Annotated in this window: 85 protein-coding genes and 3 pseudogenes; 34 read left to right on the top strand and 54 right to left on the bottom strand. The window is 51.6% G+C overall.

Going from position 1 to position 81,471, the window contains the following annotated elements; genetic code table 11:
- Positions 1-370, top strand: a pseudogene (locus OGY18_RS23725) (shufflon system plasmid conjugative transfer pilus tip adhesin PilV); the annotation flags it as partial.
- A gap of 6 nt (positions 371-376) precedes the next feature.
- Here the strand turns inward: OGY18_RS23725 and OGY18_RS23730 are convergent.
- The 16 genes from OGY18_RS23730 to OGY18_RS27395 all read right to left on the bottom strand — a co-directional run bounded on the left by OGY18_RS23730 (position 377) and on the right by OGY18_RS27395 (position 14,900).
- The gene (locus tag OGY18_RS23730) at positions 377-883 is read right to left on the bottom strand and encodes a sugar O-acetyltransferase (protein WP_077223963.1); all 507 of its coding nucleotides are present in this window, start codon (positions 881-883) and stop codon (positions 377-379) included.
- 54 nt (positions 884-937) lie between these two features.
- Entirely contained in the window at positions 938-2,239 is a 1,302-nt protein-coding gene (gene pilV / locus OGY18_RS23735; protein WP_376741063.1) for a shufflon system plasmid conjugative transfer pilus tip adhesin PilV, read from the bottom strand.
- The gene (locus OGY18_RS23740; protein ID WP_053389052.1) at positions 2,221-2,895 is read right to left on the bottom strand and encodes a prepilin peptidase; all 675 of its coding nucleotides are present in this window, start codon (positions 2,893-2,895) and stop codon (positions 2,221-2,223) included. The genes pilV and OGY18_RS23740 overlap by 19 nt, the downstream gene beginning before the upstream one ends.
- Positions 2,880-3,362 carry a lytic transglycosylase domain-containing protein gene (locus OGY18_RS23745; protein ID WP_069325157.1) on the bottom strand — a complete coding sequence of 161 codons (483 nt, stop codon included), beginning with the start codon at positions 3,360-3,362 and terminating at the stop codon, positions 2,880-2,882. Before OGY18_RS23745 ends, OGY18_RS23740 begins: the two co-directional genes overlap by 16 nt.
- 84 nt (positions 3,363-3,446) lie before the next feature.
- Positions 3,447-4,061 carry a type 4 pilus major pilin gene (locus tag OGY18_RS23750; protein ID WP_052463753.1) on the bottom strand — a complete coding sequence of 205 codons (615 nt, stop codon included), beginning with the start codon at positions 4,059-4,061 and terminating at the stop codon, positions 3,447-3,449.
- Positions 4,062-4,074: 13 nt separating this feature from the next.
- Positions 4,075-5,169: a type II secretion system F family protein gene (locus OGY18_RS23755; protein WP_040231337.1), complete on the bottom strand. Its 1,095-nt coding sequence runs from the start codon at positions 5,167-5,169 to the stop codon at positions 4,075-4,077.
- Positions 5,162-6,721 (bottom strand): GspE/PulE family protein, encoded by a 1,560-nt coding sequence (locus tag OGY18_RS23760; RefSeq protein ID WP_048227627.1) that lies wholly within the window; start codon positions 6,719-6,721, stop codon positions 5,162-5,164. Before OGY18_RS23760 ends, OGY18_RS23755 begins: the two co-directional genes overlap by 8 nt.
- A 2-nt stretch (positions 6,722-6,723) precedes the next feature.
- Positions 6,724-7,224, bottom strand: a complete 501-nt coding sequence (gene pilP / locus OGY18_RS23765) for a type IV pilus biogenesis protein PilP (protein WP_053069306.1) — start codon at positions 7,222-7,224, stop codon at positions 6,724-6,726.
- A complete protein-coding gene (pilO2, locus tag OGY18_RS23770; protein WP_048227626.1) occupies positions 7,208-8,512 on the bottom strand; it encodes a type 4b pilus protein PilO2 in 1,305 nt (434 codons plus the stop codon). The genes pilP and pilO2 overlap by 17 nt, the downstream gene beginning before the upstream one ends.
- 1 nt (position 8,513) lies before the next feature.
- Positions 8,514-10,190 (bottom strand): PilN family type IVB pilus formation outer membrane protein, encoded by a 1,677-nt coding sequence (gene pilN, locus OGY18_RS23775; RefSeq protein ID WP_048227625.1) that lies wholly within the window; start codon positions 10,188-10,190, stop codon positions 8,514-8,516.
- 14 nt (positions 10,191-10,204) lie between these two features.
- Complete coding sequence (gene pilM / locus OGY18_RS23780) at positions 10,205-10,645, bottom strand: type IV pilus biogenesis protein PilM (protein WP_224773767.1); 441 nt, start codon at positions 10,643-10,645, stop codon at positions 10,205-10,207.
- Positions 10,642-11,766 carry a TcpQ domain-containing protein gene (locus OGY18_RS23785; protein WP_053389054.1) on the bottom strand — a complete coding sequence of 375 codons (1,125 nt, stop codon included), beginning with the start codon at positions 11,764-11,766 and terminating at the stop codon, positions 10,642-10,644. The genes pilM and OGY18_RS23785 overlap by 4 nt, the downstream gene beginning before the upstream one ends.
- A 22-nt stretch (positions 11,767-11,788) precedes the next feature.
- The gene (locus OGY18_RS23790; RefSeq protein WP_048227624.1) at positions 11,789-12,469 is read right to left on the bottom strand and encodes a hypothetical protein; all 681 of its coding nucleotides are present in this window, start codon (positions 12,467-12,469) and stop codon (positions 11,789-11,791) included.
- 239 nt (positions 12,470-12,708) lie between these two features.
- A complete protein-coding gene (locus tag OGY18_RS23795; protein ID WP_048227623.1) occupies positions 12,709-13,218 on the bottom strand; it encodes a transcription termination/antitermination NusG family protein in 510 nt (169 codons plus the stop codon).
- Between the two features lie 283 nt (positions 13,219-13,501).
- Positions 13,502-13,762 carry a helix-turn-helix transcriptional regulator gene (locus OGY18_RS23800; protein ID WP_048227622.1) on the bottom strand — a complete coding sequence of 87 codons (261 nt, stop codon included), beginning with the start codon at positions 13,760-13,762 and terminating at the stop codon, positions 13,502-13,504.
- Positions 13,763-14,213: 451 nt separating this feature from the next.
- A complete protein-coding gene (locus tag OGY18_RS27395) occupies positions 14,214-14,900 on the bottom strand; it encodes a helix-turn-helix transcriptional regulator (protein ID WP_282100814.1) in 687 nt (228 codons plus the stop codon).
- A gap of 759 nt (positions 14,901-15,659) precedes the next feature.
- Between OGY18_RS27395 and repA the strand changes: the two genes are divergently transcribed.
- Entirely contained in the window at positions 15,660-16,526 is an 867-nt protein-coding gene (repA, locus tag OGY18_RS23805) for a plasmid replication initiator RepA (protein ID WP_048227619.1), read from the top strand.
- Between the two features lie 1,431 nt (positions 16,527-17,957).
- Here repA and OGY18_RS23810 read toward each other — a convergent pair.
- The 5 genes from OGY18_RS23810 to OGY18_RS23830 all read right to left on the bottom strand — a co-directional run bounded on the left by OGY18_RS23810 (position 17,958) and on the right by OGY18_RS23830 (position 21,227).
- Entirely contained in the window at positions 17,958-18,242 is a 285-nt protein-coding gene (locus OGY18_RS23810) for a hypothetical protein (protein WP_053389728.1), read from the bottom strand.
- 324 nt (positions 18,243-18,566) lie between these two features.
- Positions 18,567-19,040, bottom strand: coding sequence for a thermonuclease family protein (locus OGY18_RS23815; RefSeq protein ID WP_053389729.1), 474 nt, complete (start codon positions 19,038-19,040; stop codon positions 18,567-18,569).
- Positions 19,037-19,717, bottom strand: a complete 681-nt coding sequence (locus OGY18_RS23820) for a DUF6884 domain-containing protein (protein WP_053389730.1) — start codon at positions 19,715-19,717, stop codon at positions 19,037-19,039. The genes OGY18_RS23815 and OGY18_RS23820 overlap by 4 nt, the downstream gene beginning before the upstream one ends.
- Complete coding sequence (locus OGY18_RS23825) at positions 19,714-20,967, bottom strand: hypothetical protein (RefSeq protein ID WP_053389731.1); 1,254 nt, start codon at positions 20,965-20,967, stop codon at positions 19,714-19,716. The genes OGY18_RS23820 and OGY18_RS23825 overlap by 4 nt, the downstream gene beginning before the upstream one ends.
- Positions 20,967-21,227, bottom strand: coding sequence for a hypothetical protein (locus OGY18_RS23830; RefSeq protein WP_053389732.1), 261 nt, complete (start codon positions 21,225-21,227; stop codon positions 20,967-20,969). The genes OGY18_RS23825 and OGY18_RS23830 overlap by 1 nt, the downstream gene beginning before the upstream one ends.
- Before the next feature lie 614 nt (positions 21,228-21,841).
- Between OGY18_RS23830 and OGY18_RS23835 the strand changes: the two genes are divergently transcribed.
- Genes OGY18_RS23835 through OGY18_RS23850 form a run of 4 tightly spaced genes read left to right on the top strand, consistent with a single transcriptional unit; the run spans position 21,842 to position 23,875 of the window.
- Entirely contained in the window at positions 21,842-22,111 is a 270-nt protein-coding gene (locus OGY18_RS23835; protein ID WP_053389733.1) for a hypothetical protein, read from the top strand.
- A 51-nt stretch (positions 22,112-22,162) separates the two neighbouring features.
- Complete coding sequence (locus OGY18_RS23840; RefSeq protein ID WP_053389734.1) at positions 22,163-22,549, top strand: hypothetical protein; 387 nt, start codon at positions 22,163-22,165, stop codon at positions 22,547-22,549.
- Between the two features lie 11 nt (positions 22,550-22,560).
- A complete protein-coding gene (locus OGY18_RS23845; RefSeq protein WP_069325153.1) occupies positions 22,561-23,094 on the top strand; it encodes a hypothetical protein in 534 nt (177 codons plus the stop codon).
- A gap of 4 nt (positions 23,095-23,098) precedes the next feature.
- Entirely contained in the window at positions 23,099-23,875 is a 777-nt protein-coding gene (locus tag OGY18_RS23850; protein WP_053389736.1) for a site-specific integrase, read from the top strand.
- Between the two features lie 93 nt (positions 23,876-23,968).
- Here the strand turns inward: OGY18_RS23850 and OGY18_RS23855 are convergent, their stop codons facing one another.
- Positions 23,969-24,253 (bottom strand): ribbon-helix-helix protein, CopG family, encoded by a 285-nt coding sequence (locus tag OGY18_RS23855; RefSeq protein WP_053389737.1) that lies wholly within the window; start codon positions 24,251-24,253, stop codon positions 23,969-23,971.
- Positions 24,254-24,300: 47 nt separating this feature from the next.
- Positions 24,301-24,954, bottom strand: coding sequence for an AAA family ATPase (locus OGY18_RS23860; RefSeq protein WP_048227675.1), 654 nt, complete (start codon positions 24,952-24,954; stop codon positions 24,301-24,303).
- Positions 24,955-25,231: 277 nt separating this feature from the next.
- On the opposite strand from OGY18_RS23860, the gene parM reads away from it, so the two are divergent.
- Positions 25,232-26,203, top strand: a complete 972-nt coding sequence (gene parM / locus OGY18_RS23865) for a plasmid segregation protein ParM domain-containing protein (RefSeq protein ID WP_048227674.1) — start codon at positions 25,232-25,234, stop codon at positions 26,201-26,203.
- A gap of 70 nt (positions 26,204-26,273) precedes the next feature.
- A complete protein-coding gene (locus OGY18_RS23870; RefSeq protein ID WP_232926361.1) occupies positions 26,274-26,597 on the top strand; it encodes a plasmid partitioning/stability family protein in 324 nt (107 codons plus the stop codon).
- Positions 26,598-26,600: 3 nt separating this feature from the next.
- Here the strand turns inward: OGY18_RS23870 and OGY18_RS23875 are convergent, their stop codons facing one another.
- Both OGY18_RS23875 and umuD read right to left on the bottom strand, forming a co-directional pair.
- On the bottom strand, positions 26,601-27,872 hold the full coding sequence (locus OGY18_RS23875; RefSeq protein WP_053389739.1) for a Y-family DNA polymerase: 1,272 nt from the start codon (positions 27,870-27,872) through the stop codon (positions 26,601-26,603).
- Positions 27,872-28,300 carry a translesion error-prone DNA polymerase V autoproteolytic subunit gene (gene umuD / locus OGY18_RS23880; RefSeq protein WP_048227699.1) on the bottom strand — a complete coding sequence of 143 codons (429 nt, stop codon included), beginning with the start codon at positions 28,298-28,300 and terminating at the stop codon, positions 27,872-27,874. Before umuD ends, OGY18_RS23875 begins: the two co-directional genes overlap by 1 nt.
- A 454-nt stretch (positions 28,301-28,754) precedes the next feature.
- Between umuD and OGY18_RS23885 the strand changes: the two genes are divergently transcribed.
- The 19 genes and pseudogenes from OGY18_RS23885 to OGY18_RS23975 all read left to right on the top strand — a co-directional run bounded on the left by OGY18_RS23885 (position 28,755) and on the right by OGY18_RS23975 (position 41,047).
- Complete coding sequence (locus OGY18_RS23885) at positions 28,755-29,498, top strand: hypothetical protein (RefSeq protein WP_053389740.1); 744 nt, start codon at positions 28,755-28,757, stop codon at positions 29,496-29,498.
- A 354-nt stretch (positions 29,499-29,852) separates the two neighbouring features.
- Complete coding sequence (locus OGY18_RS23890) at positions 29,853-30,314, top strand: hypothetical protein (RefSeq protein WP_072206635.1); 462 nt, start codon at positions 29,853-29,855, stop codon at positions 30,312-30,314.
- Positions 30,314-30,652, top strand: a complete 339-nt coding sequence (locus OGY18_RS23895; RefSeq protein WP_053389741.1) for a hypothetical protein — start codon at positions 30,314-30,316, stop codon at positions 30,650-30,652. Before OGY18_RS23890 ends, OGY18_RS23895 begins: the two co-directional genes overlap by 1 nt.
- A 363-nt stretch (positions 30,653-31,015) precedes the next feature.
- Positions 31,016-31,795, top strand: a complete 780-nt coding sequence (locus OGY18_RS23900; protein WP_053389742.1) for a YubG family protein — start codon at positions 31,016-31,018, stop codon at positions 31,793-31,795.
- A gap of 407 nt (positions 31,796-32,202) precedes the next feature.
- On the top strand, positions 32,203-32,712 hold the full coding sequence (locus OGY18_RS23905; protein ID WP_053389743.1) for an antirestriction protein ArdA: 510 nt from the start codon (positions 32,203-32,205) through the stop codon (positions 32,710-32,712).
- A 42-nt stretch (positions 32,713-32,754) separates the two neighbouring features.
- Positions 32,755-32,943: a hypothetical protein gene (locus tag OGY18_RS23910; RefSeq protein ID WP_048227667.1), complete on the top strand. Its 189-nt coding sequence runs from the start codon at positions 32,755-32,757 to the stop codon at positions 32,941-32,943.
- A gap of 15 nt (positions 32,944-32,958) precedes the next feature.
- Positions 32,959-33,111, top strand: coding sequence for a hypothetical protein (locus OGY18_RS23915; RefSeq protein WP_153754024.1), 153 nt, complete (start codon positions 32,959-32,961; stop codon positions 33,109-33,111).
- On the top strand, positions 33,105-33,575 hold the full coding sequence (locus tag OGY18_RS23920) for a hypothetical protein (protein ID WP_286554617.1): 471 nt from the start codon (positions 33,105-33,107) through the stop codon (positions 33,573-33,575). Before OGY18_RS23915 ends, OGY18_RS23920 begins: the two co-directional genes overlap by 7 nt.
- 218 nt (positions 33,576-33,793) lie before the next feature.
- Complete coding sequence (locus OGY18_RS23925) at positions 33,794-34,126, top strand: DUF905 family protein (protein WP_077223967.1); 333 nt, start codon at positions 33,794-33,796, stop codon at positions 34,124-34,126.
- A gap of 67 nt (positions 34,127-34,193) precedes the next feature.
- Positions 34,194-36,182, top strand: a complete 1,989-nt coding sequence (locus tag OGY18_RS23930; RefSeq protein WP_069325151.1) for a ParB/RepB/Spo0J family partition protein — start codon at positions 34,194-34,196, stop codon at positions 36,180-36,182.
- Positions 36,183-36,225: 43 nt separating this feature from the next.
- Positions 36,226-36,651, top strand: a complete 426-nt coding sequence (gene psiB / locus OGY18_RS23935) for a conjugation system SOS inhibitor PsiB (protein WP_053389746.1) — start codon at positions 36,226-36,228, stop codon at positions 36,649-36,651.
- Positions 36,648-37,382: a plasmid SOS inhibition protein A gene (locus tag OGY18_RS23940; RefSeq protein WP_048227664.1), complete on the top strand. Its 735-nt coding sequence runs from the start codon at positions 36,648-36,650 to the stop codon at positions 37,380-37,382. The genes psiB and OGY18_RS23940 overlap by 4 nt, the downstream gene beginning before the upstream one ends.
- The gene (locus tag OGY18_RS23945) at positions 37,379-37,615 is read left to right on the top strand and encodes a hypothetical protein (RefSeq protein ID WP_048227663.1); all 237 of its coding nucleotides are present in this window, start codon (positions 37,379-37,381) and stop codon (positions 37,613-37,615) included. The genes OGY18_RS23940 and OGY18_RS23945 overlap by 4 nt, the downstream gene beginning before the upstream one ends.
- Before the next feature lie 173 nt (positions 37,616-37,788).
- A pseudogene (locus OGY18_RS23950) lies at positions 37,789-37,938 on the top strand (DUF5431 family protein); the annotation flags it as partial.
- The gene (locus OGY18_RS23955; protein WP_228719026.1) at positions 37,880-38,005 is read left to right on the top strand and encodes a type I toxin-antitoxin system Hok family toxin; all 126 of its coding nucleotides are present in this window, start codon (positions 37,880-37,882) and stop codon (positions 38,003-38,005) included. The pseudogene OGY18_RS23950 and the gene OGY18_RS23955, both read left to right, overlap by 59 nt.
- Positions 38,006-38,911: 906 nt before the next feature.
- Positions 38,912-39,268, top strand: coding sequence for a hypothetical protein (locus OGY18_RS23960; RefSeq protein WP_040231230.1), 357 nt, complete (start codon positions 38,912-38,914; stop codon positions 39,266-39,268).
- A gap of 42 nt (positions 39,269-39,310) precedes the next feature.
- The gene (locus OGY18_RS23965; protein WP_053389747.1) at positions 39,311-40,129 is read left to right on the top strand and encodes an N-6 DNA methylase; all 819 of its coding nucleotides are present in this window, start codon (positions 39,311-39,313) and stop codon (positions 40,127-40,129) included.
- Positions 40,130-40,208: 79 nt separating this feature from the next.
- Complete coding sequence (locus OGY18_RS23970) at positions 40,209-40,700, top strand: antirestriction protein (protein WP_053389748.1); 492 nt, start codon at positions 40,209-40,211, stop codon at positions 40,698-40,700.
- A 44-nt stretch (positions 40,701-40,744) separates the two neighbouring features.
- A complete protein-coding gene (locus OGY18_RS23975; protein WP_053389749.1) occupies positions 40,745-41,047 on the top strand; it encodes a DUF957 domain-containing protein in 303 nt (100 codons plus the stop codon).
- On the opposite strand, the gene OGY18_RS23980 is transcribed toward OGY18_RS23975, so the two are convergent.
- Complete coding sequence (locus OGY18_RS23980; RefSeq protein WP_053389750.1) at positions 41,044-41,301, bottom strand: helix-turn-helix domain-containing protein; 258 nt, start codon at positions 41,299-41,301, stop codon at positions 41,044-41,046. The genes OGY18_RS23975 and OGY18_RS23980 overlap by 4 nt on opposite strands.
- A 755-nt stretch (positions 41,302-42,056) precedes the next feature.
- On the opposite strand from OGY18_RS23980, the gene OGY18_RS23985 reads away from it, so the two are divergent.
- From OGY18_RS23985 to OGY18_RS23995, 3 genes are all read left to right on the top strand, one after another.
- Positions 42,057-42,203, top strand: a complete 147-nt coding sequence (locus OGY18_RS23985) for a hypothetical protein (protein ID WP_048227658.1) — start codon at positions 42,057-42,059, stop codon at positions 42,201-42,203.
- 54 nt (positions 42,204-42,257) lie between these two features.
- A complete protein-coding gene (locus OGY18_RS23990) occupies positions 42,258-42,827 on the top strand; it encodes a DUF5983 family protein (RefSeq protein WP_069325150.1) in 570 nt (189 codons plus the stop codon).
- A gap of 407 nt (positions 42,828-43,234) precedes the next feature.
- A complete protein-coding gene (locus tag OGY18_RS23995) occupies positions 43,235-44,068 on the top strand; it encodes a DUF932 domain-containing protein (RefSeq protein ID WP_053389752.1) in 834 nt (277 codons plus the stop codon).
- A 162-nt stretch (positions 44,069-44,230) separates the two neighbouring features.
- Here the strand turns inward: OGY18_RS23995 and OGY18_RS24000 are convergent, their stop codons facing one another.
- The gene (locus tag OGY18_RS24000) at positions 44,231-44,554 is read right to left on the bottom strand and encodes a hypothetical protein (RefSeq protein ID WP_069325148.1); all 324 of its coding nucleotides are present in this window, start codon (positions 44,552-44,554) and stop codon (positions 44,231-44,233) included.
- Between the two features lie 243 nt (positions 44,555-44,797).
- On the opposite strand from OGY18_RS24000, the gene mobA reads away from it, so the two are divergent.
- From mobA to OGY18_RS24020, 4 genes are all read left to right on the top strand, one after another.
- A complete protein-coding gene (mobA, locus tag OGY18_RS24005) occupies positions 44,798-45,133 on the top strand; it encodes a plasmid mobilization protein MobA (RefSeq protein WP_048227655.1) in 336 nt (111 codons plus the stop codon).
- A gap of 21 nt (positions 45,134-45,154) precedes the next feature.
- Entirely contained in the window at positions 45,155-47,854 is a 2,700-nt protein-coding gene (locus tag OGY18_RS24010) for a relaxase/mobilization nuclease domain-containing protein (RefSeq protein ID WP_048227654.1), read from the top strand.
- 95 nt (positions 47,855-47,949) lie between these two features.
- Positions 47,950-49,101 carry a Fic family protein gene (locus OGY18_RS24015; protein WP_048227653.1) on the top strand — a complete coding sequence of 384 codons (1,152 nt, stop codon included), beginning with the start codon at positions 47,950-47,952 and terminating at the stop codon, positions 49,099-49,101.
- A 125-nt stretch (positions 49,102-49,226) separates the two neighbouring features.
- The gene (locus tag OGY18_RS24020; RefSeq protein WP_121572319.1) at positions 49,227-50,003 is read left to right on the top strand and encodes a hypothetical protein; all 777 of its coding nucleotides are present in this window, start codon (positions 49,227-49,229) and stop codon (positions 50,001-50,003) included.
- Between the two features lie 30 nt (positions 50,004-50,033).
- Here the strand turns inward: OGY18_RS24020 and OGY18_RS24025 are convergent, their stop codons facing one another.
- From OGY18_RS24025 to OGY18_RS24160, 27 genes and pseudogenes are all read right to left on the bottom strand, one after another.
- On the bottom strand, positions 50,034-50,303 hold the full coding sequence (locus OGY18_RS24025) for a hypothetical protein (RefSeq protein ID WP_048227650.1): 270 nt from the start codon (positions 50,301-50,303) through the stop codon (positions 50,034-50,036).
- A gap of 72 nt (positions 50,304-50,375) precedes the next feature.
- On the bottom strand, positions 50,376-52,676 hold the full coding sequence (trbC, locus tag OGY18_RS24030; RefSeq protein WP_069325145.1) for an F-type conjugative transfer protein TrbC: 2,301 nt from the start codon (positions 52,674-52,676) through the stop codon (positions 50,376-50,378).
- 3 nt (positions 52,677-52,679) lie between these two features.
- Positions 52,680-53,861, bottom strand: coding sequence for a thioredoxin domain-containing protein (locus tag OGY18_RS24035; RefSeq protein WP_069325144.1), 1,182 nt, complete (start codon positions 53,859-53,861; stop codon positions 52,680-52,682).
- A gap of 52 nt (positions 53,862-53,913) precedes the next feature.
- Positions 53,914-55,122, bottom strand: a complete 1,209-nt coding sequence (locus tag OGY18_RS24040; RefSeq protein WP_069325143.1) for a secretion/conjugation apparatus DotM-related subunit — start codon at positions 55,120-55,122, stop codon at positions 53,914-53,916.
- 302 nt (positions 55,123-55,424) lie between these two features.
- A complete protein-coding gene (excA, locus tag OGY18_RS24045; RefSeq protein ID WP_053069310.1) occupies positions 55,425-56,057 on the bottom strand; it encodes a plasmid IncI1-type surface exclusion protein ExcA in 633 nt (210 codons plus the stop codon).
- Between the two features lie 61 nt (positions 56,058-56,118).
- On the bottom strand, positions 56,119-58,281 hold the full coding sequence (locus tag OGY18_RS24050; RefSeq protein WP_053389037.1) for a DotA/TraY family protein: 2,163 nt from the start codon (positions 58,279-58,281) through the stop codon (positions 56,119-56,121).
- A 56-nt stretch (positions 58,282-58,337) separates the two neighbouring features.
- Complete coding sequence (gene traX, locus OGY18_RS24055) at positions 58,338-58,880, bottom strand: conjugal transfer protein TraX (protein ID WP_048227645.1); 543 nt, start codon at positions 58,878-58,880, stop codon at positions 58,338-58,340.
- Positions 58,877-60,079: a conjugal transfer protein TraW gene (gene traW / locus OGY18_RS24060; RefSeq protein WP_048227644.1), complete on the bottom strand. Its 1,203-nt coding sequence runs from the start codon at positions 60,077-60,079 to the stop codon at positions 58,877-58,879. Before traW ends, traX begins: the two co-directional genes overlap by 4 nt.
- A gap of 12 nt (positions 60,080-60,091) precedes the next feature.
- Complete coding sequence (locus tag OGY18_RS24065) at positions 60,092-60,664, bottom strand: conjugal transfer protein TraV (RefSeq protein WP_161556285.1); 573 nt, start codon at positions 60,662-60,664, stop codon at positions 60,092-60,094.
- The gene (locus tag OGY18_RS24070; RefSeq protein ID WP_053389039.1) at positions 60,661-63,714 is read right to left on the bottom strand and encodes a putative type IV secretion/conjugal transfer ATPase; all 3,054 of its coding nucleotides are present in this window, start codon (positions 63,712-63,714) and stop codon (positions 60,661-60,663) included. Before OGY18_RS24070 ends, OGY18_RS24065 begins: the two co-directional genes overlap by 4 nt.
- A gap of 71 nt (positions 63,715-63,785) precedes the next feature.
- Complete coding sequence (locus OGY18_RS24075; protein WP_069325142.1) at positions 63,786-64,517, bottom strand: hypothetical protein; 732 nt, start codon at positions 64,515-64,517, stop codon at positions 63,786-63,788.
- 183 nt (positions 64,518-64,700) lie between these two features.
- Positions 64,701-65,105: a DUF6750 family protein gene (locus OGY18_RS24080; RefSeq protein ID WP_048227642.1), complete on the bottom strand. Its 405-nt coding sequence runs from the start codon at positions 65,103-65,105 to the stop codon at positions 64,701-64,703.
- A 34-nt stretch (positions 65,106-65,139) separates the two neighbouring features.
- Positions 65,140-65,664 (bottom strand): conjugal transfer protein TraQ, encoded by a 525-nt coding sequence (traQ, locus tag OGY18_RS24085; RefSeq protein ID WP_048227641.1) that lies wholly within the window; start codon positions 65,662-65,664, stop codon positions 65,140-65,142.
- The gene (gene traP / locus OGY18_RS24090; protein WP_129719564.1) at positions 65,664-66,437 is read right to left on the bottom strand and encodes a conjugal transfer protein TraP; all 774 of its coding nucleotides are present in this window, start codon (positions 66,435-66,437) and stop codon (positions 65,664-65,666) included. Before traP ends, traQ begins: the two co-directional genes overlap by 1 nt.
- On the bottom strand, positions 66,418-67,734 hold the full coding sequence (traO, locus tag OGY18_RS24095; RefSeq protein ID WP_069325141.1) for a conjugal transfer protein TraO: 1,317 nt from the start codon (positions 67,732-67,734) through the stop codon (positions 66,418-66,420). The genes traP and traO overlap by 20 nt, the downstream gene beginning before the upstream one ends.
- Positions 67,734-68,717, bottom strand: coding sequence for a DotH/IcmK family type IV secretion protein (locus OGY18_RS24100; RefSeq protein ID WP_053389041.1), 984 nt, complete (start codon positions 68,715-68,717; stop codon positions 67,734-67,736). Before OGY18_RS24100 ends, traO begins: the two co-directional genes overlap by 1 nt.
- 10 nt (positions 68,718-68,727) lie before the next feature.
- Positions 68,728-69,429: a DotI/IcmL/TraM family protein gene (locus tag OGY18_RS24105; RefSeq protein WP_053389042.1), complete on the bottom strand. Its 702-nt coding sequence runs from the start codon at positions 69,427-69,429 to the stop codon at positions 68,728-68,730.
- Positions 69,430-69,434: 5 nt separating this feature from the next.
- Positions 69,435-69,785 carry a hypothetical protein gene (locus OGY18_RS24110; protein ID WP_053389043.1) on the bottom strand — a complete coding sequence of 117 codons (351 nt, stop codon included), beginning with the start codon at positions 69,783-69,785 and terminating at the stop codon, positions 69,435-69,437.
- A 1,289-nt stretch (positions 69,786-71,074) separates the two neighbouring features.
- Positions 71,075-74,290, bottom strand: a pseudogene (locus tag OGY18_RS27400) (DUF5710 domain-containing protein); the annotation flags it as partial.
- A 71-nt stretch (positions 74,291-74,361) separates the two neighbouring features.
- Positions 74,362-74,649, bottom strand: coding sequence for a hypothetical protein (locus OGY18_RS24125; RefSeq protein WP_048227635.1), 288 nt, complete (start codon positions 74,647-74,649; stop codon positions 74,362-74,364).
- Positions 74,646-75,806: a plasmid transfer ATPase TraJ gene (gene traJ, locus OGY18_RS24130; protein WP_053389045.1), complete on the bottom strand. Its 1,161-nt coding sequence runs from the start codon at positions 75,804-75,806 to the stop codon at positions 74,646-74,648. Before traJ ends, OGY18_RS24125 begins: the two co-directional genes overlap by 4 nt.
- Before the next feature lie 11 nt (positions 75,807-75,817).
- Positions 75,818-76,624 (bottom strand): type IV secretory system conjugative DNA transfer family protein, encoded by an 807-nt coding sequence (locus tag OGY18_RS24135; protein ID WP_053389046.1) that lies wholly within the window; start codon positions 76,622-76,624, stop codon positions 75,818-75,820.
- A complete protein-coding gene (locus OGY18_RS24140) occupies positions 76,621-77,094 on the bottom strand; it encodes a DotD/TraH family lipoprotein (protein WP_053389047.1) in 474 nt (157 codons plus the stop codon). The genes OGY18_RS24135 and OGY18_RS24140 overlap by 4 nt, the downstream gene beginning before the upstream one ends.
- A 132-nt stretch (positions 77,095-77,226) precedes the next feature.
- Entirely contained in the window at positions 77,227-78,435 is a 1,209-nt protein-coding gene (locus OGY18_RS24145; RefSeq protein ID WP_053389048.1) for a conjugal transfer protein TraF, read from the bottom strand.
- A 102-nt stretch (positions 78,436-78,537) separates the two neighbouring features.
- Complete coding sequence (locus OGY18_RS24150) at positions 78,538-79,374, bottom strand: hypothetical protein (RefSeq protein WP_053389049.1); 837 nt, start codon at positions 79,372-79,374, stop codon at positions 78,538-78,540.
- A 145-nt stretch (positions 79,375-79,519) separates the two neighbouring features.
- Positions 79,520-79,996, bottom strand: a complete 477-nt coding sequence (locus tag OGY18_RS24155; protein ID WP_127341066.1) for a hypothetical protein — start codon at positions 79,994-79,996, stop codon at positions 79,520-79,522.
- A gap of 19 nt (positions 79,997-80,015) precedes the next feature.
- Positions 80,016-81,179: a site-specific integrase gene (locus tag OGY18_RS24160; protein WP_213135375.1), complete on the bottom strand. Its 1,164-nt coding sequence runs from the start codon at positions 81,177-81,179 to the stop codon at positions 80,016-80,018.
- Positions 81,180-81,471: the final 292 nt, after the last annotated feature.

Consider the following 81,471-nt stretch of genomic DNA (forward strand, 5'->3'; position numbering starts at 1 on the left):
CTGTCAATCCGGTGCCTGGCGTTCCCCCTCTCCATCTGATGGTATTTACACCTCTCTCGGAGCGTTTAAAGGCTTTTTTAGTAGCAGCAACACAACTGGAAAGCAGTTTAAAATATATGCCTGGGGAGGCAATCCCCCCCCCAAAAAAATCAACTTTGGTAACTCAGATAACTGTGCCAATACGTTTTCACTGACAGCTACAGTTGGCGGCCTTACTGTTGCACACTCAATCGATGGTAACTCTCAGTGGCAGAAATCTGGAAGTTTTTCATTTGATGTTCCTGATGGCCAATCGTTCTCGATTACATCAAATGGAATGATGGCTTATGGGTGCGATTACGGCAGTTTTAATGTGTTTCGTTTCCAGTAACCCATATCATATGTTGCGTTTAAAAACAGCAGGAGAACCTGCGTACAACGTATTTTCTGGTACATCCGAACGTACTACGCTGTTTGCCGCTATAACGCTGTTATTGCCAATTGTAACGCCCGGTAAAACGACGACGCCTGCTCCTAGCCATACCTTATGGCCAATACTGATTGGAGCCTGAGTAACGCCACTACATCTCAATTCAGGCGAAGTTTCATGGCTGGCTGTCGTCAGTGTGACATTCGGTCCAATCAGGGTATTGTCGCCTATCGAAATTGACGCATGATCGAGGAAGACACATCCAGTGTTGATGTAGACACCTTGACCGATCGTTATGCGACCATATTCATAAAAAAATGGGGGGGTTACTGCGCTTTCGCCAGTTATGACAACCCCTGATTTTTTGAGCAACTTGTTGCGTGATTTTCTTCGAAGATTTGTTGTGTTGAAGAGGTTTCTGGCAGTCGGTACTTTCAACCTGTTTCTTAATGTACTGAAGAGATACGTAAGCATTATTAGCGGCTTCCTTTGCTTGTGCTTGAGGATTTATCCAAGTTTATCATTCAGTTAATTTTTAGCACACCACGCTATTGCGCGCATACACGTTCCACCCGTAACACCACCTCCAGTAACAAGTTGCCAGGCATTATCTGATGGTGATGGCATTGAGGAATCTGGGGCGTTCCACCCGTTACCACCTGTCCAGTTTGAGAGAACCCAGCCACCCGAAATCAATTGTTTTCCGGCAGGACAGTAGGCTTTTGAGTAGACGTATTTGCCACAAGCATCATTTCCTTGAATCATTTCAAATGCTGATACCTTGCCGCTGGACGTCCACGCACCGGATTGACAGGAAAGTACGCCGCCATTGGCATCGCGGCTTATCTGCCCATTCGGGTAACAAGCGATGCCTGCAACATTGATCCGATCCAACTGCAAAACCCCACCTGCTGACAAGTTGCCTGTTGCTTTGACTGTGGCACCAGAAACCTCGTTAGTTGCCGTAATATTGCGTCCGGCGCTAATGTCGCTGTCGGCACGGACCGTTGCTCCTTTTACCTGTGCTCCGGCTGTAATGTTTTGGGTGAAACTACCGTTTGCACCGCTGACATTACTGGTAAAAATACCGTTTGACCCACTGACGTTTCCGCTAAATGTTCCAGTCTGGCCATTAATGGTGCCGACACTGTTCAGGTTGTTACCACCCATGTCGATAGCAGTGTGCATTTTATTCAGATCGGGACGCCCATTTACCTGAAAACGGTACAGCCTGTCGTTGTCCTCCTGCGCACCAGACAGCTCATCTGTTGAGAGGAGTACTGCAATATGTCCATTACCAGAGGTGGCACCGTAACTGCTCAGCAGGATTTTCCAAGAACGCAGGGCACCTGTGGCGGTTTTACCATCATCAATGTAGCCCCCGAAACCGGTTTTGATATCCCTTGATATCAGCCTCAATGCCTTGTCCGGGTATACACTGCCACCGCTGGATACTACCATGCCCTGTAGTAACTCCGTGTTTTGCCCATTCCTGACCAGATAAGTGTTCAAACGCTGACCCTGACTGTTTGTTTCGGTGAAACCGGACGGCAGGAAACCCGTGTTTTTAAGCATGGCCGTAGTTATCACTGTCGGCGCGGTGGTACTGGTTGCGCTTAACAAAGTGGCGTAGTTACGACCGACGTATCCCCGTGCAGCAGCTGCGTATGTACTGATATGGGAGGCTTCAACCTGCCAGTTTTTCTCCTGCTGCCAGTCTTTGTATTTAGTGAGTCCAAAGACGGTCATTGCCATCACAACTATGAGCGCCAGAGCAACATCAAGATTCGCCCAGCCACGATCGTGCTTTTTCATAAGATTGATATCCATACAGGTTGATACAGATTGGATAACTGGAAGAGACTCCCGCTAAGACACAACCAGGGGCCAAGGGGCCCCTCTTTTTTTCCGGACAAATGCCAGGTTAGCAGCCAGAGCATAAAGGCTGCAGCACCAAACAGAGTGGCCAGTGCTGCATCTTTCCCCCCCATCCAGGCCGTCAGACCTGTTATCAGCCATAAATCTCCCCGACCAAGACGCTGATCGCCCCGGTTTATCAGGATACTCAGCAACGTCATCAGGCCGCCCACCACAGCGATTTCCACCAATTGCGTATATACACCTGCAATCGAAACGTCTTTTGTTACTCCCCAAATAAGTCCTCCAAGTAACAGACGTGCTGTGAAAGTACGTGGCAAATATCCACTGACTGCGTCGGTGATACCGGACTGAAGCAGGAAGCCCATCATCATGATGGCAGCAGCCCGATCGGCAATTGGAGTCGGTGACAGGGCAGCGATCATACTGAACGTGGCGAAAAGCCAAATCCCAGCAGTTAGAAGCGAGTTCCGCTCCTTACTATGAGCAGTGGTATCTTCCAGAAAGTCGAGTACTCTCCACATCAGGCATCTGCCAATTAGCGCAAAACCCAGCAGTAACGGCAGGCTCCATGCTGTTGCCAGGCTGGTGACTATGATGGTTCGCATATTCGCTTTCCTTTCTCCTGCCGACAGACTCGAAGGCCTTTCAGTTCCAGATAGAACCCCCAGATACGGTTGGCATACTGTTCGCGAGTTTCGTGCCTGTCCTTACGAAATCCAGCGTTGTAAGACCCGAGGCAATTCCATGTCACACCACATACCTGAAAGTGGCTGGCCAGTATCCACGCCCCGATCTGAATATTCAGACAGGGTCGTTTCAGCAGGTCTTCTGCACTCTGGATGATGCCCATTCGGATGAGCTTTGGCACATGGGTTGAATTTATCTGCATCAACCCATAGTCCGTGCTGACCGGATTGCCCTTTTTATCCCTGTTAGTGTTTGTGACCCATGGTCGGAGCCAGGACTCCCCTTTGGCCATTGCCTTAAGCAGCAGTGGCTCTATCTGGTATCGGGCACCGGCACTATTAAAGCAGGCATCAAACGTATCAGGAGGGGAGTTCGAACTGGCCATCAATGGACCTGGGGAAAGGGAAAAAATGAGCAGCATCATTGCCAGGTAGCAGGAGAGAATGCGTTCCCTCCGCATATCGTCTCCTTAGCTGTTAAGCGTGAAGATCAGCTTGTTAGTACCGGTACTCCCATTGTCAGCTGTGCATTGTGCGCTGGCTTCTTCGGTTGTCACGATTCCATCACTGTGTGCCGTGGAGTTGACGGTAATGGCATCAGCAATTTTGGCTCGGCTGAGCTGTGTGGCGAGCGAGACGCAGGCATCCTGAGGAACCATTTCGTAGGTCAATGAGAATCCGTTTGAGAATCCAGACACGGTTACAGGTGACAGTGTCACTGCACCACCCCATCCATTGTAAAGTGTGGCAGTCCCTGAAGAGGCTGTACCCCGTACAGTCATACTTTTAGGCTGGACTTTCATCTGGATAAGCGCGCCCATCATTTTGGCTCCGGAAGTGAATGTGTAACCATCTCCCCCTTTCAGCAGGTTTTGTGTACTGGTGATGAGAGATTGAATATTCGATGATTCCTTACCCACGTTGACGTTATTTTTGAGGGCGAAGTATCCCGCCAGCACAAGGCCGATGACGACCAGGACGATCAGGGCAATACTCCCCTGTTCCAGAAACCCCCAGCCTCGATGGTGCAACACTGTCTTAACCGGTTTGTATGTCTGAGAAGTTGATTCGGAATTAAATTGCATGATTTTTCCTCGTTTAAAAAGCGCCCGACGAGCTGTTAAGGGCATTGATATCCATAACGACAAGGACCAGAAGCAAAAGCATCAGGATCATTGCCAGGAACATGAGACCGCGGATAACGACTGCACGTTTTGCTACTCGCTCCAGAGTTTGTTCAAGCCAGCGCTGGCCGTAGTTAATTATGATTTCATCATCGCCGTCCCCCTGTAGAAGGGAGAGAAAGTTGGCAGCTTCCTGCGACGGAAAGTCATAACCGCAATCTTTCAGGGCCAGCCCGAAATGTTTACCTTCACGAACGTGTTCGGTAATTGCTTCGATACGCACAGCAAGCCAGGGGGATGCCGTTTCCTGCAGAATCTCCAGCGCGTCTTTAGTTTTGACACCGGACTGCAGTAGTGCACCGATGTTCAACAGGAAAGTTGCACCCTGAATATCCTTATAAACCGACCATGGCATCAGACCGTCGAATGCACGGCGAAGTTTGTCGGGGCGGTGCCAGCGGGGGAGTGACCAGATAGTCCAGATAGTTGATGCGATAGTAGCGATGGCAGTTATTACGCCATATTCACTGAAATACAGCGAGATACCATAAAGAAAGCCGAGTGCACCGGTCCAGTTCTCTGGCGGGCTGATTTCTGTCAACGTGGGAAGTAACTCAGTATTCAGCACATAAATGGTGCTGGCCATCATGATGGCAAAGCCGATCGGATAGATGGCCATCTGCCATACTGCAGCACGAATACGCTTACCGGCGCTGGTCAGAGCACAGGCGTATCTTAGCGCGCGTGGTAGTGACTCACTGCGTATGCCTGCGCTTATGACGGACGCTTCTGCGGCCGGTAGCCATCGGGAGAGCGTACGCTCCAGCGTTTTTTCCCCGCTGTTTTCCCTTAAGGCATCAACACAGTCATCCGTCAGCTCAACGTAGGGATGCCAGTTCTGGCCGAAGTTTGTCCAAGCATTGCGCATTTTCTCCAGTGAAGGCTTAAGTTGTTGCTGGTTTTCAATCAGAAATCGCAGGGCATCATAGAACTGAACACGGTATCGACCGCTGAACGTCTTGCGAACCAGGGTATATCGGAGTCGTTTCAGGACGTGCATTTCACGCATCATCCACCTCCAGACGTTCATCTTCATCGAGCGGAATGATACGGTTGGCCATCAGCGGGTCGACCAGTCCTTCGTTGATTTTATGCAGGACGTGCCGGACACGGCTGATCCCCTGCATGTGATTTATCCAGTATTGGCGCGCCGCGACTTTGCCGTCTGTTTTCAGCAGCTTAAAAAGACGGTTATTGGTCTCGATAACCTCGGCAATGACGGTACGCCCCCTGATCCCCTGACCGACTTTACCGCGAACCTGACCGTTTATCTCCACCACTTGTGTACATGCTTCACATCCCTCTGGGTTGTGGAAATAGAGCTTATCGGTCGAACAGATACCTTCAATGTTGCAGTATTTCTCCAGCCAGTCCTTTTCCTCGAGAGTCAGGCTGGCGACCTTATCCTGCCAGGATATACGACATTCAGGACATAGCGTGGGCACCAGGCGCTGGCTGATAAGTCCAATCAATAACTGGGCATCACACAGCAGATTTTCGTTAATGCCGAGCGTAACCATGCGTTCCGGGATACCGAGTGCAGAGTTTGTGTGTAGCGTAGTCATCACCAGGTGTCCGGTCTGGGCGGCATAAATGGTGGCCAGCATCGAGATAAGGTCGCGCATTTCCTGCATCATGATTGAGTCAGGGTCCAGTCGCAAAGCTGACGAGATGGCTTTTCCCCAGGCGATATGTACTGCTTCTTCATCAGATTTGTCGCAGATGATCGGGGTCTGAACAGCACCCACGACCTGTCCCTCAAGCGGATCTTCAATGGTCAGAAGGTGTTGCCCGGGGTTGGTATCGAGGTATACCCGACAGGCGGTACGCAGCGTAGTGGACTTACCAGAACCGGTAGGTCCCGAGAGAATGATTTTCCCTTCAGGGCGGTCAATCATGCGTATCAGTAGCTTGATTTGTTCGGGCAAATACCCCAGTTGTAGAAAGTCAGGTACGTTATTGCCGTCATCCGGGATAAGGCGCATTACCGCAATCAGACCATCGCCAGTTGGACGGTGGCTGTAGCGGGCACCAAACAGGCCTATTTTCCGCATCATGGCTGGAGAGAGTCGTGCATCCTGCTCACGGTGTGGGTAGAAACTGGTTTCTGACACATCCGACATAGAGAGAATACAGGTGGCACAGAGGGACATTCCTTCCTCTCTCTGACGTTCATCCACCACATGTAAATAGCCGTGAACCCGCATTTTGACCTGGAAGAGCGAGTCTGAAATCAGGAAGTGAATATCTGAGGAGCCGAGCTTTCTGGCCACTGAGAAATAGTTCAGGATCCGTTGCTCACTGTGGCTGCTGTCGCCACCCAGATCTGCCAGCGTCAAACCAGCCTTATCGCTGGCCTGAGGTTGAGCAGCCTGGTTTTTTTTCGCCTCACGTAAGTCCGAGAGAGTAACAAAACGATGTTTGATCCCTGGATGCTTATTCATTAAATCCATCAGCGCGGCCTGTACACCTGGGTCGCCTCGCTGGTTGGTGTCGATAAGGATTTCTTTCTTTTCTCCGTCATCAAACAGCAGGAGGGATTCTGCAGTAATAGCGTTCATGGTTAGTCTCCGAAAGCAAGCAGAGTGCCATCGCTGAGTGTGACACCGGCAAGCGTAATACTCCTGACAGTGCTCTCCAGACCAGGAATACGGCTCCCCGGCGATACAACCAGTGACTGTCCTGATGGTAGTTGTAGTGTGGCGCGGAGTTTTTGGTCGCGACCGTTGATTTCCAGCACGACAGGACGATTATTTGCGGGAACTGTGCGTGCAGGTTGGCCGGGCAGTGAAGTCTCACCGACGATAGCTCCAGGAAGGGAAGGGGCGACGGTACCGGCACCGGCTTGGTTTTCCTCCAGCTGGCGCTGAAGTTGCGCCCCCTGCACTTCTGCCTGGAGGATGATGTTTCGGATATGCAGTTGCTCAAGCTGACCTTTTGTCACTTCGGCTGGTTGTGATACCTGCTGGTTAGTTGACTGAGAGGCCTGAACAGGTAATGGACTGAATACTGGCAGCAGGAGCCAGAGTGTCGCCTGTCGCAGAAAGTTACTTTGCTGACGCATAAATTTTACCTTCAGTGGTATAGCTGAACGCACTGCCATTCAGCTCGAAAGAGATTCGGGTTAGTCGGATACCAGTTTCATCCAGACCGTCGAATAACATGATGGAGGGGAGGGGAGCGGAGAAACTAAACACGTATTCCTGCCAGTCCTGCACGGGAGGCGGCTCTCCGTTCGCCCCTGGCAGGACTGGAGGTGCAGCTACATCAGTGATGTTGAGCATGACCTGCTGTCGCTGGAACCAGGAGAGGATACGGATGAACTGCGTTGAGCTGCTCGGCACGGCTTCATCTTTGAGTGGGCTGTCAGGGGGAGCCAGTGTAACCCTGGCTTCCCGCCCCCCCTCTTTCAGATTGAATACAGGTGTGACACCGAAAACTTCCCGGGCGCGGGCCAGGAATCCCTCTACTGTACCGCCCGGCATAATCTGGTACAGAAGTGTTATCCCATCAGGTGAACAGGTTCCGGATGTCAGCTTCCAGCTTTCCAGAACATACTTCGCCGGATCGGTCCGTCTCTGACAATCGTTGAGAAGATCCGTAGCCGTGACTTCGTGTGCCCAGGGGTGAGGCAGAGATTGAGGTTTTACCTGGGTGGCAAACATCGCGCGGGCCCTGGCCTGGATTTCCTCGGCGGTGAGCGTCGGCTCCTCTGGTGGTGTGGCAGCCTGCCACCAGGTAATGCCAAATGTACCCATCAGCAATATCGCGCTGGCTAAAAACCAGCGTTGTCTTTGCAGTCCATCAACATGTACACGGCATTGCTGTCGTCTACGCGCAGAGAGTCCGGTAAAGAGACTGTTGGCTTCAAGCGGGGTGTCCACTGTGGCCAGACACTTCCATCCTTCTGACGGCGGTTCATTCATGCTCAGGAACAGTGTCAGCAGCGTTTGCATTTTGTCTGCGCCCCCCGTTTTATCGGCGGTGACGGCAGGCAAACCATTGATGCTGGCCAGAAACACGAAATCAGTACTATTCAGTCGGTAAATACCATATCCGTTTCGTGTACTGGCACAAAAAGCGAGCGCCAGTGAGTAAAGCTGATGCCGGCGATGACGGGCTGGCAATCGGCCGCCCCCAACTACCTGTTGCTGCCTGTCCCGTCCATTTATTCGTTCACTGGAAGCATTAACACCGATACCTGCTGTACTGGCGGGCCGTGCTTTTCTCAGTTGAAATGACGGTAGCCGGAATTTCTGCCTTTCCTTTGGTGCCCAGTCCATTCCCGCCAGCCAGTAACGGCTGCGAGATTTTCCATCCCGGATTGTAAACAGGTAAGCCTCATCATTCATTTCAGCCTCCGGAGTTCTGCGGGAACGTCGGCGTGATCACTATGACCAAAGTGGTTCGCTCGTTTTTACCTGACTGACTTCCACCCAGGAGCGGATTCCCTGGCGTGAAGGTACCGGACTTATTGACGGAGGTATTGTTCTGATCAAAGCCGGTGAGGATCAGCGACTGCCCGGCCCGGAGGTTTGCCTTCTGGCTCAGGGAGCGCAGTTTGGTATATGGCATCTCTATATAGGAGTTGCCGTCTTTTGACGTGAAGTTACGAATAGTAGGTGGATCAGACAGATTGAAGTTCACCTGCAGCTGAACATTACCTGTTTCCTGAATTAACGGCAGGAGGGTCATGTTGAACCCGGTAGTGATCATCCCCGGAGTCAGAGTTGTGGTGGCGCCAACATCAGTGGTGGTTGTTGTAGCCGACTGTGCCACATAAACCGTCTGATCTGCCATCTGGATAGGCACGGGCGTCAGGTTTGTCACGGTGCTGGACTGAGAGGTGACGACGCTGACATCACCCTGTTCGGACAGTGCTTTTAGCAGCAGGCTGGAGCCAGCAAACTTCGCGGCATTACCGGTAGCGGTATCAAGAATGGATGCGCCGGCAGATATACCGCCAGAGAGATCCCCGGTAGCGTTATTAAGCGTTGCGCCAGCTGAATGCAGTGACTTGTAGACCAGATTCCAGTCAATCCGGAAATCTTCATTTCGTGAATTACCGACGCTCAGTACTTCAACATTCAGCGCTACCTGCCGGTTCATGATGAGATTCTGCTCGTTCACGTAACGGGCCACGGCAGCCTGTACTGAAGGTGTATCCGTCACAATCAGTGATGAGCTGGACGAGGACAGCCAGTAGCGGCCTTTATTTGGAGTCAGCATGGACTCAACAGCTTTGCGCAGATCAGCATACAGATCGTATTCCTGACCGGTAGTTGTGCTCTGGGAGGTGGTGGATTCCCCGGATGCGGAGTTATCCGTGCCACTGGTGGCCCCCATACTGCTGGTCGTTCCTGAACTGACGCTCGACGTGCTGGACGTTTTGGTATTCAGCATGGCCAACGAATAGGTCCGGGTTTCCATCAGGTAGAAAACGATGGTGCCATTATCCATTCGCCAGTAGAGACCGCTACGGCTGGCCATCAGATCCAGAAGCCCGCCCAGATCGCCCTGCCACATCAATCCGGTGAGATTCAGGGGCTGGCTGGTTCCGCCTGTTGCCGGAGAGGTTACGCCACCCAGGCTTGCCAGTGGTGTCCGCCCACTGTCATCAGGGGGGGGGAGTGAGCCACTCATCTGGCGTGTGACACCGGTGCTGACGCTACTCTGGCTGATATCAATGGCATCAGGAGTAAATATGACTGGTGTGCCGCACAAAGCTGTGATGCGTTGTGCCAGTTCCTGCAGCGTAATGTTCTTTTTTGCCTGAGTTATGTTACAGGACGGAGCCTGGCGGTTTCTTTCCCGTACGGCGACAGGAATGGGGCTGGGGTTAATCCACTGCCGGTCCGTCCAGGTCAGTGGTTGTTGGTGTTGGGTTCGTGGCAGCTGCGCCTGCGCGCGGGCTACCGTGGCATCAGATTGAGCCTTCGTCTGCATTTTGTTGATTTCAGAGAAGGTACAGCCTGCGAGCATGGCAAAGCAGGACGCCATCAGCAGGCGCCGCAAAAGGGTTTTCTTCATGGGGAAAATCCGGATTAGTTGAGGTAAACCACGGCGCCTTCAGAAACGCCCTGTGGTGCCGTGAGTCCGGTGGCAAGACCGGAGAGCCAGATTAGCTGGCCACTTCTCATGGTGCCGATAAGTGCCGAACCGCGACTCTGTGCCCGTAATGCATCAACGAGCCCAGGTTGTTCCGGCATCCAGATCCACAATCTGCTCTGAAGTAACCGGTACTGGATTCGGCTGTCGGGCGTGAAGGGAAGACCCAGTTGATCGGTTGGAATGGCGCCCTCCTTCTGACCTGTCTTGTAACGCCAGTCATTAACACGATTAGCGATGGTCAGGAACTGGGATGCATAAAACTGGCCGCTCTGTGTTTGTATAGCTGTCCGACTGTTCTGATTGCGCTGGGAATCTATATCACCGGCGATAAGGAAAAATATCATACCGATGGCCAGTATGACCCAGCCCATCATCGACCTGCCGGAGTGTCTGTGACTGATACCACGCACTGCATGCGGGAAGCTTCTGCATAAAGCGGTTTCTGTGCGGTACGGTAAAGGTCGAACATTTGGCCGAGCATGGTTTCAAATGAACCGCGGAATGTCAGCGGAGCATCAAGCCGATAATCCGTCACGGCGACAGGCCATATAACCGTCCAGTGTGGTGAAGCGCCAGATTCACAGCGGGTGTCCTGTGCCCATTTCATCAGCATTTCCCGCAGAGTTGTACCAGCCGGTGCCGTCCAGGTTTTGCCCTGAATCACAGGTGCGATCGGTTGTCCTGTGACTGGCTGCGGTTTCACCGCTACCGGTGTCTGCGCCGATTTTGTCGTTACAGGGGCCGGAGATTTAACAGTTGCCTGCGTTACTGGTTGGGCTGAATCCGGGCCGCTGAATGGGTTTTTCGGTACGCCGGCTGCCTGGGCAGGAGTTGTTCGGTTTTCAGTGGACGACGCAGAGGTTTTTAACTGAGCAGATTGACCCTTTCGCTGCAGTGTGACGGCATGACGATTCCAGTCCACCTGCGCCTGGATTGATTGCTCTTCCAGCAAACGGTTGAGCACCCTAGTCCACTGGTCATTGGTGTATACCGAGACGATACGGGTATTCAGGACAGGGCGCAGTGCATTCTCGTAGTTGAGTGCCCAGCCAGTGGGAATGATACGTTTGACCCACTGTTCGAGTGTGAGGTTGCGCGCCGGTGATAATGACAGAACTTCAACGGGACCCGGTGTGCCGATAAATGTAAGTGTTGACAGTGATGGGTTCGCGACTGAACCAGGTGCGCTGGATTTACTTGTGGAGGAAGCCAGCATTGTTGGTTGAGGTAAAGGCGAGGTCTTCGATAACTGCGCTGCAGTTGCCGACTGTCGTACGGGAACAGGTGTAGCGGCCGGAGGCGCTATCCGTCGTTGTGTTTGTTTGATTATATCAGCGCTGTCGCTGATCTGACCGTCTACAAACACGAGTGCAGGGGTGTCTGGTGCGACATTACGGTTTTGAAATCCCGTGCAGCTGCTCAACAGTGACGGTATTAACAGGGGCAGGGCAATTTTATGCACGCTGACGTCCCGGGTGAATGGTCGAAACTTCATGGTTTGTTCCTTTTGTTATCGGTCAGTGAAGGTCTGGCCGCCAGAGATTACCGCTGCCGACATTTTCTCGATCTCCCCATGCTCCCCATGCGGTTTCCGGCAGGGTACTATGTCCGATATAGAGAGTGCGTAAAGTAGCTTTAGACAACGAGGTGTCCCGACCTCGAACAACAGAGAAACGATCGAGATAGAAAGACTTTTCAACTTCTTCGTCCTCGTTTTTTTTCAGCAGGAGTTGAAATGTGACAGGTGAAATCATTGAGCCTGTTGCGGTAAATGCTTCTTCCATACGAGTGAGCTGCAGGATGTGATTCTTCCGAGTGCGCTGGCGCTCCATGATTTCGGTGACAACTTGTTCAGGCCAGGGGCAGAGGCAGTGTTTCCAACCAAGTCCTAGAAGTGAATTAAGTACTGCCCGGAATCGAAAAAGATCGCAGTTCCCGGTTGATACAGAGTTCGTCCAGAGCGTAGTCAGTACGGCATCAATGGAGCGTTTTTTTTCGGTTTCGAGTAACTGCCGGATAGTCATGAACTCGCTTCCCATTCCTTTGAATGTCGGTATTCTTCTTGCTCCGCTTAACCATTCAGTGATGAATCTACGTTTGCCACGCTCTGAGGTTATGTGATGGTTTTCGACTGCCGTACGTAAGGCAACGAGAATGCACCACAAGAGATGGCTGACCTGTTCCTGGGTGGATTGCATGGTTTGTCTCTCTTAGGTTCCGGTTTCTGGCAATGACGTCTGTACCTTCATTCCGCCAGAATGAAGGAAGCCTGAGTGCTGGCTGGTTAAAGGAACAGAGGTTGTTCATCGGGTAGGACCAGCCCAGACGTCATTGCCGGAAAACGGTGCAAAAAAAAGCCCCCATAGACGGGGGAAACTAAAAGGGATGGAGTGATAACTGGTTAAGGCCAGTTTAAGAGGCTACGGTAAATTACATTTCAAAACCCCCATGCATCAGCATGGGTGATCATATCGAACAACATCGCTGTCCTGGATATTGGGTGTTCCATTTTTTCTAGCTGTGTCAGGCGTTTGTACTGACTTTTTGTAAGCCAAATATTTGATGCAACTTCCAGTTCATCCCTTGCTGCAGGGTGATGGGTAGGGTCGGGATATTTTTTCATTAATGCTTCAACCACCCTTGTGTTCACTGGGGTGATTTGGCTACCGAACTTCACAAAATCGCAGAAGGCTGAGTGCGCCCTAATAGTATCTATCTTTTGAACATCAAAATTGGCTTTTAGGAAAAAATATCCAGGAAAAACTGCAGATACCCTTTTTCTGAAAACATGCGGTGCATCAGCACGACGTATTTTCGTTAAGGATAATGGCGTCCAGGGAGTAATTCTCCTGTCGTGTAGCCAGCCGAATAATTTCTCGCGATTTTTGCCCCCCGTAATATAGAGAGCAAGATACCATTGTTGGTTACATACAGTCTCAATATTCATTTTTGAACGCTTCGCGCAGAATTGATCCATGACGGGATAATTCAATGTTCAACGGGGACGAACATACTCAACCATGACGACTAACAGTCTTACTAACAAACACTTAAGTTTGCCTGCTGTATTGGGGGTCTCATAGCTCAGAATGCTCTTGTAGGGTAGACCCTCAAGTAAAATTGGCGGCAATACTTAAAGGTCTGCGCGTATAATTCTATCCCAGTAAACCAAAGTAAAGTGTAAATAGTCCAAGTCTTAAAAATGCACCCTTAAGGGGTGCATTTTTTGATTAATTTGTGATCATTAATGAAATCATAAAAAAATATGAGCGTGACAATATTACTGCCCGCATTGCATCGTTGCTTTTTAAGTTCAGAGCCTTAGTGCTTCGCTTAAGATGTGATCGGACCGTTTCAACAGAGATATTGCAAATGTCAGCAATGGATTCATATGTATTTCCGTGTGCATACAGAGTCACAATTTCTAACTGTTTTTTGGAAAGTTCAGGAAAAACGCTATGCAGGGCGTTAATAGTGTTCTCATTAATCATTGTGAAGTCCCCTGGCAAATCAGTACGTAATAAATTTACGCGTAAAATGCATCTCCCTTAATGGGGAGAAACCCCATTGAACATGTTGTGATATGTGGTATGGATTAGGGCGTTCTGTTTAGAGAACACATCAGCTACAAGGCATTGAAAGCCAAGTTTATTTGCTAAGGGGGATTGAGAATTCTTTGATAAGTTCTTGAGCATTGTAGATGAAGCTCCCGTGTAGATATGATATCGGCTACCACGGAGTTCTCACGCTCTGGTGGCAGCCCAGGCAGGGGTGAGAAACCGGCCTACACGGTACCGGCCAACCTTACGGTTGCCCTACCTGAACCGCCATTACACAGATGTGCTGGTTCAGTACACAAAAAAACACGCTATGCGTGTCTATGTGCACGTGTAGATACGGGTTCTCACGCCCGGTCACAGGATTTACTATGACTGTTGAAGACTACTGTTTGCTTAGTGATGAGTCAACTAGATACGCATCAGGATCAGCTCTGAATAATCGAAATCTCGGCTTTAAAAATCGAGGGGGGATATAGGCATCCCAGTTATTCTTCTTGCAAACTTCTATTAGCTCGGCCCCTGACGCGGTCCCGGTTTTCTGCAGACATCTGCTGATTCTGTGTTCTACCGCTTTTAAAGAAGTCCCTAATATCCGAGACATAATTTTCCTGCTGTATTTAAGAGATATTAAAAAAATGACTTCCCATTCAGCATTAGTAAATATCTCGGACGGTACCCTATATACCAACGATTTGGGAACGTCTCCCGACAGTAAGCTATCTGGTCCAAAAATATCAACAGGTCTTACCTGAAGCATAGTACCGGAACAGATCCCTTCATCGTCATAATAGGGCCGGGACTCGAAGTACAAAGCATGTATAGAGTTGCTCTCACCTATTGGATGCGTAACGATTGAAGAGAACTGGTCTTCATGCTCCATAACAAGTTCTTCCTGATTGTGTATTCGCTGTGAAAGGTAAGCTAAGGATGTAGGAAGTTGGTCTAATGTTTTACCTACAATAGGATAATCATAAGGGAGTTTTAATAACCTAAGAAAGGCTTGGTTTACTGCTACATACTGCAGGCTACCATTCTTGATTGTCATAGGTTCCCTGCTGTTGGAAATCAGGTTTAAGACCTGAGGAGCAAGTTGGAATTTTTTTTTGAAGAAATGATTTTAGACATCATCCGCTAATGGCCGTATCTATTTGAATTTTAGAGGTATATTCTGTGTGCGGATGTACTATATCATGTAAAACTACACTTAACTGAGTTTGATCAGCGATCATAATATTAGTTAATGATGCTTTTAAGTGTCTGATTGTATGCTACGATACAATAATTCGTAGGTGCTATCTGTAAACCAGGAGGAGTTATGGCACATCCGATACATTGCACGAAAGTCGCTGGTATCACGGAGTTCAAAAGGGATCCGTTAGGGACTGTCGAGTCAGCAGAGGGTGATGCTATTGCTATTCTGAATCGTAGCGCGCCGGCGTTTTATCTTGTACCACTAGAGCTTTTCGAGAGCTTAAAACGAGACGCAGAAGCGCATCGTTCCAGAAGTGAAGCTTAATCCTGGTGCTGGAGAGATCCTAAAAATTGATCCTGCATTGTTGTGGTGATAAAGTCGGTGAACTTATTGTTATAAATGAATTTATTAGGTTGTCACGCCTTAGAAGGTGACAGGTTCTGGCAGGTTAGTTAACTAAGCCCAGAAAAGCAAAAACCCCGATAATCTTAGATACTTGGCGGCATCGCGAGATTAACGGGGTCCTTAACAAATCATGCAGAAGTTGTTGCTTCTGTATGGGAGTATAACCCGTGCGCGAAAAAAGACAAGAGATTCCGTGCTTACTCCTTCTGTGCAACATAAGCGCAGGAAGTAGTGAGTAAGCAGAATTCTGAAGCTACTACACTTTACCGCCAGGTAAAAAATCCGAATCCAGAGTTCATTCCTGAAAAGGGAAAGAAAACCCTGCCATTCTGTGAAAAAATTCGCGAGAAAGCTGTTGGCTTCACTCAGCGTGCAGAGTTTCAGGCTCTGGTTGCTATGCTGATCGCCCGTGGTGAGCGCAAAAAGCGCCCTCCAGTGTTGCGCATACGGGCTCTGGAAGCAGCTGTTCAGGCAATGTGCCATTATTTTAATCCCCTGGCTAATCGCGTTGGTTCATCGCTTACTACCATGAGCATTCGCTGCGGGCTGGCCACGGAAAAAAAACGTCTGTCGATCACCCGCCTGACGGGGGCTCTGAAGTTTCTCGCTCAGCTCAATCTCATTACCTATAACACCGAATACGACAAAGAAATTGGCTGCAATATCCCCACAGACATAACTTTCACGCCGCTGATGTGGCAGGTACTGGGAGTGTCTGAGGAAGCAGTTGCTGCAGCCCGTCGCAGCCGTATCGAGTGGGAGAACAAGCAACGTGAGAAGAAAGGGCTACCTCGCGCCGGTGCAGATGAACTTATCAGTGCAGCCTGGTCATTCGTGCGTGAACGCTTCCGACAGTATCATAAGTCACGTTATGAACACGGCATGAAACGGCACAGGGCGCGTAAGGATGCTCCCCGAACGCGTAAAGAGATTGAGCAACTGGTTCGTCTGCAGCTCCAGAAAGAAATCAGTAAGGGCCGCTTCTTCGGTACTCTTGATTCGGTGCGCGACGAGATAGAACGTCGTGTCACTGAGCGAATGAAGCTCTCGCGTGGCCATTATGCTCGACTCGGTGATGCCTTGCTCGTCACAACTTAACGCCTGCTAATACACAATCTATATGACCTGGTGCCCTGGCGCCGGTTTACGCCTGCCTGCTTTACAGCTTGTATTGCAGTTTTCACCTGTCCAAGTCCCTGTTTCAGGTCTCTGAATGACATACTCGTCCTGTAGACCTCGGGGTGAATAAACTTAAACAAAATCCGACCTTGGTTGGTCACACATTTCTGTGACCGATCGCCCAATGTTTCGCCGCTTTTCGTTGTTCTTCTACTTATCCACACAAACTACAAGAGGCTATTGCTTCAATCCACTGGAAGGATATCGTTCAAACCACTAAATGGTTTCTTTACAAACTACGATGATCCTTTTAAACACCCGATCTTCTTTCTTTTAAACTTCAGTTATTACTTACTTTTAAAAATAAAACCTATTCAGCACCTGTCCTGTGGACATGTGTATAACGCCCGCCCTTGCAGCGGACGCTGTCCGCGCCGGTTCGGTTCAGGCGCTTTGCGCCTTAAAGTAGCTCCCGCCAAAAATGGCGGGCAGGGTGCAAAACTTTATAAACTGCCAACATCTGGTAACTGACCTTCCAAATCTTCAACTCATCACACAAACTCACCACTGAAAAGCGCCGCCACCCGGCCCAAAGGGCCGGAAGACATCGCTTTTAATGATGGATGTTGTAACTAGATTCTGAGCTGCTTTAATTTATACTGTCGACAGGTCCAGGATAACACGCCCGTAAGCGGTCCTAACGGCCCGCTAACGCGGAGATACGCCCCGACTGCGGCTAAGCCTTGTCGTGACCACTCCGACGGCGCACATAGCTTTCTGTACAGCCTGTTTGCGGATTATGGCTTAACAGGGGGAAGGGATGGATTGGTGGAACCTATCAGAACTGTAACCGGCTACGCCGGGCAACGGCGCCACTCACTTTCAGTGTAATATTTAACATCTGTTGGCGCCTTTATGCCGCCACGCGGCATAATTATTCTCCGTTTATACCGGTAGCCGCTGGAACTGCCGAAATTTCCGTTGAGCATAAATTTTAGCGTTCGACAGCATGTGTACAAAAGACCTCGTCAACAAGACAACAAAGTAATAGCTGTTTGTAGCGTAAATATTCAGGGGTGATATTTATGGGTTAGTGTTTTTTACGGGACAACTACAGTAATATGTGATACCGATGCAGTGGATATTATTAACGGTATCGACTATGTATCAAATAGCTGGATAAAAGTAATAGTTGAATAAGGTATCAATACCCGTAATCTTACGTTCAAACCACCAAAATGGGGGGTATCATGTGCAAACTAAACAAAGTTCCTCTCAGAGTACTGGATGATGAGGAAAAGAACTACGCGCTGAACGAGGGAAAGTTTGGGATAGGGTTTTGAGGGAGTACAACGTGTGGCATAGCTCAGGTGGCGAACAAGCGTCCGCCATCCCTAAAAGGTATGGGCTTCAGATGGATTGTTTTCTCGAATTCTTATACTTTGTAAAAATAACTTTGTTGAAAACAATATTAATAACCCAGCAGATAAGCACTCCTAAAAAAGCTGCACCATAGATGCGTTGGTTCGGATCTGTAATCCAGTTTAATGGCCACACCGCATCAATTTGCGAATTATTATTTGACACAATTAGTTGAATTTCAGATAAACATGCGTAAGAAAAGGAAAACGTTATTACATACAGGACTGCAAAATAAAATGGTTTAGGAAAGGTTCTGTCACTCTTCTTATTCATTTTAGAACTCCTGAGGAAATTGTTAATGATATATATTTAATTAGACTTGTTTCTACTGCACATATATAAATTTATAGGTTATGTTCTGATATGTCCATTAGTTTTAACTTAAGTGCATTTTATTTCCGTCAATATATATCTGCGTGTTGCTATGTATAACAGGAAAAGAAAGGAGAAGGACGCGCACTGGCACTGGCAGTCAAATCGGCCGCCTGGCATCGTGAGAACTCGTAGCACAGGATGCAGGCATTTTCACACAGGCACAGGTAATCGGTTTCCCCTGCTGTCGGCAACGTTCGGATTCAGGGCGTCATTGAGAGAGCCTTATCCCTGATGTTGCTTCCGCCAACGCCAGGGTTCTGTCTGGTCGGGGGCTGACCAGAGTCCGATTGCCAGACGTCTGGCTTCGTCTTCGAGGGCAGCGTAGTCAGGTTTGATGGGTTTTCCGTGATATCGGTACGCCCAGGCCAGTCCCTTACGGATCTGTTCGGCATTCACGTCCTTAGCGTCAAGCCACACCGTACCCAATAGCCGTCCATAACGATCCGTATCTCCTCCCGTGACGGTTACGGTTCGCTGCGCCACCATCGATGAAAGAGCCTGACGGGAGCGCTGGCCAAAGGGCTGGCTCTTTTCGGGTGCATCAATGCCGGCCAGACGAACACGGGTCACTCTGTTCCCTGTTTCAAGAATCTCAACGGTATCTCCATCCAGCACGCGCACAACCCTGCCGCTGACATCCGCGCTGGCAGAAAACGTCAGAACGATCATAACTATTGAACATAACAGGCGGATCATGCATATACCTCATGTGCTGTTCTGCTGCGATCTTCCTCATTACCAATCAACTGCACGGCATAACTAATATTTAATCCTGTCATGTTGGTATTCAGCCCCTTCATCATTCCTGCGCTCGTATACCGGACACTGTCCTTCAGGCTGCCCTGATAGCCTTTTGAGGTGACAACCGTCAACTGTTCAGGTGCTCGTAGCGTGTACCTTCCCGCGAGAAGGTCTGATTCCACGGCACGCAGGTATACTGGGGAGGCCGCCACTACAAACCGATCGTCAGGCCTTGTCTGCATCAGCATTTTCAGGGAGGTACACCGTCGTTCCGAAAGTGGACGTGTTGTCAGTCGTTCCCAGTGAGTGCGATGGCAGAACGGCATCGAGGAAAATGTCGCCTCATACGGGACCACGGGATCAGAGGCATGTAGTAGCCCCAGGCCAGCTGAAATCACCCACATTTCGGCACCGTTTCGCGCCGCAGCTGCAACTGCCCTGCACCAGTGCTGGCCCGTATACAGTTCGCCGGCGGTCATGGGGGGCGATCCGCGACGGGCCTGCGCCAGTCTTTCCATCCAGAGCCCGTAAGCTCTCTCCACGTCACGTTCATCCGGAAAGACCGCATCACCTGCAGGCACGGTTTTGCGGCGCGTGCAGGTTACAATCAAATGGACGTTGCCTGTGCTCATGACGGCGTCCCCGCGCTGTGGTTGTTCCAGACGATCACCGTGGCCAGATGTTCCGCCACCTCCTGCCCCGTGTAGCCGGCCAGGATCGCCAACGCCCGGGCGCCTGCGTCACGGGACAGCGGACTGCAGAACCCGAATCCGTCCGTAATCAGGAGCCACTGCAGACGGTCAGTCCAGCGCTCGCCGGGTTGGCGGACCGGTGAAAACACAATCTCAGTCAGCTGCTCGCGGTTGCAGTACAGCTGTCGCTGTTCCAGTTCATCCAGCAGGCTGTTCAGCTCGCGCCGGTCATATTCTTCCTGACTCATCAGCGGCCAGCGGATAAGGCGGATGAGGCGGGAAGCCTGGTCCGGCGTGAACCCGAATCCGTCCAGCAACTCTGTCAGCAGCGGGCCGGCATCCTCTTCATACCGATCCGAACGAAGGGCACCAGGGGTCCCTTCCACCGTTTTCGCCAGTGCCAGAAAACGTTCCTGTAGCGGTTGTTCCTTATTACGCCTGCCGGGCTTCACTGCGTTAAGGTGCTCCGGGTTTGTGGCGGACAGCCCCTGCACATCGTATTGTCGCAGTGCCCTCAGCAGGTACCGGTACCAGGTTTCCGTCGTGTCTGCAGCCTGCCCGCCGGGAAACTCAGCCCCTTTCAGTGAAGGTGTACCCTGTTCCGGCGCGGTGCTTTCGTTGATCTGCAGGCGGATATCAATGCCGGCATCGTGACAGGCCTGTAACCACTCAGCCACCTGCAGGGGGTCGCCTTCCTGTCGCATCACTTGCCCGGCCGTGTTCCACAGCTGCAGGCAGGTGGTGCCGTCGAGACGGATAACGTAGTCGCCCCGGCACGCCAGGTGCCAGCGACCGTCCAGCTCCACCGGCCGGTCGTCACCGAACCTGTCAGACTCGTATACCGGTTTTATCCGGACCAGGGGCAGAACCCGGATCTCCGTCGTGCGTTGCTCCGCCAGGACACGCGCCTGTTCGTCAGCCAGAAGCGGAGCGGCCAGCGCACGGCCGGCGTCCGTCAGCTCGACGGCCAGCTGCAGGTTCGGGGCGCGCAGGGTGCGCAGCCAGCCTGCGGCCTCCATACGCCGGCAGGAGGCGCGCAGGTTCGGCCCGTACACCGGGGCGTCCCCGCCCTGCTCCAGCATCCGCTCAATATCCCGCGTGGCCACCGGTCCCGGACGTTTCGCATCGAGGGCGGCCAGCACAATCAGCACCCGCCGCTGCAGCGGCGATGGTCGGCGTGTCTTAGTCATTACTTATCCGTCTCTGGCCAGATGAGCTTTCTGAGACGCTGATGATCGGCGTCGATGAGCGCTTTGGTTTGTTCGTAATTTTTCATTGGCGCACCAGTAATGGCCAGTTCATACCAGAATCCCAGAAGGGTGCTGGCCTTACTCGATTCGCTGATGTATTTGGCGCCCTGGCTGTCCAGCTCGCATTCACGGATACGTTCTTCCGCTATCCGGGTCAGTTGCTCATAGCTGAGTGAAAAATTCACTTCTTTCTCATCCATCCTGCACGCTCCGTCTGAAAATGTCGCTTGAGTAAAAAAATCATATCATGAGTGATTTTCTACTCTGTGTGCAATAATCATATTAGATATGGTTATATGATTAATGATAAATATCAAATCTGATATGATTTTATGTATTTTGTTTAATTATCATATTCTTTACGGGTTTCCCACCGTGCAGATCCGAAAATTGTCTGTTCCGGATCTTCTTTCCTCCCACCGGCGCGCAGCGGCGCAGAAACACAACATGTGCCATGCCATCAGCTGCGTTTTCTTCTATATGTTGTGTTTATCCCCTTCCCCGTGATCCGTCGCGCAGGGGCAGATATTGCCGCTTTGCTTATTTCGTGTGCGTGGTACACTTCCGGAAACTGTTAAATACGCAATAAATCGGATCACACCGAAACGGCCATCCGGTAATTTAACGGCGTGGCTATATGCCTGCTCATTATCCTCTTATAAATGATGACGGCAGGGGAAAATCATCCGGGTGACAGACGCAGGGTTGTGCGCAGACAGATCTGCCGCCCGTAATAATTACTCTGAGTGACTATTTTATGTGTAAACGATGTACTGCTGGTCGAACTGGTAACAGGACATTACTGGAAATAAGAATGGCTCTTGGTATCCCAAACAGCACTCCATTATGGATTAGGGATTTAGAATATCCGGTTAATCCGCGTTACCTGGTGAATTCATACGGTTTTGTTATTGCTATCCAGGAGCCAGACTGCGAATTCTGGCATCTAAGAGAGTTAAGCGACGTTTCTGATGTCAAGGATGGTTGTCTTCCCGATAAGGGGGAATTTGATGAAAAGCTGGCTGATGTTGGTGACACAATGCTGTATGACATTCGGCCTGACTTCTGGGCAAGCTTCAGATAGAAGCATTAACAGAGGGTAAGGCGGGATTTCTCAATAATAAAGGAACACTGGATGGAAAAGTTTAAGTTTGATCTGGAGACATTTGTTACCGACACGGAAGAGCAGGATTTCAGTCTTGACCAGCAGACGCTGAATGAACTGGCTGCCATGCGTCCACTTTACCCCGAACTGGCCCACTGGACCCGCTTTGCGTTTTTTGTGGCCTGGGGGGCTTACTCGCAGGACATTTACGCCATCAGTTGGGTGTACTGGCTGACCCGGAAGCGGGATGAGGGTTTTCTGGCCTACTGCTATGCCTGCCAGCGCTGGCCGGCGTTTGATTTTGGCGGGACTGGGCTGTATGACGACGATATTCAGGAACTGGCAGCGCAACATCCCTGGAATTGTTCTCCGCTGCCGCCGGCTCCCGGTTGGTTACCCGCCGCATATAAACTATAACGAGGAGCAACATGACAGTGTCAACATGGGATGGAATGGCTCTTGCCGATATTCCTGCTGATTATTTTGACGAACCTTTTGAAACGTGGACGGGTAAACTGCCGGTCCTGGTGCTTGCGTCGACTCGGACAGTACCGGTCAGCACCAACCGTCAGTGGCGGCTGGCCTCCGCATCCTGTGGCGGACACCGGGAGGATATCTTCCCTGCGGCGGTGCTGCAGCTGGATATCTGTCAGGAAATGGCCGGCGTGGTCAGGGGGATCGCCGATTCTGCTTTTACTGATGAGTATCTGGGGTATTTTGAGTCACTGCCTGAAGCAGAACGCCGGTCCATACTGTCTGATTATTCCCGGTATCTGGGAGCGGCAGGTCTCACATGCAGTGAAGATAATCTGTCGCTGTTCAGCCAGGATTTATATCCTCTGGACGCGACCCCCGCGAACCTGCACAGGCTGTCTTCTTCTGCCAGTGAGGCGGAGCTTGAACGTTGCCGCGACGGCCTGGTGATGTTTATTATCGGCCCTTCAGATTTTCCGGGGTGTTAAAGCAATGAGTCATCTCATGCCGGTCACTCAAACCAATGTTCCTGCAGCACAGCTACCTGTGGCCATCGATTACCCGGCGGCTCTGGCCCTGCGTCAGATGGCGATCGTCCAGGACGAACTGCCGAAGTATCTGCTGGCGCCGGAAGTAAGCGCCCTACTCCATTATGTCCCCGATCTGCACCGCAAGATGTTGCTGGCCACGCTGTGGAATACCGGCGCGCGCATTAACGAAGCGCTGGCGCTGACCCGGAGTGATTTTTCGCTGGCGCCACCCTACCCGTTTGTGCAGCTGGCCACCCTGAAACAGCGGGCAGAAAAGGCGGCCAGAACAGCAGGAAGAATGCCTGCTGGCAGCCAGGCTCATCGCCTGGTGCCGCTGTCAGATAAACAGTACGTCAGTCAGCTGGAGATGATGGTGGCCACGCTGAAAATTCCCCTCGAGCGCCGAAATAAACGTACTGGCAGAACAGAGAAAGCACGCATCTGGGAAATTACGGACCGCACCGTCAGAACCTGGCTGAGTGAAGCGGTTGAATCCGCTGCGGCCGACGGTGTGACATTCTCGGTAGCGGTGACTCCACATACTTTTCGGCATTCCTATGCCATGCATATGCTGTACAACGGTATTCCGCTGAAGGTGCTGCAGAGTCTGATGGGGCATAAGAGTATCAGTTCAACGGAGGTCTACACGAAGGTGTTTGCACTCGATGTGGCGGCACGGCACCGGGTACAGTTTCAGATGTCCGGGGCTGAGGCTGTTGCGATGATAAAAAAAATCTAAGATAGCAGTAAGATTCAGAAAAGATTGATTTGATGTTGTTTTAATATTAAAACAACATCAAATTGAAATTGCTTTCATTGTGTTTTAATGTTTTTAGTCGCTGATTTTCTTCTTGCCAGCAATTTGCAAACCATAGTCCAGTATGTTTATGCATGACATATTAATGAAAGCAGCGCGCGATTGCCCGTTCTCTGCAGCTGCTTCATCTATACGCTTAATCAGTTCAGGGTCCATCGTGATTGTGATCTGCTGTTTTTTACCTTTAACAACTCCCTTCGACGCGGGGAGTTTTGCATCGGGGGCTGAGTTTATGAAGTTTTCTACTGCCTCATTATTTGAAACAGATTGCTGGTTTTTGGGTTTTTTTTGGAGCGCCATTTCATATCACCTATACATTACTTTAATATTATTTTGATTGCATTTAACTATTCAAATAGTGTTGATATGAGAGTATCTAGCTCTTGCACTGCAATCTTTTCATGCGAACGTAATTTCAGTTCACTCACGGTCCTTCCACTGCCTGCAGCATTGGCGTAGACTTTTCTTTGATAGATGACTTTGTCGAGGATTGGGATGTCCTCTTTGTACTCTTCCATCATTTCCAGCATATCTCTGTTGTAGGAGGATCTGGCTTGAGTATCTGCTTTGTTCAAAAGCGAATAGCAGACCAACCCATCTCTTATGCTCCGCGCTTCTTTGATTAGTTCGGCGTTGGCATCCATAGCCCAAGCTTCGAAACTTCCCGGTGCTGAAGGGACTAAAAGGACGTCTGTGATTGTCAGAGCTGCCCTCATAGCAGTGGAGTCTCGGCCCCCACATTCGATGATGATATCGTCAAAGTTATCTTTCTGTTGTAAAACCTGGCTCCTTAATACCGGACCTTCAGGGTAATGCGAGCAAGCAATACCTGGCTCAACACCGTCCTCTGAACGAACCAAAATAGCTGTTTGCGACGAACCCTGTTTATCACCATCGACTAACCAAACTTTTTTCCCCTGAAGGGCTCTTTTTACGGCAATGTTGACCGCGAGCGTAGACTTACCTACGCCACCTTTTGTGTTAGCTATCGTAAGTATCATTGCAATCCCTTTTTAATATTAAAACAATATCATGATGATAGTTTTTTTGGCTGTCATGTCAACCGATAGCGATGCTTTTTGGTGAAAGTTACCTCAACTCAGTATGATATTAAAGTAATATTAAAATAATGTGTTTTCGATGTTCAAATGATTTGATTATGAGTTTGTTTTGATATTATCATGTTCGAAGGGACTCAAAGTGAGTAGTTGCACTGCCGTGAGAATAATTGTTAATACTCACTTTGAGTGTTATCGATATCTGGGCTAAGGAATGACAATGAATATTTTCTGTGACGACGGATCAACAAACGTAAAACTTGCCTGGTATGCCGGGAAAAAGCTGCAGACGTCAGTATCTGCGAACTCGTTCCGTACCGGCTGGAAGGTAGAGGGGCTGGGAAATCGACAGACTTTTAACTATGAGCTCGATGGCAAGAAGTACACCTATGATGAAGTCAGCAATCAGTCCATCCTGACGACTCATATTGAGTATCAGTACACGGATGTGAATGTTCTGGCTGTACATCATGCATTACTTAACAGCGGGCTGAAGCCACAGGCTGTTTCACTGACGGTGACACTGCCTATCAGTGAGTTCTATACAAAAGAATGCCAGAAGAATGAGCTCAACATTCAGCGCAAGATCGACAACCTTATGCGGCCGGTAAAACTGAATAAAGGTGAGACGTTCAGTATTGAACACGTTGAAGTTATGCCGGAATCCCTGCCTGCCGTGTTTACCCGTCTGGTAAAAGACAGTGTCGGGCCTTACGAGAAATCGCTGGTAATCGACCTTGGCGGGACGACTCTAGATGTTGGCGTCATTGTCGGGCAGTTTGATGCGGTCAGTGCCATTCATGGTAATTCGGATATTGGTGTGTCAATGGTCACTCAGAGTGCCCTCAGTGCGCTTCGTATGGCTTCAAGTGATACCAGTGCCATGGTGGCTGATGAATTGATAAAACACCGCCACGATATGGATTTTGTCCGTCAGGTGATTAATGACGAGAGCAAAATCCCACTGGTGATGGATACCATTGAAAGCGCAATCGCCAGTCTGGGGGCTCGGGTGGTGGATGACCTTGCCGATTTCCGTCATGTAAACCGGGTTTATATTGTCGGTGGTGGTGCACCGCTTATCGAAACGGCAGTCCAGGCGGCATGGCAACATCTGGGCCCGAAAGTGGTTATGATGGCCTCTCCACAGACCGCACTGGTAGAAGCGATCGCCGTATTTAAAGGGGAGTAATGAAGTGAGTGAGGAACGGAAAAAATTCACGTTATATCTGCATCCTGAGAAGGATGCAGACAGACAGGCTCTGGAAGTCATTGAAGCCGTTCCCCGTTCTACCCGGGGCGAGTTGTTCCGGAATGCGTTTATTTCCGGAATGGCTCTGCAGCAACTGGATCCTAGATTACCCGCGCTTCTGGCCGCGATGCTGAACAAGGAGTTTACAGCTGACCAGTTGACCGGGCTGCTCAGCCAGACCACCGGATGGAAACCTACGCAGGCTGATATTCGCTCAGTGCTTCAGGAACTGGGAGCTGGGCAGTTTACCCCTGCAATCAAGCCCGAAGTCGTAGAGGATGATGAGCAGCAGCGACTGGAAGAAGCCCGAGAAAAAATGAAGAGCTTTCTCTGATACTCAAATTGAGGCGCACGGTATATCAGTCCATTTAGTTGTGTATGCCGGCGACAGCATTTCTCTTTTCATCTGCCAGTCCGGCGCTATTCCGCGCCCAGCAAACCATACCCTCCCGAGCCCTGAATGGTTTATGCCATCCAGGGCTTTCATTAGCTCCTCGCTACATTCCCGCGGCTTAACGTCATCGAAAAGATTTAACTGTGCTACTCCCGTAGGGGTGAAGTCATTCAGCATTACTCCAGCCTTTGCATATCGATGCCCGTCGAGCCAGATACAGTCCAGGGCTTTTACTGAGGCATTAATGATGTCTCGGGTGTCGCGTGTAGGCACTAGAAGCTTTTCACTGGCCACGTTGCCGTAATAAGCTTCGTTGACTGCGAAAGGGGAGGTTTTGATAAAGACCGATATGTGCCGGCAGAACTGATGTTCTCCCCGCAATTTTTCAGCCGCGCGTTCGGCGTACTGGCAGATAGCCTGTCGCAACGCTTCGTAAGTCGTGATGCGCTCTCCGAATGATCGGCTGCAGACAATCTGCTGCTTTGCGGGCGGTGCCTCTTCAAGAGATATACAGGCCTCACCGTTCAGCTCGCGTACTGTCCGCTCCAGCACCACGGTAAAGTTCTTGCGTACAAAGGCAGGGTTCATGCGCGCCAGCTGCAGCGCAGTTGTCACGCCGTATGTATTCAGCTTTTTGCCTATGCGGCGACCAACCCCCCAGATTTCCTCCACTGGCTGCAGTGAGAGCAGTTTCTCTGTCCTACGGAGATTGCCAGTAGTCAGGGCCAGCACGCCCCCAAATTGCGGCCACTCCTTAGAAGCCCATTGTGCTGATTTTGCTAAAGTTTTTGTCGGTCCCATCCCGACACCAATTGTCAGTCCGGTTCCTCTTAGGACGTGCTCGCGCAGCTGCCGTCCGAAATCTTCAAAGTCAGTACAGCCATCGATGCCGCGAATATCCAGGAACATTTCGTCGATACTATACTGCTCAACGCGGGGCGCCAATTCTTCCAGATGTGCCATGACCCGGTTGCTCAGACTTGCGTACAGCTCATAATTACTGGAAAACGTTAGGACTTTCTCCGGGAACTGCATTGCTTTTAGCTGAAACCAGGGGATCCCCATTTTGATTCCAAGCCGCTTCGCTTCCTTAGATCTGGCTATAACACAACCATCGTTATTGCTAAGAACAACCACTGGTCTATCACGTAAGTCAGGACGAAAGACCTTCTCACAACTCGCATAAAAGCTGTTCACATCAGCCAGGGCGAACATCAATCATGTCCCCGGGTTTTGTGCACAAATGCCGTCACGACACCGAAGATCTGCAGGTTCTCCGGGTCTGGCCATAGAGTTGGGTAGGCTGGGTTCATCGCCTGCAGTCCAGGCCGTGGCCTCAGCAGCAATCTCTTAACCGTGAACTCTCCCTCTATCTCAGCTATGACGATGTCTCCGTGCTGAGCCTGTTCGGCTTTATCGACGATCATCAAGTCGCCCGAATGCAGGCCGATGTCGGTCATCGAGTTGCCGATAGCTCGTACAAAGTAGGTTGAGCTGGGCCGCGATATACAGTACTGGTTCAGGTCTAATTCGGCCTCCACGTAGTCCTGGGCCGGTGAGGGAAACCCAGCCTGGCAGCGATCGCTATAGAGAGGGATGGGCGTCAACTCTGGATTGCTGTCAGCACGTATAAACTCAAACATAACCACCTCAAATAACACTGTTTGCATATACAGTATTATTGCCTTATTGAAGACACTTTCAAGTATTGATTTTTTGCTGCCTTTAACCCTCTGTAGTTCCTGGAAAAACTCCACCGGTGATGTGGTACCTTGCACTCGTTGAGAGCTGGGTTACTTATCCACAGAATCGGGGGATAACGATGTGGGTATATCCAATGAAGTCACTTTGCTGCTCTATTGCAGTCAGATTATCTCCAGCCATCGCTTAAACAGTTGCACCGTGCCGGCAAAAATAAAGTCGCCTGCTGCTGCACCCGTTCGCACTCCCTCTGGTCGCTTGCGCTGCGGCTTTGCCTCCGGAACTTGATTTTTGCCTGATGGCACGTTGCCGCCTGTCGCTTATGGCGGGAGATATCCTCCCGTACGTAAAAGCTACGGCAGAAGAAGCCCGGTAAATCAAACGAAGGAGTACCCTATGAATCTTTATATGACTCTTGCACCAACCCGCAGCCGTCAGATCCTGTCAGAAAACAACTGGCCGTCGTCAGTCGTTGTCCAGCCTGATGCAAACTGTTATTGCTTCACTATTTCGGGCCATGTCACTACCGAATCTATTATGGCGATGCTGCCGGCGATTGCTTCACGTGGCCATCTTGATACCCGTGCGGTCCATGGCCTGCAGCAGATGTGCAGTGATCTCAACCTGTGTGCAAGCGTCAGCGGCGAAATCCTGAAAGGTGATCCTTGTGTTCGGGTTGATTTTGAGGAGGCGAACCCGATCTGTATTGGCCTGACTGAAGCGATTGAAGCCGATTTGATGGTCCTGTGCCGTCAGATCTTCATTGATGCCGGCATTATTAACGACATGACCGGAGCCCAGTATGAAGGGATTAATATTTTTGAGCGCCAGACACGCCACTTCTGGGTTTTTGGTGAAGCGTGGAATGATATGCCGCCGCTGATGCGCCCGGATGCTGAACAACAGCAACTATGGCTGACAGAAATTTTTCACCACGGGGCCGCAGTTGTTGCCGTTGGCCTCGCGATTTACCGTGATTTTGATATGGTCCGCGAAGGTGACCGCAGCGCCGGCATTTGCATTATTCGTCCGGGAGCGCCAGTACGCCATTGGCTACCGCTGAAAGCGCTTCATGCTCTGGCTGACGAGGTACGCCAGCGTATCATCCACGATCGGGAATTAACCTCCAGCTTTTCCTGAAGACGTCCCCGGGAAACCGGGGCTCATCATCTCTCCCCAGCCATCCACTGCCGGTATTGAACCGGCAGCGTCTGGTTATCCCATCTTCAGGCATGGGTGCGCCGTGCCTTCACTATAGCCCGACTGTGGTGAATGCAAGGGAAGCTGCGCCGCCAGCTGCACCCGGCCGCCTGTGATTTAACGTCTTATCGTCGTTCCTTCCGTCGGTTTTCCGCTCAATTTTCACGGAAAACCCGTTCGGAACGCCTCTGCTATTACCGGCTACCGGCCTTGCTGGCGCCCTTGCATTAACCACTGATCGTCGGGCTGTCGTGTCGGCACGGCGCAGATGGGTGCCGGGTTAAGGAGGGAAATATGTTTAAGCTGACGTGTATTACGCTGGATGATGGCCAGCATGCGGTGTTTCTCAATGGCCACTGTCTGGCCAGTGACGATGTAAGTGGCCATAAGTTTTCCCTGGGGGAGATCCTTGAGCGTCTGTCCCGGCTACCAGGCGTTCAGACCGAAATGGTGAAATGGCCGGTACCGCCAGGAGACTGGGAGTGGTTTGATGTGGCCAACGCAGTTTTCCCGACACCTGGTCTGTGGCGTCGTGAAATGACTGTATCGGGGATGATTGCCAGATTGCAGCAACATCCTCTGGATGCACTTTGTACAGGGACGTTCTGGCTGGCCGACGATTTCCTTTCGCTCGATAACACGCTGGACAACGAGACGATTGAGGCTGCGATGGCACTCGCTGATGAATGCCATGATGCCAATATCGGTTTCAACTGGGATCACCTGCAGTGGGCGATTGAAGAGGCAAAGAAATAATGAATACCTGGTTGATTGGCGTCGATATCGAAGTTTCTGATCTTGAGTTTCCGGCATATTTCCTGATCCAGGCGGAGAGTCTGGCGCTGGCGGAAGCCGGGGTTGTTTATATGGGGAGAACCTGGTGGCAGGAATGCCTGGAAGAGAGTGATGGCTGCCGATGGGCTTATCGTTCCGGAAAGTCGGTCTGGTTTAACAGCATCACACTGCTTGATGATGTTGAAAGTTCTATCCTGCAGGAGCTTAAATTCCTGGATGCCTGGGTTGTTACCGGTGATCTGACAAGCCCGCGGGTTCAGAATCAGTTCAACGAACACTGGGACGAATTCACCCGCTAACCGTGGCCGGGCTGCATTGTCAGCCCGCCAAATCAGCCATAAGGATGTCGTGGACTCCGCTTTTTATGCCGCGCCGGTGTCGCGGCGGGTGTCAACGCCGTGCCTCCACTATAGCCCGACTGCGGTTAATGCAAGGGACATGGCCGGGCCATCTCCACCATCGCCCGGTCGCAGTAAATTTTTTATGTTTTTCAACGTTCTTCCCGTCGTTCTCTCGCTCAGGTTTCGCTCGATAACCGTCCAGACCGTTTCTGCTTTTATCTGCGCTGCGGCCTCCGGTTCCGCCCTTGCATTTCCCGCGGATCGTCGGGCTGTCGTATCGGCACGGCGAAGCAGTCGCCGCGTCGAGACAAGGAGAAAACTATGACCACCGCTTATCGCTTTATGCACCGTCACACCCGTAACACGCTGGTTGCCCGTGGCTGGCCAGCCACGATGGATATCGATACCAGCCTGAATTATTCGCGTGGGGAAGGCGTCGCTTTCTATGGCCAACTGGGGGCGTCCGATCTGCTGCGCCTGTTGCCTGAAATTGCGCTGCGTGGCCTGATGCCGGATAGCGCACTGAATGAACTGCTGCCATTAGTTGGCGGGAGCGATCTGATTGTTCGTCTTTACCGCAACTCGCTGGGCCACCGCAAAGCCCACGCTGGCACGATTTCGCTGGAATACGATAACTGTCCTGCCGGGATGTCGGTAAAACAAATCCTGTGCCTCCTGAAAGCCCTGCGAGACGAAATCAACCATGTCTGTAGCTGTGTCGCCGCTGCCGGATACCGCCTGACAGAAGCCCTGCGTCCTGCTGCTGATCCTCTGGTGTTTACCCGCCGGACGCGCAACTTCACGCTCTCCGTGATTGAAGTGGAAGCCGGAAGCGATGATACCGAGTGGGATAACGACACTCTCGACGCGCGCCTGAAAGCCGTCCTCGACGGGCAGGAAACGTTTCGTCGCCTCCAGATCCGTCTCGAATGTCGCGGTCGCGTTGTTGGTGTCACGGACGTACCGTTCGCGCTGCGTCACCCGGACAGCCCATCACGCGTATGGTTTGAGCGCCGCTGGTTACGTGATGCGGTCAGCGAGGCCCGCGTCGAAATTGACGCGATGATGCGGTCATTCTCCGGAATCCGGATTGCTGCGTGACCGACGGGCGGGGCAGATTGCCCCGCAGTTCTGAACAGGAATCGGATGTCGCGCTGCTCCGCTATACCAGCGCGACCTCCACGCTGTTACGGGCGCGCGCGGGATGAGATTTCGTGCGGTCTGCGGCTAACGCCGTGCCTTCACTTTAGCCCGACCGCTGCGTATGCAAGGCACGTGGCTGGCGCCACCTCCACCGTCACCCGGTCGCAGTTATTTTTGATGATTATCGGCGTTCTTCCCGTTGTTTTTCTGCTCAAAAATTCGCAGAAAAACCGTCCAGACCGCCTCTGCTTTATCTGCGCTGCGGCCTCCGCTTCCGACCTTGCATCCTCCGCTTTTCGTCGGGCTGTCGTGTCGGCACGGCGTAAGCCGGTACTCAGATAACCTGGACTATGGAGGGAACACCCATGAACACTATCAGCACCACCACCCCGGCGGTATACGTTGGCACTTATCACAAATACAACTGTGGCAGCCTGGCCGGAAAATGGTTTGATTTGACCGATTTCGACGAGAAAGAAGACTTTCTGGAAGCCTGTCACGCGCTCCACGCGAATGAGCATGACCCGGAACTGATGTTTCAGGACTGGGAAGGCATTCCTTCTCAGTTTGCCTCTGAAAGCTCTGTGGACTGGGATTTCATCGATGCCTACAAACAGGCGAAGGATGTAGGTAAGGACGCGGCATTTATCGCGTGGGCCGAATACAGCGGCGAATGCGACTTTGACGCGTTCGAAGACGCCTACTATGGCGAGGCCGTGAGCGAAGAAGATTTTGCTGTGGACTACGTGAACGAACACAGCCTGCTGGCGGCTATCCCTGAGAGCCTGCGCGGCTACTTTGACTATGACGCGTTTGCCCGTGATTTGTTTATCGACACTTTCAACTTCATTGATGGCTATGTTTTTCGTCGCTAATTCTGATAAGGCAGGGGAAACCCTGCCGGAAAAAGGTTCCCTATGAAAATGACACCTGAAACACGCAAAATTCTGAAACACTACAAAACTCTGGTTAACGAACGCCGCAGGGAATTAGGCCTCAGACCCATAACGACGCCAATGCTCCTTGACGATATTTGTGATTTGTTGACTCGTCGCGAGCAACTATTTATCGGCGGCCAGTTTATCCAGCAAAAAGTTAAATATTAGTCCCGGAGGCGGCCAATGAGCCGCCTGTTCGCGCGCGGGAAAACCCTGTCATCCCTGCGGGATGACGGCAGGGGAAAGCGCCTGCGGCGCATTCCCTCCGCCGGTGAAGCCGGTGATGAATCAGTTCTGAAATCTGCTTTTCCTGCTGTCGTTTCTGAAACATGCTGACCTGCGTGGGCGTGGGCGTGGGCGTGGGCGTGGGCGTGGGCGTGGGCGTGGGCGTGGGCGTGGGCGTGGGCGTGGGCGTGGGCGTGGGCGTGGGCGTGGGCGTGGGCCAGAACCATAACCAGAACGATAAAAACCGGGGCTTTCAGATACTTTTTTTCCACGGGCTGGTTGACCCGGGCGACTTCCCTTCGGGAACCGGGGCTGTCATGCTTCGCACCGAGCCAGCTGCGCTGTCTCTGCCCGGCCCTCCGGTAAACCTTCGGGCAGCGGGTTTCCATCCCAGGCTGTCGCAACGTCAAAGGCTGGCTTGCAGCGACCGTTCCGGTCGCGCCGCCCTGTCGCGCCGTTCCTGCGCTCGATGCACCCCGTTCCGGGGTGTAAGGGGCAACGTTGTTGACGTTGCCGTCTCTCTCCCGCCACTTCCTCTGCGTTCATTCCCTGCTGAGTGCCTTTCCGGTCGCTGATACCGCCACAACCCGTCTTGCTGGCCAGGACCGCCGGGGCTTTATCAGCAAATTTTTTCCGGACGAGCCGGAATAAATTTCCCGCTAATCCTGGACAGCTTCACCGGGCCGTGCCCGTTACGCTCTCGCGGAAAGGTCCTCCGCAGAGTGTGAAAACACCAGAAAGAGGACGGCAGGAGAGGCTTTGCCTCTGAAAACCAGACCAGAGGGGTTTTGTGATGTGCAAATCGTTGAAGGATTTTCTGAATCAGCCTGAGTCATTACGGCAGCCTACGGCTGAGGATCATGCGCTGGCGGCGCTGCTGAATGGCGAAGTCGTCAATGCTCCTGCGCCACTGCTTCCGTTGGGCGCTTTTACACGCGAAGACGCGAAAAACGTGTCTGCGTATTACTCCAATGTGACGTTAGAAAACGACCAGTCATCGCATTTTCAGTTAGTTATGCGTGACGAACATGAGCAGTTGATTGAACGGGTCTGGAATTTCCAGCCGGATGCCGGACAGGTACTGAACGGCTACCTGAAAAGTCACGGCAGGGCAGTACAGCAGTAAACGAAAGGTGTTCTGCGGAGATGCACCTCCGCAGAACGCGACAATCATTAAAATGGAGGAAATAACGATGTCAGTAGCAAATGTTAAAGCAAAATCAGCCAAAAAGGCCAATCCGAAGAATAAAGTTATCAGCGCAGAACTGAAAAGTGCGCTTGATTCCGCTGTTATCACATACGTTCCGCTGTCCGATCTTATTAAATCTCCGCTGAACGTGCGTACCATCCCTTACACCGCTGACAGTGTTAAACGTCTGGCTAACTCGATTGAAAACCTCGGGCTTCTGCATAACCTCGTGGTTCACATGCTGCCGGAGGGCAAATCCGGAGTTGCTGCAGGTGGTAGACGTCTCACCGCACTGAATCTGTTGTGCGAGACGGGACGTATTGGTGCCGATTATCAGGTTCCGGTTAAGTGTGTCAGTGACGAGTTGGCTGTTGAAGCGTCTTACGCTGAAAACAATGAACTGGAGGCGATGCACCCTGCCGAGCAAATTATGGCCTTTGGTAAGCTGGCGGCGCAGGGCAAAACCGCTGCGCAGATTGGTGATGGTCTGGGCTATGGTTCCCGCCATGTTCAGCGCATGTTGAAACTGGCAAACCTTGCCCCAGCACTGCTGGATAAGCTCGCACAGGATGAAATCACTGTTGAGCAGTGTCAGGCTCTGTGCCTCGAATCCAGTCAGGAACGTCAGGTTCAGGTGTTTGACAGCGTCTACGCGCAGTGGGGATCTGTTCAGGCTCATTTACTTAAACGTGCGATCACAGAAACCGAAATTTCTGTTACCAGTTCAGCCTTTCTCTTTGTGGGTCGTGAAGCATATGAAACCGCTGGCGGTGTGGTTCGTGAAGATTTGTTTTCCAAGGAAGAGGGGGCTGGAACGGCTGACAGCGTACTGGTTCAGCGCCTTGTACAGGAAAAACTGGACACGATTGCACTGCAACACGAACTGAGCGAGGGCTGGTCGTGGAGTATGGGGCGTCCGGAAGCGGTAGGTCGTTATGGTCAGGACGGGCAAGACTACCTGCTGCTGGAAAAACCAGAAACCGTCTATACCGATGAAGAACAGGCGCGTCTGGATGAACTGAAAGAGAAATTTAATACGTTTGACAGTGCCTGTGATGAAGCTGACGAGCTTGATGCCGAAATCTGTCGTATGCAGGAAGAAGCAGGACAACGTGCCTGGACGGATGGGATTAAAGCCTCTGCGGGTGTTGTGGTCAGCTACCAGTATGGCGAACTGGTCATTCAGCGCGGTGTCTGCCGTATTGAAGACCTTCCGACAAAAGAGAACGGAGAAACGGAAAGTGGGGAGGATCCTGTACCTGCGGTGACTTCGATCAAAAAAGATATCACCGAAGGGGTTACCGCGCCGCAACTGCTGAAAATGTCGTCTGAAAGGACGCTTGCTGTTCAGGCAGCGTTGATGAACCAACCAACCAAAGCCGTGGCGCTGCTGGCATGGCGTATGTGTGCTGAGGTCTTTACGGGGCGTGGAGAGCAGGATAATCCATTTGGTGTTCGCGTGACTGTCGGTCATTACTCACAGACCATGAATGCGCCGTCGGGCAAGGAGGGTAAAGCATATACCGCAATCCGGACCGAAGGTGAGCGTCTTGAGGCGCTTTTACCAGAGGGCTGGCGACAGGATTTAACCTCGTTCTTCTCGCTGGATGGTGGTGTGCTCATGTCTCTTATGGCGTTTTGTACGGCCTGTTCCGTTGACGGTGTTCAGACTCGCGATAACGGTCATACCTCCCGAAGCAAACTTGACGCGCTGGAGACTGCGATCGATTTCAACTTTCGCGACTGGTGGCATCCAACCAAAGACGGATATTTCAAAGGCGTTAAGCATGACCAGATTGTCGAATCCCTGAAAGAGGCTGGAATGGAAGGGGCAGCGTCCGATGCGGCGAAGATGAAGAAGGGCGATGCTGCCGAGCTTGCCGAAGATCGTCTGAAAGACAGTTGCTGGGTTCCTGCGTGGTTATGCGCTCCGCAGCCGAAAGCGATTGAAGAAAACCAGACTGAAACTGACCACTCGGCATTAGCCGCCTGATATGGAGAGCCGCCCCGATGGGGCGGCAATAAGGAGATACCCTATGAGTATTCATCATTCCCGTCTTGCCGCGATGACCGCCGAAGAGTTTGAAGCCCATCGAGCAGCGGGTTTTCAGTATCGCAGTGAACTCACTAATGCCGTCATGAATTCCTTCGCGCTTCCTGACAAATGGGACATGAACGGAGAATTTCGCAGTGAGTTCGGCGGCTTGTTTCCGGTTCAGATTCGCTTTACCCCCGAACATGAGCGCTTTGAAGTGGTGGTATGCAGCCCTGGTGAAATCAGTGATTACTGGCTTGTGCTGATTTCCATGTCTCAGGGAGAGCGTCTGGCCTGTGTTCACCAGTCCTCGTTCTTCGATGCCAGTGAAATCAGCCGCATTTTGTGCCAGATCAGTGGCCTTCACTGGGATGGATACGGACTATGCGACATCATGTCTATTCTGAAAGAGGAGATACCAGCATGAGCATTCCACGCCATCTCTCTCTTGTGACGCAACTGCCAGAACGTGAAGCTGCACTCCGTGCCATTATGCACGTTGAGGAAACAACCCAGAAGGACAGGCGGTTCGGTAATCCGCCGCACCCTTATGCCCGGGCCTTTTTCCGGTTCCTGTGTGGGAGCAGCAAAATTAGCGGTCGCGCCATTAACCAGGTACGCGGCGTGTACTGGTACAAGGACGACAAAGTCCCGCTCGCTCAGTATGAGGAAGCATTTGATACTCTGATTCGCTCGCGGGGTCGGCATTGTTATTCACCGCTTGATACCTCGATGGTGACATCGCTGTTTCCGGAGCAGGCGTTCAGTGTGGGAGAGCGTCAGGCAAGCCGTTACCAGCGTGAAGATGATCTATACAGCCGTCAGGAGGCACGCCGAGAAAGAGAGCGGGAAGAGAAGTATGACAATCTGACCGGGCAGGCCGAAATTGACCTGGCATTTCACACACCGGAGACTATCCGCACCTGGTATGCCCACTGGTCACAACAGGATATCCGGGACTACGATCTGGAAAAAATGCTGTGGGCGTGGACAGAACGTTGTCCGTCACTGGCATCTCTGGTTCGCGGGTATAACCTGTCGGCGCTGGAGGTTGTGCTGGATGTTCACGACGTTGCGGGAGCCAGTTCGCCTGAAGAACGCGAGCTTGAACGCTGGATGGTACCGAACAAGATCACTCTTCGGGAGGTCTGGCCGTGAGAAAACGAAACCCGTTCCGCGAGGAACTGAAACTCGCACGCAGTCAGCGTAAGAAGCTGCAGACCATCGTCGACAAACTGAATGATATGTCTGCCGAATGGGCCGACTGGCATGGCGGACTGGAGACAGATTTTTATCTGTTGGCTGAGGCGGTATACCCGCAACTTGCCGTGCTGGATGAGCAGATTACTGAGTGGGCCAGAGGGGAGGGCGATCCCCGGGAAGACGGATAAGCAGGATAAATTAAGACAGTTAGCTGCCTATTCCTGGGCAGAAAGAGGGATGAACGGTATAATGGCGGTGGCGCTTGAGGCTTTTTGCCTCAGGATGTTCCGGTGGTTTGTACCTGTGTCGTGAGGCAGAAAGACAAAAGCCCCAGTTAATTTTCATTAACCGAGGCCCCTGCATGAATCGACACCATCAGGATAGCCTCTTAGATGCCGTAAGGCAAGGAGAAGAAGGCCATGAAACTGCCGCGAAGTCCCGTTATCTGGTGTGTGCTTATAGTGTGTTTAACACTGCTGGCATTCACATACCTGACCCGAAAATCGCTTTGCGAAATCAGGCTGAAGGACGGAGAACGGGAGGTCGCTGCAATACTGGCTTACGAATCCGCTAAGTAGCTAACCCCGGCGGGGGGAAACCCCCGCCATTCAGGGTATCGGATGTTGTCGGACCATTGCCGCAAGCGCTTTTAGAAGGGCTTCCCTGTTCGCAGGGAGGCCCTTTTCCCTGTCTGGCCTGGCATGAACAACCTGCTGCAGGGCGCCCAGCTGGAAGGGCGGGGGAGAGGCGCTGCGCGCCTCCCATCCTCCCCTCCGTTTATGTCCTCATTATGGTCATTTAGTCGTCTTCCGCTTTCTTCCTGCCGTCTGTTTCTCTTTACTCACTTCTGTACCACTTTCCCTGATAGCTGTGCCATTTTCTCCCGGATTTTTGCTGTTTCAAACCAGAAAGGCGAAGAACCCGACCACCTTCGGCTCCCCGTCGCGCCAGCGCGCCAGGTCGTCAGGCCACACTCCGCCAGGGCAGCTGCTTAACGCACCCGCCAGGCTCCGCCGAACCCCTGCGGGTTTCGGGCTATTCGCTAGTGTCCGATGGAGAAGGTCAACCCCACGCTTGCTGCGGCCGTTCCGGCCACGCCGCTCTCACCATCCCGTCGCCGGCGACGGGATTCTGCAGGGCAACATCGCTACGCTGCCGCGTATCGCCGTTGCGGCGGGTCCCGGCTCGTCTTCTCCGTTGTGCGTTCTCCCTTTGAGATCCTCCTCCTGGGTGCTGAATCACGCCACAGTCCTCCTTGTCATCCAGGGCCGCTGCCGCTCTCCAGCGAAAACTTTTTCCAGGTAAAAACTTTGCGCTTCCGCCCCGGATTCCGGCGTCGGCCGGTGGCGTGCTGCACCTGCGGCGAAGGTTCTCAAACGGGTGAAGTGAAACAACCCGGGAAACTTCAGCAGGTTCCCGCAAAACGTCAAAACCGCGGCTCCCGTAACTCAACGGGTGATGTGATTAAAAGAAAGGAGATCCTTATGCACGTATATCAGACCGAACCGACCCACACGCTGGACATGAACGCGACCGCCGAGGCCGAGCGCGCCTACTGGCTGACCCGCGAAAAAGCGGCTGTCACTGCACCCGTCGAAATCGACGTGTACAAGTTCCATGACGCGGCAGGGATGATGCCGCCAATGAACTGGCGTAGCGACACCGCGCAGGACACTGAAACGTTCATGATGCAGGAAATGTATTGCGGGAACGTGACTGATATTTTCGTGCGCTGCGGCAAGCGTTATTTCCGTCTGCGTGATTACAGCCACCTGAATCACGCCGTCATTGTGGCGAAGGTCAAAGCGACCTTCATTCCTGAAAGCCAGAAAACACACTGATACACGGAGCCGCCCCTGAAGGGGCGGCAAGCAGGGGGAACTATGTCACAACTGAGTTTTGCAGAATTTTTCAACCAGGCGCGTGAGTCTGACAACGTTATTCCAATTGTTCCGGTTTCCAAAAAGAAGCCGATTATCGGATTGATGCACGTGGATGCAGCACGTAAGCAGTTTATCCGCCTGTTTAACGATACCGCGCGTTATATGCGCCGCTGGGATGTGTTCTGCGATTTCATCACGCTTTCTGCCAGTGAGCTGGATCTGGCGCGGATTCTTACACCGGAGAATATCGAGCGTAGCCGCAAAGTCTGCGAGCGCTACGAGGCCGCAGATATTCAGAAAATGCATGATCTTTTCATCCTGATGGTGTGCGCGCTCGATGCCAAATTTCATGATTTTCTCGGCGCGATTTTCATGGAGCTGGAGCTGGGATCTAATGGCATGGGGCAATACTTCACGCCGTATTCCGTTCAGTCGATGATGGCACGAATGATGATGCCCGGCGTGAAAGAGTCGATCCGCCGCGAGGGTTTTGTCACCGTCAGTGACCCTGCGAGCGGCGCGGCGGGGATGATTATCGCCTATGCCGAATGCCTGTTAGATGCCGGATATGACCATTCGAATCACATGTTCGGAAGCTGTATCGATATTGACCCGATCGCCGCCGATATGGCGTTTGTTCAGCTTTCGTTACTGGGTATCCCGGCGGAAGTTATCACAGGCAACACGCTGACAATGAACCTGCATCGTGCGCGGTATACCCCGGTTTATTACTGGAACGACTTTAAAAACAAGCTGGAGTTCCAGAGACGCATGAAAGCAATGAAGGACTTTATGTACGGCCTCGATATTGCCGCCTGACGTATAGCGTTTGCAGCTGCCGTTCCGGCAGCGCCACTTAAACTGGCCGCCACTGGCGGCCACTAAGGAAAGCCGAATAATGATGACTTCCACAATGATTGCCCCGACTGCCAGCATTGAAATCACTGACCCGCGCCAGCGTCTGGCCTTTATTCCTGAATTATTCTTCACGCCGCAGGGCGACCAGCTGGTCGCCTCCTGGTTACAGGTACATAGCCAGTATGACGGAGGTTTCTGGCGTTACTTTGCCGTTCCGCGTGGTATCAGCGGTCGAATTGACGGATGGACTGAGGACTGTATTACCCGACCGACCGGGTATCTGGTACCGCCGGAAGGGGTGTATCACGTGACCATGCCGGGAAATTACTTCGATGCTGAGGTTTCAGCGGAGGCCGCCGGGATCATTGCGACACTGATGTCCCTCAATCGTCTGAACTGGCAGGTCTATGAAATGGGGGAGCGCATGGCGAAAGTCTGCCAGGGGCTTGTCGATCGTCAGGACGCGCTGAAGGACTATATCAGCATCATCAAACACCCGGAACGCGATCTGATTTACCGGGCCATTGACTGAAAAATCAGGCCCGGCGATTGCCGGGCCACACCGAAAGAGGACGTATGAGCAAACCCCACAAACTGGAAATCCTGCTGGCGTGGCTGGAGGATAACGTGGCGATGGGCACAGAGATAATTTTTGATGAAGGGATCGATTCGGGTGATGTGCTTCCGGCAGTTCGCGCGGCGGTTGAACTGCTGAATATGCCCAAAGCGGTCAGTCATCCGCCGCCATGGGATGCTTACTATACCTGTGAAGCCATTGATTCAGAGGAACTGAGCAAAGATGAAGCGCGAGTCTGGAATATGGCGCAAAAATATGTGCAGGACACGTTGCAGGGGAGGCCCGCAGGGAAGGGCCGTTAATCCGGATGGATCGCATCATCGATCATCGTATTGAGCATTTCACGCATTTTGTCGCCGCTGGTCCGGTTCTGTCTGAATCGGGGCAGCTGGTCCTGTAGTGATAGCGTCACTGTTGCCAGCGCAATGCTACGTTTCAGGCGGGGCGCGTTTTCGTAGTCTTTATAGGTTCGCAGGCTGATATCCAGTTGTTCAGCCGCCTTGTCACGGCTCCAGCCGAGGCCTTTTCTCCAGAGTCGAAGCTCGTAACCTGTCATTATTTATCCTTAAAAAAGTGCAGAAATTGCACTTATTTTATAATGAAATTATGGTTTTTTTGAAGGTTAAAAGGTGCAGAAATTGCACTTTTTTTGATGTTGAAATTGACAGCGAAAAGAGAAAGGAAAATGCGAAAGGTGCGCCCCCTTCGGCTCCCCGTCGCGCCAGCGCGCCGGGTCGTCAGGCCACACTCCGCCGGGCAGCTGCTGACGCACCGGCCAGGCTCCGCCGAACCCGCAAGCGGTTTCGGGCTATTCGCTAGTGTCCGATGTCGAACGGCAACCCCCGCGCTTGCTGCGACCGTTCCGGCCGCGCCGCTTTCACTGGCCGCCGCTGGCGTCCGCTAAGGAAAGCCGGCTTCACCGGCTTCTTCTGCCGTCCTTTTTCCCCTCCGCACGCACGAAAGCCTCTCATTGCTGATGCAGACTGACATCTCCCGTAAGCGTCTGAAAGGGTCGCAGCAGAGCTGCTTAAGGCCTGATTTTTTCCGGTGTGACGCAGAAAAAATAAGTCCTTAACCCTTGCAGCCTCTTTCGGGCGCTGCCGGATCGTCTGCGCAATGAGGGCGTTTCGTTCTGGCCCGGAAGCCGAAGAAAAAAGAGACGGCAGAAGGAGCCGGGGGGGAACAACTGAAGGCTTGCGTCATCGACGCAGAAAGGATTACCGGATCACAGGCAATAAAAAAGCAGAGCGCGAACTCTGCTTCTTCCAGACCAGATGCAACTGGTCCTCATCAAAACCAAAGGAGTTAACTATGATTTTCGACCCGCAAATAGTCGCACAGGCGAAGGCGTTTGTAAACGCCCTGAAGAGTGGCCGCCGCGCGCATGTACCTGCGCTGCGATTTGAATACTGGCAGCAGTTCATGACTACCGTGAACGCCGAGTTGGGCTACATCTGACAGCCGCCGCCCCGCAACGGGGCGGCTTTTGATCGCCATTGCGGAGAATAACCAATGCCAAAATATTATCTACAAAATGCGCCACGCGGCGTAACAGGTATCCGTCTTGAGAACGGCGAGGAGGCCATTTATCTGGATGGTGAATATATTGCAGGCCGCGATCTTCAGGAACGTAATGAGGATGTGATCTCGATAGGTAAGAAAATTGCGGAGAAAATCGGGGTTCCTTTCCAGTTGCTGGAGTGCCCTGTTCCTGGTGATGATGAATGGGCGTGGAACGATATTACGGATTCATTGGGATGGGGGAAAAGTATCATCGCTCCGCGTATGATGCTGCGCCCGGTTATGGAATGTCGAATATCTCATATCACGTTAGAAGATAATTATTTATTGCAGGAATTGACCCAATCAGAGAACGAATGGCCGTGGATTCTGGATACCGATGTCGGGTATCTTCTGCGCCTCGATGCTCCCACACGTCCGCTTCTCCGGCTGAAACGTCTGGGCATTTCACGAACCACACGGGCGTTAATTTATCGGTCTATTAAGCAGGCCAATATTAGCATGATCCATTTCTCATCTGTGGGGGATAATGTGGAAGGTGCGCCAGTATTTGACTGGTAAGTATCAGCCCGGCACGCCCGGGCATAATTCTCCACCTCCGGCGCACGGGCTTGCAGCTGCCGTCCCGACAGCGCCGCCCTGACTGGGGCCACCTGGCGGCCCCAGAAAGGAAACGGGCTTCGCCCGCCGGATAATTCCAGCTTTCACCTTTTGAGTACTTTGCTCACCGCGTGCTGCCTTACCCGTGAAAGACTCTGGCCCGACCCGGAGTCTATGCAAGGGCACATCACTCACCCGTTCGCACTCCCTCTGGTCGCTTGCGCTGCGGCTTCCTGCTGCACCCTTGCATCTCCTCCTTGTAGGTCAGGCCGTTCGCTTTATCACGGGAACGGCCACCCGCGATGGTGAATCATCATCAAAAAGGCGACGGCAGAAGCAATTTTCTAATCATCATGAGGAGAATCACTATGGCCCGTTTAGCATCTCGTTTTGCATCAATGAATGTCATCCGTCGCGAACGTCCACTGACGAACGATGAACTGATGCATGTTGTTCCGAGTATTTTTTCCGAGGACAAACATGATTCCCGTAGCGAACGCTACACGTACATTCCAACGATTACCGTTCTGGAAAAATTGCGCGAAGAAGGTTTCCTGCCGTTCTTTGCTTGCCAGACACGCACCCGTGATGAAGGAAAACGTGGTCACACCAAACATATGATGCGTTTGCGTCGCGCCGGGCAAATTGCAGGTAAAGAGGTTCCGGAAATAATTCTTTTGAATAGCCACGATGGTAGCAGCAGTTATCAGATGATTCCGGGAATGTTCCGCTTCGTCTGCACCAACGGGATGATTTGCGGGCAGACGTTCGGGGAGATCCGTGTCCCGCACAAAGGCGATGTAGTCGAGCAAGTTATAGAAGGTGCATACGAGGTTCTGGGAATTTTTGACGAAATAACAGAGTCACGAGAAATAATGAAAGACACCGCGCTGACACGCGAGGAGCAGGAAATTTTTGCACAGACCGCTCTGGGCTGGCGTTATGATGAAAACTCAGAAGGAAAGCACATCCCTCTGGCACCATCCGATTTGCTCAATGTTCGCCGAAATGAAGATAAATCTAATGATCTTTGGACGACGTATCAGCGTGTTCAGGAGAATATGACAAAGGGTGGTTTACTGGGAAAAACAGCGCAAGGAAAGAGACAGCGTACACGTGCAGTGACCGGAATTGATGGGGATGTAAAACTGAACCGTGCATTGTGGGGAATGGCAGAAATGATGCAAAAGTTGAAGTCATGAATGATGCAATGCGGGAGGAAACTCCCGCTAATTATGGTGCTGGGCGTGACAAACTCAGGTATTGAATCAGTTTTCAGCTAATTACACAGTTCGGAATTATCTAACCACTATCGTGGTAAAATAATGCCTCTCATCAGGTTCCAGTGTTCTCCGTAAAAATTCTTAACTTTCTTGATTCACTGGAGTTTGATTAGAATTTTTAGTCGTTCTGTTACGAGAAAAACCTGCCCCTTTTGTTGTTTTTTTCTGCTTACTTAATATTTCACGAATAGCTTTAACACTTGTCTGGATACCCACACCCTCTAAAGCCGAACGGATATCATCTACAGAATAGCCTTTATGACCAGAAAGCAAAATTATCTGGTCTTGCAGTTTATTCAATACGTCGGATTTGGTAAGACGTTTCTCGGTTAAATCAGGTAGAGAATCTAACGTCATTTTTGCCAGTTCAACGTCTTCCGTTGTGAACCATTTTTTATCTGCCATATCAAATTTTTCCTTTCACATATTGCCGCTATGATTTTCATGTCAATCATACCATTGCCAAATAAAAAGTGGCAGTGTCTCGCACTGCCGATGCCGTCAAATCGCCACTAGGCGAAACAGCCAGCGAAGCGTATAATGGCCGAAAAAACGGGACAGGATGTGCATTTGTAATACCGCGCACGCACGATATTACAAATGCCACCTGGTCAGGGCTCCGCCCCGACACCCGAGTAAGGAGCACACATGAGCGACAAAGTATCCCGAAGAGGAAGTGATAAACGGCAGAAAACCGTTATCAAGACTCTGAGGTTTACCCCTGATGAAATCGAAGAAATTGAAGGGAAAGCGGAAGAGGTTGGACAAAGCGTATCGGCTTACATTCGTAACGCTGCGATGAACAGAAAGGTCATTTCACTCATCGACGACAGCTTTATGACTGAGCTATTGAGGCTGGGAAGACTGCAAAAGCATCTGTTTGTTGAAGGGAAAAGAGTCGGGGATAAAGAATACTCCACGGTCCTTGTAGCAATATCAGAATTGTCCACCACGCTCAGAAAAAAACTTATGAGCAACGACTAGTACGGAGAGAATCAGAACATCATGATCGCAGTTATTCCACCGAAACGACAAGACGGAAAGTCCTCCTTTGGGGATTTGGTGTCTTACGTTTCTGTTCGTGATGAACCGCGCGATGATGATTTGATGGAAGCTGTTAAAGCATCCGGAACAAAACCGGAAATGCCGCACAGCAGTCGCTTTTCTCGTCTTGTTGATTATGCCACGAAACTGCGTGATGAGTCGTTTATCTCGCTTGTTGACGTGATGCCGGACGGCAGTGAATGGGTAAATTTTTACGGCGTGACCTGTTTCCACAACTGTACGTCAATTGAAAGCGCAGCCGAAGAGATGGAGTTCTCGGCCCGTAAAGCGAAGTTCGCCCATAACAAAAGTGATCCTGTATTCCACTATATTCTGAGCTGGCAGTCGCATGAAAGCCCACGTCCAGAACAGATTTATGATTCGGTCAGCCATACGCTTTCTCGCCTAGGATTAGCCGGCCATCAGTTCGTCTCTGCCGTTCACACTGACACGGATAATCTGCATGTTCACATCGCTGTAAACCGCGTTCACCCGGAGACCGGTTATCTTAACCGTCTCGCTTACAGCCAGGAAAAACTGAGTAAGGCCTGCCGTGAGCTGGAGCTTAAGCATGGCTTTTCGCCCGATAATGGGTGCTATGTGATTGCACCTGACAATCGTATTGTTCGTCGTACTTCGATTGAACGTGATCGTCAAAGTGCCTGGAAGCGTGGTCGTATTCAGAGCCTGAGAGAATACATCGCTGACACTGCTATAGCCGGTTTACGGGAAGCACCTGTGACTGACTGGTCTTCTCTCCATCAGCGTTTTGCTAAAGAAGGTTTGTTCCTGTCAGCGGATAACGGCGAGCTGAAAGTGAAGGATGGCTGGGACAGTGAGCGTCCTGGCGTAACGCTTTCGGCATTTGGTCACGCTTTCGATACCGAAAAACTTATTCGTAAACTGGGTGAGTTTACTCCTCCTGCACAGGATATCTTTTCGCAAGTCCAGGCTGTTGGCCGTTACGAACCTGAGAAAATTACAGTGCCGTCGCGTCCTGAACGAATGACAGAGAAAGATACCTTAACTGACTATGCGACCGCACGTTTACGCGCACCGCTGATTGCACTTGATCAGGACCCGTCGCAACGAACTATACAGTCGGTACATACACTCCTCGCAAAGTCGGGTTTGTATCTTAAAGAACAACATGATCGACTGGTTATCTGTGATGGATATGATCCAACGCGCACACCAGTCAGGGCAGAACGGGTATGGCCTGCGCTAACGAAAGCGGTCCTGGACTCGTATAAAGGTGGCTGGAAGCCGGTACCAAAAGACATTTTCCAGCAGGTTCCTCCTGCAGAACAGTTCACTGGTGGCGGTCTGGAAGCAACTCCAGTTTCCGATCGGGAATGGCGAAAATTGCGTACAGGATCGGGTCCACAGGGAGCCCTGAAACGCGAGATTTTCTCCGATAAGGAAAGCCTCTGGGGCTATGCTGTTTCGCACTGCCGTCAGGAGATTGAAACGCTTATAAGCAGTAAACACTTTTCCTGGGAACGCTGTCATGAACAGTTTGCGAAACAAGGGTTGTTGTTAGTTCGTGAGCAGCAGGGGCTGGTTGTGATGGATGCCTATAATCGCGAACAGACTCCTGTTAAGGCAAGTCATGTTCATCCGGATCTTACACTTGCGCGTGCGGAACCTCATGCTGGTTCATTTGTTCCAGTGCCGGCAGACATCTTTGAACGTGTTAAGCCGGTAAGCCGTTACAATCCGGAACTGGCCGTGAGCGATCGCGATATTCCTGGTATGAAACGTGACCCTGAATTGCGTCGCCAGCGCCGTGAAGCGCGCGCAGCTGCAAGAGAAGATCTGAAAGCCCGTTATGCAGCCTGGCGGGCTAACTGGCAGCGTCCGGATTTGCGTGGTCGTGAGCGCTACCAGGCTATACATGATGAATGCCGGATGCGTAAAGCGCGCATCCGTATCGAACATCGAGACCCTCTGGTGAGAAAGCTGTATTACCATATTGTAGAACTGCAGCGTATGCAGGCTCTGATTACACTGAAAGAAGCTATGAAAGCTGAACGCGCTGAACTCATCGGACAGGGAACATGGTATCCGCCGTCTTACCGGCAGTGGGTTGAAGCTGAAGCGGTGAAAGGTGACAAGGCTGCGATATCACAGCTAAGGGGATGGGATTACAAGGATCGTCGTGGTAATGCAGTGAAATCCACTACAGACAGCAGATGTGTTGTTATCTGTGAACCTGGTGGTACGCCGATGTATTCCGGTGTACCTGGCCTACAGGCTTCACTGAAGAAAAATGGTCGCGTCCAGTTCCGGGATCCGGAGACAGGTCGTCACATTTGCACTGACTATGGCGACAGGGTTATTTTCAGAAACACCGGCGATTACGATTCGCTGAAGCGGGATATGGTCAAAGTCGCACCGGTTCTCTTCAGTCGTTCTCCGACCGTCGCGATGGCACCAGAAGGGAATGATGAACAGTTCAATACAGCATTTGCCAAAATGGTGGCATGGCACAATGTGAACCACCGCGATGAAGCTGAATACCATATCGCACGGCCGGATGTAGACCAGCTACGTGTTGAGCATGAGCAACAATTCACAAATGTGTTGAATCAAAGCAGTTATGCTCCGGATGCTCAAGCTTCACATCAGAATACCTGGGAACCACCGACGCCAAGATAAACAGAGTCAGCCTCTGTATTAAAGCTTTTTTTAACTAGTGATATTGTTATTAAAGGATGTTTTAATAACTATCTAGCTTATTAAAAGGAGCTTTAATGAATCGAGTAACAGGCCACTACAAAACCACCCAAAGCCACAATGAGGCTGTTCATGCCTTTGTGCCATTTCCTCTGCCACCAACGAAACCAGAACTGGATCCCCATGTATGGCAAGAACAAAATACACGAGCTGAACTTGCCCTGGCCAGGCTTTCAGGTATGTCTGGTCTCGTTGCCTCCGGAGAGTGGCTCATTTACAGCGCCTTGCGCCGCGAGGCATTGCTAACTTCCCAGCTGGAAGGTACCCAAGCTACCCTGACAGACGTTTTTGATGACGAAGCAGGTTTATCCGTTGCCAATGCGGATGATGTTGAAGAAGTTACACAATATCTGCAGGCATTCCGGTATGTCCGGGAACAAATTAACTCACCTGAAGGTCTTCCTGTATCGGTGCGGTTGATTACGGAAGCGCATAAGGTTCTTCTCAATGGTATTCGTGGCGCTAATAAACAACCCGGCAACATCAGAACCAGCCAGAACTGGATAGGCGGAACTCGTCCTGGTAATGCGGTCTATGTTCCTCCTCCCCCGGAAGAAGTCACGAACCTCTTGTCTGATCTGGAGCTGTTTATTCACGACCAAAATCAGACGTTACCTCCACTCGTTAAGATTGCCCTGGTGCATGCGCAATTCGAAACTATTCACCCCTTTCTGGACGGTAATGGACGCATTGGCCGACTGCTTATTGCAATCCTGCTGGAAGAATGGGGTGTCCTGCCCGAACCTCTTTTATATGTTTCCGGGTACCTGAAAAGCCATCAGGAAGAATATTACCGGTGTCTGTCAGAGATACGGAGCTATGGGAACTGGGAGCAATGGGTATCGTTCTTCCTGGAAGGGGTGGAGATAGCTGCTGAGGAGGCTCAACGGAGTATTATTCAGATAGCTTCTCTCATCGCCATGCATCGAAAGATGCTACTTGCGAACACCTCGACGTCCTTGCAAACCATGCGTCTTTTTGAGTTACTGCCAGTTATGCCAAGATTAACTGTCGAACGTGCTCAGTCTGAACTTGCGGTAACGTTTCCTACTGCCAGTACTGCGATCAAGGTACTCGAAGCTACAGGCATTCTTGTTGAAACGACTGGCAGAGCTCGCGGGAAAAGCTATGTCTATAAGGATTATGTCGACCTCTTGAGAAATGAGTGAGGGTTATAGCTACTCCAATACTTTTTAACGTCGCCTGCAAGGGTTTCTGTGCCTTGTCTTAGCTTTTTCTTCACGAATACACTGTGGCCTCCACCGCGGCATAGGGTATGTCCAGGAAATATGATTTGAAAATTGATGAGCAATTTTTCTGGAAAATATTTCGCGTTTTTTTTCCAGAACTACGTAAGTGGGTCACCAGGGCGCTGATAGCTGCCGGTATATCGATGTTGTCAGGGCCACTTTGGGTCCCCTATGTGAACGCATTTTTATCCAGGTACGCAAGCATTAATATACCAGATACGAGCACGAGTGGATGGGTATGTCTGGGGCTGGGTCTGCTCTGTTTGATAGCGAACGAAACACTGGATCGCTGGCCATCAAAAAAGAAGATGACTGCAGAAGACAAGGAAGATAAAAATACTCTTTATGAGTTATTCAGCCAGATGCACTTGCCTACTTATGACTGGTTTTTCCATCACGGAAAAATAACGTGGGTATATATTCCGGCACTTCATTACCACTACGGTGTTGAGGGTTATATTCAGGCTACTCAGTTCCATCTTCATGACAAAGAAATCAGGAAGTCTGTAGAGCTATTTTACAAGTCATGCTCGCGGGCATTTTCTTATGCATGGTACTTCGTTGAAACCAATAACCCTCATCTGCAGAAGTTCGGCCATCAGCACAATGTACATACTGATCCGTTGGCAAAGGCTGCTCATGATGATTTCCGGAACGCAGTATGTGAAGCAGAAGGGCACCTGAAAGACCTGTGCAAAGCGGTTAAAACAAAATATCCGGACTTTGATATGGAAGAAACGAGCAAGATCGCTAAGGATGAGCAACGGTCGTATTCGAAAGCACTGAATTTTGACTCAGCTACCTCCAAAGCAGAACTATAAAAACAAAAAAGGCCGCTTTCGCGGCCTTTTTTAGTTAAATGCAATGCGTGGAACTACTTCCCATTCCGCGTGGTCATTCTTTAAAACACATTTGTATTCAGAACCATCATGTTTAATCTGCAAACCGACGGTATAAAGCTTCTCGCCATCGGAGCAGGCGTACGCCTTCTGCTGGTTCGTGAGGAGGATGTTACGGATTTCAGTCAACTGCGCCACGGCATTGGCGTCTACAACAGGTTGGGGCGCTGCAGCGGCAACGGCTGAAAAACCAAAGAGTGCGGCAAAAATTAGTTTCTTCATTTCATTTCCTTTCGTGCTATATCATTTTGATTATCGGCAGTTGTTCCTAAAACCCGACAAATTTTTGAACTGTCACTCTGGCCATTCCATATCTGGCTGTGGTGAACTTGTCTGTTTTGGGGAGAAGAATGGCTCGTTTCTGTGCCGGGCAGGAGGAACATAGGCAGGTTGTGGAAGTGTCAGGTTCCTCAATATTGCATCCGGCGCCAGCTGAATTTCTTCAGCGTTTACTTCCGTCGATTCTGACTCAGGTTTATTGAGTGTGATGTACCGGATTGTTCGTTCCGCCATAGTGGTTGTTCTGATGATCTCCAGCGCTTCTGCCCAGAGGTTTTCTTCCCGTCCTCCGTGGTCCATGTCATATTCTGTCATCAGATTGTGTGCTTCCTGCCGATTGGCCAGCCGCTGCTGGAAGGTATCGATTATCTTCCAGGGTTCAGTTCTGGCCGCTTTACGCCGGCGCGAGGGTTTTTCTGTAAGTACACCAATGATTTTGCTGACGTTCTCCGCTGCCGGCAGACGGCGCTGTGCTGTTCGTGGGACAAGTTTGCGCAGTTGCTTAAGATTCGGTGGGTTAATCGTGATATATCTATTGATAATGACGGGGGCATTGCATGTTTTATCCTGAGGTTCGATGTAGAAAGATGCTCCTGGAACTGGATCACCTTGAAACACTGTGTAGTTCTCACCGGGTTGTAGCTTAATCAGGTCCTGCACATTGATTTTGTTCTCCATCTGGATATTGATGTGGTCACCATCGATCCAGGAAGTGCCAATGAGACCGTCTTGCCGCTGCAGGCTGACCATATTCGCCCGGGCTTCCTGCCCTGCAGCATTACTGATTGTTCTTGCCGTTTTATCATCACTCACGATTTTTCCGGCGACTTTGGTGCCTGCGTTCTGCATAAGGGTTGCGACGTTGGCCGCTGAGGTCTGATTTTCAATGCGCTCCTGGTCCTGACTCATCATTACAAGTGCAAACTCAAGAGAGCGTACCTGTGTAGCCTGAACGGCTATTCGCTCAGTGTAGTAGGCTCCCACCTCATCGAGATAATTCATGTAGGGGAATTTGCCTTTGTATTTGGTGATTTCAAGCGCTTCTGAGTCCAGTCCCTCCAGCTTGTGTCCAAGGTCCCGGGCCAGGATCATGCTCTGCTGGGTAACAAACATTCTCCCCAGTGCAGAGGTTGTGTGCTGCGACGTGTTCATGGCCGGGATCAACACCAGGAGTATGCGGTCGCTGTGAATACTGTCACGAATATCGATGTCGCCGGCATCCTCAGCGAAGATATTGCCGAACGTTTCTGTGAATGTGTTGAAGGTTTCCAGAAACTGGCCCGTCAGGTAGCTGTGCTGCTTGCGCGGCTCTTCTGTCCAGGCTGAAGGCTGCCGCACGGTGGCCATATCGAAACCCGGTACGTCTACCAGATAATTATAGAGCGGAGAGACAGCTTCTTCTGGCCACTGATCATCCACGGCACGGCAGTAAAGCCCGGCCAGTTTCTCCAGCGGCATAAACTCGCGGAGCAACTGCAATGACATGGTTTTGTTTTCACGGACACAGTAAAACTTTGTGCCAAAGACCAGCGCCTTGTTCATTGCAATAGCTCTGGACTGCCATTCTCCACCCTGTACGTTGGTCGGCAGCATTGATTGCATCGTCTCAGCCACAAAGGCCTCAGTGCTGTAGCAGAAGGGGTTCCACTGGTGAGACTGTGGCCGACTTTTATCTCCGTTCTGGATCATCTCACTGCGGGACATGCCGCTGTTCATGAAGTTGATGTACTCCACATCGTCCTCACGCCCAAAGCGGCGAGCCAGATAGTAGCAGGTACGTGCAGTGTCGTTCTGCGCCTTGCCGTCAACAAAGGTGAATCCCCGTCCCCAGCAAAATGAATTGAGCATCCACGCATAGATGGTTTCGGTTTTCCCGCCACCGGTCGAGGCAAAGAACATTACATGGCGGGTCAGATCGTCAAGGGTGAGCCACAGCTCGCGTCCGATATCATTCATTCGCTTATAGCCAATGTAGAATATCCCCTTACCTTTGCTTTCCTGCGTTGTTTCGTACTGAAACAGTGAGGGAAATGCTCTGAAAAAACTGCGTCGTACCTTCCTGTCTTCAGACGGATCTACTTTATTGAGGTGGACTGGCATTCGCATCGGCATGCGCCAGCGGTGGGTACCGAAGCTGATGCTGGCCACTATGGCCAGCAAAAGAAAGAGCGGTATGGCGAGTGGCCAGATAAAACTCGCCACCACACTTCCAGCCATAATTCCGGCATACAGCAGGTGGTCGCGCATAAGCTCAAGAACAGGGGAATTCCAGGCATTGCGCTTCATGAGCGCCTGATTTACGGGCGTATTATTCATGGGTTACTCCGGGATGCTGAGGGAATTCACAAAACGGTCGACTTGTGCTGGTGACATTGGATCGGTAATTTTCATGAAGTGAGCAATTTTATCCGGCGCGCCCAGCATGCCTGTTGCTAGGCGAATACCTGTGTCAGTCAGCACTGTCGGCGTACCTGAGAAACCAAATGTGCGGAAGCCTGTATCGTTTACGGCCACTACGGCCTGAGCCGACGCGGAACAGTCTGAAGTCACCTGTTGAGAGGTTGCCTGTCCAGGAACCTGCATGCCTGCGTCCGGGCGGAAAAGTTCGCCCCATGCTACAGCGCGTGCAGCCAGGTCTTTTTCGCACAATACCGGAATGATTTTATCGACGGCATCACCACCGTCATTGACTACCGATACAGGGAAAATGACCACGTTGTAATGTTGTGCCAGCTGTTCGATTGCTGGTTCCATGCTTTTGCAAACCGCACAGGTTGGATCGAGGAATGCATACAGCGTGCGTTCATGTCCGGTTGAGAGTGGGATGGTGAACAGACCCCGATCGGCGCTGCGCTTCAGTATACCTACCATCTTCTGTCGGGCTGACTGTTCCGTTGCTTCTGTTTTTACTGGTGTGGCTGGCGTTACCGGTGTCGCTGCCGTCTGCAATGCTTCAGCAGGAGAGGCCGGTAAGGATTCATGGCTTTCCTTCATAATATTCTGCATGTTGGCAGATTCAGCCTGTGCAGCGTGGCTGACTATATTGTCAGTCGACGGGAGAACCGGCATTTTAGGTTGCCCCTGAATAGCTGCAGGTAGCTGAACAGGGACAGGCCCTGCGGGTACTGTCAGTTCTGTGTTACTGAACTTGAGTGAGGTATGGTTGCCTGTACCCATGAGCCATAACGAGGACGCAATCAGTGCACCCCCGACGAGAAGCGCAAGGGATTTAATGCGGCGTTTTATCACGGCCTTACTCTGAGCCTTGAGTTGTTGCGCTATGGTATTGAAGACGTCTGACGAATCGTGCATTGGGTCATCAAGAAGCGTCACGGCTTCTTTTGAATACGCGTAAAAGGCAATCAGTTTTTTATCGTGAATGGCCATCCTCTGTGGAGCACAGAAGATAAGCAGGGCCTGAGGAGCGTTGTGCCCGTGTTGATGTAAAACGACAATGGTGTCGTGAAAACGAAAGGTGGTGTAAGTGTTTTCCTGTGACATAAGGAGACTCCGGTAGACGGTAAGTTAATTAGCGTTAGATATGTTCGGATTTTCAGAAGCTGAGCTCGTCGTCGACTCCAGGGCGAGTGATGACATCTTCCGTCAGTGACCAGTTGGTCCGGATGCGACGTCTGCGGTCCCGGTCTGGCTGAGGTTCGTCCCAGATTAGCCCCAGGGACAGCATATCGATGCGCAGCCCCTCAATGGCTTCATCGACGCAGGCTTGCGGGCAGGGCAGGCCAAGCCGGATAGCCTCACTCTCGGTGCGGGCGACGGCGACGATACCCGCTCCTTCAATAAATCCTTTGGTGGTGTTTGCCCGGTGCAGGGCATAGAAGAGGGGACGATCCACTCCCTTGAGCCATAGCCAGTTAGGCGGTGTCAGCCGTAAATCATGTGCGTACAGCCAGACCATGCCACTTCTGACGTAGCGGTGCTCATGCAACCACTTTTTCGCGCCTTCGCTCTGGATGACACGCTTAAAGGCAGTTCTGGCCAGCGCATAGACTGGTACTGATAATTTCCCCTTATCACGGCGACTTTTGAGACGGCAGGAACGGTTCAGTTCATCCATCAGCGCTTTTGCTGCCGGGCGATCGTCCAGGAAAAACTGAAGGCCGAATATTGCGAACAGAGCTTTTTCATGCGGCGCAAGGCTTTTCCATCCATTCAGCGGACGTCCCAGCTGCGCCATGAAAACAGCCCGGCAGCGGGCAACATCGAGCTGCATGTTACTGATGAGTTGATGTTCTTCTACGAAACCTTCCGGGGTTTGTGCCGGACGTCTTTCCGGACGACGTTTATCCAACAAGAGACGACTGGCATCTCCCTCACTAAGGATGGGGGAAATTGCAGGAGAAATAGCTTCCATGGCGAACGGCAATGTACTTATGTCGAGTACCCGCCGAGTTTGCCAGTTGCGGGCTGGATGGTGTAACCAGCTCCACAGGGAAGCGGTGGACAGGGGAATGAGGAATATCATCAAGATCCCTGTCGTTTGCTCCATCACGTTGATCCACTGATCGTACGTGATGTATTGGGCATTGTTGGCGGTGACGGCCAACAGGTTATAGCGCGGTGCGGCCCAGGTATGGAATGGTCCAAAGTCAGCCATACCCCACAGGATATGCAAAATGAAACATGACCAATACACAAACTCGGGCAAGTACAGCCAAGCGACAAGCAGAACCATAATTCCCAGGATGGCGAGGGCGCCGAGAAATTCAAGCGGGTCATTCGATCCCACGCGAGCGGATGTCATGGATAAACTCCCAAGATGAAGACTAACTGAATAAAAAAGGGCAACAACGCATGGACTTATCTAAAGTCTGTAGGCGTGTTTACTGATGGCAACGGAAGGTGAAAATATATTGATTGGTTAAAAATTAAATTATTGTGGATCTGATATGGATCCCCTTTATTTGAGTAATAATCAATAAGGAGTCAGATTGTGGTTTTAATTATCATTATCTGTTTTAGAGTGAATTTTCAGGGCAATGATCTACTTTAATAAAAATAGCCGGTAATTAAACCGGCTATTTATTGGAGGGGAGTAGATGTGTTTTAGGCAAGAACGGGAACTGGTAGTCCTGTCAGAACTTCGATCTCGGCACGTTTTTTATTCACGACATCATTGAAGTTAAAGTTATAGCTGTATCCTTTATTGTTCATTGCGTGCAAATGGTTAGCAATACTGGATGCAGCGCCGGTATCAATAAGAATCATCGGCAACGATGTAAACTTTGTGAACAGGCGCAGCTTTGAGTCTTCAACCTCTGTACGGGTAAGGCTGTAAGCATCGAAACCAATGACATCCATAACGTTGCCAGGATAGATTCTGATGTACAAAAACGTTCCTTGCTGGAAGTCGAAACCCAGATAGGTACTTTGCCAGAAGAGCCAGCCTTCTGAGTTGATGTCCGGCTTGAAGTGCCCTGTATCCTTGATTTTCTCAATAACAGCAAGGATCTTTTTTTTACGATTATTGGCTATGCCGTAATTTATGATGAATGGGGCGAACAGCATAAACCAAAGACTAAAGAGAAAAATATAGTCACTTCCAATAACATAATCCCCGCTCGATACATATAAAGTAAATAGCGGAGCAAGTAAAACTAATGTAATAACTCCGAACCGCAAGAATAGAGTTCTGACTACATAATATGGAAGCCACCATTTAGGGAATCTATCTTTCACAGTCAACCCTCCTTAGGTATTTCAATCAATATTATAGCACTACTGGATAGATGTCCACATCTCAACTTTTGATTCCATCATTATTTGTTCCATCGGGGCCATTCATACCCTTTGTATTAACTCCAGGGGTATGGCGTATATTTCTCCCACCGGCTATAAACATATCTTTCACTGAGCCAGCCATACTGCCAAGGGTATTGGCTGCATCCCTTCCGCCCAAGAATGAAATCACGTAGTCCGGTAGATATGCCTGTAATGCAAACATACTGGATACCAGTGCTGTACACAGGCGTGCATAAATCATTAAGAATCCAACAAGACTGAAAACTCCGGTCAAAGAATTTGCCTGAACATTGACCAGAGCTGCTCCGAACAATGCGTGTAAGATTGTACCTACAGCTATAATCGCGACAGATGCGAAAAAGAATCCAAACACCATGAGGGTTGGGCGTATCATCGTGTCGATCAAGTAGATATAGCCGTACGCAGCACGACTACCTCGATCCTGTGAAGTACCTAGATGTGTAGCTCCCCACAGAGGGCCTGCAGCACAGCCAACAAGAACACTGACAATCCAGTTTCCAATCCCTGTCATCCAGAAAATGAATGGTATAAACGGTAAGTAGATTGATAAGGTAAACCCAGCCGTAAACATGAGCAGCAGCAGGAAGTATATTGCTGGAGATATAGCATCCAGACCTTTATTAATCGCGCTGACTGTGCCGGTAGATAAATCTAGCGCTTTACCTACCAAGCTTCCTTCCCCAGCAGCTGCAATGATTCGAACAGCTGTGTATGCAGTTAATGTGCCTTCGGCAGCTCCAAACGTGTAATCGCCTACATTTTTCATCTTAATAAGCGGGTTAACTTGCCCATTTACAGAACCTGTTCCACTTAATGAAGTTGCTAAGTAGTTGGTTAACCTCTGCATGGGCCCACCGACAGTTTTCATGAAATAACTATTTGGATCATTCCCATCTACTGCCGTTTGTTCATCGTTTGAGATAGTGGTCCCCAACGCCGGACTGTAACTCGAATTCTGCAATTGAGTTCTGTATGCGCTCATTACTGCACTGAAAAGTTCTCCGCTGCCAATTTCCCCTAGAGAGGACATCCCACTGGTCGCCGGTGCGCGACTGGCAACTTCAGTCAGGCGTTGGTTGGCCGTTGCGAAAGTCTGATACCAGGCGCCGAGAGACGCCCAGCCGTATGTATCGAGGTAATTCCTGACAGCATCCTGAATGCCATTTTGCTCACTCTGTGCCGGCAGCGCACGCTGTACTGTTTGTTCATAGTTGTTGGCAGCTCGTTGAATGCGCGTTTCTATATCCGGGAGTGTGCCGTTTCCGGTCGTTCGCTTATTCATAAATCCTGTAACAAACTCGCTGGCAGCGCTATCCATATCCTGAATCATGGCTTCCATCGCTTTGTTTTGTGCGTCCACGACTTCACGTGTGTCGCTATTACTGAAGGGATTAAAGAAGCTCCCAGAGCCAGACGAGGAGCCTGATTTCTGTTGTTCCGGAATTGTTGCTGTGCCACACACTCCACTGCCGTTCGTGACCCGGTAGGTATAATTTCCTCCAGACGAACCGAATCTCTCAGTCATTTTTGCTGTGGTGGAATTGGCAGTGCTGCTGTAATCGTCCAGTGCCGTATTGATGGCGTATTTGCACAGCTGCATCTCAAAAATACCGCGTGCAGATGTACGGGTCGAGGCCTGGGTGGGCTGCACCGTCAGGGAGTAGCCGCTGGCAATATCACTTGCAGCTTTGGACACCATCAGGTTGGCAGAGCCCACGCCCATAATCGATGCGCCCCAGAGGATGATGAGCTGAGACATGCTCCAGCCATTGGCTGTCGGGATAATCATCAAGAATCCTGAGACTGTACTCAGTGTACTGGTGATATCGCGATCGCCACTGAATACCTTGCCCTGATGCCCCGTTTTGTTGATGTGCTTCAGGCCAATAATCACAAACCAGACGACGGCAAGGACGGCAATAATTCCGTTAAACAGCGCAAACAGATTCCCGATCATCGTGGTATTACCGGCGGCGAGAGGGTCTAGCACCACGTCGCCGAAGATAGTGACCAGAGCCTGTCGGGAAAGGTCCTGGGCATTGGTCGCAGCAGAGACTATATCATCGTAAGTGACACCGGCGCGTGCCGGGATAACAGGTATAAGCAGCCCTGCACAAAGCGCACGAATGAGATTTTTCACGGTAACTCCGGATAAAACATGAATGCCGGGATGGCGGTTGGGGCAGAAGAGGGCCGTTATTTTCCGAGAATGGAATCTCGTAAGGCATGTGTTTCCGTCCTGAAATGCTGAAAGGTGCCTCCTTCAGCAAGACTCACACGCCGGTTGCGTAACTGCCACAGTCGATAGGTTACGATTAGCGCTTTTGACCACGCCACGCCAGCGCCGGAAAACAGCACCACACAGGTGCTGATCTGGTGTGCAGTGATACTCCCACCGATAATGAATGTTGTCAGTGGTGCAAGCGGAACGAGTATAATCATAAGCCAGAACAGAAATCGCCAGCGCCGGCGCTGGCTAACATACCCCTTATCCAGCTGTTCGGTAGTACAGCCGGATTCCTCAACGGCTTTTTCCCAATCAGGAGAAGCAGGCAGTTTGTCGTCGGTGTTAAGCTCAGGAAAGGCATCACGCATTCGCTCCAGATTGCGTGATGTCATGTGTCGAGCTGATCGTAGAAACCACTTTGTTTCCTGCACAGGTAGAAAGATGCTAAGCAATCCGATGGTGATACGCCCGGTGAGGCTTTTTTTTCGTGAGACTATTTTTTCAGATGTCATTTGGCCGCTCCCTGGTTCATGGCTGATTCGAGTTGTTTTAGTCGTGGGGCATAGGACTGACGGGCAAAGGCAGCGAGCAACTGGCCGTCGATAACGTTCCCTTTGCGTATCAACTCTTTAATGTCATTAAGTTGCCAGTTCATCTGCGCCGTGGTTCGGATGAGTTCGCGCATAAGGTTATCTCCGTTCATTTGCTGCAGGTCAGAGAGATAGGCTGTATTGGCATATCGACGTCCGGCCTCAAAGGATTCAAATTCTCGCTGGCTCATGTAGCCTTTCGCTTTCGCCTCCGGTGAAGCCACATCATCAAAATACTGCGCTGCGGAAGGGGACTGCAGTGCTTCTTTCAGGGCATCACGGGTGGTTTCACTGGGCTTACTGTCGGCAATCAGCGAGAGCTGAGGTTCAGAGGCGGCATCGGTGATACCGTTGTACTCGTTGAGCAATCCTACATACGTCCGTCCGGTTACGGTGTTGACTTCACCTTTACCGGGCGTGCGACCGGCCGAAGGGCGCGATGTGTTTTTCATGTAGGCCATTGCGGCGTCGGTCTGTTCCTGTGTCCAGGACAGTGCTGGTGCCGTCCCTTCCGGTCCTGCTCCACCATAGATCGAGCGTACTTGGCTGTCACCACCGGGCATTTTGCTGACGGCTGGGCAGATCCCCGTCCCACCAAAACGCTCATATTCTGCTGCTGTGCAGTACGCTGCATGCACGTTCGCACCGTCATAAGCGTCGCGGGCCTGCTCTTCTGATGCAGTGGAAATCCTCTTACGCACCGCTGAGTTGGAAACGCCTTTGCCGGAAGAGAGTTTTGATGCGGTACTACCTGACGCACTTTTACTTTGTGCAGCAACGCCGGAGGCTGAATCACTGCAGATCGAATCCGGTACCGAAAAACTCTGTCGAGCTTCTTCCAGCCGTTGGGTTTCATTATTGAAAATCATTTGCTGACGGGTGGCCTGTCCATCCTGATTAATCAGCGCGCCGAGCTTGTCAGCATTCTGTGTGATTGCTGTACCGGTGGCCTGCTGCATCTGTAGTATTTCGACCAGCGTTGCCTGGATGGTGGCCATCTCAGGCAGAACCTGAGTAGTTATCGGAACACTGGAGTTCACGTTGACGGTGAAAGCACTGGCAACTGTGGGAAGGCTGGACGCGATGGCAAGCGCCAGCGCGGGGAGATGGCGTTGTATCATGAAATTCTCCATTTAGTTGAGCGGGGTAAATACGTTGGGAAGGCGAGCTGACTGTGGGTCGGGGGCGAGGGCTACCAGAGGGAAGGTCTGAAAGCGTCTGCTGATACGTCCTTCCCGGCTGCGGGTGTCTATGATAGTCAACCCACGACGAGCGATCCGTGAGTGAGTTGAAGGGGTAATATCCAGTACCGGCCAGTCTCCTGGGCTGAGTTGTGGGGTCTCTGCCCCCTCCGGCCATAACCAGGTATCATCACTTAACACCGTCCTTATATCCTCAGGTAACAGCCACTGGACCACATGACGCGATTCTCGCACCTGTTCGCCTGGCTCTTTTACCTGCCATATGGCCGTAGTAACCAACTGGCGAGGACGATCTTTGATCGTAAGAAGAACGCCACAGGCTTCTTGTGGAGCCCGACGATCAGTAGCGTATACAGCACGAGAGTTCACTGCACTGTCTGTACGAAAGTGACGAGATGGTAGAACAAACTCCACGCCGTCAACATCGATCATCAGGCGTGAAAGTCTGACCTGTCCCTTTGCCGGGCGACGGCAGCGTGGCGTCAGGTGGATGGAACACATCACAGGTCATACCCCAGTTCGTTAATCATTTCGTCCGCCATCAGTTCGATGACACCCTTATCACCACGGACGCCACTGTTACGCTCTCTGTACTCAATGAGTTTTTTTGCAGACCCACGTGGGAACTTATCTGCCAGCAACTGACGGGCACGGGCAGTGCCGATCGTCGCGGAGAGATTTTTGCGTAGCGCACCATCTTTTTTGTCTGAGTTAAGCGACCACAGCTCCAGCGGTCCGAGCGTAAACCGGACAATCCGCGCCAGCGTGCCCTGGGTCGTGCGCATCATACACAGCATCGGTACTCCACTACCGTCTGCAGCAGGACCGGCTGGCATACGCAGGAAAGCATGGAGATTGTGTTCGGGGATCTTAAAACTGTCCCGTAAAAGAGGGATGTCTTCCTGGCGGTAGCGCAGCAGCCAGAGGGTGTTGGCAGAATCGAGCAGGCTTTTCGGGTAGTCGGTAAGGAACTGGGTACTTAACACCGTGCGGATGCCAAACTTACGCTGTTCCCTGTCCTGCGTGTCCAGCGCTTCGAAGATGAAATCAATGCCCTTGACGTTGTGTAACTCGTCGTAGATTTTGGTTTTCATTTCGCTGTCGAGTTGGTTGATACGCCGCATAATGCCCGGGAGATAGGCTTCCGGCACCGTTTTCACTATCTCTTCCTGATACTGAGGAAGCGTAAAATCACCAGCTGTTATGTGGCCAGCAAAGAGGAACATTATGCCGGTTTTCAGTCTGCCTGCCGGAGTCTTATCGCCGGCGACGTTGTTTAAGTCTACGGCAATAATGCGTGTGTTCGGGTTCAGCGCGAAACGAGTCCGACTGGCCATCATCGGATAGTCCTGACGAGCCTGAATCATGCAACGCTCAATGTATTCCAGCAGTGGCTCCTGTGAACCGTCACGCTGTACTCTGCCAAAACTCTCCTGAATTGCCTCACTGCGTAGTAGCGCTGGCATATCAGCGAGTTCGGGTACTGCCTGATAGTGCGCCCGTTGAGCCGCGGATAACTGCCCGCGCTCATGGAGGAGATCACGTACTTCATACCATGGCGTCGCAGTCCACCATTCCTGATCGTGCTCATCTCTCAACCCGGATGACTCCAGTGCCTCATCCACTTCTGGCTCTACGTTTGACCGGAACATGTTTGGCTCAATACCGCTGCGCATGTCGAACGCCAGATCAATCAGGCGGTTCACTATCTGCCGGGTATCGGTCGGGTTAGGAGGCGTCCCTTTATCCGGTTCTATACAGAAGGCCATCAACATGGACGCGATAAATTGCTTCTCCGGCGTTACTGGCTTATGGGCACCGTACAGGATATCGAAAACATTGCGCGACTTAGACGGGTCGTTGCTGAGAATAATACCGACGGCTTCGTCCTTTCGCTCCTCCGGCAGACTGTCACGAATCAGCTGGATGAACCCCATAGCGCTGAACCCTTTATCGATATGCGCCACATAGGGAAGTGAAACTTGGGCGGAAGATACCTGTATTTCCGTCAGGGTATTAATCAGTACCGACTTACCAAGACCTGAGTCACCTGGTGCAAGTTCGGTGTGCTTGTTCTGTCGTGAAGAACCCAGCCCAACTTCCCAGGCGCAGCCGTCTTCAGTGTGCAGCATCAAATTACCTTCCCCGCGCCAGACGGAACCTGGTCGGTTGAAGGGCAGCATAGAAAGCGCATGGGATAGTGGCGGATAAAGCGGGACGGGGCCTGAACCTGCTGACGCTGCCAGCATGCTGTTTACCCATCCCCGACGTGGATCACCGAAGGTTGTGGTCGTGTTACAGACTCCCCATCCCTGCATAGCTGATTCAAGCAGCATCTGATTACGGGTGCATATTTCACGGGTACGCCCCCAGGTGGAAGCCACAATGGTCATCACACAAACTGGATCTCGTTCATCCGTTTCAGCCAACTGCGTAAAAGCGTCGTAAAGAGGACGAATGGAGGGAATAAATTGTCCAAATGATGAAATATTCTTTTTCCAGCCCAGCGCCTTCATCCCACCCGGCATTATATCGATCCGAATACGCCAGGGAACGGCACGTGGAACCAGTTTAACCAGTTCATTGAAGGGGCTGGGGTTCTGAGGAGGCAGAGTTATGGCTACCATGCCATGCCATAGTCCCTCTGCAAACACAAGATTACCTTCAGTTTTTGGTGTACAACCAAAAACCTGAAAATTCAGGAAGGGAGCAAGCAGAGCCGTGGCGTCATCATCCTGAAGCGTACCCGAGGGTGCGGCTTTCCCCGGCAGTGCCGGGCGCCATGCTGCCGATGTGCTGTTACGTGCTGTTTCACGTCTGATTTCGTTACAGAACTCAGGCACGTCTAGCAGGCGGACAAGTAAGCCGTCTCCGCCGCGTACGAGTGCTTTTTCAAGAGTAGAGATAAAGCTGTCATGCCTGATCTTCAGACCAGACATTTGCCAGCGCCAGGGCTCCTGTCCAAAGCGCGCGACCGGCGCTTTATCCTGGATAGCCCGAACGGTGGTATTGAAATCTGCTCTTTCCTGATGGCTCACCAGTGTCGGTGAACTCCAGACGGCAAGCCAGCATCGCTCACGGACAAGCCAGGGTGAAATTACGTTTACCTTTTCATTGAGCAGGTCATCCAACTGGATGCCGATGTGCTGAATTGAGCGTTTTTGTGGGGCGATCATGGTGCTGACTTCGTCACGCCCTTTTTCCGGATCTCGTTCAAAAATGAAGGCCAACTTATGGCCGGTATTTTTCCAGGTCGTACTGAGTGTGGATGTGAGGTGCGCGATCATTCCTTCAAACGCATCCGGATGGTCGGCTGAGGCGGTTTCTGATAGTTCACGCAATGCCCCGGAAATTTCAAATGCAGAGAGGTAATAACCATGATGGGTTACGCCAATATAAGGTGCTTCCAGCCAGGGTCTGAGTTCCAGGTCGTGTTTGTCCAGTCCGATCACAGTGCGAATGTCGCAATAGTCGACAAAGTCAGCAGAGATGGTGAAACGGGAAAAGGTGTTCATAACGTCTTCAATGGCGAAGACAAGGCGGTTGATATTCATAGCAGTGAAGACTCCACCAGGATGGCGTGTATTGATGGGCTCGATGGCGCATCTGTGTGACGAGGTGCGCTTCAGTTTTGTGTGACAGTGGTGCCAGTGGGCAGCGCCGATACTATTTTTTTCTGCGGGATTTCTGACAGCACGTCACTGTCCGTTACTGAATCCGGTGTAAGGATCAACGCCACTCCATTCATTTTCTGTCGCATGTCATCGCGAATGACTGGCGGGAAGCGTTTAAGCGCGTCGGCATAATCAGCAGGCCGCCACCCTCCGAAACGTTCTTCCAGAGGCAATCGATGCCGGGTCAATTCCGACAGCACCCGGCGACCCTCCCGAATTTTGTAAGGAATGTTGCTGAAGACGGCCTGCAGCGCTTTTCGGTTCAGGGCGACGACATTACGTGGATGCAGATCCGGTAACCAGACCATTACCCCCTGAGCAGCAGCAAACCCGTTGAGGGCATGCCAGGCGTGGCAGATAAAACAGAGATTAAACGGCTGCGTGAGCCGTTCGAACTCAGCATATTCAGTATCAGACAGTAAACCGGTATCGGTCAGAAGCGCGGTGGGAATCTGGCGCAGGGCAAGGCGGCGGGCTGCAAGTGATGCGTGCTGCATCCCGGTTTGTGCGGCTTTCAGTGCACGAGTATGTTTTTCGTATTCAGCCGGTACCTGTGGCGTGGGGCGGGACGCCAGCTGAGCCAGCGTATCTTTCGCTCTGACGAGTCTGGCCTTTGCATCATGTGCTTCTTCCGCAAGTCGGGTTAAGGGCAGGGATTCTGGTAACATAAACAGATGTTTCATATCAGCACCGCAGCAATAGCAGCGTCCCCCTGAAACGCTCACAGGGGCAGGAAGCTGGGGGGCTGTGGTATGGACAACATCAGGTACTGGAAGTGAATGTAGCCACCGAAGGTCAGGTGTCTTTTTCTTATTACTCATCGTTTTCTCCTGAAAGGGTCGGTAAACACCGACCCTTTCCTGTGCTTAGCTGATATTGACGGAGCTGGTACCAAGCTGTTTCTGGGTACGACTCATAACTTCAGGGACAACGGCCAGCAGACCGCCAATAGCCAGACCTGCACAGCAGCGGCCCACGGTGATCTGCGGGTTGGTACCAACTTTTTTGAAAGCCAGCAGGGAACCGATGAAGATGAATACTCCGATCGCCTGGGCAATTTCCAGGCCAGAAGTTTTACCACTTTTAGCACCGGCAGCGGCGCTGCTAAGCATGTCAGCAAGATCGCCTTCGGCGAAGGCCATGCCGGGTAACAGGAACGTGGCCAGGGCACACAACCCCTGAATCATTCGCTCACGGCACTTCATCATGGTCAGCTGACAGAAAATAACAACGGCATAAATACGCGCGGAAATAGCACGGAAAAGTGACATGGTGTCTCCTTGGGTTATAAAAAAACGAATGGTGTTAAAAAGCGAGTCCGAAGGTGGCGAGCGCGGCATCGATGAGCTGAGGTGAAAAGACCATCGCGGTTCCGGCCATCAGTTTTACGGTCGCGGCACGAATGCTTTCGCTTGAACTGAGCGCGGTATGCCCTTCAAGTTCTGAACGTCGAAACATATCTAGTGCTGCATAGACAAATCCCACACCTGCGAGCCGAACCAGGGAAAGCACGGCGTTAGCGGCCCCTGCAGCAACGCCGTAGGTGGCGGGCTGCACATAAGCGATTGCATCAAAGGATGTAGCGCCAAAACCAAGCTGAGCACCACTGGCATTAATTATGGAGGGAAGGGATACCAGTGCGGCGCAGGAAAAAAGGCCAATAGCGAACCTGCCCGGGGATAAGGGACCACGACTGGAACGTTGCCGGACCAGTAGGGCGATGAGGCCAAAAAAACCAATCATCTCAGACCAACTGAACAGTAAATCCAGTCCAGCGGTGAAGATGCCCGAAGCCAGGTTCTCTATTAGCGTAATGGCATCCAGTGCCATTAGCGCAGGGTTCCTCCTGTTGTCACCACAGAGCGTGTGGCGGGATCAATCTGACGAATAGTGACTTTACCCAGCGTATCCCCCTCCCGGACGGACCAGGTACTGCCCTGCCATTTAATCCAGGCCATTCCCGACTCCAGTGACATGATTTTCATGCCTGAAATAGCACTGGCTACCTGCCGTTTTTGGGACCTGGAAGCGGGTTTTGAGGTATCAGTGACGCTTGCCCGGGCTTCCAGTACTGCCAGCTTTTGTATCAGGTCATTAAGCTGGGCACGCGTTTCTACCGCGTATGCCTCATCCCTCTTGATAGCATCAGACAGACGGGTGACGCTGTCTTTCAGTGACGTCATAGAGTCATTTATCTTTCGATCACGGTCGTTCAGCTCGTCACGAATATCCGTCATCATGCTCGCCGTATCGCCCTGGAGCATCGGAGGTGCAATTTGTGTCGCTGGCTGCGCTACGGGGATCGAAGCCCTCGTGTGCTGGATAGTCTCAACTGCATTTTGCGGTGCACCGTCGAGCGTACTTTCAACCTCACTGAAGCTGCTTTCAGACGGTGTGTTATTTGTAAATGACAGTGACGGACCGAACAGATACCAGAGGCTGGCCACTGCCAGAAGAGTTATCCCGAGAAGCCACGGTAGAGAATAGCCAAACAGCAGCTCCCGTTTCCATAAAGGTGGTTTCTGACGGGGGTCTGGCGCGCCAAAATCATCCTCGTTTTCCAGCGTATCTTCTTCAGGTATGTCAATTTGCTGATTCATCATTGTTCCTCACGGGTACGGTGTCGCCATATTGACGACGGATTTCAGCCTGGCGGCGCGCTATAGCTTCCTGCAGGCGGGATTCAGTTTGCTGCTCTGCTGCAACAGGTGTTGGTGCTGATGTACTGGCAGCGGAGAGTGCGGCCTTCTTATTACTGATAATGTCGTCTGAAGTTACTGATTCAACGAAGAGAATGGAGATAACCTCTTTCTGCTTAACTGTTACCTGGCGGAACGGCTCGCGGGCCATCTCCTGTTTGATGACTTCCGCACCTGTCTGTGCTGTGCCACCGACCATTACGCCAGCTACTGTGCTGCCGTCAGGTTTCCCTACGCGTCCGGTGACTGTTCCGACGCTGGACTGCATGACTTGAGTATTAGCATCCTTGTACAGCCCCCCCAGATCTCCAAGACCACCTAATACAGCTGGTAGAACGATGTGTGTCCCCCATCGATGGTTGACATCGGAAGCTATTGAAGACATCAGGTTTTTCTCGCTCTGTGCGCTTGCTTTTACGTTCAGTTCCATTCCTTTCCAGCTCATACTGGTGAATTTGATATCGAGTCCATTTCCGGCAAGTTTTACTGAAGGGCTATGGAGTCTGGCGCCAGCCAGCGGCCCTGCAGGTATGACCGCAACCACCTCTGAGTTGGGGTTATCCGAATCCACGGCAGTCTCCATATAACCGGACGCACGAGTGAGTGCAGGGATGAAGACCTGTGCGCTTTCTGTTTTAGCTGTGGATTCTGCCTGGCGGCCAGCACCAGACTCTGGTGAAGTCCGCGTAACGCTGGCCAGTGCAGTGGCCAGAACCGGTGCGTCACCGCCCGCCTGCGCGGCACTGATTCTCGTGAGCAGTTTCTGGAGTTGAGCCTGGCGCTTCTCGTTTGCCTGCTCTTCTCCGGCCGTGTTTTCCGTGCGTCGTGACGATTTTCCCGACTGTGGAGATGGCGAGTCTTGTGATGCCGGCTTTGTTACCGGCGGCTTATCAGGCGGGGGTTCCGTGACTTCAAGGCCTACCGGGAGGCTGGCGATAAAAGATGAATCAGTTCGTGCGGCTTCTTGCGCACCTAAGTCGTTTGAGGCTTTCAGTAGCTCACGGTATCGCGGGCTTTCTGTTGTGGTGGTTACGGCACTTGAGGCAGTGCCGTTAAGATTGACGGCAGAATCCTTTCCTGAAGGGTCATGTGCCAGCCATGACACTAACCAGTAACCGGCAGTCAGTAAAACCAGGGCTCCAAATCCGATTATTGAAATAAGTTTTTTGCCGTTATTTCCGGCATCCTGTTCTGCGCTCATTACTGAAGCTCCGGCGTGACGTGAACGGATTTCCCGTTCACTGAGAAGGTCAGTAACGGGGTGAGGGGGAGTTTCCAGAGATGTGTGCCGTCCGCTGAAGAGAGTGTCTGTTCAAACTCATCGCGAAGCATTGCCCGGGAACGGACCATCAGATCATCACCGCTTTGCCATATAACAGTGTCAGGAACGTTGCCCTGGAATTTGAGGCGGTGTGCATCTTCTGGTGGAGTGCCATCCAGAAAGGCCTGCAAAGTGGCACTATGGAGTGCGATTTTATCGACTGGCGCGCCTGGGGCCATGGTGCCGGGACCCAGGCGTGGGACGCGTAAATCCAGTCGGCTGTCGATCTCCTGGCTGGCTGTACGGGTGTCTGTCTCACCACTTGTCACGTTAATCATGACCGGTACATCGAGTCCTTTAAGATAGACGGATATGTTTCCTGCCGCCCACGGACGCAGTGGGGTGATAGTTAGCATGTTGCTACCAGCATTGAACTTCACATCAAAATTTTTCGGACTGGCATTAATTGGCGGATCCGACTGTGGCCACGGCGCACCACTGATGTCTGTCAGGGTAACGACGCTCTGGTTGTTCATGGCCGTACGTACCAACGGGATACTGGCTCCTGGTGAAAGATTAAGGGTTAACGAACTGATGCGCGGAACCACGCTTATCATTGGAGCATTTACCGACCGCTCGTTGTCTGTCAGTCGCAGACGCAGTTCGCGTATCTCATCCGCTGACAGAGGCGAGTCCATGCTTGCCGCTTCGTCTACCAGCGGTGAGCTTTGTCCTGGTGCCGGTAACTCCCCACTAATCCGGGTTGCGGGTACGTCCGTTGTATGTGGTTCAGCACCTTGCTGGGCTGGAGCTGCACTTGTTGCGCCAGGTGTCCTGGCGTTCTGCCAGCCAGTATTGTCAGCAGCGACTGCGAGAGCCGGACCACACAGCAGTAGCGTGGTCATGAGATAACGAAGTTTCATGGCGGGAGCCTCAGAGGTTGCGGGGGGCGTTGCGTGAGATCATCTGGCGGATTTCCATCCCGACAGGTTTCTGTCGTGGATCTACGCGCTGGATGGTGATTTCGAAAACAAAAGGTTGTTCGGGCTTGCTGGTTGTCTGACCAACCAGACGCAGACGTACCGGATATTGCATAGTCCAGAACCAGGTTCCATCAGACAGGCGTCCACGCCGGATGACGACACCAGCCCCAACGGAGCCGGTAAGGTTCATACGTTCACGCTTCAGGGCATCATAGATATTGGAGTTAGTGAGTGCCTGGATGTAACTGGCGTGCCCTTCTTCAGAGAACAGCGAGGCCGTAGAAGATACCTGCTCACGATAGTGAACGAAGTCCAGGTTAAAGGCCCGCATCAGAGCCTTGCTGCCAAAGGCGATTGCATCGTCCTGGCTCCATGCTGGTTCGGATGTGGGAGCCAGGCGAATCAGGCGTCCGCTGTCGGTGGCAAAGTAATCTCGTGGCTGTTGTATCAGAGCCCAGGTTAAACCGGCGTTGAGGATTATGCTGATAAGTAGACCAGTCCCCAGCCGGAGATTACTTTTCATCAGCTCTGGTGCCATTTTCTGGCGTTTTTCTGCCGTGATCATCATTTTCACAGCATCGTTCAGTGGATCCTCCGCAGGGGAGGAGGCCCGCCCCTTTGCAGGGGGGGCCGGTTGAGTCAGTTTTGTCATAGGTTTCAGGAGTTGAAGTTTTTCCAGGGATCGATGTTGTCTGGAATCTGTTCGTTGACCTTATCAAGGGCAGCTTCGCAGACCTTATTTTCCAGTTGAGAAATGATGTCATCGAGCCCGGGGAATTGCGGCAGGCTCACTTTGACGCTCTTGATACGGGACAGACAGGACTGCAGGGAGGATGAGACATTGCTTTCGCGTTGTTCCCAGGCTGTTGCGGCCGCCCTGGCTCGCTCATAACCAGCCTGACTACCCGCTTCAGCGGCACTTCCTGCTCGGCAGGTCGCCGCCGCAGCGGTGGTAGAAAAAAGCAAGAAGCCGGACAGGAGTCCGGCTTTAAGCATGTGATATCGCATTCTCTCTCCTTATCGGCTTAGCGGCCGGGGCTGTGGGAGTGTTCCTGATGAAGCGCCTTTTCCTGTCTGCCCTCCGGCTTTCGTGCGTCATCCCATTGTTTCCAGGTCTGTTCAAAACCCAGACGCTGGAACAGGGTGTCTGCCTGTTTTTCCGGTGTGTAGAGTCGGGCAGGAAGCGGTGTATCCTCTTCCCGACCTTTCAGGTGGAACTTCATCAGCTGAGGTGCGGCACGGGTGGTGCCGTCGGGTTCGAAATTCACCGCCTGCCCGTAACCCGCAAAGCGGGGGCCGTCGTCGGTGATGGCATTGATAACCAACTGACTATTGTCGGTAGTTGGTGTGGCCAGTGCCGGATACAGTGTGCCATCCAGTCGCACCATACCCTGCAGGTGTTCCCCCGCTGACTGTACAAGCAGCAGGTCTAACTGGTTTGACTGTGTGTCCATGGAGGCCATAACGGGTATCAACCTGTCTGGGGCGTCTGTGGATGGTGGCAAAATGCTTGCTGCAGCTACCGGTGACTTCACCGGGTGCCTGTCTTCACCCAGATAAAACTGCCGTTCTTCCAGGCGAGGTGGCAACTTCAGGTCTGTGGTGTACTCGGGCCAGGCCTGACGGATTTGCTGAGTGAGACGGCCAAACGTATCGACCGGAAAAACTTGCAGGGGTTGCCCCTGCTCTGGCCGATCGTGCGCCACGGCAAGGCCCGTCGAGGCGGATGTCAATGACCAGTTATTTTTTACGCGTCCATTTTCCTCTCCTGGTACATGCCAGCTGTCACGGGAGTTAAGCGTCAGTGTAACCACATCACCGGTTTTGTGGTTTTCGATAAGTTCTCTTAAATCCTGCCCCCAGTAGGTATGACTCCCTCCACGGTTCTGTAGCTCGATAAAGAAGCTCCCACCCTTTTTCTCTTTATTTTCGTAGGTCGCCTCGCCAAAGTTTTTCAATACCGCCGTGATGCTTTGTCCTGGCTTCAGTGCGGAGGGCGCTGGTTCAGCGGGCATTTCCGGGACCCGGATACTGTCGGCAGCCTTTGACGCGACAGCCTCAGTAGAGGATGAAAACGCCGGCTGAGGCGCGCCGGGTTCTTGTGCCTGTGATACCGGGTTCGGTGATGCAGGGGGTGTTGGTGTACCTGGCGCGTTAGAGGAAACAGCTTCAGGTGCGGCTGTTGCCGATGACTGTGGTGGTGCGGCATCAGGTGATGGTGTCTGCCGATTCAGGTCTGGCGTAGGTATATGCGTTGTGATTGAATCACTGGTCGTCCCCATCTGTTGCCGAAGTGCCTCAAGTTGAGCGCGCTGTGCAGGCAACTTCATGCGGATATCGAGGTCATTTTCGATAATGAGCCGCATAGCCTGCTCTTTAAACTCCATACTGCCGGTTAGCTCCACCACGCCGCCGTAAAAGCGTGATGCAACCGCCAGCGCGGCGAGTACCCTTCGTTTGTCCTGACTTGCACCGTTACACATTTCGAGGCGGTTGCCGAGATCGCGAAAGGCATCTTCCCCGTCGAGGCGGTAGAGCACCGTGTTGTCGCGCTGCTCTTCTGTTGACAAGGCTTTGATGATTTTATCCAGATCTTCCCGCTGCAGCGGTTCCGGTCTTCGCGGTCCATAGACAAGCCCATCCGCTTCATTCACCTCATTCTCTGCAGTTTTCGTCCAGTTTGGATTCAGCTCTGGCATGTCTGCATCTGCGTTGGCTGTCTGTGCCTGTTCCTGTTTTTTCCCGGTTAATGGTGCTCCGGGGGACTGTGGAGGGATTGGTAATTCAGACGAGACCGGCGCCGTGGGCTCAGCGTTTTTATCATGCAATGCAGCCTCAGGTTTTACAGCCTGTTCATCCGTTTCCTGCAGTTCGTGGGCTGTAAATTGTTCCTGAGCAGGCTTATGGGGTAAGTCGTCAGACTGACTGTGCATCCATTCACCAAACTGTGGGTCGTCCATTTGCGCGCGTATGTCTGCATAATCATCCAGGTCAGGTAACGGTGCATACGATCCTGCTTCGGCGACGCTCTGGCTACTCTGACCGATATCATCGGGAGATGTCACGAGCGTCCCATCCGGGTTGCTCTGCGTATCAGGAATTAAAACGTCAGATTCTATTGGGGGCATGGGGGATGGCTCATCGCGTACATCTGCAGGTTGAGGTTGTTCCGGCTCAGTCGGCGCGGGATTCTGTTCGTTAGCAGGAATTGCCGGCTCTGGTTTATTGGGTTCAGCAACGAATTTCTGGTCAGGGTTTATGTTTACAACAGCACTATCAATAATGCGACCCAGTTGCGCAGCGCTATCATCGTGATTCAGGTCAAGGCTTCTTATTGCCTCCGCATATAGTCGGTTTAAGGGGGTAATATTTGTTTTTCTATCAGGGGGACTATCAATAGTTTCAACGAATGTATGTGTAAGTAGAGCTGTCAATCTTTCAGCTTCTTCGGGCCGGTTTTGAGCCACTGTAAGATTTATTAGTTCAGAACGGATGGCTTCATAATGTATTGAAAGATTCTGTTCCTTTTGCAATATATTTGACAATCTTGATGCATCCTGAGCAACGTTACTTAATGCCTTATCTATATATTTCGTCATTTCTGCTTTTATATTTCCACCTGCAGAGCGCAAACGAATATTATCAATTAAATCCGTATTGATAATAGCGACATAACTATTGTCTTTTAATGCATCAACGCCTGCTTCTTTCAGAATGCTCATCCCCTGAGGGCTGCTGGCGAAGTTAAGAAAGGTGTCATCTATCGCCTTGCTGTCAGCGAGTTTATTTCCAAGCTCGGAGCGAGAAATGCTCTCGTTTTCATTGAGTTGCTGATGCCCCGAATTTCCAGCTTCTCTGATTCGTGCCCGCAGTTCTTCTGTTAATGTGGAATTATCCCAACGGTCTAAAATAACAGACTCAGAAGGGATCTCTAATTCATATACGTGATAGTCCTTATGATTTATTTCCTCCATTACATAGTGCACGCCTAAAACAGACGTATCAGTATAAAAACCTCTCCCCACGAGGTTTTGACCTAATCCTATTTTTTCAGAATCAATGGCACTGAAGGCTGCAGGTGAACCATGAAACAAAGTTATCGTTTCACGCCCGGCTTTATGTGACGCCTGGTTTTCCGGAGGCTGCACTGGTGCCCCCGTCGCTGGTTTTTCTGCTGCAGTGGCCTCGGCCAACTCACTGACGGTATGTTCACGGGCGATGTCATTATCGGATATATGTGCGATATCCGGAGATTCATGATTATCCATAGCAGTTTCCTGAACAGGGGTGAAGACGAGACCGCCCTCTACAAAGGCGTTACGGGTTTGTGAGTTTGTGTTGAATGGGGTTTCTATCCCCATAGCGTGAAGCTGAACATTGATGAGATGCCTGGCGAGGTCTTTTCCTCTGCTGAGGATTAAATCGTTGAAGTCAGTAAGGTTTTGTTCAAGCTCCGTCGGTGTAAATGCTGGTGCTATTACCTCTCCGTTCGTCAGTTCGGCGGCCTTGGTGGCACTTAGGATGCCCTTATTCTCTGGCTCACCAGTCTGCGGGTTTTTTAATTGATGGTCGTTGTCAGCGCAGAAGATAAATTGACTGTCTGGCCAGACGGCACGGGCGTTCTGACCAACGGCAATCATGTTTCCCGCATCAATAGTCATCAGTACCGGCAGGCCTGATGCCTCATGTATGGAGGCTGCTGTGGCATATCCTTCAGCAAACAACAGCGGCTTGCCATTCTGCGGGGTCCCGAGAGCAAACCAGTTACCTGTTTTCTCACTGTCTTTAAGGATCCGGGCGTCTTTCCCACCGGTAAGTGGAATACGCTGGTAAGAACGAATGTCGCCATGCGCGTTGCTGAAGGGGATAACAAGCTCTTGTTTTTCGTTGATTCTTATACCCGGAGCGGCCTCTACTCCCTTGCGGGTCAGATAGGTGCTTGTTGTAGCCTGCGGGTACCGGTCAACGTATCGGGCGGCATATTCCGCCTGACGGTTATACTGCAGCTCAAGAGCACGTGCATTGTCTTCACGGGTTTGCTGGGCATGAGCCCGGAGATGTAGGCGCGCAAGCGGGTCCATCTCGCCACCACCTGAAAACACCCACTGCGTTGGTTTAGCGTCGGCGCTGCGATAATCGCGATACCATCCGGCAGGGCGCCCGTCCAGGTATGCTTTGTAAGCTCCGCTTTTGGAACCCTTCCTGTCCTGTTTCGTCGGTACACGCTGAAGACTGCCATCCATTACGGGCAGCCCTTTAACCATCAGCCCTGCTTCTTCGAGTTTTTGTGCAAACTCTGTTACCGGGTCTTCTGCATTCATCGACAGTTCGTGTGGTCGGGGCATCCATCGTTCGAACTTGTTCAGGTCGGCACCTGGTCGGGCATACCAGAGCCGGTGTTCATTGTCCCATTCAAGTGCTTTCTGGCCATTATCCAAACGTGGATGGGCATTGATGGCGTCGTCCTTCTCTTCGTGAGGTACGGCAAGCCATATACGGTGACTTTTTTGCATGGTCACAATCCTGGAAGATATAGAGGGGGAAGCGCGTAAGCGCTGTGGAGAACTGGCGTGTCAGACTGGGCTCAGAGACCGGTCCAGTCTCGCGGCGTTTCGATGAAGTGTCGGTACCACCAGGGGCGACCGGAGGCAATCTTTCCCCTGAAGGTACTAATCACGCGCAGGCAGATGGCACGTACACTCCAGCCAAAGAAATTCAGTGCAACAAAGAATCCCAGAATGGCGGAACAGATATACAGCGTGTTCATGGATGGCCAGCGAAACCAGATCAGATACAGCAGCAGGAACGGCAGCGGAATACCAAAAAAGCTGACCGGCGGAGTGGCATAACGCCAGAATCCTTCTCGTTTCATTGCGTGAGTTCCTTACCTGACAGATAGAGCGCTGCTTCATCTCTGTCTATGTCACCTGTTACGAAACCTTCCCGCACCTGATCGACAATACGCCGTTTTTCCATCCTCAGAATGGTGTCGATGTACGCCGGCCACTTTTCTGAAGGGATATTCTGAAGCGCATCGCGTAAGTCATCGTCGAATACGATGTATTCCCGAAGGGCACGACGTTTGCCGTCAGTCGTTTTGACAAGTACCTGGACTGCGATGAAACGCAACATACCAAGTAGCTCCCACGCACGCGCATCTCGAATTTGAGGCGGGAACAAACCAAGTAATCGGTTCAGGGTTTCACCTGGCGACTTAGAGTGCAGAGTCCCGATAGTCATGTGCCCGCTTTCCCCGGCCTGAACAGCGGCTTCTGCTGTTTCAGTATCGCGGATCTCCCCGATACCGATGACCTCCGGGTTACGGCGCATGGCGGAGCGAAGCCCATCTGCAAAACTCGCCACGTCACGGCCTACCTGAGCCTGATGCGGTGGCAGAAGGTCATCGGGACGGCCAAGAATGTACTCAACCGGATCTTCGTAGGTCACTATCTTGCGGTCAGGTTGAGTGTTCTGACAGTGTCGATACAACGCCGCCTGAAGCGTTGATTTTCCGGAACCTGTTTCGCCGCAGATGAGACCCAGCCCTGTTTTTGGCAACATGGAGGCTGCCAGTTCAGGCTCTATACCCATCTTCAGAAAGTCGGGGATGATATGTGGGATAACGCGCAGAGTGACGGATAATGCCTTTTCTTCCCGGGCAGAGGTTCCCTGAATAATGTGTGCGCGCAGTCGCACGCGTTCACCCCGCTTCAGGCCATGACGCCCGTGCATATCACCGTCGATCTGGATGGCTCTGTCCGACGGTTTACCTCCCTGCACTCTAGGGCGCACTTCTGGTCCCAGCAGGTCATCAAGCATATTGCCGAGCATGGTATTCGGCAGTACGGTGTCGGAGACTCTCTCACGCCGACCATAACGACTAACAGAAACTGGAGAGCCACCGACCAGGTCCACGTCACTAACGGCCTGTGCTGAGCACCAGGCAAAAAATGCCCTGAACTCGTCGGCGGTGAAGGCTCCACTGAATGGAAAAATCCCGAACTTATCTGGGATAAGAGATGTGTTCACGAGAAAACTCCTTACTGAATGGTAACAGACGGGCGCCAGCGGGACTTCTGGAGTTCAAACGACGCATGTGATTTGAGTCGGCGTACGCGATCGCCAGTAACGAGTTTCTGCCCACTGCCGGTCACAGTCTGTTGTTGTTCGGTAACTTCCGGTCGGGAAATCATGCCCCGACGCCAGAGCAGGGAGTAAAGCATCATGCCCCGATAATCACGGGTGAGCTGATTCATACTGGCTTCAAGGGTCAGGTCAGCATTTGCGCGACCTTCCTGCCAGCCTTTTTTCAGCGCGTCTTCCCATACCTTTCTCTGAGAGCTGTCTTCCGGCACGACCAGTCCTTCTGTGCCCGGGGTTGCCGTGGTGGCCAGCCCGCGAAGTAACCAACTGCGCCAACTGGGCGGGTTACTGACAAATCTCTCCGGTCGGATAATGGTCCAAACCTTTGAGGCGGTGCGGATTTGATTAGGAGTGATGTGTGCAACGTCCTGCGCTTCATCGATAACCGGCGGCAGCCAGCCCTCAGGGCTGATAAGCGGCCGGAAATCGTAAAGGGCATTGAGGGTGGACTCGCGGGCATTTAGCGCCTGGGTCAACTCCCATGCACGCTGAGATTTACCCCCCCGAAATCCCAGTGTTCTGCCGGCATCAGTAAGCATCTGCCAGCGAGTTTCGGAAATACTGTCTGGTCTTTGTCGCTCCGGATTGAGCCAGGCCTGCATATCCGGTGGAGGCACACTCGCATCAGTTGTTGGCGCAGGATGCTCGGCGGCACAACCGGTCAGGAGTAGCGCAGGGAAAAGTAATAAGAGAAAATATTTCATTTCTTACTTGTCTCCGGTTGCATGAAATTGAGCTGCAGCAGTCCCGGATACTGATTCAGGGTAGCTCGCCATGCTGTCTGCGCTTCAATCACACGCAGCACGTTGCTGAACGTCATACCCCGAACGTGTAGCGTTACGGGTAAGGGCAGACGCACGCCGCTGTAGTTGAACTGCAGGCCGCGTGCACGCGCCAGTTCAGCCAGCAACTCCACAGCATCACCTTCCCAGTCGAAGGAAACGTCAGCACTGTTGGTACGTATGATTTCCATGGGCGATGGTGCAATTTTCGAACCGGACCAAAGACCGTTATTCCACATCTGATATTGCGTGTGACGGGCAACGGCGACGGATGATGCTGCGCCGTAGCGGTCAGGAGAAACAGAAGCTGGAGGCGTCGATGGCGGAATCCAGGGCTGGCAGCCGGCAAGAAGAGAGATAGCCAGCACGCCGGGAAGAATTAAGTAGTTCATAGTAGTTACCTTGCCGGGAGGGCGACTGAGGTTAAAGCCAGAAGATTCAAGGAGACGGAGTTTTGCAGACGGTAGAGATATTGATCGGAAGTAAACGGCAGAGGAAGCCCATTGCGGGCTTCCCTATGATTATCAGAACGTGAACTGCAACTGCGCAACCGCGCCGTAGGTACGATCAGTTCCGGCTATACCGGTAAGGTCCAGGTGTACTACATCAAACGGTGAGAAGCCCAGACCCGCGGTGAAGGCGTTACCCTCGCTGGAGACCATGTTCTGGCGATAACCAGCACGAACCTGCATCCAGCTCCAGGCGTTCAACTCAGCCCCTACACTGGCGAACTGGCGTTTGTCATCTCGCTCAAAACGGCTGGCTTCGGTCAGATCCACATCGAGTGCGGTAGTCAGGACGTTGTTGCTCCATGCGACGCCGGCAGTGGCTTGAGGTTTCACTTTGAACGTTTCTTTCTCGCCGTTCACTTCTTTAGTGTCAACACTGCGGGCAATGATGTTCTGTACCGCCAGACCCAGCATCCAGTTATCTCCGAGGTTTGTGGCCAGACCGATGTCGGCGTTAAATCCGGTTTTGGTGTTGTGGTAATCGTCTGAGTTCACGTCATTTTTGTCGAAGTCGTTTACCGTTGCGCTGTAATTGAAAAGATCGATTCGCTGATACTTGGGTGTAATGCCCAGTGACCAGCTGTGTCCTGCCGTTTCAAATTCATGCGCCATAGCCACACCTACGTCGGTGATGACGGCCGCCCGACCATAGGCTCGGGACGTTAGTGCATCTTTGTCTACCGCATCCGCCGGTATGGCCCCGCTGGCGATTTTGTCGAGATATTGCAGATCGTGGTCGCTGACCGTGCCATTTACGGAAACGGTGCCCCAGGATTTCACGACAACAGCAAATGGGAGTACTTTATTTGGGGTGGTGGCAATAACAGATGCCCCGACCTGCCCGTTTGCCTTCACATCTTTCAAATCTTCCAGCTTATTTCGTAACGCGGCAGCGCTTTCGCTAACACCGCTTTGGCTGTCGACAGCATTGTCAAATTTGTTCCACAGATCTTTCACGTCATCGGCAGTATCTATGGCCTTATCGGGGTCTGCCACCTGGACACCCACGGACGGCAGCACCAGACTGAAGTCATCATTCGCGCCAAACTTTGTCAGGAGTGCCGGGTTGGATAAGGCAGCAGTGCCGTAGTGTGCAGAGGCCACGCCGGTCCCCCCCATGGCATCGCTGCGGGCTTCCATGTAGGAGGTTGCTGCACCTGCATGAAAAGCCATCATGACGGCGGAAGAAATCAGTGTTTTTGCAATGTAAGTCTTTTTCATCATTAAATTTCCTGTAGTCAAGTCTGGATTTTGGGCAAAAGAAGGTCTTGATGCGGCAGCATCAAAAATTTCTTTTTCTTTTTTAATTCAATATTTCTGCGTGGTTTAAAGCTGTCTGAATATAAGTGCGGGTAGTGTTATTCCCTGTTCAAGCGCTGTGGATAGTCCCTTGCTGACCGTTACGGTGCGCAGAGTGCCTGTTGCGGCATGTTCTCTGAGGAGGCGTTCTTTCCAGTATTTTTGCTCTTTATTCAGAACGAGCGGAATAATGGATAACACCGGGAAATATGTCAGCAGGGATGAAGAAATTTTCTTCTTAATTAATATGCCGGTTTGTTCCTGATATTCATCCTCACCTGTATGTTCGGTCGTCCAGAAAATAACGCTGTCATTATTATTCTCATCTGAAGGAATTATCATCTTCCGTAAGGCATCTTCTGTTTGTGGCCATTGATGTCGAGCCAGGGTGGTGTCGACCGTTGGAACATTCCTGCCTAACAACCAGTCCTGTGAAACGAAAAACCACTGAGCGAGCGCCTGCAGGAGCGGAGTGGACAGATAGTCCATCGTTCGTTCCCTGTCCTGCAGTACGCTCACCCGAACATTCCATGACGAAAGCAACTCTGCGATATCAGTCGGGTCAAGCTCATGTGCCTGCATTAGCACCTCAAAGCGATCGATGATACTAAGCGCGGTATTGCTGAACGGCAGGAAAATATCGCGCAGAGAACCTTCTATAACCAGATTCAGTAGCTCCGATTGAGATATCCCAATCTTGCCGGATAACTCATCAATCAGCTGGCGGGTGCCGGGTCTCATTCGGAGTGACGTGGTCTGCATAGGCTTCTTTTCATTGCGCTGAAGCAGTTCTGCAATCCTGTTCCGATCAAGGTCGGGGAGCGCCAGAAGCGAGGTGAAAATTGCGGTAAGACTGTTTGCCACGTGGCCCCCTTAAGTAAAATTACATCTTGCGGTTCAGTGAGTTAAAGAATAATTAATCGTGACGCGCATGTATAACGAGTTAATTCGATCGTGTAGATCGACTGCGTTTACGTGTGCGTTTTAATTGCGTTTGTGTATTGTCGTTTTAACGCATTCTCCGGCGCGGTCGAATGAGTACAAGCACGCCGGTTTCCGGTACGGTAATCCAGCGCCATTCCTGTACCAGTGTTTGTAGCCGTATCCCGTTCCTGACGGCAGGAGGAATCGATACTGTGATCCAGCGCCAGCGGTGTGTATCGTCCATTTTTCCCATCAGGAGGGTCATGCTTTTCATGTGTGCCGGGCGCATCAAATGGGATGTGAAGTACACTGGGGCGCTGTCCCTTTGTAACGCCAGTTGCAACGTGGCAAGAAAACTACGGTGAAAGCGCGCTGCACGATGAAGATTAAGATGACCAACCCGGTCAAATGTCGAAAGGTGCAGGGTAGTGTAATGCTTCTTTCGATGACTAACCGAGGCCGTGCGAAACCCTGTCCAGGGCGTCACGGCACTAACGATTGTCATTACCGGGCAATACAGCAGTAATGTCAGCGGTACTGCTGAAAGGATAATCAGATACACAGTCCCTCCAGGATAAAGGTTACGCCCGGGCCGAGAGAGCCTGGTCGGGGTTAAGCGGACAAATCATGATGTGGTCGTTTGTTTTGATGGGGAGTTCCCCTGGTGCAGGGACTCGTTCGCCGCGCTGGGCAGCAAGTGCCAGAGTGCGTAGTAGCAGTTCGCTGGCGCGGGTCAGGGCAAGTTCGCGGGTCGGCGCCGACACCATCAAGTTTTCGAAGTCGCATAGCATCACTCTTATGTCACCAGTACTTCCGCAATCCTGTTCTACCAGTGCGGGATAAGGTACGAAGTAGGGGGCAATCTTTTGAGTCTGGCGCCGTCGCGCGTCCAGCTTGCTGACCAGTTGGTAAGCTCTCAGATGGGTGTAGCGTTTAAGCATATTCATCGACCGATGACCCGAAATTGCAGCGACCTCCATAACGTTCAGTGTACCGAGCTCGAAAAAGCGACTGATGGCCTCGTGCCGAAGATCATGAAAATGCAGATTTTCGATAGTGAGGGCCTTGAGGGCGAGCCGCCAGGCGCTTTTGAAACCGGATGACGTATAGGAAAATACTTTACCTTTTAGTTGGGCCGGCAACATCTGAAGCAGATTACGTGCTTTGCGTGAGAGGGGAACGTCACGCGATGACCCATTCTTGGTGTCTGGCAGGTGCGCCACACCGTGCTGCAGATCAATATATTCCCATTGCAGGTTAAGGATTTCACCCTGACGCATGGCTGTCTCCAGCGCGAGATGAAAGATTATATACAGCATTAAGTTTCGCTCGCGGAAATACCGGGACAGTCTGCGCTCTTCAGTGGATGTCAGGCGGCGATCACGACCTTTTGATACTTTCGGTTTACGCACTAATTCGACCGGATTGCTACGGCAGGTTCCCCATTCCACACGCGCAATACCGAAAAGTGATGACAATAGCGCCAGCTCAAGTCTTACTGTATTACCGGTGATAGGGTTCCCCGTCCTGGGGTTGCGCTGGGTCAGTCTTTCATCACGGTAGGCGGCAATATCAACCGTGGTGATTTCGTCCATATTCCTGCTGGCCAGTGGGTGGCGCTTAATGACGTTGGTTCGGTAAAACTCCTGAAGGTGGCCCTTTTTATGAACAGATACTGATTCGTAATATTTATCGAGGCCACGACTGAGGGGCATTTTTCTAATACGCGCAACGGAAGACATCATTACTCCTAAAAAGGTGAAGAAAATAAAGCCTTAAGAGAAAAATGCAATAATTCTGTCAATCCGGTGCCTGGGCTAATTCTGGGGAAAAAAAAATACAGCGTTACACATGGTCAGTAAATTCAGGGAATAACTACGGCGATATTTGCCAGACTTCCTTGAATTCGAGCGGGTTAACGGCACAAGGTTGGGTCGCCACTGGATCTGATGCTTGTACAGAAGATAACCAAACTTGCACTATAGATAACGTTAGATGTTTTGCAGTCAGACTGAATTAATTAATCTGTCAATCCGG

This window comes from Citrobacter sp. Cpo142, assembly GCF_030332425.1.
GTDB classification, from domain to species: Bacteria; Pseudomonadota; Gammaproteobacteria; order Enterobacterales; family Enterobacteriaceae; genus Citrobacter; species Citrobacter portucalensis.

What these genes read in the sequence shown, in the direction of transcription:
- OGY18_RS23730 (WP_077223963.1), bottom strand. Translation starts at nt 883, where the DNA reads ATGCTTACGTATCTCTTCAGTACATTAAGAAACAGGTTGAAAGTACCG.
- pilV (WP_376741063.1), bottom strand. Translation starts at nt 2,239, where the DNA reads ATGGATATCAATCTTATGAAAAAGCACGATCGTGGCTGGGCGAATCTT.
- OGY18_RS23740 (WP_053389052.1), bottom strand. Translation starts at nt 2,895, where the DNA reads ATGCGAACCATCATAGTCACCAGCCTGGCAACAGCATGGAGCCTGCCG.
- OGY18_RS23745 (WP_069325157.1), bottom strand. Translation starts at nt 3,362, where the DNA reads ATGGCCAGTTCGAACTCCCCTCCTGATACGTTTGATGCCTGCTTTAAT.
- OGY18_RS23750 (WP_052463753.1), bottom strand. Translation starts at nt 4,061, where the DNA reads ATGCAATTTAATTCCGAATCAACTTCTCAGACATACAAACCGGTTAAG.
- OGY18_RS23755 (WP_040231337.1), bottom strand. Translation starts at nt 5,169, where the DNA reads ATGCGTGAAATGCACGTCCTGAAACGACTCCGATATACCCTGGTTCGC.
- OGY18_RS23760 (WP_048227627.1), bottom strand. Translation starts at nt 6,721, where the DNA reads ATGAACGCTATTACTGCAGAATCCCTCCTGCTGTTTGATGACGGAGAA.
- pilP (WP_053069306.1), bottom strand. Translation starts at nt 7,224, where the DNA reads ATGCGTCAGCAAAGTAACTTTCTGCGACAGGCGACACTCTGGCTCCTG.
- pilO2 (WP_048227626.1), bottom strand. Translation starts at nt 8,512, where the DNA reads ATGAATGATGAGGCTTACCTGTTTACAATCCGGGATGGAAAATCTCGC.
- pilN (WP_048227625.1), bottom strand. Translation starts at nt 10,190, where the DNA reads ATGAAGAAAACCCTTTTGCGGCGCCTGCTGATGGCGTCCTGCTTTGCC.
- pilM (WP_224773767.1), bottom strand. Translation starts at nt 10,645, where the DNA reads ATGATGGGCTGGGTCATACTGGCCATCGGTATGATATTTTTCCTTATC.
- OGY18_RS23785 (WP_053389054.1), bottom strand. Translation starts at nt 11,766, where the DNA reads ATGAAGTTTCGACCATTCACCCGGGACGTCAGCGTGCATAAAATTGCC.
- OGY18_RS23790 (WP_048227624.1), bottom strand. Translation starts at nt 12,469, where the DNA reads ATGCAATCCACCCAGGAACAGGTCAGCCATCTCTTGTGGTGCATTCTC.
- OGY18_RS23795 (WP_048227623.1), bottom strand. Translation starts at nt 13,218, where the DNA reads ATGAATATTGAGACTGTATGTAACCAACAATGGTATCTTGCTCTCTAT.
- OGY18_RS23800 (WP_048227622.1), bottom strand. Translation starts at nt 13,762, where the DNA reads ATGATTAATGAGAACACTATTAACGCCCTGCATAGCGTTTTTCCTGAA.
- OGY18_RS23810 (WP_053389728.1), bottom strand. Translation starts at nt 18,242, where the DNA reads ATGAATAAGAAGAGTGACAGAACCTTTCCTAAACCATTTTATTTTGCA.
- OGY18_RS23815 (WP_053389729.1), bottom strand. Translation starts at nt 19,040, where the DNA reads ATGATCCGCCTGTTATGTTCAATAGTTATGATCGTTCTGACGTTTTCT.
- OGY18_RS23820 (WP_053389730.1), bottom strand. Translation starts at nt 19,717, where the DNA reads ATGAGCACAGGCAACGTCCATTTGATTGTAACCTGCACGCGCCGCAAA.
- OGY18_RS23825 (WP_053389731.1), bottom strand. Translation starts at nt 20,967, where the DNA reads ATGACTAAGACACGCCGACCATCGCCGCTGCAGCGGCGGGTGCTGATT.
- OGY18_RS23830 (WP_053389732.1), bottom strand. Translation starts at nt 21,227, where the DNA reads ATGGATGAGAAAGAAGTGAATTTTTCACTCAGCTATGAGCAACTGACC.
- OGY18_RS23835 (WP_053389733.1), top strand. Translation starts at nt 21,842, where the DNA reads ATGGCTCTTGGTATCCCAAACAGCACTCCATTATGGATTAGGGATTTA.
- OGY18_RS23840 (WP_053389734.1), top strand. Translation starts at nt 22,163, where the DNA reads ATGGAAAAGTTTAAGTTTGATCTGGAGACATTTGTTACCGACACGGAA.
- OGY18_RS23845 (WP_069325153.1), top strand. Translation starts at nt 22,561, where the DNA reads ATGACAGTGTCAACATGGGATGGAATGGCTCTTGCCGATATTCCTGCT.
- OGY18_RS23850 (WP_053389736.1), top strand. Translation starts at nt 23,099, where the DNA reads ATGAGTCATCTCATGCCGGTCACTCAAACCAATGTTCCTGCAGCACAG.
- OGY18_RS23855 (WP_053389737.1), bottom strand. Translation starts at nt 24,253, where the DNA reads ATGGCGCTCCAAAAAAAACCCAAAAACCAGCAATCTGTTTCAAATAAT.
- OGY18_RS23860 (WP_048227675.1), bottom strand. Translation starts at nt 24,954, where the DNA reads ATGATACTTACGATAGCTAACACAAAAGGTGGCGTAGGTAAGTCTACG.
- parM (WP_048227674.1), top strand. Translation starts at nt 25,232, where the DNA reads ATGAATATTTTCTGTGACGACGGATCAACAAACGTAAAACTTGCCTGG.
- OGY18_RS23875 (WP_053389739.1), bottom strand. Translation starts at nt 27,872, where the DNA reads ATGTTCGCCCTGGCTGATGTGAACAGCTTTTATGCGAGTTGTGAGAAG.
- umuD (WP_048227699.1), bottom strand. Translation starts at nt 28,300, where the DNA reads ATGTTTGAGTTTATACGTGCTGACAGCAATCCAGAGTTGACGCCCATC.
- OGY18_RS23885 (WP_053389740.1), top strand. Translation starts at nt 28,755, where the DNA reads ATGAATCTTTATATGACTCTTGCACCAACCCGCAGCCGTCAGATCCTG.
- OGY18_RS23890 (WP_072206635.1), top strand. Translation starts at nt 29,853, where the DNA reads ATGTTTAAGCTGACGTGTATTACGCTGGATGATGGCCAGCATGCGGTG.
- OGY18_RS23895 (WP_053389741.1), top strand. Translation starts at nt 30,314, where the DNA reads ATGAATACCTGGTTGATTGGCGTCGATATCGAAGTTTCTGATCTTGAG.
- OGY18_RS23900 (WP_053389742.1), top strand. Translation starts at nt 31,016, where the DNA reads ATGACCACCGCTTATCGCTTTATGCACCGTCACACCCGTAACACGCTG.
- OGY18_RS23905 (WP_053389743.1), top strand. Translation starts at nt 32,203, where the DNA reads ATGAACACTATCAGCACCACCACCCCGGCGGTATACGTTGGCACTTAT.
- OGY18_RS23910 (WP_048227667.1), top strand. Translation starts at nt 32,755, where the DNA reads ATGAAAATGACACCTGAAACACGCAAAATTCTGAAACACTACAAAACT.
- OGY18_RS23915 (WP_153754024.1), top strand. Translation starts at nt 32,959, where the DNA reads ATGAGCCGCCTGTTCGCGCGCGGGAAAACCCTGTCATCCCTGCGGGAT.
- OGY18_RS23920 (WP_286554617.1), top strand. Translation starts at nt 33,105, where the DNA reads ATGCTGACCTGCGTGGGCGTGGGCGTGGGCGTGGGCGTGGGCGTGGGC.
- OGY18_RS23925 (WP_077223967.1), top strand. Translation starts at nt 33,794, where the DNA reads ATGTGCAAATCGTTGAAGGATTTTCTGAATCAGCCTGAGTCATTACGG.
- OGY18_RS23930 (WP_069325151.1), top strand. Translation starts at nt 34,194, where the DNA reads ATGTCAGTAGCAAATGTTAAAGCAAAATCAGCCAAAAAGGCCAATCCG.
- psiB (WP_053389746.1), top strand. Translation starts at nt 36,226, where the DNA reads ATGAGTATTCATCATTCCCGTCTTGCCGCGATGACCGCCGAAGAGTTT.
- OGY18_RS23940 (WP_048227664.1), top strand. Translation starts at nt 36,648, where the DNA reads ATGAGCATTCCACGCCATCTCTCTCTTGTGACGCAACTGCCAGAACGT.
- OGY18_RS23960 (WP_040231230.1), top strand. Translation starts at nt 38,912, where the DNA reads ATGCACGTATATCAGACCGAACCGACCCACACGCTGGACATGAACGCG.
- OGY18_RS23965 (WP_053389747.1), top strand. Translation starts at nt 39,311, where the DNA reads ATGTCACAACTGAGTTTTGCAGAATTTTTCAACCAGGCGCGTGAGTCT.
- OGY18_RS23970 (WP_053389748.1), top strand. Translation starts at nt 40,209, where the DNA reads ATGATGACTTCCACAATGATTGCCCCGACTGCCAGCATTGAAATCACT.
- OGY18_RS23975 (WP_053389749.1), top strand. Translation starts at nt 40,745, where the DNA reads ATGAGCAAACCCCACAAACTGGAAATCCTGCTGGCGTGGCTGGAGGAT.
- OGY18_RS23980 (WP_053389750.1), bottom strand. Translation starts at nt 41,301, where the DNA reads ATGACAGGTTACGAGCTTCGACTCTGGAGAAAAGGCCTCGGCTGGAGC.
- OGY18_RS23985 (WP_048227658.1), top strand. Translation starts at nt 42,057, where the DNA reads ATGATTTTCGACCCGCAAATAGTCGCACAGGCGAAGGCGTTTGTAAAC.
- OGY18_RS23990 (WP_069325150.1), top strand. Translation starts at nt 42,258, where the DNA reads ATGCCAAAATATTATCTACAAAATGCGCCACGCGGCGTAACAGGTATC.
- OGY18_RS23995 (WP_053389752.1), top strand. Translation starts at nt 43,235, where the DNA reads ATGGCCCGTTTAGCATCTCGTTTTGCATCAATGAATGTCATCCGTCGC.
- OGY18_RS24000 (WP_069325148.1), bottom strand. Translation starts at nt 44,554, where the DNA reads ATGGCAGATAAAAAATGGTTCACAACGGAAGACGTTGAACTGGCAAAA.
- mobA (WP_048227655.1), top strand. Translation starts at nt 44,798, where the DNA reads ATGAGCGACAAAGTATCCCGAAGAGGAAGTGATAAACGGCAGAAAACC.
- OGY18_RS24010 (WP_048227654.1), top strand. Translation starts at nt 45,155, where the DNA reads ATGATCGCAGTTATTCCACCGAAACGACAAGACGGAAAGTCCTCCTTT.
- OGY18_RS24015 (WP_048227653.1), top strand. Translation starts at nt 47,950, where the DNA reads ATGAATCGAGTAACAGGCCACTACAAAACCACCCAAAGCCACAATGAG.
- OGY18_RS24025 (WP_048227650.1), bottom strand. Translation starts at nt 50,303, where the DNA reads ATGAAGAAACTAATTTTTGCCGCACTCTTTGGTTTTTCAGCCGTTGCC.
- trbC (WP_069325145.1), bottom strand. Translation starts at nt 52,676, where the DNA reads ATGAATAATACGCCCGTAAATCAGGCGCTCATGAAGCGCAATGCCTGG.
- OGY18_RS24035 (WP_069325144.1), bottom strand. Translation starts at nt 53,861, where the DNA reads ATGTCACAGGAAAACACTTACACCACCTTTCGTTTTCACGACACCATT.
- OGY18_RS24040 (WP_069325143.1), bottom strand. Translation starts at nt 55,122, where the DNA reads ATGACATCCGCTCGCGTGGGATCGAATGACCCGCTTGAATTTCTCGGC.
- traX (WP_048227645.1), bottom strand. Translation starts at nt 58,880, where the DNA reads ATGACATCTGAAAAAATAGTCTCACGAAAAAAAAGCCTCACCGGGCGT.
- traW (WP_048227644.1), bottom strand. Translation starts at nt 60,079, where the DNA reads ATGATACAACGCCATCTCCCCGCGCTGGCGCTTGCCATCGCGTCCAGC.
- OGY18_RS24070 (WP_053389039.1), bottom strand. Translation starts at nt 63,714, where the DNA reads ATGAATATCAACCGCCTTGTCTTCGCCATTGAAGACGTTATGAACACC.
- OGY18_RS24075 (WP_069325142.1), bottom strand. Translation starts at nt 64,517, where the DNA reads ATGAAACATCTGTTTATGTTACCAGAATCCCTGCCCTTAACCCGACTT.
- OGY18_RS24080 (WP_048227642.1), bottom strand. Translation starts at nt 65,105, where the DNA reads ATGTCACTTTTCCGTGCTATTTCCGCGCGTATTTATGCCGTTGTTATT.
- traQ (WP_048227641.1), bottom strand. Translation starts at nt 65,664, where the DNA reads ATGGCACTGGATGCCATTACGCTAATAGAGAACCTGGCTTCGGGCATC.
- traP (WP_129719564.1), bottom strand. Translation starts at nt 66,437, where the DNA reads ATGATGAATCAGCAAATTGACATACCTGAAGAAGATACGCTGGAAAAC.
- traO (WP_069325141.1), bottom strand. Translation starts at nt 67,734, where the DNA reads ATGAGCGCAGAACAGGATGCCGGAAATAACGGCAAAAAACTTATTTCA.
- OGY18_RS24100 (WP_053389041.1), bottom strand. Translation starts at nt 68,717, where the DNA reads ATGAAACTTCGTTATCTCATGACCACGCTACTGCTGTGTGGTCCGGCT.
- OGY18_RS24105 (WP_053389042.1), bottom strand. Translation starts at nt 69,429, where the DNA reads ATGACAAAACTGACTCAACCGGCCCCCCCTGCAAAGGGGCGGGCCTCC.
- OGY18_RS24110 (WP_053389043.1), bottom strand. Translation starts at nt 69,785, where the DNA reads ATGCGATATCACATGCTTAAAGCCGGACTCCTGTCCGGCTTCTTGCTT.
- OGY18_RS24125 (WP_048227635.1), bottom strand. Translation starts at nt 74,649, where the DNA reads ATGAAACGAGAAGGATTCTGGCGTTATGCCACTCCGCCGGTCAGCTTT.
- OGY18_RS24135 (WP_053389046.1), bottom strand. Translation starts at nt 76,624, where the DNA reads ATGAAATATTTTCTCTTATTACTTTTCCCTGCGCTACTCCTGACCGGT.
- OGY18_RS24140 (WP_053389047.1), bottom strand. Translation starts at nt 77,094, where the DNA reads ATGAACTACTTAATTCTTCCCGGCGTGCTGGCTATCTCTCTTCTTGCC.
- OGY18_RS24145 (WP_053389048.1), bottom strand. Translation starts at nt 78,435, where the DNA reads ATGATGAAAAAGACTTACATTGCAAAAACACTGATTTCTTCCGCCGTC.
- OGY18_RS24160 (WP_213135375.1), bottom strand. Translation starts at nt 81,179, where the DNA reads ATGATGTCTTCCGTTGCGCGTATTAGAAAAATGCCCCTCAGTCGTGGC.